The organism is Brevundimonas sp. SL130, from assembly GCF_026625805.1.
Taxonomy (GTDB): domain Bacteria; phylum Pseudomonadota; class Alphaproteobacteria; order Caulobacterales; family Caulobacteraceae; genus Brevundimonas.
The window spans coordinates 2,302,565-2,413,608 of record NZ_CP113064.1; the positions used below are offsets into that span (position 1 = coordinate 2,302,565).

Annotated in this window: 109 protein-coding genes, 3 tRNA genes and 2 pseudogenes (2 of these 114 running past the window's edge); 50 read left to right on the top strand and 64 right to left on the bottom strand. The window is 66.5% G+C overall.

Annotated features, from left to right (window positions below):
* From alr to purF, 4 genes are all read left to right on the top strand, one after another.
* Positions 1-464 carry the end of an alanine racemase gene (alr, locus tag OU998_RS11235; protein ID WP_267513586.1) on the top strand. It extends 589 nt beyond the left edge of the window, so only the last 464 of its 1,053 coding nucleotides appear in the window; the start codon falls outside the window, past its left edge; its stop codon occupies positions 462-464.
* A 73-nt stretch (positions 465-537) separates the two neighbouring features.
* Entirely contained in the window at positions 538-1,917 is a 1,380-nt protein-coding gene (gene radA, locus OU998_RS11240; protein WP_267513588.1) for a DNA repair protein RadA, read from the top strand.
* A gap of 29 nt (positions 1,918-1,946) precedes the next feature.
* Positions 1,947-2,543: a CvpA family protein gene (locus OU998_RS11245; protein ID WP_267513589.1), complete on the top strand. Its 597-nt coding sequence runs from the start codon at positions 1,947-1,949 to the stop codon at positions 2,541-2,543.
* 26 nt (positions 2,544-2,569) lie between these two features.
* Positions 2,570-4,075 carry an amidophosphoribosyltransferase gene (gene purF, locus OU998_RS11250; protein ID WP_267513590.1) on the top strand — a complete coding sequence of 502 codons (1,506 nt, stop codon included), beginning with the start codon at positions 2,570-2,572 and terminating at the stop codon, positions 4,073-4,075.
* Between the two features lie 9 nt (positions 4,076-4,084).
* On the opposite strand, the gene OU998_RS11255 is transcribed toward purF, so the two are convergent.
* Both OU998_RS11255 and OU998_RS11260 read right to left on the bottom strand, forming a co-directional pair.
* Positions 4,085-4,369, bottom strand: coding sequence for a type II toxin-antitoxin system RelE/ParE family toxin (locus tag OU998_RS11255; protein WP_267513591.1), 285 nt, complete (start codon positions 4,367-4,369; stop codon positions 4,085-4,087).
* Positions 4,369-4,620 (bottom strand): CopG family ribbon-helix-helix protein, encoded by a 252-nt coding sequence (locus OU998_RS11260; protein ID WP_267513592.1) that lies wholly within the window; start codon positions 4,618-4,620, stop codon positions 4,369-4,371. The genes OU998_RS11255 and OU998_RS11260 overlap by 1 nt, the downstream gene beginning before the upstream one ends.
* Before the next feature lie 74 nt (positions 4,621-4,694).
* Between OU998_RS11260 and OU998_RS11265 the strand changes: the two genes are divergently transcribed.
* A complete protein-coding gene (locus OU998_RS11265) occupies positions 4,695-5,450 on the top strand; it encodes an SDR family NAD(P)-dependent oxidoreductase (protein ID WP_267513594.1) in 756 nt (251 codons plus the stop codon).
* Between the two features lie 7 nt (positions 5,451-5,457).
* Here OU998_RS11265 and OU998_RS11270 read toward each other — a convergent pair whose 3' ends face one another.
* Positions 5,458-6,342 carry an oxidoreductase gene (locus OU998_RS11270; protein WP_267513596.1) on the bottom strand — a complete coding sequence of 295 codons (885 nt, stop codon included), beginning with the start codon at positions 6,340-6,342 and terminating at the stop codon, positions 5,458-5,460.
* 144 nt (positions 6,343-6,486) lie between these two features.
* Between OU998_RS11270 and OU998_RS11275 the strand changes: the two genes are divergently transcribed.
* From OU998_RS11275 to OU998_RS11285, 3 genes are read left to right on the top strand one after another with little or no spacing between them, the layout of a single operon-like run.
* Positions 6,487-7,392, top strand: a complete 906-nt coding sequence (locus OU998_RS11275; RefSeq protein ID WP_267513598.1) for an AraC family transcriptional regulator — start codon at positions 6,487-6,489, stop codon at positions 7,390-7,392.
* 47 nt (positions 7,393-7,439) lie between these two features.
* On the top strand, positions 7,440-8,105 hold the full coding sequence (locus OU998_RS11280) for a DUF2306 domain-containing protein (RefSeq protein ID WP_267513599.1): 666 nt from the start codon (positions 7,440-7,442) through the stop codon (positions 8,103-8,105).
* On the top strand, positions 8,102-8,917 hold the full coding sequence (locus OU998_RS11285; RefSeq protein WP_267513600.1) for a LytR/AlgR family response regulator transcription factor: 816 nt from the start codon (positions 8,102-8,104) through the stop codon (positions 8,915-8,917). Before OU998_RS11280 ends, OU998_RS11285 begins: the two co-directional genes overlap by 4 nt.
* Here the strand turns inward: OU998_RS11285 and OU998_RS11290 are convergent.
* The 9 genes from OU998_RS11290 to OU998_RS11330 form a co-directional block, all read right to left on the bottom strand.
* Entirely contained in the window at positions 8,914-9,540 is a 627-nt protein-coding gene (locus OU998_RS11290; protein WP_267513601.1) for a methyltransferase family protein, read from the bottom strand. The two genes, OU998_RS11285 and OU998_RS11290, sit on opposite strands and share 4 nt — an antisense overlap.
* 104 nt (positions 9,541-9,644) lie before the next feature.
* Positions 9,645-10,106: an NUDIX hydrolase gene (locus tag OU998_RS11295; RefSeq protein ID WP_267513602.1), complete on the bottom strand. Its 462-nt coding sequence runs from the start codon at positions 10,104-10,106 to the stop codon at positions 9,645-9,647.
* A gap of 4 nt (positions 10,107-10,110) precedes the next feature.
* Positions 10,111-11,730, bottom strand: coding sequence for a ribosome biogenesis GTPase Der (gene der, locus OU998_RS11300; RefSeq protein ID WP_267513604.1), 1,620 nt, complete (start codon positions 11,728-11,730; stop codon positions 10,111-10,113).
* A gap of 32 nt (positions 11,731-11,762) precedes the next feature.
* A complete protein-coding gene (locus OU998_RS11305; RefSeq protein ID WP_267513605.1) occupies positions 11,763-13,142 on the bottom strand; it encodes a PQQ-binding-like beta-propeller repeat protein in 1,380 nt (459 codons plus the stop codon).
* Positions 13,143-13,165: 23 nt separating this feature from the next.
* Positions 13,166-13,912, bottom strand: coding sequence for a tetratricopeptide repeat protein (locus OU998_RS11310; RefSeq protein ID WP_267513606.1), 747 nt, complete (start codon positions 13,910-13,912; stop codon positions 13,166-13,168).
* Between the two features lie 79 nt (positions 13,913-13,991).
* Positions 13,992-14,828, bottom strand: coding sequence for a 3-methyl-2-oxobutanoate hydroxymethyltransferase (gene panB / locus OU998_RS11315; protein WP_267513607.1), 837 nt, complete (start codon positions 14,826-14,828; stop codon positions 13,992-13,994).
* A gap of 59 nt (positions 14,829-14,887) precedes the next feature.
* Positions 14,888-15,289, bottom strand: a complete 402-nt coding sequence (locus tag OU998_RS11320) for a hypothetical protein (RefSeq protein ID WP_267513608.1) — start codon at positions 15,287-15,289, stop codon at positions 14,888-14,890.
* Complete coding sequence (locus tag OU998_RS11325; RefSeq protein WP_267513610.1) at positions 15,279-15,836, bottom strand: RNA polymerase sigma factor; 558 nt, start codon at positions 15,834-15,836, stop codon at positions 15,279-15,281. The genes OU998_RS11320 and OU998_RS11325 overlap by 11 nt, the downstream gene beginning before the upstream one ends.
* A gap of 22 nt (positions 15,837-15,858) precedes the next feature.
* Positions 15,859-16,254: a DUF6249 domain-containing protein gene (locus OU998_RS11330; RefSeq protein ID WP_267513611.1), complete on the bottom strand. Its 396-nt coding sequence runs from the start codon at positions 16,252-16,254 to the stop codon at positions 15,859-15,861.
* A gap of 186 nt (positions 16,255-16,440) precedes the next feature.
* Here OU998_RS11330 and OU998_RS11335 point away from each other — a divergent pair, with 186 nt between their 5' ends.
* Positions 16,441-16,680 (top strand): DUF2188 domain-containing protein, encoded by a 240-nt coding sequence (locus OU998_RS11335; protein ID WP_267513613.1) that lies wholly within the window; start codon positions 16,441-16,443, stop codon positions 16,678-16,680.
* Positions 16,681-16,686: 6 nt separating this feature from the next.
* Here OU998_RS11335 and OU998_RS11340 read toward each other — a convergent pair whose 3' ends face one another.
* On the bottom strand, positions 16,687-17,037 hold the full coding sequence (locus tag OU998_RS11340) for an ArsC family reductase (RefSeq protein WP_267513615.1): 351 nt from the start codon (positions 17,035-17,037) through the stop codon (positions 16,687-16,689).
* A 120-nt stretch (positions 17,038-17,157) separates the two neighbouring features.
* Between OU998_RS11340 and OU998_RS11345 the strand changes: the two genes are divergently transcribed.
* Entirely contained in the window at positions 17,158-18,957 is a 1,800-nt protein-coding gene (locus tag OU998_RS11345) for an ATP-binding protein (protein WP_267513617.1), read from the top strand.
* Here the strand turns inward: OU998_RS11345 and OU998_RS11350 are convergent, their stop codons facing one another.
* Positions 18,958-21,573: a TonB-dependent receptor domain-containing protein gene (locus OU998_RS11350; RefSeq protein WP_267513618.1), complete on the bottom strand. Its 2,616-nt coding sequence runs from the start codon at positions 21,571-21,573 to the stop codon at positions 18,958-18,960.
* A 151-nt stretch (positions 21,574-21,724) separates the two neighbouring features.
* On the opposite strand from OU998_RS11350, the gene OU998_RS11355 reads away from it, so the two are divergent.
* Both OU998_RS11355 and OU998_RS11360 read left to right on the top strand, forming a co-directional pair.
* Positions 21,725-22,369 carry a glutathione S-transferase family protein gene (locus OU998_RS11355; RefSeq protein WP_267513619.1) on the top strand — a complete coding sequence of 215 codons (645 nt, stop codon included), beginning with the start codon at positions 21,725-21,727 and terminating at the stop codon, positions 22,367-22,369.
* 88 nt (positions 22,370-22,457) lie between these two features.
* A complete protein-coding gene (locus OU998_RS11360) occupies positions 22,458-23,561 on the top strand; it encodes an ABC transporter ATP-binding protein (protein ID WP_267513621.1) in 1,104 nt (367 codons plus the stop codon).
* Here OU998_RS11360 and OU998_RS11365 read toward each other — a convergent pair.
* Complete coding sequence (locus OU998_RS11365; protein WP_267513623.1) at positions 23,558-23,914, bottom strand: phage holin family protein; 357 nt, start codon at positions 23,912-23,914, stop codon at positions 23,558-23,560. The two genes, OU998_RS11360 and OU998_RS11365, sit on opposite strands and share 4 nt — an antisense overlap.
* A 123-nt stretch (positions 23,915-24,037) precedes the next feature.
* Here OU998_RS11365 and OU998_RS11370 point away from each other — a divergent pair, with 123 nt between their 5' ends.
* From OU998_RS11370 to OU998_RS11380, 3 genes are all read left to right on the top strand, one after another.
* Positions 24,038-24,475, top strand: coding sequence for an HIT family protein (locus OU998_RS11370; RefSeq protein WP_267513625.1), 438 nt, complete (start codon positions 24,038-24,040; stop codon positions 24,473-24,475).
* Between the two features lie 68 nt (positions 24,476-24,543).
* A tRNA-Thr gene (locus tag OU998_RS11375) sits at positions 24,544-24,619 on the top strand.
* Positions 24,620-25,233: 614 nt separating this feature from the next.
* Complete coding sequence (locus tag OU998_RS11380) at positions 25,234-27,768, top strand: TonB-dependent receptor domain-containing protein (protein WP_267513627.1); 2,535 nt, start codon at positions 25,234-25,236, stop codon at positions 27,766-27,768.
* 232 nt (positions 27,769-28,000) lie between these two features.
* Here the strand turns inward: OU998_RS11380 and rsgA are convergent, their stop codons facing one another.
* From rsgA to OU998_RS11395, 3 genes and pseudogenes are all read right to left on the bottom strand, one after another.
* The gene (gene rsgA, locus OU998_RS11385) at positions 28,001-29,074 is read right to left on the bottom strand and encodes a ribosome small subunit-dependent GTPase A (RefSeq protein ID WP_267513628.1); all 1,074 of its coding nucleotides are present in this window, start codon (positions 29,072-29,074) and stop codon (positions 28,001-28,003) included.
* Positions 29,075-29,290: 216 nt separating this feature from the next.
* The gene (locus OU998_RS11390; RefSeq protein ID WP_267516785.1) at positions 29,291-29,608 is read right to left on the bottom strand and encodes an Lrp/AsnC family transcriptional regulator; all 318 of its coding nucleotides are present in this window, start codon (positions 29,606-29,608) and stop codon (positions 29,291-29,293) included.
* 9 nt (positions 29,609-29,617) lie between these two features.
* Positions 29,618-29,761, bottom strand: a pseudogene (locus tag OU998_RS11395) (AsnC family transcriptional regulator); the annotation flags it as partial.
* A gap of 94 nt (positions 29,762-29,855) precedes the next feature.
* Between OU998_RS11395 and OU998_RS11400 the strand changes: the two are divergent.
* Together OU998_RS11400 and OU998_RS11405 are read left to right on the top strand one after the other, a co-directional pair.
* The gene (locus OU998_RS11400; protein ID WP_267513630.1) at positions 29,856-31,022 is read left to right on the top strand and encodes an aromatic amino acid transaminase; all 1,167 of its coding nucleotides are present in this window, start codon (positions 29,856-29,858) and stop codon (positions 31,020-31,022) included.
* Positions 31,019-31,957, top strand: a complete 939-nt coding sequence (locus OU998_RS11405) for a DMT family transporter (RefSeq protein ID WP_267513632.1) — start codon at positions 31,019-31,021, stop codon at positions 31,955-31,957. Before OU998_RS11400 ends, OU998_RS11405 begins: the two co-directional genes overlap by 4 nt.
* Before the next feature lie 209 nt (positions 31,958-32,166).
* On the opposite strand, the gene OU998_RS11410 is transcribed toward OU998_RS11405, so the two are convergent.
* Positions 32,167-32,240: transfer RNA gene (locus OU998_RS11410), tRNA-Gln, on the bottom strand.
* Between the two features lie 211 nt (positions 32,241-32,451).
* On the opposite strand from OU998_RS11410, the gene OU998_RS11415 reads away from it, so the two are divergent.
* Positions 32,452-32,528 (top strand) — tRNA-Pro (locus tag OU998_RS11415).
* Between the two features lie 62 nt (positions 32,529-32,590).
* Here OU998_RS11415 and ilvC read toward each other — a convergent pair.
* Positions 32,591-33,634 carry a ketol-acid reductoisomerase gene (ilvC, locus tag OU998_RS11420; RefSeq protein ID WP_267513633.1) on the bottom strand — a complete coding sequence of 348 codons (1,044 nt, stop codon included), beginning with the start codon at positions 33,632-33,634 and terminating at the stop codon, positions 32,591-32,593.
* A gap of 950 nt (positions 33,635-34,584) precedes the next feature.
* On the opposite strand from ilvC, the gene OU998_RS11425 reads away from it, so the two are divergent.
* A complete protein-coding gene (locus tag OU998_RS11425; protein WP_267513635.1) occupies positions 34,585-34,878 on the top strand; it encodes a hypothetical protein in 294 nt (97 codons plus the stop codon).
* Here OU998_RS11425 and OU998_RS11430 read toward each other — a convergent pair.
* Complete coding sequence (locus OU998_RS11430; RefSeq protein WP_267513637.1) at positions 34,862-35,665, bottom strand: class I SAM-dependent methyltransferase; 804 nt, start codon at positions 35,663-35,665, stop codon at positions 34,862-34,864. The two genes, OU998_RS11425 and OU998_RS11430, sit on opposite strands and share 17 nt — an antisense overlap.
* 150 nt (positions 35,666-35,815) lie before the next feature.
* Here OU998_RS11430 and hemB point away from each other — a divergent pair, with 150 nt between their 5' ends.
* The 3 genes from hemB to OU998_RS11445 are packed head-to-tail and all read left to right on the top strand — an operon-like array spanning position 35,816 to position 38,741.
* Positions 35,816-36,814 carry a porphobilinogen synthase gene (hemB, locus tag OU998_RS11435; protein ID WP_267513638.1) on the top strand — a complete coding sequence of 333 codons (999 nt, stop codon included), beginning with the start codon at positions 35,816-35,818 and terminating at the stop codon, positions 36,812-36,814.
* Positions 36,814-37,383, top strand: coding sequence for a GNAT family N-acetyltransferase (locus OU998_RS11440; RefSeq protein ID WP_267513639.1), 570 nt, complete (start codon positions 36,814-36,816; stop codon positions 37,381-37,383). Before hemB ends, OU998_RS11440 begins: the two co-directional genes overlap by 1 nt.
* Before the next feature lie 29 nt (positions 37,384-37,412).
* Positions 37,413-38,741: a hypothetical protein gene (locus tag OU998_RS11445; RefSeq protein ID WP_267513640.1), complete on the top strand. Its 1,329-nt coding sequence runs from the start codon at positions 37,413-37,415 to the stop codon at positions 38,739-38,741.
* Between the two features lie 4 nt (positions 38,742-38,745).
* Here OU998_RS11445 and OU998_RS11450 read toward each other — a convergent pair whose 3' ends face one another.
* The 4 genes from OU998_RS11450 to tpiA all read right to left on the bottom strand — a co-directional run bounded on the left by OU998_RS11450 (position 38,746) and on the right by tpiA (position 42,045).
* Entirely contained in the window at positions 38,746-38,904 is a 159-nt protein-coding gene (locus OU998_RS11450) for a hypothetical protein (RefSeq protein ID WP_267513642.1), read from the bottom strand.
* 101 nt (positions 38,905-39,005) lie between these two features.
* Entirely contained in the window at positions 39,006-40,658 is a 1,653-nt protein-coding gene (locus tag OU998_RS11455) for a CTP synthase (protein ID WP_267513643.1), read from the bottom strand.
* Between the two features lie 124 nt (positions 40,659-40,782).
* Positions 40,783-41,208 (bottom strand): preprotein translocase subunit SecG, encoded by a 426-nt coding sequence (gene secG / locus OU998_RS11460; RefSeq protein WP_420709733.1) that lies wholly within the window; start codon positions 41,206-41,208, stop codon positions 40,783-40,785.
* Between the two features lie 87 nt (positions 41,209-41,295).
* Positions 41,296-42,045: a triose-phosphate isomerase gene (gene tpiA / locus OU998_RS11465; protein ID WP_267513646.1), complete on the bottom strand. Its 750-nt coding sequence runs from the start codon at positions 42,043-42,045 to the stop codon at positions 41,296-41,298.
* Positions 42,046-42,183: 138 nt separating this feature from the next.
* Here tpiA and OU998_RS11470 point away from each other — a divergent pair, with 138 nt between their 5' ends.
* Positions 42,184-44,091: a peptidylprolyl isomerase gene (locus tag OU998_RS11470; protein WP_267513647.1), complete on the top strand. Its 1,908-nt coding sequence runs from the start codon at positions 42,184-42,186 to the stop codon at positions 44,089-44,091.
* Positions 44,088-45,605: an anthranilate synthase component I gene (gene trpE, locus OU998_RS11475; protein WP_267513648.1), complete on the top strand. Its 1,518-nt coding sequence runs from the start codon at positions 44,088-44,090 to the stop codon at positions 45,603-45,605. Before OU998_RS11470 ends, trpE begins: the two co-directional genes overlap by 4 nt.
* Here the strand turns inward: trpE and OU998_RS11480 are convergent.
* The gene (locus OU998_RS11480) at positions 45,602-45,808 is read right to left on the bottom strand and encodes a peptidoglycan-binding protein (RefSeq protein WP_267513649.1); all 207 of its coding nucleotides are present in this window, start codon (positions 45,806-45,808) and stop codon (positions 45,602-45,604) included. The genes trpE and OU998_RS11480 overlap by 4 nt on opposite strands.
* Before the next feature lie 87 nt (positions 45,809-45,895).
* Between OU998_RS11480 and OU998_RS11485 the strand changes: the two genes are divergently transcribed.
* The 4 genes from OU998_RS11485 (at position 45,896) to lexA (ending at position 49,156) form a co-directional block, all read left to right on the top strand.
* Complete coding sequence (locus tag OU998_RS11485) at positions 45,896-46,486, top strand: anthranilate synthase component II (protein ID WP_267513650.1); 591 nt, start codon at positions 45,896-45,898, stop codon at positions 46,484-46,486.
* Positions 46,487-46,502: 16 nt separating this feature from the next.
* Positions 46,503-47,540 (top strand): anthranilate phosphoribosyltransferase, encoded by a 1,038-nt coding sequence (gene trpD, locus OU998_RS11490; protein ID WP_267513652.1) that lies wholly within the window; start codon positions 46,503-46,505, stop codon positions 47,538-47,540.
* Positions 47,537-48,331, top strand: coding sequence for an indole-3-glycerol phosphate synthase TrpC (trpC, locus tag OU998_RS11495; RefSeq protein ID WP_267513653.1), 795 nt, complete (start codon positions 47,537-47,539; stop codon positions 48,329-48,331). The genes trpD and trpC overlap by 4 nt, the downstream gene beginning before the upstream one ends.
* 123 nt (positions 48,332-48,454) lie before the next feature.
* Positions 48,455-49,156 (top strand): transcriptional repressor LexA, encoded by a 702-nt coding sequence (lexA, locus tag OU998_RS11500; protein ID WP_267513655.1) that lies wholly within the window; start codon positions 48,455-48,457, stop codon positions 49,154-49,156.
* Here the strand turns inward: lexA and OU998_RS11505 are convergent.
* A complete protein-coding gene (locus OU998_RS11505) occupies positions 49,137-51,323 on the bottom strand; it encodes a ComEC/Rec2 family competence protein (protein ID WP_420709836.1) in 2,187 nt (728 codons plus the stop codon). The two genes, lexA and OU998_RS11505, sit on opposite strands and share 20 nt — an antisense overlap.
* Here OU998_RS11505 and gltX point away from each other — a divergent pair.
* Together gltX and gltA are read left to right on the top strand one after the other, a co-directional pair.
* Positions 51,322-52,737 (top strand): glutamate--tRNA ligase, encoded by a 1,416-nt coding sequence (gltX, locus tag OU998_RS11510; protein ID WP_267513658.1) that lies wholly within the window; start codon positions 51,322-51,324, stop codon positions 52,735-52,737. The two genes, OU998_RS11505 and gltX, sit on opposite strands and share 2 nt — an antisense overlap.
* Positions 52,738-52,804: 67 nt before the next feature.
* Complete coding sequence (gene gltA, locus OU998_RS11515) at positions 52,805-54,097, top strand: citrate synthase (RefSeq protein ID WP_267513659.1); 1,293 nt, start codon at positions 52,805-52,807, stop codon at positions 54,095-54,097.
* A gap of 79 nt (positions 54,098-54,176) precedes the next feature.
* On the opposite strand, the gene lpxB is transcribed toward gltA, so the two are convergent.
* The 16 genes from lpxB to OU998_RS11595 all read right to left on the bottom strand — a co-directional run bounded on the left by lpxB (position 54,177) and on the right by OU998_RS11595 (position 69,852).
* Positions 54,177-55,346, bottom strand: coding sequence for a lipid-A-disaccharide synthase (gene lpxB, locus OU998_RS11520; protein WP_267513661.1), 1,170 nt, complete (start codon positions 55,344-55,346; stop codon positions 54,177-54,179).
* Positions 55,343-56,182, bottom strand: coding sequence for a UDP-2,3-diacylglucosamine diphosphatase (gene lpxI, locus OU998_RS11525; protein ID WP_267513662.1), 840 nt, complete (start codon positions 56,180-56,182; stop codon positions 55,343-55,345). Before lpxI ends, lpxB begins: the two co-directional genes overlap by 4 nt.
* The gene (gene lpxA, locus OU998_RS11530) at positions 56,179-56,967 is read right to left on the bottom strand and encodes an acyl-ACP--UDP-N-acetylglucosamine O-acyltransferase (RefSeq protein WP_267513663.1); all 789 of its coding nucleotides are present in this window, start codon (positions 56,965-56,967) and stop codon (positions 56,179-56,181) included. The genes lpxI and lpxA overlap by 4 nt, the downstream gene beginning before the upstream one ends.
* Positions 56,967-57,443: a 3-hydroxyacyl-ACP dehydratase FabZ gene (fabZ, locus tag OU998_RS11535; RefSeq protein WP_135195914.1), complete on the bottom strand. Its 477-nt coding sequence runs from the start codon at positions 57,441-57,443 to the stop codon at positions 56,967-56,969. Before fabZ ends, lpxA begins: the two co-directional genes overlap by 1 nt.
* 2 nt (positions 57,444-57,445) lie before the next feature.
* Positions 57,446-58,459 carry a UDP-3-O-(3-hydroxymyristoyl)glucosamine N-acyltransferase gene (lpxD, locus tag OU998_RS11540; protein ID WP_267513665.1) on the bottom strand — a complete coding sequence of 338 codons (1,014 nt, stop codon included), beginning with the start codon at positions 58,457-58,459 and terminating at the stop codon, positions 57,446-57,448.
* 7 nt (positions 58,460-58,466) lie between these two features.
* Positions 58,467-59,072 carry an OmpH family outer membrane protein gene (locus OU998_RS11545; protein ID WP_267513666.1) on the bottom strand — a complete coding sequence of 202 codons (606 nt, stop codon included), beginning with the start codon at positions 59,070-59,072 and terminating at the stop codon, positions 58,467-58,469.
* Positions 59,073-59,108: 36 nt separating this feature from the next.
* Complete coding sequence (gene bamA, locus OU998_RS11550) at positions 59,109-61,520, bottom strand: outer membrane protein assembly factor BamA (RefSeq protein ID WP_267513667.1); 2,412 nt, start codon at positions 61,518-61,520, stop codon at positions 59,109-59,111.
* 29 nt (positions 61,521-61,549) lie between these two features.
* Positions 61,550-62,767: a M50 family metallopeptidase gene (locus OU998_RS11555; protein ID WP_267513668.1), complete on the bottom strand. Its 1,218-nt coding sequence runs from the start codon at positions 62,765-62,767 to the stop codon at positions 61,550-61,552.
* Between the two features lie 24 nt (positions 62,768-62,791).
* Entirely contained in the window at positions 62,792-63,988 is a 1,197-nt protein-coding gene (dxr, locus tag OU998_RS11560; RefSeq protein ID WP_267513669.1) for a 1-deoxy-D-xylulose-5-phosphate reductoisomerase, read from the bottom strand.
* Positions 63,985-64,806 carry a phosphatidate cytidylyltransferase gene (locus OU998_RS11565; RefSeq protein ID WP_267513671.1) on the bottom strand — a complete coding sequence of 274 codons (822 nt, stop codon included), beginning with the start codon at positions 64,804-64,806 and terminating at the stop codon, positions 63,985-63,987. Before OU998_RS11565 ends, dxr begins: the two co-directional genes overlap by 4 nt.
* On the bottom strand, positions 64,806-65,564 hold the full coding sequence (gene uppS / locus OU998_RS11570; RefSeq protein WP_267513673.1) for a polyprenyl diphosphate synthase: 759 nt from the start codon (positions 65,562-65,564) through the stop codon (positions 64,806-64,808). The genes OU998_RS11565 and uppS overlap by 1 nt, the downstream gene beginning before the upstream one ends.
* 37 nt (positions 65,565-65,601) lie before the next feature.
* Positions 65,602-66,159 carry a ribosome recycling factor gene (gene frr, locus OU998_RS11575; protein ID WP_267513675.1) on the bottom strand — a complete coding sequence of 186 codons (558 nt, stop codon included), beginning with the start codon at positions 66,157-66,159 and terminating at the stop codon, positions 65,602-65,604.
* 40 nt (positions 66,160-66,199) lie between these two features.
* Complete coding sequence (gene pyrH / locus OU998_RS11580) at positions 66,200-66,934, bottom strand: UMP kinase (RefSeq protein ID WP_267513678.1); 735 nt, start codon at positions 66,932-66,934, stop codon at positions 66,200-66,202.
* A 125-nt stretch (positions 66,935-67,059) separates the two neighbouring features.
* Positions 67,060-68,001 carry a translation elongation factor Ts gene (gene tsf / locus OU998_RS11585; RefSeq protein ID WP_267513680.1) on the bottom strand — a complete coding sequence of 314 codons (942 nt, stop codon included), beginning with the start codon at positions 67,999-68,001 and terminating at the stop codon, positions 67,060-67,062.
* A gap of 149 nt (positions 68,002-68,150) precedes the next feature.
* The gene (rpsB, locus tag OU998_RS11590) at positions 68,151-69,035 is read right to left on the bottom strand and encodes a 30S ribosomal protein S2 (protein ID WP_267513682.1); all 885 of its coding nucleotides are present in this window, start codon (positions 69,033-69,035) and stop codon (positions 68,151-68,153) included.
* A gap of 223 nt (positions 69,036-69,258) precedes the next feature.
* Complete coding sequence (locus OU998_RS11595) at positions 69,259-69,852, bottom strand: DUF4142 domain-containing protein (protein WP_267513684.1); 594 nt, start codon at positions 69,850-69,852, stop codon at positions 69,259-69,261.
* A 414-nt stretch (positions 69,853-70,266) separates the two neighbouring features.
* On the opposite strand from OU998_RS11595, the gene OU998_RS11600 reads away from it, so the two are divergent.
* Both OU998_RS11600 and OU998_RS11605 read left to right on the top strand, forming a co-directional pair.
* A complete protein-coding gene (locus OU998_RS11600; RefSeq protein ID WP_267513685.1) occupies positions 70,267-70,692 on the top strand; it encodes a hypothetical protein in 426 nt (141 codons plus the stop codon).
* A gap of 233 nt (positions 70,693-70,925) precedes the next feature.
* Positions 70,926-71,483: a M23 family metallopeptidase gene (locus tag OU998_RS11605; protein WP_267513687.1), complete on the top strand. Its 558-nt coding sequence runs from the start codon at positions 70,926-70,928 to the stop codon at positions 71,481-71,483.
* Positions 71,484-71,489: 6 nt separating this feature from the next.
* Here OU998_RS11605 and OU998_RS11610 read toward each other — a convergent pair whose 3' ends face one another.
* Entirely contained in the window at positions 71,490-71,981 is a 492-nt protein-coding gene (locus tag OU998_RS11610) for a DUF3224 domain-containing protein (RefSeq protein WP_267513688.1), read from the bottom strand.
* Entirely contained in the window at positions 71,981-75,439 is a 3,459-nt protein-coding gene (dnaE, locus tag OU998_RS11615; protein WP_267513689.1) for a DNA polymerase III subunit alpha, read from the bottom strand. Before dnaE ends, OU998_RS11610 begins: the two co-directional genes overlap by 1 nt.
* 361 nt (positions 75,440-75,800) lie before the next feature.
* Between dnaE and msrA the strand changes: the two genes are divergently transcribed.
* The 3 genes from msrA (at position 75,801) to OU998_RS11630 (ending at position 77,340) form a co-directional block, all read left to right on the top strand.
* On the top strand, positions 75,801-76,418 hold the full coding sequence (gene msrA / locus OU998_RS11620; RefSeq protein WP_267513691.1) for a peptide-methionine (S)-S-oxide reductase MsrA: 618 nt from the start codon (positions 75,801-75,803) through the stop codon (positions 76,416-76,418).
* A gap of 167 nt (positions 76,419-76,585) precedes the next feature.
* Complete coding sequence (locus OU998_RS11625) at positions 76,586-76,873, top strand: hypothetical protein (protein WP_267513693.1); 288 nt, start codon at positions 76,586-76,588, stop codon at positions 76,871-76,873.
* On the top strand, positions 76,873-77,340 hold the full coding sequence (locus OU998_RS11630) for a PIN domain-containing protein (protein ID WP_267513694.1): 468 nt from the start codon (positions 76,873-76,875) through the stop codon (positions 77,338-77,340). Before OU998_RS11625 ends, OU998_RS11630 begins: the two co-directional genes overlap by 1 nt.
* 7 nt (positions 77,341-77,347) lie before the next feature.
* Here OU998_RS11630 and OU998_RS11635 read toward each other — a convergent pair whose 3' ends face one another.
* From OU998_RS11635 to proS, 3 genes are read right to left on the bottom strand one after another with little or no spacing between them, the layout of a single operon-like run.
* Positions 77,348-78,049 carry an ABC transporter ATP-binding protein gene (locus tag OU998_RS11635; protein WP_267513695.1) on the bottom strand — a complete coding sequence of 234 codons (702 nt, stop codon included), beginning with the start codon at positions 78,047-78,049 and terminating at the stop codon, positions 77,348-77,350.
* Positions 78,042-79,328, bottom strand: coding sequence for a lipoprotein-releasing ABC transporter permease subunit (locus tag OU998_RS11640; RefSeq protein WP_267513696.1), 1,287 nt, complete (start codon positions 79,326-79,328; stop codon positions 78,042-78,044). The genes OU998_RS11635 and OU998_RS11640 overlap by 8 nt, the downstream gene beginning before the upstream one ends.
* A complete protein-coding gene (proS, locus tag OU998_RS11645; protein WP_267513697.1) occupies positions 79,325-80,641 on the bottom strand; it encodes a proline--tRNA ligase in 1,317 nt (438 codons plus the stop codon). Before proS ends, OU998_RS11640 begins: the two co-directional genes overlap by 4 nt.
* A gap of 245 nt (positions 80,642-80,886) precedes the next feature.
* Between proS and OU998_RS11650 the strand changes: the two genes are divergently transcribed.
* Positions 80,887-82,926 carry a M13 family metallopeptidase gene (locus tag OU998_RS11650; protein ID WP_267513698.1) on the top strand — a complete coding sequence of 680 codons (2,040 nt, stop codon included), beginning with the start codon at positions 80,887-80,889 and terminating at the stop codon, positions 82,924-82,926.
* Between the two features lie 76 nt (positions 82,927-83,002).
* Here OU998_RS11650 and OU998_RS11655 read toward each other — a convergent pair whose 3' ends face one another.
* From OU998_RS11655 to OU998_RS11670, 4 genes are all read right to left on the bottom strand, one after another.
* Positions 83,003-83,203 (bottom strand): hypothetical protein, encoded by a 201-nt coding sequence (locus OU998_RS11655; RefSeq protein WP_267513699.1) that lies wholly within the window; start codon positions 83,201-83,203, stop codon positions 83,003-83,005.
* 171 nt (positions 83,204-83,374) lie between these two features.
* The gene (gene ndk, locus OU998_RS11660) at positions 83,375-83,794 is read right to left on the bottom strand and encodes a nucleoside-diphosphate kinase (protein ID WP_267513700.1); all 420 of its coding nucleotides are present in this window, start codon (positions 83,792-83,794) and stop codon (positions 83,375-83,377) included.
* A 76-nt stretch (positions 83,795-83,870) separates the two neighbouring features.
* Entirely contained in the window at positions 83,871-84,290 is a 420-nt protein-coding gene (locus OU998_RS11665) for a type II toxin-antitoxin system VapC family toxin (RefSeq protein ID WP_267513701.1), read from the bottom strand.
* Positions 84,287-84,622 (bottom strand): type II toxin-antitoxin system Phd/YefM family antitoxin, encoded by a 336-nt coding sequence (locus OU998_RS11670; protein ID WP_267513702.1) that lies wholly within the window; start codon positions 84,620-84,622, stop codon positions 84,287-84,289. The genes OU998_RS11665 and OU998_RS11670 overlap by 4 nt, the downstream gene beginning before the upstream one ends.
* Positions 84,623-84,669: 47 nt before the next feature.
* On the opposite strand from OU998_RS11670, the gene OU998_RS11675 reads away from it, so the two are divergent.
* On the top strand, positions 84,670-86,559 hold the full coding sequence (locus tag OU998_RS11675) for an ABC-F family ATP-binding cassette domain-containing protein (RefSeq protein ID WP_267513704.1): 1,890 nt from the start codon (positions 84,670-84,672) through the stop codon (positions 86,557-86,559).
* Positions 86,560-86,726: 167 nt separating this feature from the next.
* Here the strand turns inward: OU998_RS11675 and OU998_RS11680 are convergent, their stop codons facing one another.
* On the bottom strand, positions 86,727-87,428 hold the full coding sequence (locus OU998_RS11680; protein WP_267513705.1) for an AIM24 family protein: 702 nt from the start codon (positions 87,426-87,428) through the stop codon (positions 86,727-86,729).
* 128 nt (positions 87,429-87,556) lie between these two features.
* Between OU998_RS11680 and OU998_RS17105 the strand changes: the two are divergent.
* From OU998_RS17105 to OU998_RS11690, 3 genes and pseudogenes are all read left to right on the top strand, one after another.
* Positions 87,557-87,994: pseudogene (locus tag OU998_RS17105) on the top strand (DUF4198 domain-containing protein); the annotation flags it as partial.
* A gap of 1 nt (position 87,995) precedes the next feature.
* Complete coding sequence (locus tag OU998_RS11685) at positions 87,996-88,358, top strand: DUF4198 domain-containing protein (RefSeq protein WP_267513706.1); 363 nt, start codon at positions 87,996-87,998, stop codon at positions 88,356-88,358.
* A gap of 109 nt (positions 88,359-88,467) precedes the next feature.
* The gene (locus tag OU998_RS11690; protein ID WP_267513708.1) at positions 88,468-91,533 is read left to right on the top strand and encodes a DUF3857 domain-containing protein; all 3,066 of its coding nucleotides are present in this window, start codon (positions 88,468-88,470) and stop codon (positions 91,531-91,533) included.
* On the opposite strand, the gene OU998_RS11695 is transcribed toward OU998_RS11690, so the two are convergent.
* From OU998_RS11695 to OU998_RS11715, 5 genes are all read right to left on the bottom strand, one after another.
* Positions 91,530-94,157: an HWE histidine kinase domain-containing protein gene (locus OU998_RS11695; protein ID WP_267513710.1), complete on the bottom strand. Its 2,628-nt coding sequence runs from the start codon at positions 94,155-94,157 to the stop codon at positions 91,530-91,532. The genes OU998_RS11690 and OU998_RS11695 overlap by 4 nt on opposite strands.
* A gap of 408 nt (positions 94,158-94,565) precedes the next feature.
* Positions 94,566-97,055, bottom strand: coding sequence for a glycoside hydrolase family 3 protein (locus OU998_RS11700; protein WP_267513712.1), 2,490 nt, complete (start codon positions 97,053-97,055; stop codon positions 94,566-94,568).
* A gap of 249 nt (positions 97,056-97,304) precedes the next feature.
* Positions 97,305-97,514, bottom strand: coding sequence for a DUF3126 family protein (locus OU998_RS11705; protein ID WP_267513713.1), 210 nt, complete (start codon positions 97,512-97,514; stop codon positions 97,305-97,307).
* A 64-nt stretch (positions 97,515-97,578) separates the two neighbouring features.
* Positions 97,579-98,400, bottom strand: a complete 822-nt coding sequence (gene cysE, locus OU998_RS11710; protein ID WP_267513715.1) for a serine O-acetyltransferase — start codon at positions 98,398-98,400, stop codon at positions 97,579-97,581.
* Between the two features lie 20 nt (positions 98,401-98,420).
* Complete coding sequence (locus OU998_RS11715) at positions 98,421-99,047, bottom strand: NUDIX domain-containing protein (protein WP_267513717.1); 627 nt, start codon at positions 99,045-99,047, stop codon at positions 98,421-98,423.
* A 45-nt stretch (positions 99,048-99,092) separates the two neighbouring features.
* On the opposite strand from OU998_RS11715, the gene OU998_RS11720 reads away from it, so the two are divergent.
* Positions 99,093-99,701, top strand: a complete 609-nt coding sequence (locus OU998_RS11720; RefSeq protein ID WP_267513719.1) for a nitroreductase family protein — start codon at positions 99,093-99,095, stop codon at positions 99,699-99,701.
* On the opposite strand, the gene OU998_RS11725 is transcribed toward OU998_RS11720, so the two are convergent.
* Entirely contained in the window at positions 99,685-100,548 is an 864-nt protein-coding gene (locus tag OU998_RS11725) for a DUF817 domain-containing protein (protein ID WP_267513722.1), read from the bottom strand. The two genes, OU998_RS11720 and OU998_RS11725, sit on opposite strands and share 17 nt — an antisense overlap.
* 34 nt (positions 100,549-100,582) lie before the next feature.
* On the opposite strand from OU998_RS11725, the gene OU998_RS11730 reads away from it, so the two are divergent.
* Complete coding sequence (locus OU998_RS11730) at positions 100,583-101,110, top strand: type II toxin-antitoxin system PemK/MazF family toxin (RefSeq protein ID WP_267513724.1); 528 nt, start codon at positions 100,583-100,585, stop codon at positions 101,108-101,110.
* Positions 101,111-101,237: 127 nt separating this feature from the next.
* Here OU998_RS11730 and queF read toward each other — a convergent pair whose 3' ends face one another.
* Positions 101,238-101,699 carry a preQ(1) synthase gene (gene queF, locus OU998_RS11735; protein ID WP_267513726.1) on the bottom strand — a complete coding sequence of 154 codons (462 nt, stop codon included), beginning with the start codon at positions 101,697-101,699 and terminating at the stop codon, positions 101,238-101,240.
* 521 nt (positions 101,700-102,220) lie between these two features.
* On the opposite strand from queF, the gene OU998_RS11740 reads away from it, so the two are divergent.
* From OU998_RS11740 to OU998_RS11760, 5 genes are all read left to right on the top strand, one after another.
* Positions 102,221-103,153, top strand: a complete 933-nt coding sequence (locus OU998_RS11740; protein WP_267513728.1) for an NAD(P)H-dependent flavin oxidoreductase — start codon at positions 102,221-102,223, stop codon at positions 103,151-103,153.
* 35 nt (positions 103,154-103,188) lie between these two features.
* On the top strand, positions 103,189-103,908 hold the full coding sequence (locus OU998_RS11745; protein WP_267513730.1) for a TorF family putative porin: 720 nt from the start codon (positions 103,189-103,191) through the stop codon (positions 103,906-103,908).
* Between the two features lie 175 nt (positions 103,909-104,083).
* Positions 104,084-104,296 (top strand): cold-shock protein, encoded by a 213-nt coding sequence (locus tag OU998_RS11750; protein WP_267513731.1) that lies wholly within the window; start codon positions 104,084-104,086, stop codon positions 104,294-104,296.
* Positions 104,297-104,332: 36 nt separating this feature from the next.
* Entirely contained in the window at positions 104,333-104,506 is a 174-nt protein-coding gene (locus tag OU998_RS11755; RefSeq protein WP_267513732.1) for a hypothetical protein, read from the top strand.
* Positions 104,507-104,531: 25 nt separating this feature from the next.
* Positions 104,532-104,789: a hypothetical protein gene (locus OU998_RS11760; RefSeq protein WP_267513733.1), complete on the top strand. Its 258-nt coding sequence runs from the start codon at positions 104,532-104,534 to the stop codon at positions 104,787-104,789.
* Between the two features lie 2 nt (positions 104,790-104,791).
* Here the strand turns inward: OU998_RS11760 and OU998_RS11765 are convergent, their stop codons facing one another.
* Genes OU998_RS11765 through OU998_RS11780 form a run of 4 tightly spaced genes read right to left on the bottom strand, consistent with a single transcriptional unit; the run spans position 104,792 to position 108,026 of the window.
* Positions 104,792-105,952 carry a cystathionine gamma-synthase gene (locus tag OU998_RS11765; RefSeq protein WP_420709735.1) on the bottom strand — a complete coding sequence of 387 codons (1,161 nt, stop codon included), beginning with the start codon at positions 105,950-105,952 and terminating at the stop codon, positions 104,792-104,794.
* Positions 105,952-106,389: a DUF2442 domain-containing protein gene (locus OU998_RS11770; protein WP_267513735.1), complete on the bottom strand. Its 438-nt coding sequence runs from the start codon at positions 106,387-106,389 to the stop codon at positions 105,952-105,954. The genes OU998_RS11765 and OU998_RS11770 overlap by 1 nt, the downstream gene beginning before the upstream one ends.
* A complete protein-coding gene (locus OU998_RS11775; RefSeq protein ID WP_267513736.1) occupies positions 106,386-106,613 on the bottom strand; it encodes a DUF4160 domain-containing protein in 228 nt (75 codons plus the stop codon). The genes OU998_RS11770 and OU998_RS11775 overlap by 4 nt, the downstream gene beginning before the upstream one ends.
* A 12-nt stretch (positions 106,614-106,625) precedes the next feature.
* Complete coding sequence (locus OU998_RS11780; RefSeq protein WP_267513737.1) at positions 106,626-108,026, bottom strand: cystathionine beta-synthase; 1,401 nt, start codon at positions 108,024-108,026, stop codon at positions 106,626-106,628.
* A gap of 163 nt (positions 108,027-108,189) precedes the next feature.
* On the opposite strand from OU998_RS11780, the gene OU998_RS11785 reads away from it, so the two are divergent.
* The 3 genes in view from OU998_RS11785 to rnr are tightly spaced (at most 9 nt apart) and all read left to right on the top strand, a layout consistent with a single transcriptional unit that may run on beyond the window.
* The gene (locus OU998_RS11785) at positions 108,190-108,450 is read left to right on the top strand and encodes a type II toxin-antitoxin system Phd/YefM family antitoxin (RefSeq protein ID WP_267513738.1); all 261 of its coding nucleotides are present in this window, start codon (positions 108,190-108,192) and stop codon (positions 108,448-108,450) included.
* A complete protein-coding gene (locus tag OU998_RS11790) occupies positions 108,447-108,887 on the top strand; it encodes a type II toxin-antitoxin system VapC family toxin (RefSeq protein ID WP_267513739.1) in 441 nt (146 codons plus the stop codon). Before OU998_RS11785 ends, OU998_RS11790 begins: the two co-directional genes overlap by 4 nt.
* A gap of 9 nt (positions 108,888-108,896) precedes the next feature.
* Positions 108,897-111,044: the 5' portion of a ribonuclease R gene (rnr, locus tag OU998_RS11795; RefSeq protein ID WP_267513740.1), read on the top strand. It continues 168 nt past the right edge of the window; the window shows 2,148 of its 2,316 coding nt (coding positions 1-2,148); its start codon is at positions 108,897-108,899; the stop codon falls past the right edge of the window.

The following is a 111,044-nucleotide window of genomic DNA, read 5'->3' on the forward strand; positions in this document are numbered from 1 at the left end:
ACGCGGTGCGGCCCGGCGTCTGCCTGTATGGCGGCGGGCCGCAGGGGCGGCCGGACGACCGGATCGCCCCGGTCGCTACGCTGACGGCGGAGGTTCTGCTGGTGCGGGATGTGCGATCGGGCGAGAGCATCGGCTATTCGCGGGGTTTCGTAGCCGAGCGGGCGGTGCGGGCGGCTGTGGTCGCGGCGGGTTATGCCGACGGGGTTCTGCGCGCCTATGGGCCGCACGGCGCGGTCTGGGTCGCGGGCGAGACCCGGCCGCTGTTGGGCCGGATCTCCATGGACGTTTGCACGGTCGATGTGACCGATCTGGACGTCGCAGTCGGCGACCGGGTCGAACTGTTCGGCGCCCACCGCCCGCTGGACACGGTCGCCGCGGCGGCCGGCACCATCAGCTATGAACTGCTGACGGCCGTCACCGCCCGCGTTCCCCGCGCCTATATAGGGCGCCACGACCGATCCTGACGTAGAAGGCGGCCATGAGCAGGCAGGACACGGGCACATCCCCCGGCGCCCCGCCCGTCTGCTAAGGAAGCCCATGGCTCGCGATTCCGCCCTCTACGTCTGTCAGTCCTGCGGCTCGGTCCACGGCAAGTGGTCGGGCCAGTGTTCATCATGCGGACAGTGGAACACCTTGACGGAAGAGCGCCAGTCGGCGCCCCCCGGCGCGATCAAGCCGTCGGCGGCCGCCTCGGCGCGCGGACGCGGCCTTCAGTTCGAGACGCTTCAGTCCGACACGCCCGAGCCGCCGCGCATCACCACAGGCGTGGCCGAGTTCGACCGCGTCTGCGGCGGGGGCGTGGTGCCGGGATCGGCCATCCTGCTGAGCGGCGATCCAGGGGTGGGCAAGTCCACCCTGCTGCTGGAAGTGGCGGCCAAGGCAGCCCTGCGCGGCGCACGCATCGCCTATATCTCCGGCGAGGAGGCCGTCGAACAGATCCGCGCGCGGGCCAAGCGGATGGGCCTGGAACAGGCGCCGGTCAATCTGGCGGCGGCGACGGCCCTGCGCGACATCCTGGGCACGCTGAAGCGCGAACAGTTCGACATCGTCATCGTCGATTCGATCCAGACCCTCTGGTCCGATGTCCATGAGAGCGGACCCGGCTCGATCACCCAGGTCCGGGCCTGCGCCGGCGAGATGGTGCGACTGGCCAAGACCCAAGGCGTCGCGGTCGTCCTCGTCGGACATGTCACCAAGGACGGCCAGGTCGCCGGGCCGCGCGTGGTCGAACACCTGGTTGACGCCGTCATGACCTTCGAGGGCGAGCGCGGCTATCCGTTCCGCATCCTGCGCGCCGGCAAGAACCGGTTCGGCGCCACCGACGAGATCGGGGTGTTCGAAATGGGCGACAGCGGCCTGCGCGAAGTCGCCAATCCGTCGGCCCTGTTCCTGGGCGACAGCAAGGACCGGGCGCCCGGCGCGGCGGTCTTCGCCGGGATCGAGGGATCGCGGCCGGTGCTGGTCGAGATCCAGGCCCTGGTGGCCCCGTCCGCCTATGGTACGCCGCGTCGGGCGGTGGTCGGCTGGGATTCCGGTCGCCTGGCCATGCTGCTGGCGGTGCTGGAGGCCCGGTGCGGCCTGGGGTTCGGGGACAAGGACGTCTATCTGAACGTCGCCGGCGGCCTGCGGATCAATGAGCCGGCGGCGGATCTGGCGGCGGCGGCGGCCCTGATCAGCTCGGCGCTGGACATGCCCCTGCCCCAGGGCTGCGTCGTGTTCGGCGAGATCGGCCTGTCAGGCGAGGTCCGCAGCGTCGGCCGGGCCGAAGCGCGCGTTCGGGAGGCCCAGAAACTGGGCTTTGAACATGTGCTCTGCCCGCCCCTGGCCCAGAACGGCGGCAAGACCAAGGGGGTCAAGGTGACGTCGGCGACACGATTGACGGATGTGGTCGAACGAATCTCGCAAAACCGCTATTAGATCGTACGCAACAGCCGCTGGACCTCTGAGTGACCGGTTACGACGTCTTCGCCATCGTGGTGATCCTGTTCTCCGCCGCCGCCGGCTGGGTGCGCGGCGGCGTGCGCGAGATCATCACCCTGCTCAGCGCCCTGCTGGCGGCCTTGGTCGCCCTGGTCACCCTGCCGTGGACGGCGATGCTGGGGCGGGCCCTGGTCAATCCGGACTGGGCGGGGACCATCCTTGCGGCCATCGTCGCCTTCCTGATCGTCTATTTCGGCATCCGCGTCTTCGGCTCCTATCTGTCGAAACAGGCCCAGTCGCATCCGCAGTTGGGCGGGATCGACCGATTCATCGGCGTCTTCGTCGGAACCGGCCGGGCCCTGGTGCTGCTGGGCGCCGTCCATCTGGTCATCGTCGCGGCCATGCCGGGCGAGCGGACGCCGCGCTGGCTCAGCGAAGCCGCCCTCTACAAGGTCAGCGCCGTGGGCGCTCGGGCCATTCAGATCATCCTGCCCGGGATCGGGCGGGGCGCCGATGCGATCACGCCTGTGGTGGATTCATCCGTGCGCAAAGGGTTTTCGAACGACGAAGCCTTGCCTCGGACGCAATCCGAGACTAACTCGCCGCGCGAAGCCGCCCCGTAAGTTTCCCCGGTCATCGGAGCCCCACGATGCGCCACCATATCGCCGATCCCGTCGTTCACCGCGAGCACTGGCGCGAGCCGGAGGATGACCAGCTCCGCCTCGAGTGCGGCGTCTGCGGCGTCTGGGGCGCCGACGAGGACGAAGGCTCGGCCGTCGTCGCCCTCGGTCTGCACGCCCTGCAACATCGCGGCCAGGAAGCCTGTGGCATCGCCAGCGTCAAGGACGAGCGGTTCCACACCGAACGCCACCAGGGTCTGGTCGGCGAGGCCTTCGGCGGCGCCGACCTGATGACCCGCATGCCCGGCCGCGCGGCCGTGGGCCACACCCGCTATTCCACCGCCGGCGGATCCTTCCTGCGCAACATCCAGCCGATGTTCGCCGACCTGGACCAGGGCGGCATCGCCATCGCCCACAACGGCAATCTGACCAACTTCAAATTCCTGCACAGCCAGCTGGTCAGCGAAGGCGCCATCTTCCAGTCCACGTCGGACTCAGAAGTCATCCTTCACCTGATCGCCCGCAGCCGTAAGGCCAAGATCGTTGATCGCTTCATCGACGCCCTGGCGCGGATCGAGGGCGGCTACGCCCTGGTCGCCCAGACCCGTCACAAGATGATCGGCGCCCGCGATCCCCTGGGCATCCGCCCTCTGGTGCTGGGCCAGGTCGGCGAGGCCTGGGTTCTGGCGTCCGAGACCTGCGCCCTGGACATGATGGGCGCCACCTTCGTGCGCGACGTCGAACACGGCGAGGTCGTGGTCATCGACGAGAACGGCGTGGAGTCGATCAAGCCCTTCCCCGCCCGCGCCGCCCGCCCCTGCCTGTTCGAATACGTCTATTTCTCGCGCCCCGACTCGGTGGTGAACGGCCGCTCGGTCTATGAGGTCCGCAAGGAGATGGGTCGCGGCCTGGCCCGCGAACTGGGCGTCGAGGCCGACATCGTCGTGCCGGTGCCGGACTCGGGCGTGCCCGCGGCCTTGGGCTATGCTCAGGAGAGCGGCATCCCCTACGAGATGGGCATCATCCGCAGCCACTATCTGGGCCGCACCTTCATCCAACCCAGCCAGGGCGCCCGTCAGAAGGGCGTGCGGATGAAGCACAGCCCCAACAAGTCGGCTTTGGCCGGCAAGCGGGTCGTGCTGATCGACGATTCCATCGTGCGCGGCACCACCTCGGTCAAACTGGTCCGCGCCGTCCGCGCCGCCGGCGCGACGGAGGTCCACCTGCGCTCGGCCAGCCCGCAGATCCTCTTCCCCGACTTCTACGGCATCGACATGCCGGAACGGGCCCAACTGCTGGCCGCCAACAAGACGCTGGAAGAGATGCGCGAACTGCTCGAGGTCGATTCCCTCGGCTTCCTGTCCATCGACGGCCTGTACCGCGCCATGGGCGAGACCGGCCGCAACAACGCCGCGCCCCAGTTCACCGACCACTATTTCACCGGCGACTATCCCACCCGCCTGCTGGACCGCGAGATCGAGGAAGGCGGCCGGGAATTCGGCGCCAAGCAGTTGTCCTTGCTCGTCAGCGCCTGACCGACCTCACTACCGATCTTGCGCCGAATGGAACAGGCGCAGGATCTGGACCTGCCCTCCGTCGGCGCCGTCTGCAAGGGCATAAACAATAAGGTACGGCGTCTCGGTGACGCGCTTCTCATAAGTCCCGGGCTGCTTGCCCGGACGACCGATGGGACGCTTGGATAGGGTTTCAGTCGTCTCGAGAATGCGCCGTTCGATCCTCTGAGCTGCGATCAGATTTCTCTGGGCCAGATAGTCGATGGCATGGGTCAGTTCCAGCAGGGCGCGCCGCGACCAGACGACCGCGCGCATCAGGATTCGTGTTTGGCGATGGTCTCGCGAATCCGACGCATGGCCTCGTCGTGCGGAACGACATCACCGGTGCGAAAATCCTCCAGCCCTTCTTCGACGGCTGTCATCATTTCCAGTTCACGCTCCACATAGGTTGCGATGGCGCGTTCGGCGAGAAATGACTGGGTACGCTGGGTCTTCTGGGCAAGCAGACCCAGCATTTCCTTGAGTGTCCCGCTCATGCGGACAGTAACGGTCGTGCTTGTGGCCATTGCGATGCTCCTGTGCACATCTGAACACCAGATAACACATTGACCGGTCGCATCGCCACTCCTACCACCCCATAATGACCGACCTCCTGCCCCTGAAGGATCGTATCGCCCTCGTCGTCGGGGCCTCGCGCGGCATTGGCTATGAAAGCGCCCTGGCGCTGGCCAAGGCCGGGGCGCATGTCGTCGCCACGGCGCGGACGCAAGGCGGGCTTGAGGAACTGGACGACGCCATCTTCGCCGCAACCGGCAAACACGCGACCCTGGTCCCGTTCGATCTGGTCGATGGCGGCGGGATCGACCGACTGGGCGGGGCCATCTTCGAACGCTTCAAGAAGTTGGACATCTGGGTCCAGGCGGCGGCGACCATGGGACCGTCAGGCCTGACGCCCGTGGCCCACGCCGAACCCCGCGAGTTCGCCAAGGTCGAGAAGGTCAATTTCACCGCCGTCTATCGACTGATCCGCTCGCTGGAGCCCCTGCTGAAGGCCTCCGAGGCCGGACGGGTCATCCATTTCACCTCAAGCGTCGCGACTGCGCCCCGCGCCTTCTGGGGCATGTACGCCGCGACCAAGGCCGGCGCCGAGGCCCTGATGAAGGCCTGGGCGGACGAGGTGGAGAGCACCCCGATCCGCGTCAGCATCGTCGATCCCGGCCGGATGCGCACGGCCATGCGCGCCCAGGCCTTCCCCGGCGAAGACCCGCAGACCCTGCCCCACCCGTCCGAGATCGGCCAACTGGTCGTCGACCTGGCGCGCGGCGACGCCACGCCCCCGCCGACGATCCGCTTCCGCGACTGGAAGGCCGGACCGACGGCGGAAGCCCTGGTCTAGGCCGAGGTCAGCCCCAGGCGCCGGCGCCCGGCTCCTCACGGAAAGCGAAGTCGCCGTCGGTGGAGGCGGACAGGTCGCGCCAGGCCTCCAACTCCGTCGTCAGCCCGGCGATCTTGCCCTCGATCATGCCCACGGCGTCCGTCCCGGCCGCCCATCGCAAGGGCGGATTTTCGGCATTGGCCAAGGCCACCAGAGCCTGACCCAGCCTTGCCGGATCCCCCGCCTGGTTATGGCTGCGCGCCTCATAGAATCCGCGAAGCGCGGCCGAGGCCTGAGCATAGTCGGCGATGGGATGGGCGGCGTAGACGACCGATGAGGCGTCCAGGAAGTCGGTGCGGAAGAAGCCCGGCTCGACAATGGTCACATGGACGCCAAAGGGACTGACTTCCTGGGCGATGGACTCGCTGAAGCCCTCGATGGCGAACTTGGAGGCGCAATAGATCGCGCCGGACGCCCCGCCGACCATGCCCCCCACGGACGAGACGTTGAACACATGCCCCGAACCCTGGGCCCGCATGACCGGCAGGACGGCGCGGGTCATGTCGAACAGGCCGAAGACATTGGTGTCGAACTGGATGCGCGCGTCGTGGCTGGTCGTCTCCTCGAAGATGCCCAGGTGGCCATAGCCGGCGTTATTGACCAGCACGTCGATACGGCCAAAGCGGGCCATGGCGGCCTCGACAGCGGCGGCGACGGCGGCCGTGTCGGTGACGTCCAGCGCCACGGACAGGACGATGTCGCTATCCGGCCCGAAAGTCTTGACCAAGGCGTCCCGGTTTCGACCGGCGGCGACGACGCGATCGCCGGCGTCCAAGGCCGCCCGAGCGATGCCAGCGCCCAAACCACGGGCCGCGCCGGTGACGAACCAGGTCTTTTGAGTGGTCGTTGTCATTGGAAGTCTCCTCTGTCTGACAAGGTGGAGAAGACGCCGTTTCGGCCGCCCCGCGTTAGGGCGATCCGAGCGTTCTCTTGTACAATCCTGTCAAACTCTGCTCGTCGGCTTGCGCGAACGTGACGACGAGCGTTGGATGCGTTCATGAGCCTCTTGCCCGAAATGACCGACATCGTCGCGCGCCACGCGCCGCCGGACCTGTCGCGCTCCGCCGTGCCTGGCCTGCGCCTGTATGGCAGCGACGCGCAGACGCGAATGATCGCCGTCGCCTATGATCCCATGCTGTGCCTGGTGGTGTGCGGGGCCAAACAGACGATCCTGGGCGAGATGGTCTATTCCTATCGGGCCGGGGACTGCCTGGTGGTGTCGGCCGAACTGCCGGTGTGCGGCAGCATCGTAGAGGCGCCCTATCGCGCCCTCAGCTTCGACCTGAACCCCGCGACCATCGCCGGCCTGATGCTGGAGATCGACGCCCCTGCCGCCTCGGATCAGCCGCCGCCATCCGGCATCCATGTGACGCGGTTGGAGGGCGAACTGCTGGAGCCCATGGCCCGCCTGTTGCGCCTTCTGGACCGGCCCGCAGAGATCGCCGTAATGACGCCGATGATCGAGCGCGAGCTGGTCTGGCGGCTGCTGCACAGCCGGTACGCCGCCACCGTGCGTCAGATCGGCTCGACCGAAAGCCGCCTGTCGGGCGTCAGCCGCGCCATCAATTGGATCCGCGCCCACTACGCCGAACCAATGCGGCTGGAGGCCCTGTCGGACCTGGCGGGCATGAGCCTGTCGACCTTCCACCGGCATTTCCGCACGGTGACGACCATGAGCCCGCTGCAGTTCCACAAACAGGTGCGGCTGCGAGAGGCGCGCGCCCGACTGTTGAGCGGCGGCGACGGCGCAGCCGAAACCGGCTTCGCCGTCGGCTATGACAGCCCGTCCCAGTTCAGCCGCGAATACGCCCGCCAGTTCGGCCTGCCGCCAGGTCGCGACGCGGCGCGGATGCGCGAAAGCCTGACGGTCGGCAGACCGTTCGTCCCCAACGGCTGCATCTGATCCCTGGCGCCTTGCCGCAGGTCGAGAGCAGCGGTCATGGGCCGGACATGACCCTGTTCCAGCCCTTCCTCGTCCTGCACATCTCGACCGGCATGGCCGCCGTCCTGGTTGGCTTCGGCCCCCTGCTGACCGCAAAGGGTTCGCGCGCGCATCGGCTGTGGGGCCGCGCCTTTGTGGTGCTGATGACGATCCTGCTGGCCTGCGCCTGGGTGATGACGGCTTTGCACTTCAACACCTATTTCCTCGCCCTCTCGGCCACGGCCTCGCTGACGCTGTTTTCAGGCGTAAGGGTGTTGGGGCGCAAACGGCCCGACATCCACCCCCAGGACCGGGCCAGGCCGATGGACTGGGCGGCGACGCTCGGTGCCCTGGGCGTCGGCGTCTGGGTGCTGGCCTTGATCGCCCTGGGCCGCTCGGACGGCCCGCCCGTGGTCTCTGAAGCCTTGGCCTATGCGGCGCTGTCGGTCGCGGCGTGGGACCTGTGGCGGTTTTTGCGTCCACGAGACTGGCCATTCTCGCCGGACTTGTGGAGATACGAGCATCTGGTGAAGATGCTGAGCGCCTATGCTGCGGTCCTGAGCGCCTTTTCCGGCAATTTCCTGACCGTCCTGCCCCAGCCCTGGAGCCAGCTCTGGCCGTCCGTCCTGTTCCCGTTGATCGCCACACTCTGGACGGCGACCCTGATCCTGCGGCGGCGCGCCCAGCCGGCATGAGGAGGCCGACGGTCGCCGTCGTGATGGCGGGATTCACCGCCTATTCCTACGCGGCGACGGTGGCGTCGGTGGCCTGGTATCTTCGGCGGGACCGGCCGGAACTGGCGATCTCGACATCATTGCTGTGGGCCGGCCTGTCCTATGCGCCCTGGCTGGGCGTCGCCGCCCTGGTCTGGGGTGCGATCCGGCTGTGGGGATTGGGGTGGAAGACAGCAGGCGTCCTGAGCGCAGCGACAATTCTCGTCGTGCCCCTGGTCTCGGCCTTCGACACACGGCTTGACCTCGCCTTTCTGAACAGGGTCGTCATGCCGGGCGGCTGGATGGAGAGGACCATCGACCGGCTGCCGATCGCCCTGCTGCTCTACACGGCGATCATCGCCGCCGGTATGGCCGCCGCCCATTGGCGCAAGGCGCGTGAAGCCCAAGACCGGATCGACCGCATCACCCAAGCCCTGGCCGTGGCCAAAGACCTGCGGGACGACGCTCGCCTGCTCGTCTCGACCGGACGAAACCGCACTTCGGTCGATCTGCGGGCCGTGGAGTGGTTCGCCTCGGCAGGCAATTATGTGGTCGTGAACTGGGACGGGCGCGAGGGCCTGGTGCGTGACACCCTTCAGGCGCTGGAGACACGTCTGGATACGCGCCTGTTTGCCCGCATCCACCGTTCCACCCTGGTCAATCTGGCGCGGGTCGAGGGGGTGCAGCCCCTGTCGGACGGATCCTGGCGGCTGACGATGCACAGCGGCGCAGAACTGGTGGTCAGCCGCACCTATCGCGACGCCGTTCTGGTACGGCTGGGTCGCCCCCTTTAGGGCAGGCGCGCCAGAACCCGCAGCCAGCCCTCGGCCTGGGCCAGGTCGATGGCTTCGAACAGCGGGATCGCCAACAGGAAGACCAGACCGTCGCGGATGGTCGTCAGGAAGAAGGACGGCCGCACCGACAGTTCCGCCTCGTCGCGCCACAGCGAAAACCGCGGTATGAACCGCAGCGTGCGGGCCTTGTACGCCATATAGTCGGCGCCGAAAGCCGCGCCCAGCCAGGCCTCCTCACGGCGCACCGTCAGATAAAACACCGCCAGAGACGCGAGAGTGAACAGCATGGCCAGGGTGAGGCTGCCACTCTGGGCGCCGATGCCAAAGGCGCCGAAGAAGCTGAAAATATAGAGCGGATTGCGACTGATCGAATAGGGACCGCGCGACACGATCTCGGCCTTCTTGCGTCCGCCGATATAGAGCGAGCACCAGGCGCGGCCGACGATGGCGAATATGATGGCGGCCAGGCCGACGGCCTCGACGCCTTCATGAACGGGACTATTCGGACCAGAGGCCGACTGAGACACCATGGTCAAGCCGACCAGGACCACCAAGGCGACGAGAACAGCGCCCTTGCGGATCTTCTGAACCGCCTGAAGGTCGAACGCTTGGATCATAGCCATAAATCGCTCCGGATTGTCCCCAAATCCAAGCGCCGGTTTCACCGGGCGAGCAAGCGGTATGTTTGCGAGCGAAAATCGGTCTCGAATGGCCGGAGACGCAAGGGTCAGAGGCTCGAAAGCAAATCCGCCAACTCTGCGGGCCAGATCGTCTCCGTCGAGGCCCGGATATCGGCGAGGCTCCACCAGCGATGCGCCACCAGGATGTTCCGTTCCTCCTCGGTCCAGCCGGTGGAGGACAGGTCGAACGCCTCGGTGCGAAGCAGGAAAAACCGCTGATCCACATCGGCCATACGGCCGTCGGGCAGGCGAAAACTGACCCTGACCCGGCCGACCTGGGGGCCGGGATCGTCGATGATCAGGCCGGTTTCCTCAACCAGTTCGCGGCGCGCGGCGTCCTCATAGGTTTCGCCCGGTTCGCAGCCGCCGCCGGGCGTGGCCCAGAAGGCCGTGCCGGTCAGAGGCCCGTCGGAAAAGACGAAATGGAACAGCAGCACCCGCCCCTGCCCGTCCAGAATCAGCCAGCGCGAGGTCGGCCGCTCGGGAAGGACAGGCGCGACTGCGCTCATGGCGTCACTTCTTGGCGCCGCCCTTTTGCCCGGTGCGGATACGGCCGGAGCGCGAAACCTGGCGGGCGCCGCCGCGGGCGCCCTTCTGGACCGCCACCGACGATCCGGCCTTCTTGGACGCGCTGGACTTCAGCCCGCCCAGGACCTTTGGCTGGGCCTTGCGGGTCTTCTTCTGCTCCAGCGCCTTGCCGGGCAGTTTGGACAGGGCCTCTTCCTTCTCGGCCTTCTTGATCCGGCGCGGCGCGGTCTTGGCGTCGCCCTTATAGCGTTCCGGTCCCGACTTGGCGCCGCCCTCGGCATACGGGTTCACGCCGCTGGACTTGACGTTCAGACGGATCGGCGTGCCCGGCAGGTCAAAGCTCTCGCGGATCGAGTTGACCAGATAACGCTTGTAATGCTCCGGCATCGACTCGGCGCGGTTGGCCATCAGCACGAAGGTCGGCGGACGGGCCTTGGTCTGGGCGATGTATTTCGGCTTGATCCGCTTGCCGTCCACGGCGGGGGGCGGGTGCCGCTGGGTGGCCATGGACAGCCAGGTGTTCAGGTCCTTGGTCTTCACCTTGACCGACCAGGTGTCATAGGCCTGAAGCACGGCGGGCATCAGCCGTTCGACGCCCCGGCCCGAGTGCGACGACAGGGCCACGAAGGGCGAGCCCTTCAGCTGGGGCAGCTTGTCCTCGGCCATGCCCTTCAGCTTGGCCATACGGGCCTGGGGCTCGTCTTCCAGGTCCCATTTGGACGCGACATAGACCAGGGCGCGGCCCTCGCGCTCGACCAGGTCGGCCAGCTGCAGGTCCTGGGTGTCGAAGGCGTCGTCCTTGTCCATCATCAGGATGACGACTTCGGCGAAGGTGATGGCGCGGATGGTGTCGGCGACCGACAGCTTCTCCAGCTTCTCCTGGACCCGCGCCTTACGCCGCATGCCGGCCGTATCGACCAGACGGATGTTCTTGCCTTCGAACTGCCAGTCGACCGAGATGGAGTCGCGGGTGATGCCCGCTTCCGGCCCGGTCAGCAGGCGGTCGTCGCCGATCAGACGGTTGATCAGGGTCGACTTGCCGGCGTTCGGACGGCCGATGACGGCGATGCGGATCGGCTTGTCCGGCTCATCAACCTCTTCGATGAAGATGTCTTCGGACGCTGCGCGGATGGCCTTGTACAGGTCGGCCATGCCCTCGCCGTGCTCGGCCGAGATGGCGACCGGCTCGCCGAAGCCCAGAGCATGCGCTTCACCGACGCCGCCGCCGCTCTCGCGGCTTTCGGACTTGTTGGCCAGCAGGATGATCGGCTTGTGCACCTTGCGCAGGCGCTCGGCGAAGATCCTGTCCAGCGAGGTGACGCCCTCACGGGCGTCCATCATGAACATGACCAGTTCGGCGTCGTCCAGCGCGGCCTCGGTCTGCTCGCGCATCCGGGCTTCCAGGCTGTCGTCGGTGACATCCTCGTAGCCGGCCGTATCGATCAGCGTCAGATCCATGTCGCCGATATTGCCGTCGGCGTAGCGCCGGTCCCGGGTCACGCCGGGGCGATCATCGACAAGCGCAAGACGCTTGCCGACGAGGCGGTTGAACAGTGTCGATTTGCCCACATTGGGGCGGCCGACAATCGCGACCTTCAGAGCCATTTCGGCTTTCTAGCTTAATTCGGGCTGAAGAGTCAGCGGATACAGATCAGCTGGCCGTTGTCGGTCAGCACGTACAGGGCGCCGTTATAGGCGGCGGGCGCGATATAGGCGGGCGCGCCCAGTTTCAGCGTGGTCTGCGCCACCCCGGTCTTGGGATCGAACGCGACGGCCTCGCCGTAAGAGTTGACCATCACCAGGCGGTTGGAGGCCAACAGAGGCCCCGACCATTGCGGATAGATGGTGCGACGCCCGAAGCGCAGGAAGCCGCCGACCTTGCGCTGGCGTCCTTCGTTCAGCTCGCGGGTCCAGTAGATCTGGCCCGTGTCGCGGTTGGCCGTGATCAACTCGCCCGACTTCGACACGACGAAGACAACGTCGCCGACCGGCAGCGGCGCGTTCACGCCGGTGACCGGCAACTGCCACTTGGGCTGGCCCGAGCGCAGGTCCAACGCCGACAGCACGCCCGAATGGCTGACGCCATAGACCATGCCCCGGCTGACGACCGGGCGGCCGGCGACATCGCGCACTTCGGACAGGGCGCTGGTGCGGCTGGTGCGCGACAGGGTCTGTTCCCAAAGCGTCTGACCGTTCAGAGCGCTCAGCGCGACCAACTGGCCCGAGGCGAAGGGCGCGATGACCGTATTGCCCGTCACGGCCGGGCTGGAGGCGCGCATGACACGCGCCGGTTCGGCGATGCCGCGATAGGTCCAGTCCTGTGCGCCCGTATTGACGTCAAAGGCGAACAGCTGGCTGTCCACATCGACGACGAAGACGTGGGCGCCGACGACCGTCGGGGCGCCGTGGATCGGGGAATCGACCTGCTGGGTCCAGACGACGGCCCCGGTGCCGGCGTCGAGCGCGGTCATCGAGCGATAGCCGGACGAGACGAACAGCTTGCCGCCGGCGTAGGCGACGCCGCCGCCGAAGCCGCCGTTGCGGTCACGGTCGGCGTCCTTGACATTGGCCTTCCACAGGACGGCTCCGGTGTCGGCGGACACAGCCGAGACGGTCGATTCACCGTCCAGCACGAAGATCTTGCCGTCGGCGGCCACGATCGGCGCCATGACATTGCCGACCCGCGCCGAGCCTTCACCGATGCTGCGCTTCCAGGCGATCTGGAAGTTCGGCGCGGCGATGACATGCTCGACCAGGTTCTCGGAGGAACCGCCCGGCTGGGTCCAAGCCGTCGCGGCCTGGGGGCCCGGCAGGAAGAAGTCGCGGCCGGACAGGGCGGCCGACGGGGCCAGCTGCTGTTCGAACTCCAGCACCGAGATACGGTCGCCGGCCGATGCGGTCGCTTTCGGGTCGTCCTTCTTGCCCAGACCAAAGGGCAGGTTGCGACTGACCGCGCCGCACGAGGCCATGGTGGTGGCGACGCCGCAAATCAGCGCGACTTTCAGAACTCGGTTCATCTTGGGCGTCCTGTAAGGGGTCGTCACTGTTGGGCCGGGGCCGCGAGAGTGGGCGCATTGGCGGCGCCGGCGGCTGGCTGAGCCGCGGTCTTCGCCGCATTCGCAATGTCCTTGAGCGCACCCGCCGTGCCGGCGTCGATCGTGGCGACGGCGATATTGGCGCGCTGACGAACATCGTCAGGCACGTCCTGTCCCAGTTGCAGCAGGACGAAGGCCTCGCGGGCCTCTTTCGTCTTGCCGTGCTGGAGACGCGCCAGGGCCAGGGCTTCCTGGGCGAAGGCGTGCAGGGGGCGATCATCCTCGGCCAGCGGCGTCAGCCGCTTTTCGATATCGGCCAGGGGCGCGGTGTCCATGACCAGGAAAGCGGCCTTGAGCGCGGGCGGATCGGACAGAATCGGGTCGCTGGACGCCTTTGCGGCCTCATCGAACAGGCGAACGGCGTCGGGGATCTTGTCGGCGGTCACCGCCAGGCCGGCCTGCTGCTGCAAGGCCAGGACCTTGTAGGCGCCATTGCCTTCCTTGACCGCTTCCTCGAAGGCGAGGCGGGCGTCGGCGGGGTTGTCGGCCCGCAGGGCCTCCATGCCGCGATCATAGGCCTCGGCGGCCTTGCCGGCCTTGCTCGAGTTCAGGCTGTCCCAGCCCCACCAGCCCAGGGCGGCGACCAGAGCGACCACCAGAACGACGCCCACAACGGGCAGCCATGTGCGGGCCAGGCGCTTGTACCGGTCGGAGCGAAGCTCCTCCTCGACCTGCTCGAAGACATCAACCACTGAAACGTCGCCCCAAAATCGCTAAAAGCAAACCGGCGCGGACCCTAGAAGGTCGGCTCCCCGCCCGCAACGCCGTCCGTTACTGCGAAGCCGGCTTTTTAGAGAAGTAGGTCTCGACTTCGGCAGGAAAACGGCGGGTTTTCACATCATTGGCGAAAGCGGCCGCCGCGCGGTCGATCTCGGTGCGCAGATCGGCGTATTTCCGCACGAACTTCGGCGTCCAGTCGAACATGCCCAGCATGTCGTTCACCACCAGAACCTGGCCGTCACAGGCCGCCGAGGCGCCGATGCCGATCGTGGGAACGTCAATGCTCTCGGTGATTTCCCGCGCCAATGATTCGGCCACCCCCTCGATGACGATGCAGAAGGCGCCGGCCTCAGCGGTCGCCTTTGCTTCCGCCATGACACGGTCCCGCTCGAAATCGGTGCGTCCCTTGGCCTTGAAGCCGCCCTCGGCCAGAATCGCCTGGGGCCGCAGTCCCACATGGCCCATGACCGGAATGCCGCGCTTGACCAGAAAGGCGACGATCTCGGCCAGTTCGACGCTGGTCTCCAGCTTGACCGCCTGGGCCCCCGTCTCCTTCATCACCCGCACGCAGTTGTCATAGGCGGCCGCCTTGCCGCCCTCGTACGAACCGAAGGGCATATCGACCACCACCAAGGCCCGCCGCGAGCCCCGCACCACCGCTTGGCCGTGCAGGATCATCATCTCCAGCGTCACCCCGACCGTATTCGGCAGGCCATGGACCGCCATGCCCAGACTGTCCCCGACCAGCAGCACGTCGCAATGCGGATCCAGCAAGCCCGCCATGGGGGCGTCATAGGCGGTCAGACAGACAATGGGCTCGCCGCCTTTACGGCCTGCGATATCGGGCACGGAGACGCGCTTGATCGTCTCCTGGGTGTGAACGGACATCGAGAGGCCTCCTGACGTGAAGACCGGTCAGATAGGCCCCGCAACCTCGCAAGTCACCCTCACACGTCCTGGGACAGTTTCACCAGGCCCGCCGCCAGCAGGGCGACCAGCGCCCCCGCCACGATCCAGAAGGCCATCATGCCCGACCCGTCCATCAGATCGAACGACCCAACGCCGAGCCCCTCCAACCCGGACTGAGCCGCGCCCTGGGCCGTCGCCGCCGCCGTCCGCACCCCTTGCGTCAGGGTCGTCTCGCCACCAGCGGAGATGTTGAAATTGACCCCTTCCCTCACCGCCAGAACACCGCCGACCAGGCCGGCGCTGGTCAGAGCCAGGGTGCGCCAACGCGACCGCTTCTCCATACTGGCCTGAACCGTGGCCAGGAACAGGGCCTCATCGGCCATTCGAGGCGTCTGCGCGAACAGCCGCTCGATCATCGGATCGAATTCATCAGCCGACATGGGTCGACCTCCCGCCTGATGCCTGCGCCGGCTGAAGCCGGGCGCGGAGTTTATCCAGACCACGTTTGACATGGGACTTCACCGTGCCGAGCGGCAAATCCATGGCCGCCGCGATTTCGGGATGGGACATTCCTGCGCCGTGGCACAGGGACACGCACACACGCTCGGTCTCGCTGAGAGTCTTCAGGGCCTCGTCCAGGTCCATGACCCCCGCCCGATCAACGACGACGTCGGCCTCATCAGCCTCGACCTCGGCGACATAGCGGGCCTCGCGGGCGACGCGCTTCAGATAGAGGCGCGCGGCGATCTTCTTGATCCAGCCCGCAAACGTCCCCTGCCCCCTAAACTCCGAGCAGCGTTGGAACCCCTGCAAGAAGGCGTCCTGGGCCACATCGTCGGCCAGGGACGGCGCCGCGCCCATGCGGCGCAGAAGCCCCCGGACCGCCGAACCATGCCGGCGGACCAGTTCGCCATACTCCCGCCGGCCGCCGGCCGCCGCCTGGGCGGCCAGCTCCACGTCGTGGAGATCGCGCAAGGACTTGCTCATGACCTCTCCCCCGCGACCGACCTCAGGCCTTATTGGGGTTAAATAGGCCCAGGATGATGAAGGCGACGCCGATGGCCACGGGGATACAGGCGAGGCCCAACAGTGCGCCTTCCCCATTGCCGCCCCAGTCACGGCTGGCATTGTCAACCGCCAGCGCAAAGCCGGCGATGCCGACGCCTGCGGCCAGGCTGAGCACACCCTTGCGAATATCCTTGGTGCGAGACGGCAAGCCCTTCTCCACGTCCTTGGTCATGGCGTCGATCAGCTCGGGCGGCAGGGTCTGGCCCTTGTCCACCGCATGGCGGACGGTCAGCTGCATCTCGCGGCGCTCCCGATTTTTCAGGAAAGACGGCCCGACGATCACGGCCACGATGGACGAGAAGATGATGAAGACGACGAAGATAGGTGTCAGGTCCATGATGAACTCTCTTTTGATCCGGTACGACAGCCTGATGCGGCGGCCTTCTGATCACAAGAGGCTGCGGGACGCCCCCATGGATGCGCAGGCCGACGTGAAATCTTCGTAAGGTCGAAAGACGAGCGACATGACGCGCGGGCCGGTTCGGCCTAGGGTCATGGCCCTACCCCCAAAAGGAGCGCTTCCATGGCCCATGTCACCTATCGCATCGTCGAGCACGACGGCGGCTGGGCCTACCAGTCTGGAGGCACATATTCCGAAACCTTCGCCAGCCATGACGACGCCAAGGCCGCGGCGATCCGCGCCGCGCGCGAGCAAAAGGCGCCGGGCGAGAACGCGGCCATAGAATATGAAACCGCCGACGGCCGCTGGGTCACGGAAAGCGCCGACGGCCACGACCGGCCCATCACCGACGTGGAAGGCTGACGCGGTCTAGTCTCCGAGAGCGGCGGCGTAGGCCTCTGGCTTGAACCCCACGAGGCGGCGGTCGCCCAAATCCAGCACCGGCCGTTTGATCATCGACGGCTGGGCCAGCATCAGGGCGATGGCCTTGTCACGGTCCAGGTCAGTCTTGTCCGCGTCGGCCAGCTTCTTGAACGTCGTGCCGGCGCGGTTCAGCACCGTCTCCCAGCCATGCTCATCAATCCAACGCCCCAGAGCGCCCGCGTCGGCGCCCGCCTTCTTGTAGTCATGAAAGACGTAGTCGACGCCCTGCTGCTCCAGCCAGACACGCGCCTTTTTGACGGTGTCGCAATTGGGAATGCCATACAGAACGACAGCCATCGGAGATCCATGCTGAGGAGGAGATTTCAGCCGCCTAGATAATCATCCTGATCGGTCCTGAAAGACATTTTTCATCGGAAGAGCCGTAAGACGCGTCAGACGCTGACATACGGTTCCCAAATGACGATCTCCGTCCCGACGGCTCGCCTTCGGGCCTTGATCCAGACGCGGGCGGCGCGCTCCGCCCTGGCCATGTTGGCGACGATGACGGCGATGGTCGCGGTCTTGTTGCTGGTGGTCTGGGCCAATCTCTCCACGCTCAACTCAGCCGATGAGTCCGTCAGGCACACGGCGATGGTGGAACGTGCAGCGGCCAATCTTTTGACGGCGGCTCTTGATCAGGAAACGGGCGTCAGAGGCTATGTAGAGAGCGGCGGCGACGGAAATTTCCTACCGCCCTACATCAAAGGCCAGCAGAAATTTTCTGACGAGCTTCAGACCTTGTCCCGGCTGACGTTGGGCAATCCCTCCCAGAAGGCTCAGCTCGACGGCGTGCGGACGGCGATGGAAACCTGGCGAACGGTCTACGCCGAACCTCGACTGTCGAGCTTGAGCGACAAGGGCGCCGACCCCGTCCTGGCGATCGAGGGACAAGTCGCGATGGACGAGCTTCGCCGCCGGCTGGAAGCCCTTCGTGCACAAGAGGCCGCCATGACGCTTGAACGCGAGGGCGCGCGCAATCTTGCCTATGCGACCGCCCGGGTCACAATCGTCGCTGTCGGTATGGCCGCACTCGGCTTCGGCGCCGGCATGGGCCTTTGGGCCGTTCGCACCACCGACCGACGCGAACGCGAGGTTCTGGCCTTCGCCAAGTCCAAGACGCGAATGCTGGCCATTGTCAGCCACGAGATTCGCACCCCGCTGAACGGCATGCTGGGCATGTTGCAGGTCATGGCCGGCGAGCCGATGGATCCCGCGCAGAAGCAGAGGCTGGAGGTTGCTCTGGAGTCTGGTGAAACCCTGACGTCCCTTCTCAACGACCTCCTGGACGCCTCGAAGATCGAAGCCGGCAGACTGGAACTCGTAGAGGCGGACTTCGACCTGGCGCGGTTGCTGGATCGCATGAAGGCCGCTTTCGGCGAAGTCGCCCACAAGAAGGGGGTCGCTTTGAGGATCGAAGTGACGCCGGACGCCGCCGGCGACTGGATCGGCGACAAGGTTCGGATAGGGCAGATCCTGGCCAATCTGATTTCCAACGCCGTCAAGTTCACCGCACGTGGCGAGGTCCTCGTCGCCGTCTCAGCCTCGGGAGCGGGCGGGCTTCGCGTTGATGTGCGCGACAGCGGCATCGGGATGGACGAGACTGCGGTCGGGCGACTGTTCGCCCCCTATGTCCAGGCCAGCGCCGAAACCTCTCACACCCACGGCGGCACGGGGCTTGGCCTTTCCATTTCCCGGTCGCTGGCCCGTATGATGGGGGGCGACATCACCGTGGAGAGCACGGCCGGACAGGGCTCCTGTTTCACGGTCCAGCTGCCGCTTGAGCGCGGTCGAGCCTCCACCTCCGAAGCGGATAGCGCGCCCAGCCTCGCCGGACTCCGGGTGCTGGCCGCCGACGATAATGCGGTTAACCGCAAGGTTCTGGCCACCATCCTGCCGAACCTCGGCATGGAGGTCACGGTTGTGGAGGACGGCGACCAGGCCGTCGCCGCATGGCGTGACGACTCCTACGATATGGTCCTGCTGGACCTTCGCATGCCGGTCTGCGACGGCTTCGAGGCCACGCGCAGGATCCGCGCGGAAGAGGCTGACGGACGCCGCACCCCGCTGATCCTACTCTCCGGCGATGTTTCGGCGTCGGTTCGCGACCAAGGACGCGAAGCGGGCCTCGACGGCTTCGTGGCCAAACCGCTGGACGTCCATGCCCTGATCGAGGCGATGAGCGCCGCCCTGCCCCCGGCCCGCCCCCTCGCGGCCTGATCAGAAGCGTTTTGTAAGGCCCAGGCTGAACACGCGCCCGCGTGGATCCGCCACCACCGGGTCATAGCCAAAGGCATACTGCGCCAGCGGCGGCGCCTTGTCGGCCAGATTGACGACGCCCAGCGCCAGTTCAAGATCGGCGCCGAAGGCGCGGCTGTACAGAAGGTCAATCGTCGTCTGGCTGGCGATGGTCGTGTCCGTGACGCCGCTGCGGTCATTGTCATAGCCGGCGGTATAATGGACCAGCCCGGTCACCGAATGGACGCCGCCGCTCCACCCCAGGACGAACTCCCCGCGATTGCGCGGCAGCGACCGGCCGATGTTGTTCAGATTGGTCGAACCGACGCCGGACACTTCCGCCGCGCCGTCATTCAGGCGGATGTCGTAGCGATCCACATAGGTCCAGGTCGCCGACGCCGTCGCCTGACCGCCCCAAAGCCCATGACCATAGCGGGCCGAGACATCCACGCCCTGGGTCTCCACCGACGACGCATTGATGAAATACAGCTGGACAAAGGTCAGGGCGCCGCTGGCCGAACGCGTCAGTCGCGACTGGGCGTCCGTGCCCGTCAGGCCGGCCGCAGTATCAGCCGCCGCCTGGTTGATGATCGCCTGAGCCGATTCCTTGACGACCTGATCGGTGTAGTCGAACCGCCAGGCGTCCACGCCCAGTTCGAGGCCCTGAACGGGCCGCCATTGCACCCCGAAGGTCAGGCTCTCGGACTTCTCGGGCTTCAGGTCCGCGTCGCCCGAGGTCAGGGTGTTGACGAAGACATAGGCGCCGCGATCAAACACCGACGGCTGTGACGCCTGGGCCCCGGACTGCGCATAGACCGACGGCGCGCGGAAGCCCTGCCCCCACGACGCCCGCAGCGCGACGGTTTCGAGCACATCCCAACGCACAGCGGCCTTCGGACTGAACCGCCCCTCGCCGTCATAGGACTCGTATCGTCCGGCCAGTTGCGCCTCGATCCGATCGCCCAGATGGAGGCGTCCTTCGGCATAGGCGGCCAGGGTCTGCTGATCGCCGGCGAAATCGGGCGAATAGCCCGCCGTCAGCAGATCACCGGCGTTCACCAGATCGCTCCAGTCATGGCGGAAGGCGCTGCGCCGGTACTGGACGCCGAGCGCGACATCGACCGAGCCGCCGGACCAGTCGAACGCCTGACCGCTGGTGGACGCGTCTGCGGTCGTCAGGCTGGCGGAACCGCGCAGGCCCGCGGAGCCGATCAGACTGTCGATCAGTTCGTCGCTGTTCGCCGTGCCTGTGCCCAGATAGGCGCTGCCGAACGGATTATAATACTGGCAGGCGCCGACCCCGGGCGTGCCGGTGGCGGCGTCGCAGCCCGCGCCGCCCAGGCCGTTCAGCGCATTCTGCAATGCGCTTCCGATCACATCGGGCTTGTCATAGGCGACATGCTGACGGCTGGCGGTGGCGGCGAGGCTCCAGCTCCAGCCATTGGCGAAACCACCCTCCAGCCCCGCGGCCAGACGCCAGGTCTCATAGTCGAACTCCGCCTTCGACGCCCCGGCCTCTGCGCCCAACAGCCGCCCCCGGAACAACACGTTCTCGCCGAACGGATTGTCTGGATGGGACGCCGGCACAGTGATCGACTGCGCCAGGATCGGCAGGGACGGCGTCTGTCGCGCGACGGTCCCGGTCGATGACCAGGCCGCCTGCAACGACAGGGTCATGTCGCCGATGGGGCGGCGATAGTCGGCGAACACCTGCGTCCGCGTCTCTTCCGGCGTCAGGTCGAAAAAGTCAGAATAGTCGAGACGGCAGAACGCATCGCTCGCACTGTTGCGATAGGCGGCGTCGAAGGCGGGGTTGTCGCAGTCGGGGTCCGGCGCATAGGCGTTGGCGCTCGGCCGATAATAGGATCCCGGCTGCCCATAGCTGGTCACGGCGGTCCAGGACGCGCGGTCGTAGCCTTCGGCCTGGGTGAAGTCGCGTTCGTCCGTGCTCAGGGCCGATCTGTGAAAGTACGAGGCCGCCAGGGTCAGGTCGCCGCCCAGCAGCCCGAACCCGCCGATGGCCTGGACCACGCTCTCTTCCGACCCGTCGGCGACCGCATATTTGGCGCTGATCTCGGGTCGGGCCACATCATGCCGCGTGATGAAATTGACCACGCCGGCCACGGCGTCGGAGCCATAGACGGCGGATGCGCCGTCCTTGACCACCTCGACCCGCTGCAAGGCGATCATGGGAACGAGCGAGTTGATGTCGACGAAGGCCGAACCGTCGGTGGCCACCACGGCGCTGGACGTCCAGCGCTGACCGTCGACCAGCACCAGGGTCGAGCCCAGGCCGAGATTGCGCAGGTTGAACTGGGCCGTGCCCGAACTCTGGGGTTGGTTCAGTTGGTCCACCTGCGCCTCGGAGCCCGAGTTTGCGGTGACCAGCCGGACCAGTTGCGAGGCGTCGGCGATCCCGGCGGCGGCGATGGCCTCACGCCCGACGGTCTCGACCGGCGCGATCCGGTCCCCGCCCGCGATCCGCGAACCGGTGACGACGATATCGTCGATCTGAGCCTGAGTCTGTGCCTGTGCCTGCGCCACGGCGGCCAGCCAGGCGAGCGACGCCGTCGCCATCAGGATTGAACGCTTCGCCATCTCGATACTCCCCGCGATTGGTGGCGGGCTTTTATCAGCGTTGCGGTTTTGCGAAAGCCAATTTTTACAACTTCGCAAATTCAACCGACAGATTGACATGCGGGTGTCGCTGCGAGACGGTTACATAAAATAACCAACCCAGGGGCCGCCCATGAAACTCTTCGCCCACCCCTTCTCCTCCTACTGCCAGAAGGCGCTGACCGCGCTTTATGAGACTGAGACGCCATTCGAGTATCTTCACCTGGAGTCACCGGGCGTGATGGCCGAAATGACAGCGCTTTGGCCGATGAAGCGGTTCCCGATCCTGACCGACGGCGAAACCACCATCGTCGAGGCGACCAGCATCGTCGAATATGTCGATGCGCGGCACGGCGAAGGCCGGTTGATCCCCCGCGATCCCCTCGCCGCCGTCGAGGTGCGGATGATGGACCGGGTGTTCGATAACTACATCAACACGCCCCAGCAGAAGTTCATCTTCGACACCCTGCGCCCCGAAGCCGACCGCGATCCCTATGGCGTCGAGGAGGCGCGAAAAATACTCGACACCGCCTATGCCTGGCTGGACCAACGGCTGGCCGGCAGGGAATGGGCGACCGATCACGGCTTCACCCTGGCCGACTGCGCGGCGGCGCCCGCCCTGTTCTACGCCGACTGGACCCACCCCATTCCCGAACGCTTCGAAGCGCTGAGGGCCTATCGCGCGCGACTGTTGGCCCGGCCTTCCTTCGCGCGTTGCGTCGATGAGGCGCGGCAGTATCGCCACTATTTCCCGCTAGGCGCGCCCGACCGGGACTGATCGCGCCTGAGACGTCTCGCGCCATTGATCCTGCGATGTAACCGGTTACGGTGCGGCAAAATAGAAACGGCTCAGGGAAGCGGGAAGCATGGCGGACGTCCGTCTGGTCGGCGTGAAGAAGGCGTTCGGCGCCGTTGAGGTGCTGAAGGGCGTCGATCTGGAGATCGCCGACGGCGAGTTCGTGGTCTTTGTCGGCCCCTCGGGCTGCGGCAAGTCCACCCTGCTGCGCACCATCGCCGGCCTGGAAGAGGCGACGACGGGCCAGGTCTCCATCGGCGGCCGCGTGGTCAACGACCTGTCGCCGTCTGACCGAGGCATCGCCATGGTGTTCCAGTCCTACGCCCTCTATCCGCACATGACGGCCTATGAAAACATGGCCTTCGGCCTGAAACTGGCCAAGACAGATAAGGCCGAGATTGATCGCCGCGTCCGCGCCGCCGCCGAAGCCCTCAGCATCACCGACTATCTGGACCGCAAGCCCAAGGCCATGTCCGGCGGCCAGCGTCAGCGGGTCGCCATCGGCCGGGCCATCGTGCGCGAACCGGAGGTGTTTCTGTTCGACGAACCTCTCTCCAATCTGGACGCCGCCCTTCGGGTCCGGATGCGCTACGAGTTCGCGCGGCTGCACGCCGAGTTGAAGACCACCATGATCTACGTCACCCACGACCAGGTCGAGGCCATGACCCTGGCCGACCGGATCGTGGTGCTGAACGGCGGTCAGATCGAACAGGTCGGGGCGCCCATGGACCTGTATCAGCGTCCCGCCAATCTGTTCGTCGCCAGTTTCATCGGCAGCCCGCGGATGAACCTGTTGGCCGCCGAAGTGGTGAAGGGCTCGTCTACAGGCGCGACGATACGCACGACGGCCGGCGAGACCCTGCACGTGGCGGCCGACGCGGCCTCCGCCAGGCCGGGCGACGCCGTCACCCTGGGCGTCCGGCCCGAACACCTGACCCTGCCGACCAGCGAAACCGCCCCTGAAGGCGACACCCTGACCGCCGAGGTTCTATTCGTCGAAACCCTGGGCGCCGCGACCATGGTCCATCTCAAACATCCGGCGTCCGAAGACACCCTGACGGTCCAGCTGTCGGGCGAAGTCCCGGCCAGGCCGGGCGCCGCCATGCGCCTGTGCGTCCCGCCGGACCGAGCCCATCTGTTCGATGCAAACGGTCGCGCCTTTACAAGGGCTTAGCCGCGCTTCTCGTCTCCACCGATGAAGGCGCCGGCGATCCAGCTGACGACGCCGGTGACAATGGCCGCCCCGACTCCCGCCCACAGACCCTGGACAGCGAAGCCGTCCAGAAAGACGGCCGTCAGACCGATCATCGCCGCATTCACCACCAGCAGGAACAGGCCCAGAGTCACAACCGTGATCGGGAAGGTCAGCACGACCATGATCGGGCGCACCACGGCGTTGATCAGCCCCAGGATGACGGCGGCCGCGATCAGTGAACCGGTGCTGGTGAAGCCGACGCCCGGCACGACCTGGGCGGCGAGCCAAAGACCAACCATGGTGACGACGGCCTGGATGATGAAACGGATCATGGTGTCCTCAAGCGAATATGAAGCGTCACCTTAACGCCTGATGTCGAGTAAGGCTCCCCCTCGCCGTCCGGCGCTGCTAACCAGTCCGCAGATCAAGATCGCGACATACAGACGGAGACGGCCATGAGCCTTCACGGCGCCTACGACCCCGACAACATCTTCGCCAAGATTCTGCGCGGCGAGATTCCTTCGGTGAAGGTGTGGGAAGACGACCACGTCCTGGCCTTCATGGACGTCTTCCCCCAGTCAGAGGGCCATGTCCTGGTGATCGCCAAACAGTCGCAGGCTCGGACCCTGCTGGAGATTGAACCCGAGGTTCTGGCCCGTCTGACCGCCGCCCTGCAACGCACGGCCAAGGCCGTCGCGAAGGCCCTGAAACCTGACGGGATCTCGGTCATGCAGTTCAACGGCGAAGCGGGCGGTCAGACCGTCTTCCACCTGCATTTCCACATCATCCCCCGCTGGGCCGATCGGCCGATGAAGGGGCATGGGCACGCGCCGATGGCCGAGGCCGCCGTCCTGAAGCCCCTCGCTCAGCAGATCGCAGCGGAACTGGACTGAATTCACGCCTGCGCCATCTTGCACCCGCTACGATCCGTCCGCATAAGGCCTGCTGTCTCGAGGACGGCGCCGGTTTAGCTCAGTTGGTAGAGCGCCAGTTTTGTAAACTGGATGTCGCGGGTTCGATTCCTGCAACCGGCACCATTCCCCAGGCCGCCGTCTCGCGACGCGGCCCTACTCCCGGCATACAGGCCTGGCCCGACCCGCGCCCCCTCCCCCGCGCCCCCTCCAACGGGCGTAGCCGACCGTCTGGCCCATCTCTTCGCCTCCCCCCGCCCAGCACCCGCCCACCCGCGCCGGTCGGCCGTATTCGTCTAGATGTTGACGTTGGTCATCGTGCCAGAGGCCGTGGTGCGGGCCATGATCGAGCCCTGTCGGCCCACCAATTTCTAGCCGGATCGCCGCTCGACGATGCGGCCACGAGTCTCGCTGGGCGCTCCAGCGCCTGCTGGAAATGACTCGCCGTCACGTCACCGGCGAAGTCGCCCGAATGGGCATGATCGCACGGCCCAAGAAGGCCTGAACAGCCCCCTCCACAAGCCATGTCGAACGCGAGCAGGCGCGTCCTTCAAACAGCAATTCCCCAGCAACAACTACGTACTTTTACCGCATTCCAGTAAGGTTATTGCTTAAAAGAATGCGGCGAAGAAACATACGCACGACACTTCGACACAACGAGTCGTCGATTCGCAGATGAACAAAACCAACAATGATACAACTCGTTGTAAAAACAACGATACAGACATCGGGGCTGGCCAATGCACACTAAGAAACGCTTACTGCTGCTATCCGTAACACTCCTTACATTTTCTTCTCCTGCAATGGCGCAGATCACACCTGCCGCCGGTCAGGCTCTCGCAGCCGGTGCAGATGCGGCGGAGCGTTCTCGTCCGGCGACCATGTCGTCCGACGCTAGCCAGCCCAATCAAGAAGCGACCGCGCCCGCCAACAAGGAATCCTTCTCCACCGGGGTGGCGAAGGCGCGCGACCAACTCGACAGTGCGACGTCGACCAGCATGTTGGACAGCGAAACCATCAGCAATTTCGGGCTGCGCGACGTTCCAAACATGCTCCGCTTGATCCCCGGCGTTCGCACCGAAGCGAGTTCGGGCGAAGGATATGCGAATGTGACGATTCGCGGCCTGCCGCTGTCGGCGAACGGCGCAAAATATGTCCAGTTTCAAGAAGATGGCCTGCCCGTCTTTGAATTCGGCGATATCGGCTGGGCGAGCAGCGACGAGTTCTTGAGGTCTGATCTCAATCTCGCCGGCGTGCAGGCGATCCGCGGCGGCTCGGCCTCTACATTCGCGTCCAACTCGCCGGGCGGCGTGATCAACCTGATTTCGAAGACCGGCGTCGCAGAGGGCGGCGCGATCGCCACGACGATCGGTCTCGACTTCGAACGCTATCGCCTGGACTTCGACTACGGCGGCAGGCTGTCAGACACTTTGCGGATGCACATCGGCGGCTTTTATCGCCAAGGCGACGGTCCGCGCGCGATAGGCCTCGACGGTGAACGCGGCGGCCAGGTCAAGCTGAACATCACCAAGGAATTCACCGGCGGCTACATCCGCTTTTACGGAAAATATCTGGACGACCGCACCCCGGCCTACAGTGTCGCGCCGATCGCCATCACCGGCAGCAACGCCAATCCGAAATATCGCGCCGTCGCCGGCTTCGATCCGACGCACGACACGTTGATGTCAAAATATGTGACCGGCTTGCTGACGCTTGACGGCAACAATCAGCTGGCGAGCTATGATCTGACCGACGGCCAGCACCCGGTGGTCAAGTCGGTCGGCTTCGAGACGCAGTTTGATCTCGCCGGATGGACCATCACCAACCGCACCCGCTATTCCGACATTTCCGGCGGTTTTCGTAGCGCCGAGCAGGTCGTGATCAACACGGCGACGGCGGTCGCCACGCAATATGGCGGCGCGGGCGCGACGTTGAGCTACGCCAATGGCCCCAATGCCGGTCAGGTTATCGCCAATCCCGCGACGCTCAATGGCAATGGACTGCTGGTGCCGATCAATTTTGGCAATCTGGATTTCCACAGCCTCAATAATTTCACCAATGACGTGCGCGCCAGCCGGACCTTTGCCATGGGCAAGACCGAACTCACGCTGACCGGAGGCTTCTACAAATCGCGCCAGGACATCGACGTCGACTACCTCTTCGGGTCCGTCCTGTCCGAAGTCAAAAGCGACGGTGAGGCGGCCTTGATCAACCTGACGAGAGCCAACGGGACGGCGGTTACGCAGAACGGCTACTACTCGTACGGGCCGGGGTTCGGCTCGGTCCGCCTTGGCCATTTGAGCATGAAGTCCACCTATGATGTCGCCGCGCCCTATGCCTCCGCCAACATAAAGCTCGGAAAGCTCTCGGTGGGCGGCAGCCTTCGCTACGACTTCTTCGACGCCGAGGGGAGCTATCGCCGCGCGACCGGCTATTCGTCGCTCGACGTGAACGGCGACGGGATAGTGTCGTCTGCGGAAACGCGGGTTTCGCAGTTCGATCTGACGACATCGTCCCCCCTCGATTATTCGACCGAGTATCTCTCCTATTCGATGAGCGCGAACTATCGCTTTTCGCAAAGCCTGTCCGGCTTCTTGCGCTACAGCCGGGGCGGTCGGGCGAATGCTGAACGCCTCATCCGCAACAGCTTCGTCGACCTGACGAGCGGCGAATTGATCGACAGCAGCGCCGCCGTCGATACCGTCAAACAGCTCGAAGGCGGCGTAAAATACCGCAACAATGGGGTGACGCTGCAAATCACGGGCTTCTCCGCCGAGGCCGACGACACCAACGGGTTCCGCGGTACGCCGTTCACCCGCACCTATGAGACCAAGGGCTTCGAATTTGAGGGCGAGTTCCAGCGCGGGCCGTTCCGGCTCAACACCGGCGCAACCTATACCGACGCCGAGATTTCCGCTGACAATCTGACTCCGTCGAACGTCGGGCGTAAGCCCGGCCGCCAACCGGACTGGATTTTCCAGGCGACGCCGCAGATCACCACGAAGAACTTCAGCGTGGGCGCCGCCTTCATCGGAACGACCGGCAGCTTCACCGATCCGTCCAACCAACTGCGTCAGCCGGGCTACATTACGACAGACGCTTTCGCGCGGTATAATCTTACCGACTATATCACCGTGTCGGTCAATGCGAACAATCTGTTCGACGTGCTCGCGATCACTGAGGTGAACGATACGACGATCCCCGCCTCCGGCGTCGGATTGGCGCGCGTGCTGAACCCTCGCGCAATCTCCGCGACCTTGAGCTACGCGTTCTAAAGCGCTCCGCCCGCCTGCGACGCCTCAGCGTCGCAGGCGGGCGTCCGGCTCACCTCGGGCGACGGGTCAAACCATCGCAATGGATTATCGAAACTGGCCCTGCGGCCAATCAAACGGCCCCGCTGCGAGGCGCAAGCCCTTGGTGCTGGCCGTTGGCGGGCTGGCCGTTACGTCTGAAACAGGCTCAAATCCGGTGAGAGCGGCGGCTGGTGACGCGCCCCCCCCCGGTCGATCAGCCGGCGCCCCCCCGGTCGTTCCTCTTCGTGGCGCGGTACGCCTTCTGAAGCGCGCCGAGCCGGCGGCGTTCGACCGCCTTCGCCGCCCGCTCCTGTTCGTGCTGGGCCGCAGCCGCTTCGAGCGTCAATTTCTGGTAGTGCGCCCACCGGGCGGGATCGAGCGCTCCGCTCTGCACGGCGGCTTTTACGGCGCAGCCCGGCTCGTTGGCGTGACCGCAGTTGCTGAACCGGCAGGCCTGGAGAAGAGTTTCGACATCTTCGAATACGGCGCTCACGCCCTCTTCGGCGTCGATCAGCCCAACCTCGCGAATACCCGGCGTGTCCAGCATCAATCGACCGCCGGGAAGCAGGATGAGCTCGCGGTGGCTGGTGGTGTGCCGGCCCTGATCGTCGGTCTCGCGGATCGCCTGGGTGGCCATCCGGTCTTCGTTCAGGAAGGCGTTCACCAGGGTGGACTTGCCGACGCCGGACGAGCCGATCAGCACGCAGGTCTCTCCCCTCCCCACCTGGGCGAGCAAGGCGTCGAGACCCACGCCTTGGCGGGCCGACACCATCAGGACGGGACAACCCGGTTCCGATGCGACGATGCGCGCGACCTGGCCTTGCGGATCGTCGCACAGGTCCGATTTCGTCAGCACCAGGACAGGTCGGGCCCCGCTCTCCCAGGCCGCCGCCAGATAGCGCTGGATCCGGCGCAGGTTGAGATCACCGTTCAAGGATGTGACGATAAACGCCACATCGACGTTTGCGGCCAGAATCTGCAGTTTCCGCGTGCTGTCGGCCGCCCTGCGGACGAACGCCGTGCGGCGCGGCAAGACGGCGTGAATCGTGGCCGCCCGCTCCTGTGCGCTCAGCGAAAGGGCGACCCAGTCCCCGACCGCAGGATGCCCGTTTTCGCCCGCCTCATGACGCAGCCGGCCCGAAACCTTCGCGCGTATGTCTCCGTCGTCTGTCGCAACGACGTAGCCGTCCCGCTGGTGGAGGATGATGCGTCCCGGCGCGCGGCCTTCACGCTCATAGGGCGCGAAGGCCTCCGCCAGAGACTCAGACCATCCATAGTGTTCGATCAAATCAAGGGATCCCTGCTGGCTGCGACGACATCGTCCTGCCGTCGCCTTGAAACCCTTTAGCAGGCGTCTCAGCACTCGAGGGCGCCCACACCCTATCACTTCCTCGGCCCAGCCTACGACGTCCGAATTATCGCACTGCGAGCGTCCGACATCCGTCCCGGGGCAACGCATGACCACTGCAACGAGGGAGGATCACAGCACCGTCTGACATCCCCTTCACACCGGTAGGGCCGTTTCTGATTTCACGCACGACAGCGCAAAGTGCGAACTGGCGGTGGCGACAGCCTCATGGCGTAACAGGACGCGCATCAGGAACCGCTCGTAGTCGGCGATGTCGGCGGCGACGACACGCAGAAGATAGTCCCAGTCGCCGGACATGGAATAGCAATCCAGGATGTTCGGCTGCTGTCGCACGAACCGCTCGAAGGCGGCGCCCAGTGATTCCTCATGCGACTTCAGCCGGACATGGCAAATCACGTCGACGGGACAGCCGACCTGGTTGCGATCAACCAGTCGCACGGAGCGCCCCAGCACGCCCGCCGCCTCCAGGGACCGTACGCGCCGCCAGCATGAGGCTGCTGAACTGTGAACCCGCTCGGCCAACTCCGTCTGGGAGACAGTCGCATCCGACTGCAGCACCCGGAGAATGCGCCGACCGAGATCATCGAGTTGAAATTTTTGTTTCACTATTTGCCAATATCAGAAAGCGGAACACAGGGAAATCGCCATTTAATGGCTATTTGAACGCCTGAAATCGCGCCGAACCGATACAAACCTCTTCATGTTTGATATCGCAACGCTTCCGCCCCGGCCCGCCGACCCCCTTCTCGCGCTGATCGGCTCTTTCCGCTCTGATCCCCGCGTCAAAAAGATCGACCTCGGCGTGGGCGTCTATCGCAATTGCGAGGGACGAACGCCGGTCATGGCGGCGGTCAAGGCGGCCGAGCGACTGCTGGTCGACCGCCAGTCCAGCAAGGCCTATCTCGGCCCGGAAGGCGATCTGGGCTTCGTCACGGCGATCGCCGACCTGATCTTCACCAGCGCGGATGGACTCGCCCATCGCCGAGGCGTTCAGACCCCCGGCGGAGCGGGGGCGCTGCGGCTTGCAGCGGAGCTCCTGGCGGAAAGCGGGGTTGGCCGCATCCATGCGGCGGCCCCGACCTGGCCGAACCACGCGGCGGTGTTCCAGGCCGCCGGTCTGACGCTGGAGACGACCTCCGTCTTCGACCTGAAGGCGCAGACCCTGAACGGAGAAGCCTGGATCGCAGCGCTGGAAACGGCGCCCGAGGGCGACGCCGTCCTTTTGCACGGCTGCTGTCACAACCCGACCGGCCTGGATCTGTCGCCGGCCCTGTGGGCGGCGACCACCGAGGTGATTGCACGACGCAATCTGCTGCCGGTGATCGACCTGGCTTATCTGGGGCTGGGAAAGGACCTGGACGCCGACGGCGCCGGCATGCGTCTTCTGCTGCGTCAGATTCCCTATGCCTTGATCGCCGTCTCCTGCGACAAGAATTTCGGCCTTTACCGCGAACGAACCGGCGCCCTGTTCGTCCAGGCGCCCACCGCGACCCGCTCCGCATCCTTGATGACCAATCTTTGCGCCCTGGCGCGCGCCAACTGGTCCATGCCGCCAGACCACGGCGCCGCCATCGTCCGCACCATTCTCGAGGACCCTGCGCTCAAGAAAAATTGGAAGACTGAACTCCAGGCGATGCAGACGCGAATCGCCGGTGTTCGCAGCGCCCTCGCCGCAACCAGCCCTCAGCTGTCAGGGCTGCGCGAAGGACGCGGCATGTTCGCCAATCTGGCCGTCTCGTCCGAACAGGTGCAACGCCTGAAGACCGAGCACGCCGTCTATATGGCCGGGTCCGGGCGCATCAATCTGGCCGGACTGTCAGACAGCAGCCTGCCGATCTTCGCCGATGCTCTGCGGGCTGTGTCGTGACCGCCGAAGCCGCCCTGGCGCGGGGGCCAGAGTCGCGTATTCTGACTCGGCTCTGGCGCGCCCCCTATCTGCTGCTGTCCTGCGCCGCCTTTTTATGGGCCAGCAACTTCGTCGTGGGGCGGTTGATGTCGTCGGGCCTGCCGCCGGTCAGCCTGGGCTTCTGGCGCTGGGCCCTGGCGGCTCCTCTGGTTCTGCCCCTGGCCTGGCCGCACCTGAAACGCGACTGGCCCGCGCTGCGCAAGGGCTGGCCCCTACTGCTGGTTCTGGCGACGACGGGGCTCGCCGGCAGCAATCTGCTGGCCTATGTCGGCCTGACCACGGTCCCGGCCACCACAGCCCTGCTGGTGCAGTCGGCCCTGCCGGTCGCCATACTTCTGTTCGGGCTGATCGTCTTCCGCGAGCGCCCGACCGGACGTCAGATCGGCGCGACCGTCCTGTCCATTTTCGGGGTCGGCGCGATTGTCGGCCTGGCCGGTGTCGGCGCCGCTACGCCGTGGCTAGGCCTGGCCTGCGTCGTCGGGGCGATGATCTCCCAGTCGCTGTACGCCACCCTGTTGCGTCTGCGTCCCAGGGTCCACGCCACGAGCTTTCTGTTTGTCACCGTCGCTCTGGCGGCCCTGGTGACGGCGCCGCTGCAACTGGTCTGGGGCGCGCCTCTGCCGCTGGAGCATCCACAGGCCCTGGCGGGCGTCGTCTTTGTGGCCGTGGGGCCGTCGATCGCGGCCTTCTTCCTGTTCAATCGCGGCGTCGAACTGATCGGCGCGGCGCGCGCCTCGATCTTCTTCTACCTGATGCCGGTGTTCGGCAGTCTGCTGGCGGTTCCCTTCCTGGGCGAACGTCTGGGTCTTGGACCGATGGTCGGCTTCGCCCTGATCGGCGCGGGCTTCCTGCTGGTCCTGACCGGACGTCAGCCGCAGAGAACCCAAAAGACCTAACGCGGCAAGGTCGAGGTGAAGGCCCTCACAGCGTGAAGGCCCTCACCGCCTCATTGAACCGCGTCAGAGCGTCGTCGCCGTCCTAGACGCCATGCGGCCAAGGACGCCGCTCCGCCAACGACCGAACCGTTCCGATCGCACCCGTCGCTGACCAAATAAACCCGCCTCCCTCAGGAGGGGTCAAAAGCGCTTAAATCCAGGGAGGGCGGTGGCTGGGGAACTAGGACTCGAACCTAGAATGACGGTACCAAAAACCGGAGTGTTACCATTACACCATTCCCCAGCAGGTCCGGCGACCGCTGCGCTCTCGCGCGGCGGAGGCGGTCAGATAGGCCAAACCGTTTTCGGATGCAACACCCTCTTTCAGGACTATTTTCGTCGCGCGCCAAGCCCCCTGCAAAGAAGGTCGAAATGGGTGCTTGCGGGGTCGGAAACCCATGGCTATAAGCCGCGTCCTCACTTCGGGGCGACGCCGCCAGGCCAGCCCCCACGGTCGGAGTGTGGCTCAGCCTGGTAGAGCACTGCGTTCGGGACGCAGGGGTCGGAGGTTCGAATCCTCTCACTCCGACCATCTTCTCTTTTTGCAAAATCCAATAATCATCACCCTCGGGCCCGCCCCGAGGATGACGAAGCCTATGTGCGTGTGTCGTCGTTCGCCGCCGTCTCGCGCGCCAGACGCGCCACCTCGTTCAGATGCGCCCCCACCGCCTCGATCGGCCGCCGCCCCAGGGCCCCGCGCCGCGCCAGCAGGTCGGGCGAGCCGGCGTCGTAATCCGCCATCAGGGCCCGCACGAAGCCCCCGCCCTGCACCTCGGCCAGCACCTGGTCCATGACGGCGCGCGAGGCGGCGTTGATGATGCGCGGCCCGGTCAGATAGGCCCCGTATTCGGCCGTATTGGAGATCTTGGCGAAGGCGCCGGCTATGCCGCGCTCATACATCAGGTCCGTGACCAGCTTGGCCTCATAGAAACACTCGAACCAGGCCACCTCCGGCGGATAGCCGGCCTCGACCAGTTTCATGAAGGCCGAATCGATCAGCTCGGCGATCCCGCCGCACAGCACCACCTGTTCCCCGAACAGATCGCTCTCGCACTCGTCCCTCATCGTCGTCTCGAGGATGCCCTTGCGCCCGCACCCCAGGGCGGCCGCATAGGACAGGCCCAGGGCGTGGGCGCCGCCCGTGGCGTCCTGATGCACCCCGAACAGGCAGAAGACCCCCTCCCCGGCCTCGTACAGGTCACGGATGCGCGGTCCGATCCCCTTGGGCGAGGCCAGGATGACGTCCAGGTCGGCGCGGGGCTCCACCAGGCCGAACCGCACCGACAGGCCGTGGGCGAAGACCAGGGCGGCCCCCGGCCGCACATTCGGCGCCAGCTCGTCGCGCCACAGGTCGCGGTGGGCCTCGTCCGAGGTCATGACCGCGATCACATCCGCCCCCGCCGCCGCCTCGCCCGCCGTCATCACCGCGAATCCGTCGGCCTGGGCGCGTTCCCGCGTCTTCGACCCGACTTTCAGACCCACGACGATGTCGGTCACGCCCGAATCGCGCAGATTCAGCGCATGGGTCCGCCCCTGGCTGCCGTAGCCGATCATGGCCACGCGCTTGCTTCGGATGATAGAAAGGTCGCAGTCGCGGTCATGAAAGACGGGAAGCGGATTGGATAGGATCTGGCTCATGACCGCCTTCATAGCCCCATCCGACGTCGTCGCCTTCTGGAAAGCGGCCGGTCCCGAAAACGGGTTCGACAAGCACGAGGCCTTCGACGCGGCGTTTCACGCGGAGAGGTGACGCCGCCTCACTCACCTCCCCGTCGGCGAAGGCCGGCGGGGAGGACAGGCGGGAGCGTCAGCGAACGCCAGGAGGGGGCGACTCGGCGCCAGACGCTGGCAAGGGGCATGCCCACCGCCGGAGCAGCAGCCCCTCCCCCGCTTGCGGGGGAGGTGGCCCGGCGTCCGCGCAGCGGACCAGGGTCGGAGGGGGAAGTCTTGCTCGAACTAGAAGACTTCCCCCATCGTCAGGCGTGTCGCTTCGCGCCACGACCTGACACTTCCCCCGCAAGCGGGGGAAGGTCTGTGATGGTCGATCACATGGCCCAGCGCGCACAATGACGCTGGTCCGTTCCTAAAGATTTCAATGCTCTAAAAGAATCTCGCCCCGACTTCCGCGCCATAGAAGCCGGCGCCCATATGCTCTCTTCATCCCCGCCGATGGGGAGGGCGTCGGATCCAGCGCCCTGACGGCGGCGGGGCTGTGGTCGAGCGATGAAGCCGGTGGGGAGGAGACCGCCGGGGTCCTTAGGGGCGGCGATGGATGCCGCCTCCTGCTCGCCGCACGCTTAGGAAAGCGGACCGCTGTCGATTTTCAATCGGCATGTCCGCCCCGGCGAAGCCGTCGCAAGGCGGCCCGCCGATCCGGCAAGGCTCGAAGGCTAGGGCCGCCAGCCGGAGCGCGTGTGGAAAACGACCGCGTGGGACGACGACTGCGCCGAAACGGTACTTAAAACTCCAAACCCCGGGTGCAGACCCGGCGTCCCACGCCCTCCCCAAACTTCGCTGGTCGCCCGCGAAGACAGAGCCAATTCACCACACCCCAAACCCCAAACCCCACGCCCCGGAAGGAACCCCCAATGCGCCCTCGCCGTCCGTCCAGCGCCCGCCATGACGACGCCTTCGTCTATACGCTGCAGCGATACCGGCTCGAGCTGATCGCCGCCGGAGAAGCCGAACCCCTGACCGAGCGCGAAGGCCTGTTCCTGCGGCAGGTCAAGGCCAATCGCCGTCCGGCCTATGCCGACTATATCGTCCCCGGCCCGCTTCTCCGGGCCGAGACCGGCGCCCTCAGACGGGCGCGGGAGGCGCGGGAGGCGTGCGCCCGCTCGACCGACGCTCCCGAACCTGAAGACCTCAGCCCGGCTTTCTGAAGCGATAGACGAATTGATCGGTCTTGCCGCGAATGGCCGCGTCGAAGACGTTCAGGCTGTGGTCGTCGGCCGGATTGGCCACGGCCGCGCTCTCGCCCTCGAAGACGAAGCCCGCCGCCTCGACCTCGCGCTTCAGATAGTCGCCCTCGATCCGGTGCAGGGTCTGGACCGCCGAGATCCCGGTCCCCGCCGCCGCCTGGTGGTCGATCAGGATATAGCGGCCGCCAGGCTTCAGGGCCGCGAACACCGCCGCGTTCATCTTGGCCACATCGGTGTTGAAACCGGGGATGTGGAAGTCGTGATATTCCTGGCTCATGAAGACCATGTCCAGCGGCTGGTCATAGGTCATGGCGTCCAGCAGGCCGTTGACCCGCGTCACATTGGGATAGGCGCCGACCAGGGCGTCGGCCATCGGGTTCTCGCGCGCCATGGTCCGCTCGGGCACGAAGGCGTAGACTCGGCCGTTCGGCCCGACCACATCCGAGAACAGCCGGGTGAAATAGCCGGCGCCGGGGCGCACATCGGCCACCTTGTCGCCCGGCGCCAGCTGGGCGAAGGCCAGGATCTCGGCCGGATGACGCAGGGGATCGCGCGCGACCTCTTCCGCCGGCCGCTTCGGATCGGCGACCGCATCCGTATAGAGCGAGACATAGGCCGGGGCGCCCAGATCGGCCGACGCCTCCTGGACGACGATCCGTTCGCCGCCGTCGGACGCGATGGTCAGGCATCCCGACAGTCCCGCCGCCAGGGCCAGAACCGCCGCACTCGCCGCCCATCGTCTGATCATCGCCGTCTCCCCGATTTTGATGGGATAGGCTCGTATTTCGTCGATCCGCGCAAGCCGGTATCAGTTTGGAAACGATCCGAAGCCTCACGCGATTTGCGCCCCGGCCCCAGCGGCGCTAGTCCGGCGACAGATTTCGAAAGTCACCCGTCCATGCTTCCCTATCAGCCCGCCCCCTTCCCGCTCGCCCGTCCGCGGCGTCTGCGCGCCAGTCCCTGGGTGCGCCGCCTGGTCGCCGAGACCGTCCTGACCCCGGCCGATCTGATCTGGCCCCTGATCGTCCACGACGGCGCCGAGGACCGCGTCCCCGTCGCCTCCATGCCCGGCGTCTTCCGCCTGTCGCCCAAGGCGGCGGCGGCGGCGGCGGTCGAGGCGCGCGACCTGGGCATTCCGATGATCGCCCTGTTCCCCAATGTGGACGGCGCCATCAAGGACGCGGTCGGCACGGGCGCCACCGATCCCGACGGCCTGATCCCCGACTGTATCAAGGCCATCAAGGACGCCGCGCCCGAGATCGGGGTCATGACCGACGTGGCGTTGGACTGCTACACCGACCACGGCCACGACGGGGTTCTGGAGGGCGACCGGATCGTCAATGACGCCAGCCTGGACCGCCTCGCCGAACAGGCCTTCATCCACGCCCACGCCGGCGCCGACGTGGTCGCCCCCTCCGACATGATGGACGGCCGCATCCAGGCGGTGCGCGAGGCGCTCGAGGCCAACGGCTTCCATGACACCCTGATCCTGTCCTATGCGGCCAAGTTCGCCTCGGCCTTCTACGGCCCCTACCGCGACGCCGTCGGCTCCTCGACCGCGCTGAAGGGCGACAAGAAGACCTATCAGATGGACTACGCCAACTCGGACGAGGCCCTGAAAGAGGTCGCCATGGACCTGTCGGAAGGCGCCGACGCGGTCATGGTCAAGCCGGGCATGCCCTATCTCGACATCGTTCGCCGCGTGTCCGAAACCTTCCGCGTCCCGACCTTCGCCTATCAGGTGTCGGGCGAATACGCGATGATCCAGGCCTCCATCGCCAACGGCTGGCTGGACCAGGACCGGGCCATCCTCGAGACCCTGCACGGGTTCAAGCGCGCCGGCTGCGCGGGCGTCCTGACCTATTTCGCCCCCCAGGCCGCGCGGCTGCTGGGCTGATGGGCGGCGCCGTCCATATCCGCGCGGCGACCCAGGCCGACATGGCGGCCATCACCGCCATCTATGCCGAAAGCGTCGCCAACGGACGCGGCACCTTCGAGCTGGAGGCACCGGACGCGATCGAGATGACGGCCCGGTTCGCGGCGGTCCAGGCCCTGGGCCTGCCCCGGCTGGTCGCCGTGATCGACGGCGTCGTCGTCGGCTACGCCTACGCCGGCCCATTCCGCACCCGCCAGGCCTATCGCTACATGGTCGAGGACTCGATCTATGTCGCACCCGAGGCCCGCGGTCGCGGCGTCGCCGGCGCCCTGCTGGACCAGTTGATCAATCATTGCGAGGCTCTCGGTCTGCGCCAGATGGTCGCCGTGATCGGCGATTCCGACAACGCCGGCTCCATCGCCCTGCACCGCGCCCGTGGCTTCGCCGACGCCGGCGTCTTCAAGGCGGCGGGCTGGAAACACGACGACTGGCGCGACGTCGTCTTCATGCAACGCGAACTGGGCGCGGGCGGCCAGACCCCGCCGGACGCGCCGGGCCTGCCGCTGGTGGACAAGAAGCCGGCGCGGTGAATGACACGGGCGATACATTGCGGCGCCGGATGGCGACGCCTATCCTCGGCGGCGTGAAGATCGTCTCGTCCCTTCTGCGGCTGATCGGCGCCCTGGCGGTGCTGAGCCTGGGCGCCGTCCCCGCAAGCGCGCAGGACCACGCCCACCACGCCGGTCACGATCTGGCCGATACGCCCGCCGACTCCCACGCCATGACCAGCCCCTACGGCCCCTGGCCCATGAGCCGGGACGCCTCGGGCACCAGCTGGCAGCCCGACTCCGGCGAACACGCCGGCATCCACACCGTCCGGGGCGACTGGATGGTGATGACCCACGCCCTGCTGAACCTGACCTACGACACCCAGTCCGGGCCGCGTGGCGGCGACAAGACCTTCGTCTCAGGCATGCTGATGACCACGGCCCGCCGCGACTTCGACGACGGCTCGACCCTGAACCTGCGCGCCATGCTCAGCCCCGACCCCGTAATGGGCAAGTCCGGCTATCCGCTGCTGCTGGCCGCCGGCGAGACGGCGAACGGCGTCGATCCCCTGGTCGATCGCCAGCACCCGCACGACTTCTTCATGGAGCTGTCGGCCAGCTATTCGAAGCGCCTGTCCGACAAGGACAGCCTCTACGCCTACATCGGCCTGCCCGGCGAGCCCGCCTTCGGCCCGCCCGCCTTCATGCACCGGATGAGCGCGATGGACAGTCCCGAGGCGCCCATCACCCACCACTGGCTGGACTCGACCCACATCGTCTTCGGCGTCACGACCCTGGGCTGGGCCCACGACCGGTTCAAGATCGAGACCTCGGCCTTCAAGGGGCGCGAGCCGGACGAGGAACGCTGGGGCATAGATGCGCCGAAACTGGACAGCTGGTCGGTGCGGGGCTCGTGGAACCCGACGGCCGACTGGTCCTTCCAGGCCTCCTACGCCGACGTCTCGGCCCCGGAACAGCTGGAGCCCGACGAGGACGAGACCAAATGGTCAGCCAGCGCGATCCATACCCGTCGCCTGGGCGAGACCGGCTGGTGGTCCTCGACCCTGGCCTGGGGCCGCAAGACCAACAGTCACGACGAGTCCAAGGACGGCTGGCTGCTGGAATCCGCCGTCCATCCGAACGAGCGCTGGACCGTCTTCGCCCGCGCCGAACGGATCGAGACCGACGAACTGGTCCCCGGCGACCACGGCGGCCACGGCGAGCTCTATACGGTCGGAAAAGCCTCTCTGGGCGCCGTCCGCGACTGGCGGGTCGCCCCCCGCGTCCGCTTCGGCCTCGGCGCCCTCTATGCGATGAACCGCGTGCCGGACGCGCTTGAGCCGATCTACGGCGGCGATCCGGACGGCGGGATGATCTTCATGCGCCTAAAGATCGACTGACGGTTCAGGCCCGCCCGGTCTCCGCCGGGTGGGCCGACGGCGCCTCCAGGCTGCGGGCCAGCTCATAGCCGACCACGGCCACGCCGACGACGAGACCCACTCCGCCGGCGATCAGCACCAGGCGGACATGCCGGTGCAGGTGATAAAGCAAGGCGCCGAGCATCGACGGTCCATCCTGTCGGATCGTCCCATTTCGATCCGTTCCAGGCATTTTACAGCAAAACCGATACCGAACTGAATCGCAGGTCCGTGAACGCGATTTTATCAGACCAGACGGCTCTGCACCACGGCCGCCTCGATGAAGCTGGCGAACAGCGGGTGCGGCGCGAACGGCCGGCTCTTCAGCTCGGGATGGTACTGGACGCCGATGAACCACGGATGGTCCGGCCGCTCCACCGTCTCGGGCAGGACGCCGTCGGGCGACAGTCCGGCGAACACCAGCCCGGCCTTCGCCTCGATCGCCTCGCGATAGTTGATATTGACCTCATAGCGGTGGCGATGCCGTTCGCTGATGGCGGTGGAGCCATAGATCTCCGCGATCTTGGACCCGGCGGTCAGCGTCGAGTCATAGGCGCCCAGCCGCATGGTGCCGCCCAGGTCGCCGCCCTGTTGGCGCAGGACGCGCTGATTGCCCTGGGTCCACTCGGTCATCAGGCCCACGACCGGTTCGGCCGTCGGACCGAACTCGGTGGACGAGGCCTTGGGATAGCCGGCCAGGTTCCGCGCCGCCTCGATCACCGCCATCTGCATGCCGAAGCAGATGCCGAAATAGGGGATGTTGCGCTCGCGAGCGAACCGCGCCGCCTCGATCTTGCCTTCCGAGCCGCGCTCGCCGAAACCGCCCGGCACCAGAACGGCGTGGGCGCCCTGCAGCCGCTCCTCGCAGGCCTCCGGATCGCCCTCGAAGGTGTCGGCCTCGACCCAGTCGATATTGACCTTGACGTTATTGGCCACCCCGCCGTGATGCAGGGCCTCGATCAGGGACTTATAGGCGTCCTTCAGCACCGTATATTTGCCGACCACCGCAATGGTGACCTCGCCGTCCGGGTGCAGCCGGCGGCGCGCGATCTCCTGCCAGCGCGACAGATCGGGCTCGGGCGCGTCCTCGATGCCGAAGTGGGCCAGGACTTCCCGGTCCAGCCCCTCGCGGTGATAGTCCAGCGGCACGGCATAGATGTCGGCCGAGTCCATCGCCTCGATGACGCTGGTTTCGCGAACGTTGCAGAACTGGCCGATCTTGCGCTTTTCCTCGGCCGGGATCGGCTGTTCGCAGCGGCACAGCAGGATGTCCGGCTGGATGCCGATCGAGCGCAGCTCTTTGACCGAATGCTGGGTCGGCTTGGTCTTCATCTCGCCCGCCGTCTTGATGAAGGGCAGCAGGGTCAGGTGGACGAAGCACGACCGGCCGCGCGGCAGGTCCTGCCCCAGCTGGCGGATGGCCTCAAAGAAGGGCAGGCCCTCGATGTCGCCGACCGTGCCGCCGATCTCGACCAGGACGAAGTCAACGGCCTCGCCCTCATCGGTCAGGGCCGGCGTCAGGCAGAAGGATTTGATCTGGTCGGTGACGTGCGGAATGACCTGGACGGTGGCGCCCAAATAGTCGCCGCGACGCTCCTTCTCCAGGATGGTCGAATAGATCCGGCCCGTGGTGATATTGTCGGACTTGGCCGCCGACACCCCGGTGAACCGCTCATAGTGGCCCAGATCCAGGTCGGTCTCGGCGCCGTCGTCGGTCACGAAGACCTCGCCGTGCTGGTACGGGCTCATCGTGCCCGGATCGACATTGAGATAGGGATCCAGCTTGCGCAGACGGACCTTGTAGCCACGCGCTTGCAGAAGAGCGCCGAGAGCGGCGGAGGCGAGGCCTTTTCCTAGCGAGGAAACCACGCCGCCGGTGATGAACACATAGCGAGCCATGGGCGGACACCTTACTCCATGATTCGCGTCCGACGCATCGGCCGCCGCGAATCGAACTGTTGATCAAAAGAAGAAAGCGCGCCCTGCGGCGCGCTTTCAGGAAATCGGGTCGGTCGCCGGCCCGTTACTGGGCGGGCTGCTGGGCCGGAGCGGTCGCCGGCGCCGTCGTCGCCGACGGCAGGCTGGCTTCCAGATCGTCCAGCGACGGAGCCGTCGGCTGGGCCGGCGCGGCCGGTTGCGGCTGAGCGGGCTGTTGCTGTTGGGTCTGCGGCGTGGTGGCCAGCGAACCCACGGCGTCGGCGTCGATCATCGAGACCGAGGCGCGATCCATATTGCCAACGACCGTCAGCACGATCGTCAGGCCGAACAGAAGGAAGGCCAGCACCCAGGTGATCTTGGTCAGCAGATTGCCGGCGCCGCGCGCCGTCATGAAGCCGGAAGGGCCGCCGCCCATGCCCAGCGCGCCGCCCTCGGAGCGCTGCAGCAGCACGACGCCCGTCAAAGAGACGGCGATCAGGATGATGGCGACGAGCAGGATGGTCTGGAGCATGGCGTCATTCATGTAGGCGCGGAGCTGCGCCGATCAAGCGGCGGCCTCTATCACCGAAGCCGCCGGGGGGCAAACCTCAAGCCGCCTTCAGGCGGCGCGAATGATTTTCAGGAAATCCTCGGCCTTCAGCGACGCCCCGCCGACCAGGGCGCCGCCGACCTCGGCCACGCTCAGGATTTCGGCGGCATTGTCCGGTTTCACCGATCCGCCGTACAGGATCGGCGCCCGTCGCGCCGCCTGCCCCAGACGCCGGATCATGGCCGACCGCACAGCGGCATGGACCTCTGCGATCTGCTCCAGGCTGGGCGTCAGGCCGGTGCCGATGGCCCAGACCGGCTCATAGGCGACGGCGAAGGGCCTTTCCGACAGACCATCCGCCAAAGATCCCTCCACCTGAGCACTGACGACCGCCACAGCCCGCCCCGCTTCACGCTGCTCCAGCGTCTCTCCGACACAGATGATGGGCTCCAGACCAACGGCAATCGCGGCCTCGACCTTGGCCGCCACCTCGGCATCCGTTTCACCGAAATCGGCGCGGCGCTCCGAGTGGCCCAGAATCACCAGCGTGGCCCCGGCATCGACCAGCATCTCGGCCGAGACCGATCCTGTGCAGGGGCCCGACGGCGCTTGATGACAATCCTGTCCGCCCAGTTCAACTCGCCCACCCGCCAGGACATGCCGCATGCGATCCGTCAGGGTGGCCGGCGGACACAGGGCGATGCGGCAATCGGCCCGCACGTCGTGCACATCGTCGAGCAAGGCCTGCGCCTCGGCCAGATCGCTTGCGACCCCGTGCATCTTCCAATTGCCGACGATCAGCTTCACGGATTGTTTCATCGCGCCTGTCTAGGGGGCGAAAAGGGCCAAGCCAAGAGGGACGCCGCAATCTGACCCTAACGCCGTCCTTGCGGGGGCGCGCCCGCCCCGACTATACGCCGGAGCGACGCCACTGTCGGCAAATCTCCGGGTCTTCGAATGATCACCGCCTTCCGCGCCTTCTCGCGCTCCAAGTGGGCCGCCGCCCTGCTCGTGCTGATCGTGCTCAGCTTCGTGATCGTAGGCGCCCGCATGGATGTCTTCGCCAACCTGGGCCCGAAGCACGTGATCGACGCCGGCGAGCGTTCGATGAACGAAGCCGAGTTCAGCACCGCCTTCGGGCGGGTGCGTGAGAACATCCAGCAGCAGGCCGGTCGTCCCGTGACCAACGAGGACCTGATCGCCGAGAACATCCACACCCGCTTCCTGGACAGTCAGACCGAACAGCTGGGCTTCCTGAGCTGGGCCTGGAAGGCGGGCATCCGCCCCGGCAAGGAACTGATCGTCAAACAGATCCGCCAGATCCCGGCCTTCTTCAACTCGGTCACCGGCCAGTTCGACCAGCAGGCCTATGAGACCGCTCTGGCTCAGCAGAACCTGACCCCGGCCATGCTGGAGCAGGATCTGCGCGACCAGTATGCGACCGAGCATTTCGGCTCCGCCATCTTCGCCGGCGCCCGCGCCCCGCGCATCTATGGCGCCCTGCTCGCCGGCGCCGCCTTCGAAACCCGCGACGGTCGCTGGTTCGAGGTCACGCCCGCCATGGCCGGCCAGGTTCCCGCCCCGACCGACGCCCAGCTGAACGCCTTCATCCAGGAAAACGCCGCCCGTCTGCGCGCCCCCGAGTTCCGGATGGTCTCGGTCGTGCTGTTCACGCCCGACCCCGGTGCCGCCCCCTCGATCTCCGACGACCGGATTCGCGAACGGTTCGAGTTCAAGAAGGACAGCCTGAGCCAGCCCGAGACCCGCACCTTCGTCACCCTGACGGCGCCGAACCGCGACGTGGCTCAGAAGATCGCCGCCGCCCTGCGCGCCGGTCAGTCGCCGGAGAATGTCGGCCGCGCCAACAGCATCCAGCCCGCCAACTTCAACGCCACGCCTCGCGCCGCCATCGGCGACGCCGCAACCGCCGCCGCCGTCTTCGGCCTGCAAGCCGGTCAGGTTTCTGATCCTGTTCAGGCCGGCGTCGGCTTCGCTGTTGCGAAGCTGACCGCAATCCAGCCGGGCCGGCCCGCCACGCTGGAAAGCGCCCGCGAGCAGATCGTTCAGGAACTGCGCGCCGAGGACGTGAAGGGCCAGACCTACGCCAAGGTCGAAAAATACGAAGCCGCCCGCACCGCCGGAAAAAACCTCGCCGACGCCGCGCGTGAGGCCGGCGGCCGGATCGTCGACCTGCCCCCCTTCACCCAGGACGGCAAACTGCCGAACGGCCAGGCTCTGAACGCCCCGCCGCAGATCTTCGAAACGGCCTGGAGCCTGACCAAGGGCGGCGAAAGCGACGTGATCGACGCCGGCCAGGGCCAGTATTTCGCGGTCCGCGTGAACGACATCCGCCCGTCGGCCCTGCCGACCCTGGCCGAGGTCCGCGCCCCCCTGGCCGCCCAATGGACCCAGCGTGAGATTTCGCGCCGTCTGGCCGCCAAGGCCGAGGAACTGGCCGGCCGCGTTCGTCAGGGCCAGGACATCGCCGCCGTGGCTCGCTCGGTCAACGCGCCTCTGACGGTCCGCACCGGCGTGGTGCGCGACCAGGCGACGCAACAGTCCCTCGGCCAGGGCGTGCTCCAAGGCCTGTTCGGCCAGGGCAAGGGCCAGGTCTTCTCGCAACCCGGCGAGGGCGGCTATCTGGTCGGCCGCGTGGACAATGTTCACGCCGCAAACCCGGCGGTCGCCGGTCCCCTGGCGGAACAGGCCCGCCCGCGGATCACGCAGGAAATGGTTCAAGCCATGGTGCAGACGGAAATGACCGCCGGCGCCACACGCTCCAAGGCCAAGAACGACGTCGCCCTGGCGCGTCAGGCCCTGGGCCTGGCCGCCGAGCCGACCGCCCCCACCGCTCCGGCCCAATGACCGAGGCGGCTTCCGGCGAACCCGACTTCGACGCCTTCGCCGCCGGCCTTTCGGCCGGCCGGCCGCAGGTGCTGGTGCGGCGCGTCATCGACGATCTGGAGACGCCGGTCTCCGCCTATCTGAAGCTCGGTCACAGCCGGCCCTACGCCTGTCTGCTGGAATCGGTCGAGGGCGGCGCGGTCAAGGGCCGCTATTCGATCCTGACCCTCGACCCCGACGTGGTCTGGCGGTGCCGGTCGAACGCGGCGGAACTGGCGCGCGGTCCCGCCATCGCCGAGGGCCGCTTCACGCCCGAGGCCCTGCCGGCCCTCGGCTCGCTGCGCGCCCTGATCGCCGCCTCCAAGTTCGACCTGCCCCAGGGCCTCCCGCCGATGGCCGCGGGCCTGTTCGGCGTCTTCGGCTACGACATGGTGCGCCTGCTCGAGCCGCTGGGCGAACCCAATCCCGATCCGCTGGATCTGCCGGACGCCGTCCTGACCCGCCCGTCCCTGGTGGCGATATTCGATTCCGTCGGCCAGGAGATCATCCTGGTCTCCGCCGCCTATCCCGACACGGGCGCCGCCGCACGCGCGGCCTTCGACGCCGCCGTCGCCCGACTGGATGCGTTCGAGACCGCCCTGCGCGAACCTCTGCCCGTCCGCGCTGCGCCACAGCCCACGCCCGCCCCGACCTTCGTCTCGCCCGTGGACGAGGCCGGCTTCGGCGAGATGGTGGCCAAGGCCAAGGACTATATCGCCGCCGGCGACATCTTCCAGGTCGTGCTCAGCCACCGCTTCTCGGCCCCCTGGACCGAAGATCCCTTCGCCTTCTACCGCTCCCTGCGTCGCCAGAACCCGTCGCCCTATCTCTTCTATCTCAACTTCGAGGGCTTCCAGCTGGCCGGGTCCAGCCCGGAGATCCTGGTTCGGCTCAAGGACGGACAGGTCACCATCCGCCCGCTGGCCGGCACCCGCATGCGCGGCGCCACGCCCGAGGCGGACAAGGCCTTGGAGGTCGAGCTTCTCGCCGATCCCAAGGAGCGGGCCGAACATCTGATGCTGCTGGACCTGGGCCGCAACGACGTCGGCCGCGTCGCGGCGCCGGGCACGGTCGAGGTGACCGAGAGCTTCGTCGTCGAACGCTACAGCCAGGTCATGCACATCGTCTCCAATGTGCGCGGCAAGGCCGATCCGAAACTGGACGCCGTCGACACCCTGCTCGCGGCCCTGCCCGCCGGCACCCTGTCAGGCGCACCCAAGGTCCGTGCGATGGAAGTGATCGACGAGCTGGAAAGCGAAAAGCGCGGCGTCGGCTATGGCGGCGGGGTCGGCTATATCTCTGCGGGCGGCGAGGCGGACATCTGCATCACCCTGCGCACCGCCCTGTTCGCCAACGACCGAATCTTCGTCCAGGCCGGCGCGGGCGTGGTCGCCGACAGCAATCCCGCCGCAGAATACGCCGAGACCCAACACAAGGCCCGTGCGCCCATGCGGGCCGCCGACGACGCCTGGCGCTTCCGCACCGGCAATCGCTAGGGCGTATAGGTCGAGACGGGCTCGTCAAAGCGGACGCCAGGCCCCAGCACCACCACGCCGGCCATGACCACGGCCGCCGTGGCGGCCAGGGCGGCGGCGCCCAGGGCCGCATAGGGGCTGATCGGCTTGGGTTCGACCACGACCAGCTTCGCCTTGGCGGCGGCGATCTTGTCGGCGATGTCTTTTTCGGCGCTCAGTTTCACACCCCCATCTGCCTCCACCAATGTTAAGATGCGCTTTAACGCCGCGCACGCTTGGCGCGGCGGCTTGTCACGCCTAGAAGCCAGATCATGATCCTCGTCGTCGATAACTACGACAGCTTTACCTATAACCTCGTCCACTACCTCGCGGAGTTGGGCGCGCCGACCCATGTGGTGCGCAACGACGACCTGACGGCGGACGAGGCCTGGGCGCTGAACCCCGCCGCCGTCCTGCTGTCCCCCGGCCCCTGCGCGCCGGACCAAGCCGGCATCTGCCTGCCCCTGATCGAAAGCGCCCCGGCCTCCATGCCGATCCTCGGCGTCTGCCTGGGGCACCAGGCCATCGGCCAGGCCTTCGGCGGCGACGTGATCCGCGCCAAGACCCTGATGCACGGCAAGACCTCGCCGATCCTGCACGACGGCCACAGCGTCTTCGCCGGCCTGCCCTCGCCCTTCACCGCCACCCGCTATCATTCCCTGGCCGTGAAGCGCGAAACCCTGCCCGACTGTCTGGAGGTGACCGCCTGGACCGCCGACGGCGAGATCATGGGGCTCCAGCACCGCAGCCGCCCGATCCATGGCGTCCAGTTCCACCCGGAATCCATCGCCACCGAACACGGCCACGACATGCTGGCCAACTTCCTCGAGATCGCCGGCGTGAAGCGCCTCGCGGCCGCCTGATCGTGGCCGCCTGATCATGGCTGACGGATTCAAGCCGATCCTCGCCCGCTTGGTCGAGGGCCACACTCTGACGTCCGAGCAGGCGCACGACTTCTTCGCCGCCTGCCTGCGCGGCGAGCCGACCCCGTCCCAGGTCGCCGCCGCCGTCACCGCCCTGCGCATCCGGGGCGAGACGGTGGACGAGATCGCCGCCTTCGCTCAGGCCATGCGCGACGCCGCCCTGACGCTGGATCATCCGTACGAGGTGATCGACACCTGCGGCACCGGCGGCGACGGCCAGCACACCTACAACATCTCCACCGCCGCCGCCCTGGTTCTGGCCGGCGCGGGGCTCAAGGTCGCCAAGCACGGCAACCGGGCCATATCCTCGAAATCCGGCTCCTCCGACGTCCTGTCGATCCTGGGCGTCAACCTGGCGGCCACCCCGGATCAGCAGCGCAAGGCCCTGGACGAGGCCGGCATCTGTTTCCTGTTCGCCCCCGCCTATCACGGCGCCATGCGCCACGTCGGGCCGGTGCGGGCCGAGATCGGTTTCCGCACCGTCTTCAACCTGCTGGGCCCGCTGTCCAACCCGGCCCAGGCGAAACGCCAGGTCATGGGCGTCTATGACCCCCGCCTGCTGGAGCCCCTGGTCGAAGTTCTGGGCCGGCTCGGCGCGACCCGCGCCTGGACCGTCCATGGCCAAGGCCTGGACGAACTGGCCACCTCCGGCCCGACGGAAGTCGCCGAATGGAAGGACGGCGCCGTGCGCCGCTTCCAAGTCACGCCCGAGGACGCCGGTCTTCCTCGCGCCTCCATCGACGCCATTCGCGGCGGCGACGGCGAGGAGAACGCCGCGGCCCTGCGCGCCCTGCTGGCGGGTCAGACCGGCGCCTACCGCGACATCGTCCTGCTGAACGCCGCCGCCGCTCTGGTGGTGTCGGATCGCGCTGCGGATCTGGCTGAAGGCGCCGCCCTCGCCGCCGCCGCCATCGACGACGGCCGGGCCGCCGAGGCGCTGGAGCGTCTGGCCCGCATCACCTCCACGCCGCTGGATACCGAAGACAAAGCATGACCGACGTCCTGGACCGCATCGCCGCCTACAAGCGCGAGGATGTCGCCGCCCGCAAGGCCGCGACCTCCCAGGACGCCATCGAGGCCCTGGCCAAGGCCGCCTCGGCCCCACGCGGCTTCCGCGCCGCTCTGGACCGGACCGTCGAACGGACCGGCCGCCCCGCCCTGATCGCCGAGATCAAGAAGGCCAGCCCGTCCAAGGGCCTGATCCGTGCCGACTTCGACCCGACCGCCCTGGCCATGGCCTACGAGGCCGGCGGCGCCTCCTGCCTGTCGGTCCTGACCGACGGCCCCAGTTTCCAGGGCGACGACGCCTATCTGGGCCAGGCCCGCGCCGCCACGGCCCTGCCCTGCCTGCGCAAGGATTTCCTGGTCGACCCGTGGCAGGTGGCCGAAAGCCGGGCCCTGGGCGCCGACTGTATCCTAATCATCCTGGCCATGATCGACGACGCCCTGGCCGCCGAACTGCTGGCCGAGGCTCAGCGCCTGGGCATGGACGCCCTGATCGAAACCCACGACGAGGCCGAAATGGCCCGCGCCTGCGCCCTGGACGGCGACCTGGTCGGGATCAACAACCGGTCGCTCCGCACCTTCGAGGTCGATCTGGGGGTGACGGAGCGCCTGTCGATGCTCAGCCCCGTCCGCGCCCTGCTGGTCGCCGAGAGCGGCATCTTCACGCCCGAGGACGTCGCACGCGTCTCCGCCGCCCACGCCCAGGCTATTCTGGTCGGCGAAAGCCTGATGCGTCAGGACGACGTCGAAGCCGCCACGCGCAAACTTCTGGCCGCCTGATTCAACCCAACGCGCGCCGCGAACCGACGCCGTTAAGTTGACATTAGGAAGGAACACTTACAGAACATCGTCAATGTTCACGGCCCGTTCCGATTCGAGGGAAGGGCCTATGAGGGCCTGGCGATGCTCACGCGCAAGCAGCACGAACTGTTGATGTTCATCCACGAACGGATTCAGGAGACGGGCGTCTCCCCCTCGTTCGACGAGATGAAGGAGGCGCTGGATCTGGCGTCCAAGTCGGGCATCCACCGGCTGATCACGGCGCTGGAGGAACGCGGTTTCATCCGCCGCCTCGCCCACCGCGCCCGCGCCCTGGAGGTGACAAAACTGCCTGAACAGGCCACCGCCGGCGCCCCGCGCGGCCGGGCCGGCTTCAAGCCCGACGTCATCGAGGGCGGTGGCGGCGCGCCCCGCCCCGCGGCGTCCTCCGCCGCCAACGACACGCGCGAACTGCCCCTGCTGGGCAAGATCGCCGCCGGCACCCCCATCGCCGCCATCCAGCACGAGCAGGAGCGCCTGTCCGTGCCCGAATCCATGCTGGGCAAGGGCGATCACTACATCCTCGAGATCGAGGGCGATTCCATGATCGAGGCCGGCATCCTGAATGGCGACCTTGTGGTCATCCGGCGCGGCGACACGGCCAACAACGGCGAGATCGTCGTGGCCCTGGTCGAGGGCGAAGAAGCCACCTTGAAACGCCTGCGCCGCAAGGGCGGCTCCATCGCCCTGGAGCCCGCCAACCGCGCCTACGAGACCCGCATCTTCGGTCCTGACCAGGTCGAGGTCCAGGGCAAGCTGGTCGGCCTCATGCGCCGCTATCACTGACGTCGGGATCCGACTGACGCGCCCAGGGCCGCCGGCCCCGCACGTCGGCCGTCCAGACCGCTCGCCATCGGTTCGCTCCGGCGGGGCCGTCGCGCCACAGCTCGACCGCCCCGCCGCGCGCGAAATCGGCCCCGTCCAGAACCAGTCGTCTGTCACATGACGTCGGCAGGGCCTGAACCACAGCCCTAACGCTGACGACGGCCGCCGCACGGCACAGGGCGCTCATCTGCGCCATGTCCGGCGGCCGCCTGCCCCACCACAGGACGACAGGCCCCGTCTCGGCGGTCTCGGGGCGGCATGAGGATCGATCGCAGATCCAGCCCGCCTGCGGCCGATCCGCCAGGCTCAGCCCGCGTCGCCGGGACCACAGGTCCGCCGCGAACTCTCGCACGCCCGGCCGGATCACGACCGCCTCGCCCCGACGGTGAAAGGCCGCATTGGTCCCCCCGTCGCCGATCCAGACATCCGGCGTCGGCGCGCGCGGCCAGACCAGCACCGCCGCCGCCAGGGGCAGCCCCAGCCACCGCAGCCGCCCCTGCCACAAACAGACGAACAGCACGCCCAGAAAGGCGATGGGCAGCACATAGTCCGGCGCACTCGCCACCGTCCGCACCGCGCCCGGCAGGCCCGCCGTCCAGGTCCCGATCGCCAGCATCAGATCGACGCCCCATCCCGCCACCGCCAGAAACGGTCCACCCAGTCCCAGCGGCTCCAGCGCCGCCCCCAGCGCCAGCGCCGGCATCAAAACAAAGTCCGCCACCGGCGCCGTGCCCAGATTGGCCAGTAGCCCGTACATGGCCGTCCGGTTGAAATGCTGCATAGCGAACGGCCCCGTCGCCAATCCCGCCACCACACTGGCCGCCACCGCCGCCGTCAGCCAGCCGCCGAACCTCTGCGCCGCCACAATGGGCCAGGGCGCCGAAATCTCCCGCACCCGTTTGGGCCAGGCCTCGACCAGGGCGACCAGCGCCGCCGTCGCCGCAAAGGACATCTGGAAGCCCGGCGTCACGATGGCCTCCGGCTGGATCACCAGCACGGCGAAGGCCGCCACCGCCAGCCCGTGCATCGTCACCGCCTGCCGATCCAACAGAATGGCCAGAAAAGCGATAGAGGCGGTAATCGCCGCCCGCTCGGCCGGAGGCGGTGATCCCGACACGATCAGATAGGCCCCAACCGCCGCCAAACCCGCAATGGCCGCCACCTTCTTGCCCGGAACCCGCAACGCCAGCCACGGCCAGGCCGCCACCCCCAACCGGGCCGTGAAGAAGACGAAGCCGCCGACAATCGCCATGTGCAGACCCGAGACGGAGAGGATGTGGGCCAGCCCCGAGTCCCGCATCACGTCCATGTCGCTCTGGCTGATCCAGGTGTCGTGGCTTGTCGTCATGGCCGCTGCGATCCCGCCCGTCCGCTCGCCCAACCGCGCCACGATCCGTTCGGCCAGGGCGTAACGCGCGCTGTTCACGGCCATTTCCAGACGCAACCGCCACGGCGGCGGCGGCAGATCCAGCCTTCGCGTCTCATCCAGGGCGAAGGCGACGCCGCCCATCCCCTGATAGAAGGCGCCGCGGCCAAAGTCATAGGCGCCGGGGCTGGCCGGCGCCGGCGGCGGATTGAGAAGGACAAACAGGCGCACGGCCTCGCCGGGCCGAGGCGGCTCGCCCCGCACCGTGGCCCTCAGTCGCACCGGGGTCTGATCCGCCGCCAAGCCCCGAATCCAGACCGGCGCCACGACAACCCGCGCGCCTCTCTGGCCGGGGCCGTCTACATCCACCACCCAGGCCTCGATCACCGTGGCTTCGCTCAGCGCCTGGGCGATGGGAGCCGCGACCAGTTCGGTGCGAATTTTGGCCGCCGCCAGTCCACCCGTCAGACAGGCCAGCATCATCAACGGCCAGGTCAGACGTCTTGCCCAACCGCGCCGCCGGGCTGCGAGCCAGCCGGCGGCCGCCGCGACCGCCCCCAACGCCAGCGGCCACAAAGCCGGCTCGGACCGCAGCGCGAAATAGATCGCTCCGCCCCCGCCAAAGGCCACGGGCGCCCACAACCGCCATCTCAGCGTCTGCGCCGCCGCCTCTTCCGCCAGCCAAACCCGCAATCGCGCGCCGGGGGTAGGCTTTGTCGTATCGGAGCGTATAAGGGCCTCGCTTACGGACCCTTCCCCCATGACCTTGCCTTCTTCGACTGTCGTCACTCGCTTCGCCCCCTCGCCGACAGGCTACCTGCATATCGGCGGGGCGAGAACCGCCTTGTTCAACTGGTTATACGCCAAGAGACACGCTGGGCGTTTCCTGATCCGGGTCGAGGACACCGACCGCGAGCGCTCCACCGACGACGCCGTCAAGGCCATTTTCGAAGGCCTGAGCTGGCTTGAGCTGTTCGCCGACGACGAGCCCGTATTCCAGTTCAGCCGCGCCGACCGCCACCGCGAGGTCGTGAACCAGCTGCTCGAGACCGGCCACGCCTATCGCGATTTCACGACCGCCGAAGAGACCGGCCGCCTGCGCGACGCCGCCAAGGCCGAGCGTCGGGCTTTCGAATCTCCCTGGCGCGACCGCAGCCCGACCGTAGACGACCTGGCCCTGCCGCACGTGGTCCGTTTCCGCCGCCCCCAGTCCGTCACGGTCACCGTCGCGGATGAGGTCCAGGGTTCGGTCAGTTGGTCGACCGACGACCTCGACGATCTGGTCCTGCTGCGCTCCGACGGCGCCCCGACCTATAATCTCGCCGTGGTGGTCGATGACCACGACATGGGCGTGACCCACGTCATCCGCGGCGACGACCACCTCAACAACGCCGCCCGCCAGAGCCTGATCTACGACGCTCTGGGCTGGGCCCGACCGACCTTCGCACATATCCCGCTGATCCACGGTCCCGACGGCGCCAAACTGTCGAAACGCCATGGGGCCCAGGCGGTCCACGAATATGCCGAGATGGGCTATCTGCCCGAGGCCATGCGGAACTACCTGGCCCGACTGGGCTGGGCGCACGGCGACGACGAACTGTTCAGCGACGCCCAGGCTGTCGAATGGTTCGACCTGGCCGGCATCGGCAAGGCGCCGGCGCGCTTGGACTTCGACAAGCTGGCCCACGTCAATTCGCACTGGCTGCGGCTCGCCGACGATGAACGCCTGGCCAAGCTGACGCTGGACGTCCACCTCGCCCGTGGCCGGCCGCTGGCGGAATCCGACGAGGCCCGGCTCCAACGCGCCATGCCCTTCGTCAAGGACCGCGCAAAGACTGTCTTGGAGCTGGCCGACCAGACCGAGTTCGTCCTCAAGGCCCGCCCCCTGGCCATCGACGAGAAGGGCCGCGCCCTGCTGTCCGGCGAGACCCTGGACCGCCTGGCGCGCCTGCGCGACCGCCTGGCCCTGTTCCAATCCTGGGACGTCTTCGCCCTCGAAGCCGAGCTCAAAAGCTTCGCCGAATCCGAACAGGTCGGGTTCGGCAAGATCGGTCCGCCGATACGGACGGCCCTTACCGCAGGGTCAACTTCACCCGATATCGCACGAACTTTGTCCGCTCTCGGGCGCGACGAAAGTCTCGGGCGCTTGGATGACGCGCTGCAACATACTAAGTGATCAACCACAAACCTAAGAGCGCCCGGCGCCTCCCCGCGATCGGACGTCCAAATGCAAAGGGGCATTGATGACTGACCAAGCCAAAACCGCCACGCTTTCCTTCGAAGGCAAGAGCGTCGATCTGCCTGTTCTGTCGGGATCCACCGGTCCGGACGTTATCGACATCCGCAAGCTCTACGGCGGCACGGGCGCCTTCACCTTCGATCCTGGCTTCACCTCCACCGCTGCGTGCGAGTCGGCCCTGACCTATATCGACGGCGACGCCGGTGTGCTGCTGCACCGCGGCTATCCGATCGACCAGCTGGCGTCGAAATCGAACTTCGTCGAGGTCTGCCACCTGCTGCTGCACGGCGAACTGCCGACTGCGGCGCAGTACGAAAAGTTCGAAGACAGCATCACCATGCACACGATGCTGCACGCCCAATTCGACCGCTTCTTCGAAGGCTTCCGTCGCGACGCCCACCCGATGGCGATCATGGTCGGCACCGTCGGCGCCCTGTCGGCCTTCTATCACGACAGCCTGGACATCCATGATCCGGTGCAGCGCGACATCTCGGCCATCCGCCTGATCGCCAAGATGCCGACCATCGCGGCCCGCGCCTACAAGTATCACATCGGCCAGCCGTTCGTGTCGCCGCGCAACGACCTGTCCTACGCCGAGAATTTCCTGCGCATGTGCTTCGCCGTGCCGGCCGAGGACTATCACGTCGATCCGGCCCTGGTGCGCGCCATGGACCGCATCTTCACCCTGCACGCCGACCACGAACAGAACGCCTCGACCTCGACCGTCCGTCTGGCCGGTTCGTCGGGCGCCAATCCGTTCGCCTGTATCGCCGCCGGCATCGCCTGCCTGTGGGGCCCGTCGCACGGGGGCGCCAACGAAGAGGCGCTGACCATGCTCAAGCAGATCGGCACGCCGGAAAACATCCCGGAGTTCATCCAGGGCGTGAAGGACCGCAAGTACAAGCTGATGGGCTTCGGCCACCGCGTGTACAAAAACTACGACCCGCGCGCCAAGGTCATGCAACAGTCGGCCTATGAAGTCCTGGCCGCCACGGGCCGTGAGAACGATCCGCTGTTCCTGGTCGCCAAGGAGCTGGAGAGGGTCGCGCTGAGCGACGAATACTTCACCTCGCGCAAGCTGTTCCCGAACGTCGACTTCTATTCGGGCATCACCCTGTCGGCGATGGGCTTCCCCACCACCATGTTCACCGTCCTGTTCGCCCTGGCCCGCACCGTGGGCTGGATCTCGCAGTGGCAGGAAATGATGGCGGATCCGTCGCAGAAGATCGGCCGTCCGCGTCAGCTCTACACGGGCCCGACCGAGCGCGACTATGTGCCGATCGAACAGCGCGGCTGATCGAGCGCCACTGGCCTGAAATGCAGAACGCCGGGGCGCAGGCCCCGGCGTTTTTCTTTATCTGAAACAGAACCGACGCCTATCTGGCGGCCTTGGCCTCGATGACCTTGAGCACGGCCTCGGCGGCGAGCGCCGAAGGGTCCGGCCCGCCTCGCCCCATCAGGTCCAGCGCCGCCGTCTGACGCCTCGCCTGCTCGGCCGCAGCCTCGGGATCATTCAGCAACCGCCCGACGGCGCCGGCCAGATTTTCGACAGACGCCTCGCCCTGGATGAACTCCGGGGCGATCCGCTGATCGGCCGCGATGTTGAACAGGGTGATGTGTTTCGCCGTCACCACCCGCTTCATCAGTTCATAGCTGAGCCCGCCGATCTTGTAGGCGATCACCATCGGCGCCCCGGCCAGGGCCAGTTCGGTCGAGACCGTGCCGCTGGTGGCCAGGGCCGCCGTCGCCGCGCGCATGGCGTCATATTTCTCGGCCTCATCGACCAGATGGACGCGGAAGGGCCAGGCGGACACCCGGCCGACCACATCCTTGGAGACGGTGCCCGCAGCCACCACAGCGACGTCCATCAGCGGGTTCAGGGCCTTCAGACGCGCCACCGTCGCCTCATAGACGGGCGTCATCCGCGCGATCTCGGCAGGGCGACTGCCCGGCAGGATCAGCAGCAGTTTCGCATCGGCGGCTATGCCCCGGCGGGCGCGGAAGGCCGCGCCGTCGGCGTGATCCATGTCCACATGAAGCGCCGAAGACCCGACCACGGTCGTGGGCAGGCCCGCCCGCTCGAACCAGGGCGCGTCGAAGCTGTAGAGGGCCAGCAGGTGATCGACGGTCCGCGCCAGGGTCTTGGCCCGAACGGGACGCGACGCCCAGACCTGAGGCCCGACATATTTGATCAGAGGCACGTCCGGCCGCGCGGCGCGGATCGCCTCGGCCACCCGAATGGTGAAGCCCCAGCTGTCGATCAGCACCACGGCGTCCGGCTGTTCGCGCTCCGCCAGAGCCGCCGTTTCCCGAACCCGGCGCCGGACCATGCCATAGGCGCGCAGGCCCTCGATCCAGCCCAGGATCGACAGCTCGGCGATATCAAACGGACTGACGACGCCCTCCGCCGCCATGCGGGGCCCGCCGATGCCGACAAAGCTCACCGTGTCGCCAAGCCGCTTCCGCAGCGCCTGGGCCAAGCCGGCGCCGAGCGCATCGCCCGAGGCCTCCGCCGCGACCAGCATGATCTTCAACGGACGGTTCATCGGTCTTCACCCCAGACGAACAGACCCAGACGGTCCGCCGCCGCCACTATAGCCGGCCGGTCGATCAGGATCAGCCGCCCGGTCACGCCGCCTATGCCCGCCAGGCCCGCCGCCGCCGCCAGCTCGACCGTGCGCGGCCCGATCACCGGCATATCGACGCGCAGGTCCTGGATCGGCTTGGGCGCCTTGCCCAGCGCGCCCTTGCGGGCAGCCTCCGAACCGCGAAGATCGGCCGGCAGGCCCGCCACCCGGTTCAGCATGGCGTCAGTGCCCTCCTGGGCCTCGACCGCCAGCACCAGGCCGTCACAGACGACCGCGCCTTGGCCGATGTCCAATTCGCCCGACTTCTCGGCGACATACAGCGCCTTTCTCAGATCGGCCAACTGCTCGGGCGTCGGGGTCACAGCGCCGAGCGCGCCCTGCGCCAGGGTCTCGCCGCCCAGGATGTCATCGGCGCCTTCCACCGCGAACCCCTCGGCCTCGAAGATCGACAGAATCTTGCGCAGCAAGGCGTCGTCGCCCTGGGTCGCCGCAGCGACGATCCCCGGCAACAGGGTCGCGCCCTTGAAGTCGGGCTTCAAACTCTTGAAATCGGGTCGATTGACGATGCCCGCCAGACAGACGGTCGTACAGGCTTCAGCCTTCAGCGCCTTCAGTATGCCCCCGATCTGGGCCATGCCGAACTCGGCGCCCGGCCAGCGGGTCAGATGGGGGTCGGCGAACCCGGCCAGACGGATGATGAAGAGCGGCCGGCCCTCGGCGTCGCACCGCGCCGCCACCGCCGCCGGCAGGTCGCCGCCGCCGGCGATCAGGCCCAGCTTGCCGGGCGCGCTCATTCCGCGTTCGGCAGACACAGCGGACGCCGCCCGCCGTCGCGGATGAAGGCGATGATCTCCATGATCTCGGGCAGGTCGGCATAGGTATCGGCCACGCCGTCGATCCGGCCGGCGAACTCACCCTGCCCCTCGAACAGGTCGCGATAGGCCGCCAGCAGACGCCGCACCTGATCCTTGCCGTAGCCCTTGCGCTTCAGCCCGATCAGGTTCAGCCCGCGCAGTCGCGCGTGATTGCCCCATGCCGAGCCATAGGGGATGACGTCGCGGGTCACGGCGGCCAGACCGCCGATGATCGCCCCCTGCCCCACGCGCCCGTTCTGGTGCACGGCGCACAGGCCGCCCAGGAAGACCTTGTCGCCAATATGAGCATGACCGCCCAGGGTCGCGTTATTGGCCATGACCAGATTGCTGCCGACCACGCAGTCGTGACCGATGTGTGCGCCCGTCATGAACAGGTTGTTGGACCCGACCACGGTCACGCCCGTCCCCTGCGGCGTGCCCCGGTTGAAGGTGCAGTGCTCGCGGATCTGGTTGTTCTCGCCGATCTCCAGCCGCACCGGCTCGCCCTTGTAGCCGTTGTGCTGCGGGTCGCCGCCGATGACGGCGAACGGATGGATCACCGTCCCGGCCCCCACCGTCGTATCCTGCTGAACCACCACATGGCTGACCAGACGCACGTTCTCGGCCAGGACCACATTCGGCCCGACGGTGCACCAGGGCCCGACCTCGACCCCTTCGGCCAGGGTCGCCGTGGCGTCGATCAGGGCGGTGGGGTGGATGGTCATCAGGCGGCGGGCTCTGTCGCTGGAGTGGGTACGGTCACGACCATGGCCATGAATTCGGCTTCGGCGGCCAGCTTTCCGTCAATGAAGGTCTCGCCGCGGAACTTGTAGGCGTCGCCGCGCGCCTTGATCACCTTGACCTCCATGCGCAGTTGATCGCCCGGCCGCGCGGGTTTGCGGAAGCGCACGCCGTCGATGGACATGAACATGATGACCTTGTCGGCCACGGCAACGTCCAGCGTCTTGGACATCAGCAGGGCGCCCGTCTGGGCCATGGCCTCGACGATCAGCACGCCCGGCATGACCGGATCAATGGGGAAATGGCCCGGGAAGAAGGGCTCGTTATGGGTGACGTTCTTAATGCCCACGATGGAGGTCCGGGGCACGAAGGCCTCGGCCTTGTCCACCAGCAGGAAGGGATAACGGTGCGGCAGCCGCCGCATCACCTCGGCGTAATCGATCTTGCCGTCTTCGCTCATCCCTATGATTCCTTCGGGGCCTTCTTTGAAGAGGCCTGTTTGGCGAGCCAGATGGTTTCGCGCAAGAACTGTCGGATCGGACGGGCCGGATAGCCGGACCAGGTTTCGCCCGCAGGGATGTCCGCCAGCACCCCGGCGCCGGCCGCAACCCGCGCGCCCTCGCCGATGGTGATGTGGTCGCCGACCCCCGCCTTGCCGCCGAAGATGACGTTGTCGCCGCTGGTCACGGAGCCCGAAATGCCGGTGTTGCCGGCCATCAGATTGTTGCGGCCGATGACGCAGTTGTGGCCCACCATGACCAGATTATCGATCTTGGTGTTCTCGCCGATGACCGTATCGTCATAGGCGCCGCGATCGATGCAGGAGTTGGCGCCGACCGTCACCCCGTCTTGCAGAATGACGCGACCCAGTTGGGGAATATCCATGGCGCCGGCGGCGGTGCCGGTGGCGCCGAAACCCGCCTCGCCGATCCGCGCTCCGGCGTACAGCTTCACCCGATCCCCGATCAGGGTGAAGCCGACGGTGACGTTCGAACCGATCACGCAATCCCGGCCGATCTGCACGCCCGGACCGATGACGGTGTTGGCGCAGATGCGAGAGCCACGCCCGATGCGCACGCCCTCGCCCAGGACGACGCCCGGCTCCACGACCACACTGTCGTCTTCGGCCGCCGCGGAAGCCGTGATGGCGCGGTCGAGGGCGACCGGGCGGTGCAGCAGGGCCGAGGCCATGGCCCAGGAGGCCTGGGGCGTGCGGGAAACGATGACAGCGGCCTCGGGGGGCGTGGAAGCGACAGCCTCGGCCGGCACGATCACGCAGCCCGCCTTGGTCGCCGCCAGGGCCGCCGCGAACTTGCGGTCGCCCAGAAACGCGATCGCGCCCCCGTCCGCAGAGGACAGGGGCGCGACGGAACCTATGATCCGATCCCCGCCCCTCTCGACCTCGCCTCCGATTTGCGCCGCCAGATCGGCGACGGACAGGGGGGCGAGGGTTTCGAAGAAGCGGGTATCGGGCATGTGGACCTTAGTTGGCGGCGGCCGGCTGTTGCGACTGCTGGGCCGGCACAGCCATGCGGTTGAACGACAGGGTCGGCAGGGCGGCGTTCAGGCGCTGGATCGCGGTGTCGGTCAGGTCCATGGCCGGGTTCATCATGAAGACGCTCTCGCGGTCCAGCAGCAGGCCGCAGCCCTTCTCCTGGTACAATGCGGTCAGGATGGGAGAAACGGCCTCGGTGATGGCCTGACGTTGCATGGCCAGGGTGTAGCGCAGTTCGTTCTCACGCGTGCTTTCCAGCTGTTGGGCTTCCTGGGCGCGTTGTTGCAGGGCCTGACGGCGCGACTGCAGGTCAGCGGCAGGCAGGCTGGCGCCCGAGGTCTGCAGTTGCTGGGCTTCCGACTGGATGGCCGTGGCATAGGGCTGGAGCTCGCCCTGAACTTCCTGGGCCAGTTGCTGCATGCGCGCCTCAACGGCCTGACCAGCGGCCGATTGGGCCAGCAGGCGGGCGTTGTAATAGACGCAGACGCCCGGAACGACCGGACCCGGGTTGGCGGGCGCGGCGGCCGATTGGGCCGAGGCGACAGTGGCGACCAGCGAAGCGGCGGCCGTGGCGGCGATGATCAAAGCTTTCATGGGACTTCCTCGTGCGGGCGCTTTTGCGTCGCGGGCTTAGAACTGAGTAGAGGTCGAGAAGCGGAAGGATTCCGTCTTGTCGTAGTCTTCCTTGGCCAGGACCTTGGAGATGTCGAACCGGATGGGGCCCATCGGCGACTTCCAGTGGATGCTGACGCCGGCCGAAGCCCGCAGGGACAACTCGTCGGCGATTGTGTCATCGACCGTGCCGCTGGTCGTCAACTTATAACGGTCGTCCAGCACACCCAGCGTACCGACATCGGCGAATAGCGAAGTCTTGATGCCGTATTGTTCCGGCAGATAATTCGGCAGGGTGAGTTCGAAGGTGCTGATGGCGTAGAAATTGCCGCCCAGGGCATCGGTCGTATCCAGGTCGCGCGGCCCCATGCCGGCGGTTTCGAAGCCGCGGAAGCTGTTGCCGCCCTTGAAGAAGCGGTCGTTGATCCGGATCGGATCGCCGTTCCAGCCGCTAATATAGCCGGTCGAGCCCTGAACGCTGACGACCCACCGCGGGGTGATGCCGTAATACCAGGCCGCGTCAGCCTCGGTCTTCACATAGTTCACGTCTCCGCCCAAGCCGGCGAAGTCCTGACGCAACGAACTGGACCAACCGCGCGTCGGCCGCACAGGGTCATTGGTGAAGTTCATCTGCAGCGTATAGCCGACCGACGAGTTCAGATAGCTGCCGACCTGATCGCACAGCGCCGAAGACCCGCTGCCGGTCGTGCTGCAATAGCCGTCAGGAACGATGATCTCGTCCGACTTCAGGAAGTAGCGGGTGCTGAGCAGCATATTGCCGTTCAGCGGATAGGACAGGCGCAACCCGCCCCCGGTCGACCGGTAGTCGTACGACGAATATTCGCTGAGGTCGTACCGCGAGTGGAACAGGTCCCAACCGGCGCGCAAATCGCGGCCCAGGAATTTCGGCTCGGTGAAGCGGAAATCGACCTGCTGACGCAGCGACCCCCATTCTGTCCGGGCGACGACGTTCTGGCCGCGGCCGCGGAAGTTCTTTTCCGAAATGCCCAGGTTGACCGTGAAGGAGTCGACCGAGCTGAAACCGGCGCCGACCGAAAGTTCACCGGTGGGCTGTTCTTCGACATTGACGTTGATGACCGACCGGTCCGGGGCGCTGCCGCGGGTTTCTTCGATCTTGACGTCCTTGAAGAAGCCGAGCGCGCGCAGATTATTGCGCGACCGCTCCATCAGGGCGCGGTTGAAGGCGTCACCTTCGGTCAGCATCAGTTCGCGCCGGATGACCGGGTCGATGGTGCGCGTATTGCCGACCACATTGATGCGGTCGATGTAGACGCGCTGGCCTTCCGAGACGTTGAAGGTCACGTCCACCGTGTCCGTGTCGGGATTGGCCTTGTAGGTCGGATTGATCTCGACGAAGGCGTAGCCGGCCGATCCGGCGGCGAAGGTCAGGGCGTCGACCGCCTGCTCGATCTTGTCGCTCTCGTAGAGCTGGCCTTCGCGGATCGGCACCAGCGCCTTCAGGAACTGGGCGTTCAGGCGGTCATTCTCAGTGATGACGTCGACCTTGCCGAAATTGTACTTGTCGCCTTCGTTCAGGGTCAGGGTGACCTGGAAGGCCTGATCGTCAGGCTGCAACTCGGCGACCGAAGAGATGATGCGGAAGTCGTAGTAGCCGCGGTTCGTATAGAATTTCCGCAGTTGCTCCTGATCATAGTCCAGGCGGTTCGGATCATAGTTGTCGTTGCTGGAGAAGAATTTCCACCACAACGACCGTTCCGTGACCATCACATCGCGGACGTCACCGTCCGAGAAGGCGTGGTTGCCCAGCACATTAATGGCGCTGATGCCGGTCTGGGGCCCTTCGTTGATCTCGAAAATGACATCGACGCGGTTTTGTTCGAGCTGAACCAGTTTGGGCGTCACGGTCGCCGAAATGCGACCTTGCAGTCGATAAAGCTCAACGATGGCGCCGACGTCTTCCTGCACCTTGGCGCGGGTGTAGATGCCGCGGGGCTGAAGGGTGACTTCTTTCGTCAGCTTGTCCTGCGACAGCGCGCTGTTTCCCTCGAACACCACCTGGTTGATGATCGGGTTCTCAACGATCTGAACGATCAGGTCGCCGTTCTGAACACCCAGCTGAACATCCGCGAACAGACCGGTGCGCGACAAGGTCCGAACTGCGACGTCCAGAATCGAGGCGTCGACCGTGTCGCCGGGACGGATCGGCAGATAGGACAAGACCGTCGTCTGATCGATCCGCTGCGCACCCTGCACCAGGATGCGGTTGACCGTCAGAGTCTGCGGCGCGGCGATCTCGACGCGCGGCGGTTGACCGTCAGCGGGGGCGGCCTCAGAAGCCGGCGCCGACTGAGCGAAAGCGGGGGCGCCGAGCCCAGCGGCGACGGCCAGCGCAAGAAGGCTGGAACGGGCGCCCAATCGGACGGCGGCGCGAGATTTCATGTCATTCATTCTGAAAACCATCGGGGGCTGGCGTCGGCTCACGAGACGAGCCCGCCGAGGAATTGGAAGATATTGAGCTTCTGTAGGTCGTTCCACGTCGCGAACAACATAAATCCCGCCAGAAGCGCAAGACCTGCGCGATAGCCCATCTCCTGATACCGCGCCGCCACGGGCCGCCGGGCCACGGCTTCATAGCCGTAGAAAAGCAGATGGCCGCCGTCCAGCACAGGAATGGGCAAGAGGTTTAGAAAGCCGATTCCGATCGAAAGTATGGCGGCGAAGGTTGTAAGCGTCAGCAGAAGATTGATCGCAATGGCCCCGGGATCCGGATTGGCCTCGACCGCAGCCGTCGTCAGGGATCCGGTCGCCTTGGCTATGCCGAGCGGGCCGCTGAATTGATCGCCGGACTCACGTCCCGTCACCAGCCGTCCGAGATAGGTCAGGGTCGATCCGATGACATCGCCGGTCTGACGTACGCCCTCAGCCACAGCCTCGACAGGGCCATAGCGGACATGGCGCAAGTCACCGGGCGCAGGCGCGAGGCCCAGGCCGATACGGCCGACCTTGACCCGCCCAGCGATGGGGTCGTTTTCCTCGCGACGTTCGGGCGTCGCCGTCAGCTCCACAGCCTGTCCCTGGCGTTCAACGGTGAAACGAACCGGATCGCCGCTCGAAAGCATGACTGTGCGCGTCACCTCGCCGCCGTCCTTGATCGCCTTGCCGTTCACGCCCGTGATCAGGTCCCCGACCTGGAAGCCCGCAGCAGCGGCAGGCGAACCGGCCTGCACCTGCGCCACACGCGCAGGCCGCAACTGCGTGCCCACGCTCATGAAGACGATTGCGAAGATGGTGATGGCCAGGAGGAAATTGGCCGCGGGGCCAGCCGCGACGATCAACGCGCGCTGCCAGAGCGGCTTGAAATGGAAATAGTCGCGCTCTGCACCCGGACCGCGCTCGGCGATCACCCGCTGACGCAACTCCGCCAGACCCGCCTGATCCGGCACGCTTGAAGCATCAAGGTCACCCGAGAACTTCACATATCCGCCCAGGGGCATCCAACCGAACCGCCATTCGATCCCGTGCCGGTCGGTACGGCTGAAGATCGCCTTGCCGAAGCCGATAGCGAAACGGTCCACCTTCACGCCGAAGGCGCGGGCGACCAGGAAGTGACCCAGCTCATGGATGGTGACGATGAAGGTCAGCACCAGCAGGAACGGCACGATGTAGATCAGGATCTGACCCAGGGCGCCCAGCATTGTAAAATCGTCTCCCCAGGCCGATCAGGCCGCATTCGCCAGTCCGGCGATTATGGACCCGGCCATAAGACGGGCCTCGGCATCGACCGCAAGGGCCGCGCCACAGGCGTCTCCAGAGCCGAAAACCATCCCCGCTTTCGTCGCACGCTCAAGGGTTTCGGCGACGACTGCGGCAATATTGAGAAAGCCCAGCTTGCGGTCAAGAAATGCGAAGGCCGCGACCTCGTTGGCGGCGTTGAACACAGCGGGCGCAGCGCCGCCGGCCGCAAGCGCCTGGCGCGCCAGATCAAGGGCCGGAAACCGCGCCAGATCAGGCGCCTCAAACGTGAGACGCCCAAGCGCAGCAAGGTCAAGCCGAGGCGCCGGCCAGGCGATACGGTCCGGCCAGGCCAGGGCGCAGGCGATCGGCGTGCGCATATCCGGCGGCCCCATCTGGGCCAGGGTGGAACCATCCACATATTCCACAAGGCTGTGGATAATCGACTCCGGATGGACCACTACGTCGATCCGCTCCTGCGGCATGGCGAACAGATAGGCGGCCTCGATCATCTCCAGGCCCTTGTTGGCCATGGTGGCGCTATCGACCGAAATCTTGGCGCCCATGCTCCAGTTCGGGTGGGCCACCGCCTGTTCGGGCGTGACGCCCGCCATCTGCGCACGGTGCGTCTGTCGGAACGGGCCGCCGGACGCCGTCAGCACCAGCTTCGCCACCTGTTCAGGCGCCTCTGCGGGAAAGACCTGGAAGATCGCCGAATGTTCGGAATCAACCGGGATCAGCCGCCCCCCTGCCCGCTTGACCCGCTCGATCAGCGCCGGCCCACAGCAAACGAGGCTTTCCTTGTTGGCCAGAGCCAGGATCGCGCCTGTGCTCGCCGCCGCCCAGGCCGACTTCAGACCCGCCGCCCCGACAATCGAAGCCATGATCCAGTCCGCCGGCCGCGTCGCCGCCTCGACGATCGCGGCCTCGCCCGCGGCCACGGCCACGTCAGTTCCCGCCAAGGCGTCGCGCAAATCGCCCAGCTTCGCCGGATCGGCCGTCACCGCCAGTTTCGGCTTCCAGCGTCGCGCCTGCTCCGCCAGTTTCTTGATATTGGCGCCGCCCGTCAGGGCCTCGACCTCGAAATCGCCAGTGCCGGTCGTCTCGGCCTGATCCATCAGATCAAGGGTCGAAGAGCCGACTGAGCCGGTGGAACCCAGCACCGTGACGCGACGCCGGATCAAAATACGCCGCTTTCCAGAAGGACGACCAGCAGCCGTCCGGCGGCCACGACCACCACGGCGAACATCATCCCGTCCACGCGATCCAGCAGCCCCCCGTGACCCGGGATCGTATTGCCCGCGTCCTTGACCCCGAACCTCCGCTTGAGGGCTGATTCCCAGAGATCTCCCGCCATGGTCGCCAGCGCCGCAGCCAGGCCCAAGATTGCGCCCCAAAGGATGGTCAACCGCCCCATATCGAACCAGGCCGTCAACGCGGCGCCGGCGACCGCACCGGCCAGGATGCCGCCGACAAAGCCGGACCAGGTCTTGTTGGGGGAATAGCGCGGCCACAGCTTGGGTCCGCCGATCGTCGATCCGGCCAGATAGGCCAGGATGTCGGCCGACCAGGTCACAGCGAAGACGAGCGCCGTCCAGTGCAACCCGACCGGACTTTCGCCGTCACGCAGCCAGATCAAGAGGACCGACGGCCAGCCCAAATACAGGACGCCATAGGCCGCATCGATCGCCTGTTGTTCCTGTTTGCGGGCGTAAAGACCGGCCGCAGCCGCGCCGAACACGAGGACGACGAACGCCGCGGACATGACGCCGAAATAGGCGCTGATAATCGAAGCCATCACAGCGAGAGCAACCGCGACACCGACCGGACGCCGCGCTTTCGGCGCGCTCATGGCGCCCCATTCGAAGGCCAGAACCACACTGGCCGCCAGCACCAGAGCCAGAAACCACACCCCGCCGAACCAGGTGGCGGCGACCGCCGCCGGCGCCAGCACGGCGGCCGAAGCCGCCCTCAGCGCGATATCACGTCCCTTGACCGCCATCAGGCCGGCACACAGGCAGGCGCAGGCTCTCGTCCGCCATAGCGGCGCTCACGTTGGGCGAAGGCCGCGACCGCCTCGCCCAAGGCCTTAGGGCCGTAGTCGGGCCACAGGACGTCCTGGAACACCAGTTCGGCATAGGCGGCTTCCCAAAGCAGGAAGTTCGAAAGCCTCTGCTCGCCGGACGTGCGGATGATCAGGTCCAACGGCGGCGACCCGGCCGTCGCCAGCCCGGCCGCGAAATTCTCTTCGTTCAGCGGCTCGGTCGTCTCGCCCGCCAGGATCCGCTCCGCATGCCGCCGCGCGGCATCGACCAGATCCGCCCGACCGCCGTAGTTGAAGGCGACCTGAAGGATGAACTTGTCATTGTGCGCCGTCTGGGCCTCGGCCTTGTCGATTATCGCGGCGATGTCGGCCGGCAGCCCCTCGCGACGCCCCAGGATGCGCAGACGCACGCCCGCCTTTTCCAGACGGGCCAGATCGCTGGACACATAGGTCCGCACCAGCCCCATCAGATCGGAGACCTCCTCTGCGGGACGGCTCCAATTCTCGGTCGAGAAGCCGAACACGGTCAAACAGCGGATGCCGAAATCAGGCGCGGCCTGGATGGTTCGTTTCAGAGCTTGAACACCCTCGCGGTGGCCCAGCGCACGCGGCAGGCCACGCGCCTTCGCCCAGCGTCCATTGCCGTCCATGATGATGGCGACATGGCCAGGTCCATGCGGACGCAAGCCAGAAGGCGCGGCGCTGTCTGCCGTCATCTTTTGTTCGATCCCTTCCGCCCCAAGCCGATCCGCCTCAGACCTGCATGATCTCTTGTTCCTTGGTCTTCAAGGCCTCGTCGATACGCTTGATGGCGGCGTCGGTTTCCTTCTGGATGTCCGCCTCCAGCTTCTTCTGCTCGTCCTGACTGATCTCTCCGGCCTTTTCGGCCTTCTTCAGATCGTCATTGGCGTCGCGGCGCACGTTGCGCACGGCGATTTTCTGCTGCTCGGAGTATTTGCCGGCCAGCTTGACCAAGTCCTTGCGGCGCTCCTCGGTCAGCGGCGGCACGGGGATGCGCAGGGTCTGGCCGTCGACGATGGGGTTCAGGCCCAGGTTGGCGTTGCGAATGGCCTTTTCGACCGCGACCACCATCCCCTTGTCCCAGACGTTCACGGAGATCATCCGCGGTTCGGGCACGCTGATAGCGGCCACCGCCGACAGCGGCGACGCCGATCCATAGGCCTCGACCCGCACGGGTTCCAGCAAGCCGGCGTTGGCGCGTCCGGTGCGCAGGCCGCTGAACTCTTCCTTCAGCGCCACGACCGCCTTTTCCATGCGGTCGCGATAGGTTTTCACTTCGGGCTTGGCCATGGTCTTGGTCTCTCTCGTCTCTAACTGGTCGTCCGAACGATCAGGCAGGGTCCTGAATGATCGTGCAGGTGCCTTCTCCGGTCAGGGCCCGGCGCAGGGAATCGTCTTCGCGGATCGAGAAGACGACGATCGGAATGCCCGTGTCACGCATCATGGCGATGGCGGAGGCGTCCATGACCCGCAGATCCTTGGCCAGGACGTCCTGATAGGTCAGGGTCTCATAACGGGTCGCGGTCGGGTCCTTCTTGGGGTCGGCCGTATAGACGCCGTCCACGCTGGTGCCCTTCAGCAGGGCGTCGCAACCCATTTCGGCGGCGCGCAAGGCAGCGCCAGAGTCCGTGGTGAAGAAGGGCGCGCCCACGCCGGCGGCGAAGATCACGACGCGGCCCTTCTCGAGGTGGCGCAACGCCCGACGGCGGATGTAGGGCTCAGCGATGGCCGCCATCGGAATGGCGCTCTGGACCCGCGTCGAGACGCCGATTTTTTCCAGCGCCGACTGCATGGCAAGAGCGTTCATGATGGTCGCCAGCATGCCCATATAGTCGGCCTGGGCGCGCTCCATGCCCGCAGCCGCCTTGGACAGGCCGCGGAAGATATTGCCGCCGCCGATCACGAGGCAGATCTCGACGCCCTCAGCGGCGACCTGCGACACAGCCTTGGCGACCGTATCCACGGTCTTCATGTCGACGCCGAAGGACTGATCGCCCATCAGCACCTCGCCGGAAACTTTCAGCAGGACGCGTTTATAGCGGAAGTTGGAGGGGGCGTCGGGCATGCGGGTAGGTCCGTTGTCTGCGGCGCCGTTGAATCAGGCGACTTCTTATAGACGAAGGGCGCGCCGACCATCAAAGCCGAACGCGCCCTTCTGATAGAAATCCCTCACGAATGAGGGAGTGAGGTTTAGTTGCCGCCCATCATCGAGGCGACTTCGGCCGCGAAATCGGGGCCTTCGACCTTCTCGACGCCTTCACCCAGGGCCAGGCGGACGAAGCCGGCCAGGTGCAGGTTAGAGGAGCCCAGTTCCTTGGCCGAGTTGGCGACCAGCTGTTCGATGGTCACGTCCGGGTCCATGACGAAGGGCTGCTTGGACAGCACGACGTCCTTCTGGAACTTGTTGATCTGGCCTTCCACGATCTTGGCGATCATGGCTTCCGGACGACCTTCTTCCTTGGCCTTTTCGGTCAGAACGGTGCGTTCCTTCTCGATGGCGGCGGGATCCAGGTCGTCGGTGTTCAGCGACAGCGGCGCCGTGGCGGCGACGTGCATGGCGATCTTGCGGCCCAGTTCGCGCAGGGCGGTCTTGTCGCCCTCGCCTTCCAGGGCGACCAGCACGCCGATACGGCCCACGCCGGGCGAAACCGCGTTGTGGACATAGGTCGAGACGACGCCTTCCGACACCGACAGGCGGGCGGCGCGGCGCAGTTGCATGTTCTCGCCGATGGTGGCGATCATATTGGTCACTTCGTCCTGAACCGTCTTGCCGGCTTCCAGTTCGGCGCCGTGCAGGGCCTCGACCGAATGATGCTCCAGGCCCAGCTGGGCGAACGACTTGGCGGCGTTCTGGAACAGCTCGTTACGGGCGACGAAGTCGGTCTCGGCGTTGAACTCGATGGCGGCGGCGACTTCGCCCTTGCCGTCTTCCTTCGACGCAACGGCGACCAGGCCTTCAGCGGCGACGCGGTCGGCCTTCTTGGCGGCCTTGGACAGGCCCTTGGCGCGCAGCCAGTCGATTGCTGCTTCGATGTTGCCGTCGTTTTCGACCAGCGCCTTCTTGCAGTCCATCATGCCGACGCCCGAACGCTCGCGAAGTTCCTTCACGAGGGCGGCAGTGATCTCGGCCATGTTCTTCTCCTTGGGGGATTTCGTATGTGGGAACGGCCGGGCTGACTTAGCCCGGCCGTGTGTCAGTTCAAACCACGGCCTTCAGAATGACGCTCAAGTCGCGAGCCGCTGCGCGGCAAGCATAGCGTCAAAGGAATGGCCGTCAGGCGTTAGCCTGCAGCCTGTTCGGTCTCGACCGCGTCCAGGGCTTCGGTGTTGGCCGAGGTGTCGTCCGAGGCCAGCAGTTCGGCGGCGACTTCTTCCGTACCAGCCGGCGCGGCGTCGGCTTCGACCGGGGTCGAGGCTTCACGCAGCATGGGCTCTTCCGGATTGATCGCAGCGCCCAGGTCCACGCCCGAGGCGGAGGCGCCGGCGGCCAGGCCGTCCAGGACGGCGTCGGCGATCAGGTCGCAGTAGGTCTGGATGGCGCGGGCGGCGTCGTCGTTGCCCGGGACCGGATAGGTGATGCCGTCCGGATCCGAGTTGGTGTCCAGGATGGCGATGATCGGGATGTTCAGCTTGCGGGCTTCCTGGATCGCGATCGCTTCCTTGTTGGTGTCGATCACGAACATGATGTCCGGGATCGAACCCATGTCCTTGATGCCGCCCAGCGACAGTTCCAGCTTGTCCTTCTCGCGCTGCAGGTTCAGCAGCTCCTTCTTGACGCGGCCTTCGCCGCCGTTCTCGAGGATGCCTTCCAGTTCGCGCAGGCGAGCGATCGAGCCCGAGACGGTGCGCCAGTTGGTCAGCGTGCCGCCGAGCCAACGGTTGTTCATATAGTACTGGGCGCAGCGCTTGGCGGCTTCGGCGACCGGATCGGCGGCCTGGCGCTTGGTGCCGACGAACAGAACGCGACCGCCCTTGGCGGCGACGTCACGCACAGCCACCAGAGCCTGGTGGAACAGCGGCATCGTCTGCGACAGGTCGATGATGTGGATGTTCGAGCGCGAGCCGAAGATGTAACGGTCCATCTTCGGGTTCCAGCGGTGCGTCTGGTGGCCGAAGTGGGCGCCCGCTTCCAGCAGGGTGCGCATCGAGAATTCAGGCAGAGCCATGATCGTTAGTTCCTTTTTCCGATCAAACGTGGCGCGGGGATTAAAGGTCTGATGACCCTCGGAATGGAGCGTATCGGGATGTCTCCCCGAAACGCGCCTCGCCCGCGTTGCGAAGTGCGGGGGCCATGTAGGCGGGATGGCCCGCAATAGCAAGCTCTGCATCCACAAAGGCGAAAGGCGGCCCCTTTCGGGACCGCCCTCTGCATCGATCTGAAGGATCAGATTACATGCCGTTGACCAGGACCTGGGCCCGGTCTCGGTGTTTCGTGATCGTCGGGATCATCTCTTGCGCCAAGGTCGCCAAGACCGGGGCGTCGGAATTGTCCGAGAAGCCGTTCAACAGCGTCAGGGTTTCGTTGTGCGCGGCCATCTGCTGATCCAGATAGACCCTGTCGAAGTCGTCAGGCGCCGCAGCGTTCAGATTGTCGATCATGCCCTTTCGGCGTTGGTCCAGCGCGGTCGGCAAGACGACGTCAGGCGCCGCGGTGGACGCTGTTGACAGTAGTTTTTCGCCGGCGGCCGTATGATCCTCAAGGATCGTCGAGGCCAGAGCCTTGACGTCAGCGTTGCTGGCCTTCGTCTGGGCGATCCGGGCCGCCTCGATCTCATACATATTGCCCACTGCCAGGCTCGTAACGAAGCCGTCGACGGTATTGGCGCCCAGAGTCGCGGCGGAGGTCTGGCCGACCACGCCGGCGGTCGCGTCCTGCGTGGTGTTCACCGCCTCGCTTGCGTTCTGAGCCGCCGTGTCGTCGCCCTGGTTACAGGCCGCAAGAAGCGCCAGCGACGCGGCGCCGGCGATAAGAATATTCTTCATTGGTTGTCTCCCTTGAGACCCAAACAATCCCTCCGCCACAACGGGGTTCCACAATTTCATAAGCTTAGCCTTGTTCCGGCTTGAGGCTTCCGGCTCTCGCTCAACTCGCACAACAATGATATTCTGACATGGGGAATGGGGGATGCAGCTATGGCTTGGCGGGCCAGCCTCGGGGCGATTTTTGCGGCGGCGGCCCTCGGGGCCGGCGTCGCGTGGACACAGGCGCAGCCTCCGCAGGCGAACCGACCGCCACCCTCTGGCCCGACGCCGGCGGAGGTTCCCCTGTCCCGTAGTCGCGCGGACCAGGCCGCCGTCGGCGCCGCGCGACAGGATCCGCTTGCAGGGCGTCTTCGAAGCCTTCTGGGTCAGGACAGGGCAACGGCCCCTCTCCTATCGCAGATCGAGGCCTCCCCTGTGCCGGTGCTTGGTCCCGCCGCCCCCAGCCTGCTCAGCACCGCCCGCTTCTACCCGGGCGACCGTCAGTACACGCTGGTGGTCCGCAAGGCGGGTTTGATCATAGAGATTTTCGGCTCGATCCGCGCGCTTCAGTCACCGACGGGTGCGGCGGCCCCTGCCCCGGTCCCCGTCGCGCCGCAGCCTCGAGCCCTCGCGAGGGCGCCGGCGGCAGCGGCTGCGGCACGCAGCGTGGCGGCGGAGCGAGGCCTCACGCAGATCCATATCGAACAGACGGAGTATGGCGTCGATCTCGCCTTTGTTCGGTTCGGCGCCGCCTATAATCTGACCTTCGTCTGTGACTCTATGGGACCGCCGAACTGTACGGAGGCGGCAGCCCTGGCCTTCGCCGCGTCTTTGCAACTGCTGGGCGGAGGCGGACAATGAAACGCCTGGCCCTCCCCGCTCTTCTTCTGCTGGCCGCCTGTTCACCGTCGGGCTGCGGCCAGACCACGCCGCCGGTCGACCCACCGGCTGCGCCCACGCCTCCCGTCTCCCCGCCCGAGCCGCCCCCAGCTCCGCCGACGCCGGAGCCCGTCACTTGGCCGCACGAACCCGCCGGAAGCCTCTATCCAGGGTCGGGTTCCGGGGCGACGGACGTGACTGTTTGGGCGCCGGGGATGCGGTTTCCCATGGAGGCGGCGCCGGCCTTCGCCAACTCCCAGGTCTATGGATACGGCGGCTATCACGCGCCGGGAGAAGGCGGACAGTGCGATAGTCGCAACTACGCCTATCCCTGGCGGGACAACTTCTGCGAAAGCCGGTCCTGGACCAACGGCATGTGTCCCAGCGGCAAGGGGCACCAGGGGCAGGACATTCGGCCCGCGACCTGCGTCAAGAAGGTCCACGCCGTGGTCGCGGCCGAGTCCGGTACGGTGACCTCCATCGGCAGCTATACCGTCTTCATCCAGGGGGCCAGCGGCCGGATCTATCGCTATCTGCACATGGACATGCCGGGCGTGCGAGCCCTGATCCATGAGGGGCAGGCCGTGACCCGGGGGCAGAAGATCGGCACGGTCTCGGCCGACTTCGGCGGCAACGCGACCACCATCCATCTGCACTTCGAGATCAAGGCGCCGGTGACCTCGGGCGGGTCGACGGCGGTGATCTTCGTGCCGGTCTATACCAGTCTGGTGGACAGTTATGGACGGCTGTTGAACACCCCCGGCGAGGCCTGATCCCCCTCAAGGGGCGTCAGGCAGGCTGTATTCCAGGTCGTAGCGGTGTTCGCCCTCGACGATGGTCAGATGGAAGACGCCGCTGATCCCGGCCAGTTCACCCTCGCCCGAACCGGGGACGATGGTGATCAGGAGGTCCTGCGCGCCGGCGTCCATCACCCCACGATGGACCATGGCGAAGGCTCCACGGCGGCCATCCAGCACGCCCGTCACCCGCTCCATGGCGACATAGGCGCCCGATCGACCGGCCATGAGGCCGAGCATTTCGCCGGCCCCGCCGCCTTCAAACGCGCCGTGGAAGGTCTTGGCCAGCAGCATGCGGCCCGGGGCGCCGGCGGGCGCATCCGGGTCGGGCGCGACGGGCGTGATCTGGACGTCGAAGGTTCCAACGGCGTGGGACATGACGGGGCTCCTGACGGCGGGCGCTGCCGCGGTCGCGATGGGGGCGGGATCGGAGACGGCGGCCAACAGGGCGACGGTCAAAATGAGGGCGATCATCAGGCCTCCTCCAACATCAGAACGCCCGGCGCCGACTTCAGCGCGCCGCGCAAGGCGCCGTCGAGCCGGTAACGGCCGGGCAGTTTGACCTCGACCTCCTGAAGGCCTTCCAACGAGGCGATCAGCGACACCTCGCCGCCCTTGCCGATGGCGCCCGAACGCGCCCGCTCCAGCCGGGCCTTCAGGGCGTCGGCGTCGGCGGTGCGGGCCGAGACGTGGATACGCAGGCCGATGTTGGCGTCGTCCAGCAGATTGTCCATCCGGCTGGCGTCGTCGCCGAAGAAGCGCACCTCGCCTTCCGAGGCCTTGGCGCGGACCCGCACCATGACCGAGGCGCCCGGCTCCAGCACCTCGCGGCATTTGCGCAGCTGTTCGGGCGGGAACAGGCATTCGAACTCACCCGTCGGGTCCGAGAAGGTGACGAAGGCGAATTTCTCGCCGGTGCGGGCGCTGGCGCGTTCCTGCTTGCGGCGGACGACACCGGCCATCTGGAAGGCCTCGTGGCCCGACTCCGCCAAGGGAATGGCCTCGGCGACGAAGGTGACGCGCTTGCGTTTCAGGGCCGAGGTCATCTCGTCCAGCGGGTGGCCCGACAGATAGAAGCCGACCGCCGAGAGTTCGTGGTCCAGACGTTCCGGCCCGACCCAGGGGTCGACGCTCTTCAGGCGGGGCCGGCCCACATGGGCCTGATCGCCGCCGAACAGGGAGACCTGGGACGAGGCGCGCTCGGCCGCCACGCTCTGGCAATAGGCCATCAGGACGTCGGCCTGTTCGACCAGTTGGCGGCGGTTGGGGTGGATGCTGTCGAAGGCCCCGGCCTTGGCCAGGCCTTCCAGCGCACGCTTGTTGACGCTGCGGGGATCGACCCGCTCGAGGAAGTCGAAGATGTCGGCGAACCGACCGCCGGTCTGGCGCACCTCGATCACGTGACGCATCGCCTCGAGACCCACGTTGCGGATCGCGCCCAGAGCATAGAGGACCGAACCCCGACTGTCGTCCCAGGCCACGTCGAAGTCAGCCGAGGACCGGTTCAGATCGGGCGGCAGCACCGGCACGTCGAAGCGTTTGGCGTCCTGATAGAAGACCGCCAGCTTGTCGGTGTTCGACAGGTCCAGGCTCATGGACGCCGCGAAGAATTCGACCGGATGATTGGCCTTCAGCCAGCCGGTCTGGAACGAGATCAGGGCATAGGCGGCGGCGTGCGACTTGTTGAAACCATAGCCGGCGAACTTGGCCACCAGGTCGAAGATCGAGCCGGACTGGGTCTCAGGGACGGTCTTCTCAAGCGCGCCCTTGACGAAGCGCGCCCGCTGGAAGTCCATCTCCTCCTTCTTCTTCTTGCCCATGGCGCGACGCAGCAGGTCGGCCTCGCCCAGGCTGTAGCCCGCCAGGATCTGGGCGATCTTCATCACCTGTTCCTGGTAGATGATGACCCCATAGGTCTCGGTCAGCACCTCTTTCAGACTGGGGTGGAGATAATCGACCTCGGCCCGACCGAATTTGCGGTCGATATAGGTGTCGATCATCTCCATCGGCCCCGGCCGATACAGGGAGATCAGGGCGGTGATTTCCTCGATGGAGCCGCAACGCATCTTGCGCAGGGTGTCGCGCATGCCCTGGGATTCCAGCTGGAACACCCCGACCGTCTGGCCCGAAGCCATCAGCTCATAGGTGCGGGCGTCATCCAGCGGCAGACCGTTCCAGTCCGGGGCCGCGCCGCGCCGTTCCAGATAGCCCCGCGCCCGATCCAGCACGGTCAGGGTCTTCAGGCCCAGGAAGTCGAACTTCACCAGACCCGCCGGTTCGACCCATTTCATGTTGAACTGGGAGGCCGGAATGGTGGAGCGCGGATCCTGGTACAGGGGCACCAGTTCGACCAGGGGCCGGTCGCCGATGACGATGCCGGCCGCGTGGGTCGAGGCGTTGCGGTACAGCCCCTCAAGCTCCAGCGCGGTTTCCAGCAGGGTGCGAACCGCAGGCTCGGCGTCCCTCGCCTCCTTCAGGCGCGGCTCGAGGTCGATGGCCTGGGCCAGGGTGACGGGCGCGGCCGGGTTGTTCGGCACCATCTTGCAGAGCCGGTCCACCTGGCCCAGCGGCATCTGCAGCACCCGACCGACGTCGCGCAGCACGGCCCGCGCCTGAAGCGTGCCGAAGGTGATGATCTGGGCGACCCGGTCCTTGCCGTAGTGGGCCTGAACATAGTCGATCACCTCTTCGCGCCGCTCCTGGCAGAAGTCGATGTCGAAGTCGGGCATGGAGACCCGTTCGGGGTTCAGGAACCGCTCGAACAGCAGGCCGAACCGCAAGGGGTCCAGATCGGTGATGGTCAGGGACCAGGCGACCAGCGACCCGGCCCCGGAGCCCCGTCCCGGCCCCACCGGGATGCCGTGTTCCTTGGCCCATTTGATGAAGTCCGACACGATCAGGAAATAGCCGGGGAAGCCCATCTGCTGGATGATGCCGACCTCCCACTCCAGCCGGCTCCAGTATTCCTCGACCGGCACGGCCGGCGTGATCTGGCTGAGGCGGACCTTCAGCCCCTCGCGCGCCTGGTGCGCCAGTTCGTCGGCCTCGGACCGCCCTGCGCCGGTGTCGAAGCGCGGCAGGATGGGGGCGTGGGTCTTGACCAGGAAGGCGCAGCGCCGGGCGATGTCGATGGTGTTGTCGCAGGCCTCGGGCAGGTCGGCGAACAGGGTCCGCATCGCCTCGGCCGACTTGAACCAGTGTTCCCCGGTGATGCGGCGACGGTCTTCCTGGCCGGTGAAGGCGCCGTCGGCGATGCACAGCAGGGCGTCGTGGGACTTCGCCTGGGCCGCCTTGGCGTAATAGACGTCATTGGCGGCGACCAGGGGGACGTCGTTGGCATAGGCCCATTCGACCAGACCCGGCTCGGCCCGGCGTTCGTCGTCCAGGCCGTGGCGCTGAAGCTCGACATAGAAGCGGTCGCCGAAGACGGACTTCATTGTCGCCAGGGCGGCCGCCGCCTCCGTGGTCTTGCCCTGTACGAACAGGGGATCGACCGGGCCGTCGGGCCCGCCCGACAGCAGGATCAGGCCTTCGGACCGCGCCTCGATCAGGCTCCAGGCCACGCCGGGCTCGGCCATTTCGCCGGCGTCCAGATAGGCCGAGGACGACAGGGCGCACAGGTTTCGCCAGCCCGCCTCGTTCTGGGCCAGGAGAACCACGGTCGGGGTCTTGGCCCAGCGGACGGATTGCTGGCCGCCGATGCCCAATACCGGAAGCGCGCAGGCGATGATCGGCTGGACGCCCGCGTCCTTGGTGTACTGGCTGAACTCAAGCGCGCCGAACAGATTGGTCCGGTCGGCGATGGCCACGGCCGGCATGCCGGCGTCGGCCGCCAGCTTGCCCAGCTTGCCGGCCTTGATCGCCCCCTCCAGCAGCGAATAGGCCGAGCGGACCCGCAGATGGACGAAACCCTGACCTTCTGCCGCGCTCACCCGTCCACTCCTTCAGCTAGACCGCAGATAAGACCCCGACTCGGTCACCGCACCAATGGCGGGTCGCATCGTGTCGTAAAAACAGGGTGACAAACCGCCAAACCGCCAAACATGCAGTCAGACCGAGGTGACCATCAGGGCCGCCTGCCAGGCCATCCAGACGAAGCCGCCGCACGATGCAAGCGACAGCATATCTCTCATCAAACGCGGCATGGTCTTATCCCCAGGTCGATCAATGTTCCTGACTTGTTCTATGTTCCCTCATTGTTCTCGTCAACCCCCGCTCTTAGCCCCAGGCGGGCGGGGTTGAAACCAATCGCCCCGGCGCGTCGTATGGGCTTTGCAGAAAGGGAGATGTCCCATGGCCAAGACCCGCACCTTCGCCGCCGCCCTGGCCCTGTCGCTGATCGTCGGCCTGTCGCCGCTGGGCGCCGCCGACGCGCAGAACCAAGCCGCCACCCAGACCGCCGTCTTCGCCGGCGGCTGTTTCTGGTCCGAGGAAAAGGCGTTCGACGGCCTGCCCGGCGTCCGTTCGGCCGTGTCGGGCTTCGTCGGCGGCCAGACGGCCAACCCGACCTATGAGCAGGTGGTGCGCGGCGGGACCGGCCATATGGAGGCGGTCCAGGTCACCTTCGATCCGCGTGTCGTCAGCTATCGCGCCCTGGTCGATCGCTACTGGCGCACCATCGATCCGACCGATCCGGACGGACAGTTCTGCGATCAGGGGCCGTCGTATCGCACAGCCGTCTTCGCCACGGCGGATCAGCGAACGGCGGCGGTCGCATCGCGCGATGCGGCGATGCGGGTGCTGGGCAAGAGCTTCACCACCCCGGTCGTCGGGGTCCAGCGGTTCTGGCCCGCAGGGGCGGAGCACCAGGACTACGCCCGCCGCCACCACGCCCATTACGAAGCCTACCGCCAGGGCTGCCGCCGGCCCCAGCAGTTGCGCGCCATCTGGGGCGACGCGGCGGTGGGGTGATTGGAGAGTGCAAGCTACGGCATCTTCGAGCGGACGCGACGTGACGTGCCGAGCCGAAGTCGATAATTGAGTGTCCCGGCCCGCTCGATGCGCCCTTCTCGTTCTGACTAGTTCCTATTGCCAACCGAGGCTTAGCTTCCCATGCTACGCTCCGAGGAGATCATCCAATGGAAGTCAAAGAGGCCATTCGTCTCGCTAAAGGCTACGTTGCCGACGTATTCAGTGACGAAGATCCAACCAATGTCGGCCTAGAAGAAGTCGAGTTCGACGATGCGGATCAGATCTGGAACGTGACCATTGGCTTTTCACGTCCTTGGAACAGCACCAAGTCGCTGATTGCGAACCTGTCGGGAGAAGCCCCTCCAAAGAAGAGAGCTTATAAGGTCGTCCGCATACGGGACAATGACGGCAAGATGATCGCCATCAGGCGTCGCGATATTGTCGCAGCCGATTAGTGCCGCGCGCCACTGTCGCCCTTGATACGAATTTAGCCGTTCTTCTAGCGGTTGGTACGGCCAATCCCGACTACATCGAGAAACACAGGCGCCTACGCGTCTACGACAAGACAGATTTTCTTTTGCTGGACGAACTGCTGGGCGCAGCAGATGGGATCATCTGGTGTCCGCATGTGCTCGCTGAGACGTCCAATCTGGCGCGATATGTGAACGACCCCATCCGGGTCGAAGTCGCCCAAGCTTTATCCATTCTGATTTCCAAATACCCTGAAGCCAACATCGTCAGTGCAGAGGCGTCAAAACATAACGCCTATATGCGCTTGGGTTTAACCGACAGCGTAATGCTCATACTCGCGTCCACAGGCGCGACATTGCTCACCGACGATCTCGACCTTCATGTCGCTGCGCTAAGTGCGGGTCACGACAGCATCAACTTCAATGAATTCAGGGACCAGGACCTTCATTAAGCCTGGCTCAATAAGCCTGGCTCTCCGCCGCCCGCTCTTCCAGATGGCCGTCCTTCAGGGCGAAGACGCGGTCCATGTGGCCGGCCAGCTCCATATTGTGGGTGGCGATCAGGGCGGCGACGCCCGTGGTCTTGGCCAGGTCGCGCAGGGATTCGAACACGGACTGGCTGGTGGTCGGGTCCAGGTTGCCGGTCGGTTCGTCGGCCAGCAGCAGGCGGGGCTTGTTGGCCAGGGCGCGGGCGATGGCGACGCGCTGTTTCTCGCCGCCTGACAGCTGTGCCGGCTGGTGGGTCAGGCGTTCGCCCAGGCCCAGGGTCGTCAGCGTCTCCTCGGCCTGGGCGCGGGCCTTGGCGAGGCTCATGCCGGCGATCCGCATCGGCAGGGCGACATTGTCGCGGGCGTCGAACTCGGCCAGCAGATGGTGGAACTGATAGACGAAGCCGATGCGCGACAGGCGCAGGCGGGTGCGGGCGCCCTCGTCCAGATCGCCGACCATCTCGCCGTCGATGGCGACCGTGCCCTCGGTCGGCTTTTCCAACAGGCCGGCGGCGTGAAGCAGGCTGGACTTGCCCGAGCCCGAGGGGCCGATCAGGCCGACCATCTCGCCGGGCATGACGTCCAAGTCCACGCCCTTCAGCACGGTCAGACCGCCGTTGGCGGTGTCATAGGTGCGGGTAAGGCCGCGCACCGACAGGATGGGACTACTCATAGCGGAGCGCCTCCACGGGATCGATGCGTGAGGCCGTCCAGGACGGCGGCAGGCTGGCCAGGCAGCTCATGCTGAAGGACAGCAGGGCGACCCAGGTCACGTCCATCGGATCGACGAGGGCCGGGATGGCGTCCAGCTGATAGACGTCGGCGTTGAACAGCTGGACCCCCAGCACGGCCTCGATGGCGTGCTGGATGGCGCCGATGTTCCAGCAGAACAGCAGTCCCAGGGCCAGGCCCGCCAGGGTGCCCGCGACGCCGATCATGGCGCCGGACATGAAGAAGATGCGCAGGATCGACGACGGGCTGGCGCCCACGGTGCGCAGGATGGCGATGTCGCGCGTCTTGTTCTTCACCAGCATGACGATGCCGGAGATGATGTTCATGGCGGCGATGGCGACGACCAGGCCCAGGATGATGCTCATCGCCACCCGCTCGACCCGCAGGGCGCCGTAGAAGGCGGCCAGCCGCTCGCGCCAGTCGCTGATCACCGAGCCCGGCCCGGCGGCGTCGCGGATGGCGGGGGTCAGTTCGCCGACGCGGTCGGGGTCGTCGACCTTGATCTCGATGGCGTCCCAGACCCCCTCCTTGCCGAAGAACAGCTGCTGCTGTTCCAGCGGCATGAACAGGAAGGCGCGGTCGAAGTCGGCCGTGCCCGAGCGGAACAGGCCGCCGACGAAATAGGTCTTTTCCAGCCCGCCCAGATTGCCGAAGGCGCTGTCGGCGCCGGTCGGCGAATAGAGGGTGACGGGGTCGCCGACCCGCAGGCCCAGGGAGTTGGCCAGGGCGGCCCCCATCAGGATGCGGTCGCCGCCGTAAGCGCCCTGACCGAAGTCGGCGCGTTCCTGGGGCGTCAGGCTGTCGAAGACGTATTTGGTGGTGGCCAGATCCTGAGGCCGCACGCCGCGCACCATGGCGCCCGTGGTGAAGTTGCCGACCCGGACCAGGCTCTGGCTCTCGTTCAGCGGGGTGACGCTGACCACGCCCGGCACGTCGGCGATCCGCTTCAGGGCGGCGTCGCGGTTTGGGTCCGTCAACACGGGGCCTTGGGCGTACATATGGCCGTTGAACGACAGCATCCGGCCCAGCAGTTCCGAGCGGAAGCCGGCCATGATGCTCATCACGCTGATCAGAACGGCGACGGCCAGCATGATGCCGATGAAGCTGATCACCGCGATGGTGGCCACCCCGCCCTCCTTGCGCTTGGCGCGGAGGTAGCGGAGGGCCAGGCCGATCTCCCACGCGGAGAAGGCGCCGGAAGGACGGGACGGCAGGTTCAAGCAGTCAACCTTTCGATGGCGTCTGCCAGGGGCACGGACACCTTCTCGCCGGTGGCGCGGCGCTTCAGCTCGACCACGCCGTCGGCCAGGCCCTTGGGACCGATGGTCAGCTGCCAGGGCACGCCGATCAGATCGGCGGTGGCGAACTTGCCGCCCGGCCGTTCGTCGGTGTCGTCGTACAGCACGTCCTTGCCGAGTTTCTCGAGCTGGGCGACCGCATCCTCGCAAGCGGCCGAGACGGCGGCGTCATTGGCGCGCAGATTGATCACGACCACGTCGAACGGGGCCACGGCGTCGGGCCAGATGATGCCGCCTTCGTCATGGCTGGCCTCGATGATGGCGCCCAGCAGGCGCGACACGCCGACGCCGTAGCTGCCCATGTGGACATTGGCGTCCTGGCCGTCGGGACCGGCGACCTTGGCCTTCATCGGGGCCGAATATTTCTCGCCGAAATAGAAGATGTGGCCGACCTCGATGCCGCGCGCCGACAGGCGGTCGCCCTCGGCGGTCTCAGCCTCGAACCGGGCTTCGTCGTGCATTTCCTCGGTCGCGGCGTACAGCGCCGTTCGTTGATCAACGATTGACTGAAGATCATCCCAGTCCACATCCGCGCCGGGCGCCGGCATTTCGACCAGGGCCTTGTCGCAGAAGACCGCGCTCTCGCCCGTCTCGGCCAGGACGATGAATTCGTGGCTCAGGTCGCCGCCGATCGGGCCGGTGTCGGCGCGCATCGGCACGGCTTTCAGACCCATGCGGGCGAAGGTGTTCAGATAGGCCACGAACATGCGGTTGTAGGCCTTGCGGGCCGAGGCCTCGTCCACGTCGAAGGAGTAGGCGTCCTTCATCAGGAACTCGCGGCCGCGCATGACGCCGAACCGGGGGCGGCGCTCGTCGCGGAACTTCCACTGGATATGAAACAGGTTCAGCGGCAGCGACTTGTAGGACTTCACATAGGCGCGGAAGATGTCGGTGATCATCTCCTCATTGGTCGGGCCGTACAGCAGTTCGCGCTCGTGCCGGTCGGTGATGCGCAGCATCTCGGGGCCATAGGCGTCGTAACGCCCGGACTCTCGCCACAGGTCGGCCAGTTGCAGGGTCGGCATCAGCAGTTCGACTGCGCCCGCCCGCTGCTGCTCTTCACGGACGATCTGCTCGATCTTGCGCAGCACCCGCAGGCCCAGCGGCAGCCAGGCGTAGATGCCGGCGGCCTCCTGCTTGATCATGCCGGCGCGCAGCATCAGCTGGTGCGAGGCAATCTGGGCGTCCGAAGGGGCTTCCTTCAGCGTGGGCAGGAAAAAGCGCGACAGGCGCATGATGGGGAATCCTAGGCGTAGAGACAGACCAAGGCTTTAGCCGCTGGACCGGGGCGAAAGCTAGGCCGGGTTGGGGATATTCGCGCCTCGCCTCCCACGACCGTCTTACCGTCGCACGCCCTCATCCCGCCTGACGCCCTCTCTCTTTGCGCATATCCTCCGTCCTCAGATTACGAAAACTTCATGCGACAGGGCGCCGCACCGGCGCAAAGGTGCCGCCGACCAAAATCGGGACCTTTTTCTTCATGCAACGTATTCGCCTGATGGCCGCCTGCTCGGCCTGTATCATCGTCGCCCTGACCGGCGGCGCCTCGGCCCAGGACCATTCGCACGGCGCGCATGCTTTTGGGGAATGGGGCTTCGATCTCGCCGGTCGCAATACGGCGGTGAAGCCGGGCGACGACTTCAACGAATACGCCAACGGAACCTATCTGAGCACCACCGAGATCCCCGCCGACAAGGCGCGGTTCGGTCCGTTCGACGTCCTCTATGAGAACGCCCAGTCCCAGTTGAAGGCGATCATCGAGACCAGCGCCGCCAACCCCGTCAACGCCAACGCCCAGAAGGTCGGCGCCCTGTACGCCAGCTTCATGAACGAGGCCCGCGTCGAACAGCTGGGCGCCGCGCCCATGGCCGCCGACCTCGCCGCCGTGAAGGCCGTGACCGACCACGCCGCCATGGCCCGCCTGATGGGCGCCAGCCATTCGGGCTTCGGCGGTTCGCTGTTCGGCGTCGCCGTGTTCGAGGACTTGCAGAACCCGAACATCAACTCGGCCTATCTGGCCCAGGGCGGCCTGGGCCTGCCTGACCGCGACTATTATCTGAAGCCGGACTTCGCCGCCCAGCGCGAGGCCTATCTGGCCTATCTGACCCAGACCCTGACCGCCATCGGCTGGACCGACCCGGCCCAGAGCGCCGCCGACATCCTGGCCTTCGAGACCAAGGTCGCCGAGAAGCACTGGACCACGGTCGAGCGTCGCCAGATCGACAAGCTCTACAACCCCAGCAAGGTCGCCGACCTGGCGACCCTGGCCCCCGGCTTCGACTGGACCGCCTTCCTCGACGGCGGCCAGCTCGCGAATCTGGAAACCCTGGTGCTGATGGAGAACACGGCCATTCCGGGCATCGCCCAGGTCTTCGCCGACACCCCGATCGAGACCCTGAAGGCGTGGGAAGCCACCCAGATCGTCGATCAGGCCAGCCCCTATCTGTCCAAGGCCTTCGTCGACGCCCGCTTCGAGTTCCGCGGCAAGACCCTGCGCGGCCAACCCGAGAACCGTCCGCGCTGGAACCGGGGCGTGGCCCTGGTCGACGGCCAGCTGGGCGAGGTCCTGGCCCAGGAATATGTCCGCCTGCACTTCCCCGCCTCGTCCAAGGCCCAGATGGAGACCCTGGTCGACAACATCCGCGCGGCCATGACCGAACGGCTGAAGACCCTGGACTGGATGAGCGAGGCGACGCGTGAGCAGGCGCTGTACAAGATGTCCAAGTTCGGGGTGAAGATCGGCTATCCCGACAAATGGCGGTCCTATGACGGGCTCGAGCTGACCGCAGACGACCTGTACGGCAATGTCGAACGCTCATCCGCTTTCGAATGGGCCTGGCAGCGCGGCAAGATCGGCAAGCCGGTCGATCCGCTGGAATGGGGCATGACGCCCCAGACGGTGAACGCCTATTACAACCCGCCGCGCAACGAGATCGTCTTCCCGGCCGCCATCCTCCAGGCGCCCTTCTTCGATCCGAACGCAGACCCGGCCGTCAACTACGGCGGGATCGGCGCGGTCATCGGCCATGAGATCACCCACGGCTTCGACGACCAGGGCCGCAAGTCCGACGGCGACGGCGTGCTGCGCGACTGGTGGACGCCGGAAGACGCCGCCCGGTTCGAGGCGCGCGCCAAGGTGCTGGGCGACATCTATAATTCGCTGGAGCCCCTGCCCGGCGTCCGCGTCAACGGCGACCTGACCATGGGCGAGAACATCGCCGACCTGGGCGGCCTGCTGCTGGCGCTGGACGCCTACCACAAGTCGCTGAACGGCCGGCCGGCCCCGGTGATCGACGGCCTGTCGGGCGACCAGCGGGTCTTCCTGGGCTGGGCCCAGGTCTGGCGCGAGAAGTCGCGCGAGGCGGCGTTGAAGGAGCAGCTGACCACCGATCCGCACTCTCCCGGTTCGGTCCGCGCCGCCACCTCGCCACGCAACATCGACGCCTGGTACGCGGCTTTCGGCGTCTCGCCCGATCAAAAGGCCTACATCGCCCCCGAGGCCCGTGCCCGCATCTGGTAAGCGGTCGCAAAGCTCGAACGAAAAAGGCCCGAAGCATCGCTCCGGGCCTTTCTTTTTCAGCGGTAAGGCAGACGGCTTACTTCGGCGTGGTCGCCGCACCGACGACGGCGCCGACCGCTGCGCCCGCGACAGTCGAGCCGGTGTTGCCGCCCACGACCTGGCCGGCGACTGCGCCGCCCAAGGCGCCGGTGGCGGCGCGCTGTTCCATGGTCTGGCCACAGGCGGCCAGCAGGGCCAGGGCGCCGATGACGGGGGTCAGTTTCAGGATGGTCTTCATGGGTCTGCTCCGGGAGGGGGACGATACGAGACTGACCCAACGAAAAGGCCCGCGTCCGGTTCCGGACGCGGGCCTCTGTCTCTTTGGCGCTACGCTCGGGGCGCGGCCCCTCGCGACTTGAGCGCTGACTTTGCGCTACGCTCGGGGCGCGGCCCCTCGCGACTTGAGCGCTTAGCCGACGATCTGATCGTCCGTGAAGAACTGAGCGATCTCGAGCTTGGCGTTGTCCAGGCTGTCCGAACCGTGGACCGAGTTTTCACCGATCGACAGGGCGAATTGCTTGCGGATGGTGCCTTCGGCGGCCTGTTCCGGGTTGGTGGCGCCCATCACTTCACGATAGGCGGCGACGGCGTTCTCGCCTTCCAGCACCTGGACGACCACCGGCTCGGCGGTCATCTGCTCGACCAGCTCGCCGTAGAAGGGGCGTTCGGCGTGGACTTCGTAGAACTTCTTGGCCTGGTCGGTCGACAGCTTGACGCGACGCTGGGCCACGATGCGCAGGCCGGCGCCTTCGATCACGGCGTTGATCGCGCCGGTCAGGTTGCGGCGGGTCGCGTCGGGCTTGATGATCGAGAAGGTGCGTTCGGTCATGGGAATTGACTTCTTGTTAGGGAGAATAAGGGTCGCGGGCTTATAGCGACGCCCCGCCCCCGCGCCAAGCCGTCTTTCAGCAGGCGATGGCCCGCACGTGACCGGCGGCGGCGTAGTCCAGAATGGCGCGGTCGCGGGTGATCAACGTCAAGTCATAGGCCCGCGCCGTGGCGATCAACATCCGATCGGCAGGATCTCGATGAAGAGGCGGCGGAAGATGCGCCACATCCAAGAGGATGTCCGGCGCCAGGTCTTTGATGCGTGCATGAGCCGTATTGACGGCTTCCCAGAACCAGGTGCGGACATCGCGTCGTAAAATCTGGACCAACTCTGGCTTGCTGGCCAGATAGCCCATTTCCCAAGCCGACGCGGCTGAGACAAACAGTTCGCCCTGCACAGCCGCCGCACTGATCATTTCGACAGCCGCCGGCCGAAGTGCGACCCCCTCGACGATCCAGATCAGGGCGTGGGTGTCCAGCAATACCCCGTCACTCACGCCTCGTGACTTTCAAGGCCGAGATCAATCTCATCCAACCCCATGTCGGCTTCAACCGTTGTGCCGAAAACCTGTTCGTAGATCGGCTTGTCCAGGTCGATGCTAGGATCGATAACAATCGATCCCTTCATCGCGCCGAACATGCTCATGGGGTTCCAGGGCGCCTCGCCGTCCCTGGTCGGGGAGGCCAACACCGCCACCTCCTTGCCGCGCTTGGTCACCCGAACCCTGCGGATCTCGCCCGAGTTCACGCGATCAAGCAGGTCCAGGCACTTGGCCTTGAACTCCGTCGCCGTTATGACGACCTCGCCGCTTACAAGATCATACGTCATGACTGGTCATATAGAGATGACCAGTCAGAAAGTCCATTGCGCCTCCCATGCTCCAGATCACCGACCTGACCTTCAACGCCTGGGGCCGCAAATTCCTCGTGGACGCCTCCGTCAGCCTGCCGCCGGGCGCCAAGGTCGGTCTGGTCGGCCGCAACGGCATCGGCAAGTCCACCCTGTTCAAACTGATCCTGGGCGAGCTTCACGCCGCCGGCGATGAAATCAGTCTGCCCAAGACCGCCCGCATCGGCTCGGTCGATCAGGAGCACCCGGCCACCCCCGTCAGCGTCATCGACACCATCCTTGAGGCCGACGTCGAACGCCACACCCTGCTGGGCCGGCTGGAGACCGCCGAGCCGGAAGAGATGGGCGAGATCTGGTCGCGCCTGATCGAGATCGACGCCGACGCCGCCCCGGCGCGCGCCGCCGAAATCCTGGTCGGCCTGGGTTTCGACCAGGAGAACCAGGCCCGGCCCATGTCCGAGTTCTCGGGCGGCTGGCGGATGCGCGTCGCCCTGGCCGCCGCCCTGTTCGCCGAGCCGGACATGCTGCTGCTGGACGAACCGACCAACTATCTCGATCTGGAAGGCGCCCTTTGGCTGGAGGCGCGGCTGAAGAAATACCCGCACACGGCCCTGATCATCTCCCACGACCGCGAGATGCTGAACGAGGTCTGCACCCATATCATGCACCTCGCGAACCACACCCTGACCCTCTACACCGGCAACTACGACGCCTTCGAAAAGGCCCGCGCCGAGAAGGCCCGGCTGCAACTGTCGGCCAAGGCCAAGCAGGACGCCGAACGCGCCCACCTCCAGGCCTTCGTCGACCGGTTCAAGGCCAAGGCCTCCAAGGCCGCACAAGCACAGTCGCGGATGAAGCGGCTGGAGAAGATGCAGCCGGTGGCCACCACCATCGAGGAGCGGGTCGCCCCCTTCACCCTGCCCTCGCCGCCGCGTCCGCTTGCGCCGCCGCTGATCCGGCTGGAACGCGCCAATGTCGGCTATGACGTGGGCAAGCCGATCCTGCGGAACCTGAACCTGCGGATGGATCTGGACGACCGTATCGGTCTGCTGGGCGTCAACGGCGCGGGCAAGTCCACCTTCGCCAAGATGATCGCCGGCGCCCTGGACGTGTCCGAGGGCGAACTGCACCGCGACCGCAAGATGCGCGTGGGCTGGTTCCACCAGCACCAGATCGAGGCGATGGACCCCACCGACACCCCGCTGGAAATCATCCGCCGCGCCATGCCGGACGCCCCCGAAAGCGCCCGCCGCTCCAAACTGGCCCAGTTCGGCCTGGGCTATGAGAAGCAGGAGACCACGGTCGACAGCCTGTCGGGCGGCGAACGCGCCCGCCTGCTGCTGAACATGGTGGCGATGGACGCGCCCCACGTCCTGATCCTCGACGAACCGACCAACCACCTCGACATCGACAGCCGCCGCGCCCTGCTCGACGCCCTGAACGACTATTCCGGCGCCGTCATCCTGATCACCCACGACCGCTCGCTGATGGAGATGGTGGCCGACCGGCTGTGGCTGGCCGCCGACGGCACGGTGAAGCCGTTCGACGGCGACATGGACGACTACGCCAAGTTCGTTCTGGACCGCGCCAAACAGGCCATCGCCAAACCTAGCCAGATCAAGAAGGAAGAGGCCGCCGCCGCTCCCGCCGCCCAGAACAACAAGGGCAAGAAGAACGACCGCAAATCAGGGCCTTCGCCCTCGACCCTGCGTCACGCGGTCAAGAAGGCGGAAGAGACCATGGCCCGCCTGACCGCCGAAATCGCCCGCATCGACGACGACATGGCCACCGCCTCGGTCAACAATCCCAAGGCCCTGGAAGGCCTGACCCGCGCCCGCGCCAAGACCGAGTCCGATCTCGCAACGGCCGAAGCCGCCTGGGTCGCAGCGGAAGAGGCGCTCGCCGAGGTGGCGTAGAGCCAAGTCGTCGCCACCTCCCCTTCATCTCCGTCATCCTAGGGCTTGTCCCTAGGATCCATAAGCCCGGTATCAAACGGCGGCGCACGCTACAGATACACCGGGAGTCTGGATCCTCGCCACAAGGGCGAGGATGACGGCTGGAGAAGTGGCCGCCAGCCTCCCCGTCAGCCGCCGCTGCTGGCCTGCATGTAAGTCTCCTCATAGGGCTGGACCACGACCCAGCCCTCGCCTTCGAACTTCATCTGGATGCTCTCGCCCGAGCCCCGGCCCATCAGGGTCTTGAACGAGATGTCGGTGGCGATCTCCGGCGACAGACTTCCCGACCAGGCCACGGTGGCGTTGGGGTCGGTGAACACCGGCCCGGTGGCCGCGCTGACCTTGAGGATCAGCGGATCATAGTGGGAGGTGATGGCCACGATGCCGCTGCCGCTCAGTTTCACATTGAACAGGCCGCCGGACATCATGCCCGCGACCCGCTTCATCATGGTAATCTGGTTGCTGACGCCGGTCTCCAGCGCCAGCACATCATTGCCGTTGGCGAAGATGGTCTCGTTATCGAGCCGCAGCAGGGTGATCTTCTTGCCTGTATCGGCCAGATAGACCCGCCCCTGGCCCTCCATCTTCATCAGCACCATGCCCTCGCCGCTGACCGCCTTCTTCAGCAGATTGCCGAGCCCCTGCTCCATCAGGCCCTGACGCGTGAACTTCACCTGCCCGGTCCGCGCCACCATGGCCCCGGACTTGGCCCAGACCGCCCCGTTCAGCCGCACCTCCAGCAGATGGGGGTTCTCCAGTTCGAAGGCTTCGGGGCTGACGTCCTTCTCCCTATAGGCGGCGACGAATTCGGAGACGGTCTTCACGGACATGGGAACCTCTAAAGCGGGAATGTCTGAGCCGGCAGCCTGCCCGCCCAAACACGGGAAGTCCAAGTGGAAATGAATTGCAAACGACTCTCAATCTTATTATTCCCCGCTCGAAAGCGGAGGACGCCCCCATGACTCGACACACCCTTCACGCCGGCCTGCTGGCCTCCATCCTGACGGTCTGGAGCGCCGGCGCGGCCCAGGCCCACTCCCCCTATCTGCGGCCGAATCTGTTCGACGCCGGCCGCCGCGACCACGTCACGGTCGAGGCCAGTTTCACCGAGGATGTCTTCAACGCCGAAGTGGTCATGCGCTCCGACAGCTTCCACGTGGTCGGCCCCAACGGCGACACGCCGATCAGCGCCGTCACCTATCTGCGCGACCTGGCGGTGTTCGAGGCGCCGACGCCGGTGGACGGCCTGTACCGCCTGTCGTCCGGCCCCCGCGCCGGCCGCGCGGCCAAGATGTACAACACCCCCTCCGGCTGGAAGATGGTCGGCGAGGAAGACACGCCGCCCCCGCCCGGCGCCGAACTGGTCGATGTCCAGAGCATCACGGTCGCCGAGGTCTATGTGGTGCGCGGCGCGCCTGACGAGGCGGCGCTCAAGCCCACAGGTCAGGGCCTGGAGCTTCAGCCCCCTGATCCAGCCGAACGAGATCGTCGCCGGAGAGGACGCGACCTTCCGCCTGCTGTTCGACGGCCAGCCCCTGGCCAACACCCCCGTCACCGTCTTCCGCGAAGCCGGCCTATACGACGGCAAGAAGATCGAGACCGATACGGCCACAGACGCCTCGGGCGTCCTGACCCTGCGCGTCTCGGCCCCCGGCGCCTATATGACCCAGGTCCGCCACCGCACCGCCGCCCCGGCCGGCAGCCCCACCCCCTACCGCAGCTACACCCACACCCTGACCTTCATCGCCGACGCAGGGTGAGGCGCGCTTCGCCGGATCGGGGATGGCCGAAGACTCCTGAATAAAACCTGCGGTCTATGGCGCATGGCGGTCGTCATGCTAGGCATTGGATGACCAGGGGGATTTGGGCATGAGACGGTTGTTGATGGCGGCTGCGGCCGCTTGGGTGATTTCGGCTGCGGCGCCGACGTGGGCGCAAGAGGTCGAGCAGGCGCCGGCGCCCGCCTGGGTCGTCGCCTTATCGACTTCCGCCCCGCCGGCGGCGGCGAGCGAGGCCCCGGTTCGTCTGCTGTCGGTCGATGACCAGATCCGGTTCGACGACCAGGGAACCCACGCCTACTACGGCCGCCGCACCCAGGTGCAGACCGAACAGGGCCTGCCCTATGTCAGCACCGTCAGCGCGGTCTGGAACCCGGCCTACGAGACGCTTCAGGTCCACGCCGTCCGCATCATTCGCGGCGACCAGGTGATCGACGTGCTTGAAAGTCAGGACTTCCAGGTCCTGAGGCGCGAGAACAACCTCGAGTCCTCGATGCTGGACGGTCGGCTGACGGCCACCCTGCAACCGCGTGATCTGCGCGTCGGCGATATTCTGGAGACCGCCTTCACGGTTCACGACACGGGCGGCGTCCTGGCCCCGCATCGCGAACACATAGCCAACGCCAATTCGGGCCTGGTCATCGACCAGTATCGCCTGCGCGCCACCTGGCCCTCCGACCAGACCTTCAAGGTCGCCTCCATGGCGCCCTGGGCCGAGGCCCGGCCCAAGCGGGTGGGCGCGAACTGGGTGTTCGAGGTCGACACCAAGGGGCTGGCGCCCGTCAGGCTGCCGGACGACCTGCCGGGGCGGTTCATGACGACCCGCCTGATCCAGCTCACCGACTTTACCGACTGGAGCGCGGCCTCGGTCCTGATGGCGCCTCTGTACGAAAAGGCGTCGACGCTTGAGCCGGACTCGCCGTTGAAGGCCCGGATTGAGGAAATCCGCGCCGCCTATTCCACCCCCGCCGCCCAGGCCGCCGCCGCCCTGCGCCTGGTCCAGGACGAGGTGCGTTATCTGGCTCTGTCGATGGGCGAAGGCGGCTATGTGCCGACCGCCGCCGACGAGGTCTGGCGCAGCCGTTACGGCGACTGCAAAGGTAAGACCGTGCTTCTGCTGGCCCTGCTGCACGGCCTGGGGATCGAGGCCGAGGCCGCCATGGTCAGCACGGCCAACGGCGACGGCCTGCCCGAGCGGCTGCCCGCCATGGCCTGGTTCAACCACGTGCTGGTGCGGGCGGTCATCGACGGCCAGACCTACTGGATGGACGGAACCTCGGTCGGCGACCGGACGCTGGAAGACCTGACGCCGCCTCCCTACCGCTGGGCCCTGCCGGTCCGGGCGCAGGGCGCTGACTTCACCCCCATCGTCCAGCCGCCGTTGCAGAAGCCCAACTATGAAACGGCGACAACCCTGGACGCCTCCGCCGGGCTCGACGCCGAAGCGGCCTTCACCATGGACACCATCTACTATGGCGCCACCGCCTTGCAGATGCGCCGCCAGATGAGCGCCGTCACGCGCGAACAGCTCCAGACCAGCATGGCCGACTCCATGAAGGGCAAGGACGAGACGGTGAAGATGGAGACCGTCGACACCCGCTATGACGACGTCGCCAACGCCTTCCACATCACCATGGGCGGCAAGGTCCGCATGAGCTGGGTCGACGGCGTCGGCGGCGGTCGCGTCATGGCCCTGCCCGAAGCCTCCATCTCCATCCCCTATCAGGACGAACGCACCGGCCTGTACGCCGAGTACAAGGACCTGCCCTACGCCCTGTCGCACCCCTTCATGAACCGGACCAACATCCGCATCCTCCTGCCCAACGGCGGCGAGGGCTTCCGGCTGGAGGGCGGCGACCAGACCCTCGAAGACGGCGGCTATCGCATGTCGCGTCAGGCCAGCCTGGAGGCCGGCGTCGCGAATGTGGTGGTGACCACCACCAGCCTGACGCCCGAACTCTCGGCCGAGGACATGACCCTGGCCCGCACCCGGTCGAAGGCGCTGGTGACCACCATGCTCCGTCTGCGGGCGCCCGCAGGCTATCAGGCCACGGCGGCGGATCAGGCCCGACTGGATCCGGGCGACGACAAGGTCGCCGACCTGATCGAACGGGCCGAGCGTCTGGCGAACAGCGGCGACATCGAAGGCGCCCTGGCCCTGTACGACGCCGCGGTCGAGGCCGAACCCGACAATGCCGAGGCGCGCCGCAAGCGGGCTTCGGTCCGTATGGACCAGCGAGACTACGCCGGCGCCAAGGCCGACTATGACCATGCCGTCGATCTGGACCCCGCCGACGTAGAGGCCGCCGTCGGCCAAGGGCTGGTCGCCAGCTCTGAAGGCCGTTACCCCGATGCGGTCGTCAGCTTCTCGGTCGCCCTGCGTCTGGACCCCAGCCAGACCGACGCCCTATGGGGACGCGGCCAAGCCTATTACCAGATCGGCCGGTTCGACCGGTCCCTGGCCGATTTCCGGGCGCTGAAGACCACAGCGCCGGACGACGAGACCGGCCTGTGGGGCGAGCTGCGCGCCCTGCGGCGCCTCGGCCGCGCTGACGAGGCCCGGACCCTGATCGCCGCCAAGCTGGAGGACACGCCCGAGAACTATACGGCGCTGAATCAACTCATCACCCTAGGCAAAGCCGACGGCCGCCTGAAGGAGGCCCTGCCCGCGCTCGACGCCGGGCTGGCGGCGGCGCCCGACGACTTCGGCCTTCTGTCCCTGCGCGGCGAGGCCAAGGCCGCCCTGGGCGACGCCGCCGGCGCCCGGACGGACTTCGACGCCATGCGCCGACTGGCCGGGGGCGACCCGTCTTTGATGAACAGCGTCTGCTGGAGCCAGGCCATCAGCGGCTTCGACCTGGACCAGGCACTGGTCGACTGCGAGATCGCCGCGGACGCCGGCGTCGCCGCCTATGTGGACAGCCGCGCCATGGCCCTGCTGCACCTGGGCCGCTTCGACGAGGCCAAGACCGACTACGACCAAGTCCTCACCACCCTGGCCAACCTCCCCGCCTCCCTCTACGGCCGCGGCCTGGCCCGCCTGGCGCTCGGCGACGCGGGCGGGCAGGACGACCTGGACCGGGCCAAGGCGCTGGACATCGACGTGGGCGAGAAGTTCGAGGTCTTCGAGGCGCGAAGGCCAACGACCATGCCCTAAGCCCTTTCGCCAGACGGGTTGAGCGACATCATCCGACGCAAACGGCTCTCGACATCCGCCACGCGGTAGGGCTTGGCGAAAATCTGCGCGTCCGCCAGATGGTCCGGCAGGATGTTCGCCTGATCGTAACCCGTGCTGAACGCGAACGGGATTCCGCGGTCCTTGAGAATGCCGGCGACTTCCCACGACATCTCGCCATCCAGGTTCACGTCCAGCAGAGCGACGTCGAACGTCTCGGTCCGAGCAAGCCTGATCGCCTCGCCAAGGCGCGTGGCCGGACCGACAACCGTCCACGACAGATCCGCGCACATGGCCTCCAGGGTCAGGATCACCAGATAGGAGTCCTCAACGATCAAAAGCCTCGGCTTGTCTGGAATCTCGTAGGTGAGAACGGGAACTTTCGGCGGTGCGACCCGCACCAAAGGTCTGTCTCCGAGAACCGCGAGGGCCGACCTGGGCAGGATGACCTCACAGACGACGCCCGTCGGCGCATAGTCGATCGTCGCCCGGCCGCCGGTTTCGAGGGCGAGGGCGCGCTCGACCAGGCTGGAGCCGAACCCGCGCCGCGTGGGTGGGGCCACATGCGGTCCGCCGCTCTCGCGCCATATCAGGATCAGGGACCCGTCATCGTGAACCCGCCATGAAACGAGGACCCGCCCTTCGGCGCGTGAAAGGGACCCGAACTTGGCCGCGTTCGTCGCCAGCTCGTGCAGGGCGAGCGACAGCGACAGCGCCGACTTTGATGTCAGGATCACCTCATCACCCTCGAGAAGGACGACGCCGGAACCTTGAATATAGGGCCCAAGCTCCACGGTCAGCAGCCCCTCGACCGATACGCCTTCCCACCGACTTTGGGTCAGCAGGCTGTGGGCCTTGGCCATGGAATGGATGCGGCTGTCCAGGCCTTCCACAAAGCCGGTCAGCGAGGCGGCGCTGCGGCTGGATTGCGTGACCAGGGCCTGGATATTGGCCAAGGTGTTCTTCACCCGGTGATCCAGTTCGGCCATGAGAAGCTTGTCCCGCTCATGCGCCTTGGCCCGTTCTAGCGACGCTTCCTCAATCCTGCGGAGCACGACCTGAAGCAGCGACACCCGCAGATCGAAAGCGGAATCGACCTCGGCGACCGTCCAGGGCAGGGCGCGGTTCCGCACCGTGTGCTTCCAGACCTCGAACGATTTCCGCGGCGACAGCCGATCCCCGTTTGGACCGGACGCTATGGGCTTGTCAGGATCGCCGGCCCACAGCGCCGTTTCGACCAGTTCGGGTCTGAACCACAGGATAAAGTCGGAGGGATCGCGCGACACGGATATGACCAGCAGCCCCGAGGCGACGTTGGCGAACGCCTTGGCCGGCGGGTAGATCTCACTCAACCGATCGGTTGCGAACACGCCCTCGGTTTCTGTCATGTAGGACGTCAGCCACTCCACCAGGGCCGCAATCTGCGCATCGTCTGGAGTGGCGCCCAGAGAAGTGGTCGCGGCCTTCACCCGGACGGCGACCCCGCCGCCTCGCCGCCCGTCCAGCGCGACATCGCCGCCATGGATGAAATCGAGCAGATTGGGCGTCTGCTGCGTCAGGCCGTAGGCATAGTCCTCGACGCCTGCGAGGTTCAGCATCAGCTCTTGCAGGACCTTCCGGCTGGCCAGCCGGGCCTCGAACTGTTCGCTCTTTTCGCGGGCTTCGAGCTGCAGCGAGAACATCGAGCCGAACAGTTCGCAGACCGCCCGCAGATGCCGGGGCAGCCGTCGGGGACTGTCATTGTGGCAGGCGATCAGGCCCCAGAGCTTGCCCGCCACGATGATGGAAATCGACATCGACGCATTGATGCCCATGTTGCGCAGGTATTCACGGTGCATCGGCGAGACATCGCGCAGGATCGCATGGCTCATGTCCAGCGGCTTATCCGTGCGCGGATTCAGCTCCGGCGTCAGCGGCGCCGGGTCATAGTCGACCTGGGTGATCAGCCGCAGCCAGCTCCTGAGGTACAGCGCCCTCGCCTGTTGGGGAATGTCGGCCGCCGGATAATGTAGGTCCAGGAAAGGCTCCAGTTCCGGGGGGCGGCTTTCGGCGGCCACCCAGCCGGACCCGTCCGGCATGAAGCGATAGACCATCACCCGGTCGTATTGCGCCACGCGACGCACGCTCGCCGTCGCCATCTGGCAGAGCGAGAAGAGCGACGGCGCTGCGCTGAACCCCTCGACCATCAACTGCACGGCCGCCAAAGGTTCGGTGACGTACGGATCGTCGGTCCCGGCGGCTTCGAACTCCAGCACCAGGTCCCCCTCCACCCGGTGCGCGCTGGCGTCGAGAGGAACACCCCCCTCTATGCGGAGAACCGGGTCGAGCATGTGGCGTGGCTTGACCAGGTCCGGCTCCTGGCAAAGCGCGCGAAGCCGATTGATCTGGGCAACGGAGAACAGGTCGTCGAGCGGTCGGGAGAGAAGCGCGCTGATGGGCCGACCGAGCAGGCCTTCGGTGTCTCCCGCCGCCTGGAGCACGCGAAGACTGGCGCTGTCGAGCACCAGCATGGCCCCATGCGGCAGGATCGCCCCAGGGATGTGTATCGGTTCACGGTCGCAGTTGGTGAGATCAACCTGCTCGCGGGCAAGGACGGCGTCAGTCATTGTTGTCGTTCCATCCGCCGAGCCAGGCCTCAAACAGGGCAAAGGTCGCAATCGCTGTGGCGATGATCGTCGCCTGCCGTTCTGCCGAATGGGGTGTGGCCGAGAGCCGGACGACGCACACAGGGCCACCCGCGTCAGAAGACGCAGTTTGGCCCGTGGCTTTGAAGCCTACGAAAAGCACGTTTTCCCCGCCTCAGCGAAGGTCACCGGGATACGGTGAAAGAACTGCGCTGACCCCACAACGGCGAGCCTGCAAGAGGGTTCCCATGAAGGCAAAAAATTCGCCCCGCTGCGGTCCCTTCACCGACGACCGCTCCTGGCGCTGAGGCCGTGTAAAGGCTCGTGAGGCTCAATTCCCGACGCAATCTGCGGAAACTCGGCGCTTCCGCTTGGGCCTTCACCGCCCCCTCACGCCGGGCAGCGCGTCTCCGTCTGGCTGGAGTCCAGCTTGATCTCCGACACCGACACCGTCAGCGTCCCGCTGGTCGCCATGTGGAACGGGATCTCGACCTTCGACAGATCCCCGCCGTCGGCGCGGAAACAGGTCAGGGGGATGCGGGCCTCGCGCCATTGGCCGACGGGGGCCGCGCGCAACAGGCCGGTCAGGTCCACCGCTCCACCGCCCAGTTTGAAGCCCACCGGTTCAGACGGCGCGGCGTCCACGCGGTAGCGGAAGCCCAGGGCCACCGCGCCGTTAGCTTGCCGCGTCAGATCGACGGGCGTGCCCCAGATCTCAACGCTGGCCGGCCCGGCGCCCGCAAAGGCGAACTGCTGGGCGCTTTCCTGGGCCTGGTCGTCGACCGGGCGCGAGGCCACGCCGGCGCGCGGGCTGGAGGCCGTCTTGGCCGTGCCGGGGCGGGTCTGGCCCCCGGCGTCGTTCAGCAGCAGGCTCCACGGCGAGACGAACCGGCCATCGACGAAATACCGGTCCAGATTGGTCGCCTGGGCCGAGACCTTGCTCTCTTCCGACAGCATCCCCACCGTCGCCGGGGCGGCGTAGCTGAGGCCATAGCCATAGGCGAACTGCGGATCATAGCCGGGCTGGCCCCGGTTCAGCGGCGCCCCCGTCGCATCCTTGGGCCAGCTGAAGGACAGCTTGCCGGTGAAGTCGTTGCGCGGCTTGCCGTCGGCCCCGCCCACCAGCACGTCGGCGACCCCGCCGCCCTCGGTCCCCGGCAGCCAGGCGGCCACGAAGGCGTCTGACGCATTGATCTCCGGATTGGTCCACATCGGCCGCCCCGACAGGAAGACCGACACGGTCGGAATCCCCGCCGCCTTCAACCGCTTCAGCGTCTCCAGCGGGGCCGTCGGGACGAAGTCCAGATTGTCCACGTCGCCCTGGAACTCGGCATAGGGGGTCTCGCCGAAGACGACGATGGCCACGTCGGGCTTCTGGGTGAACGACCCGTCGGCGCTCAGGGTCGCGGTTCCGCCCCCGGCCTTGACCGCCTCTTCGACGCCGCTCCAGATCGACTGGCCCTGGGGGAAGTCGGCGTTGGAATTGCCCGTCCCCTGCCAACTCAAGCTCCAGCCGCCCGAGGCCTGGCCGATGTCGTCGGCCGCCGTCCCCGCCACCAGAACCCGCGCATTGGCCCGCACCGGCAGGACGCCGTTGTTCTTCACCAGCACCAGGGACTTGCGCACCGCCTCGCGCGCCAGGGCCCGGTGCTCCGGCGAGGCCAATTCCTCGAACCGGCCCTCCATCGGCCGCGTGGGCTCGAACAGGCCGGTCTTGACCTTGGCGACCAGGATGCGGCGCACCGCCTCGTCCACCCGCGCCGCCGAGATCTCACCCGACTTGGCCTGGGCCAGGGTCGAGGCGTACAGCGGCTTCCAGCTGTCGGGCGCCATCAGCATGTCGATGCCCGCGTTCACCGCCAGGGCGCAGCTCTCATTGGTGCAGCCCGGCAGTTGCCCATGGGCGTTCCAGTCGGACACCACGAAGCCCTTGAACCCCAGCGGTCCGCGCAACACATCGGTCAGCAGGGTCGGGTTGCCCGAGTGCTTGTAGCCGTTCCAGCCCGAGAAACTGGCCATGATCGACAGCACGCCGGCGTCGATGGCCTGGACATAGCCGCCCAGGTGCACGTCGATCAGCTCCTGCTCGGTTCCCCGGAAATCGCCCTGGTCCTCGCCCTCGAAGGTGCCGCCGTCGGCCAGGAAGTGTTTCGCAGATCCGGCGATATGGCCGGGCGCCAACGGCCGGCCCGGCTGCAACTCGCCCTGAAGCCCCAGGGTCATCGGCCCGGCGTAGGACCGCTGGACCTCCGGGTCCTCGGCATATCCCTCGTAGGACCGGCCCCAACGGTCGTCGCGCGGCACGGCCAGGGTCGGGCCGAAGGTCCACTCCGCCCCCGTCACCGCAACTTCCAGCGCCGTCGCCGCCCCGATCCGCCGGATCAGGTCCGGATCACGCGCCGCGCCCAGGCCGATATTGTGCGGGAAGATGGTCGCGCCGGGGACGTTGTTGTGCCCGTGCACCGCGTCGATGCCGTAGATCAGCGGGATGGTCGTGCCCCCGCGCGCTTCGTTGGCGGCGCGGAAGGCGCGGGCCAGGTCCAGCCATTTCTGCGCCGTCGCCCTGTCGTCGCCCCACGGACCAGAGCTGCCGCCCGCCAGGATCGAGCCCAGCGGATAGGTCTTCAGATCGTCCGGCGTGATCGAGGCGATGTCGGCCTGGATCAGCTGCCCGACCTTCTCCTCCAGCGTCATCTTCGCCATCAGTTCGGTGACGAAGGCCTCGGTGCGCGCATCGCTGATCGCCGCCGGGGTCGCCGCATGGGGCCACAGGGCCGGATGGGCCCGCGAGGCCTCCGGAACCGCCGCCGTCTGGGCCAGGGCGGGCGCGCCGCCGCCTACGGCCAGGGCCAGAACCATCAGGGACACAGTCGTGCGCATCGGATTTTCCTCGCAGGATGAACCAGGAGGCGTGCGTCTGACGGATCGGAAGACAGGCGGACAGGCGCGGCGGAACGACGACGTTCCGACCCTTCACCCTGTGCGTCTGCTCCCGAGCGATCGATCCGCCGCCCTTCGGCGCAGATTAAGGAACGGGACGCGGCGAACCGTCAAGCCATTTTTGAGAACGTTCTCAAGATCACCCCGCGCACGATGTCGCAGGGTGATCTTGAGCCAAGCGCAAACACCCTATTCCGGCAGGTCTTCGGCCAGGATCGCCATCTCGAACATGAACGAGCCTTCCTCGTCCTCGTCCTCGAAGACGATGCCGATGAACTCGTCGCCGACATAGACCTCGGCCGAGTCGTTCTGCTTGGGACGGGGCTTCACGATGATGCCGCCGGTGTTGAAGGTGCGCTTGAGGTGGGCCTCGATGCGCTTCAGGTCGGTGTCTTTCACGGGGGGCCTCATGGTCTTGGGTTGGCGGCGGACCCTAGAGAAGTCGGGCCTTGAGGGAAACCCGTCAGATCACGAAGTCGTACACCGCGTCCGCCAGCGTGTGGTCCATCGTCCGCGCGGGTTCCGCCCCGGTGGGGCAGTTGACCAGGCGCGCCGGCACCCCGGCCACGGTGCAGCCCGACGGCACGGCCTTCAGCACCACCGAGCCCGAGGCCACCTTGGCGTAGTCGCCGACGTGGATATTGCCCAGCACCTTGGCCCCGGCGCCCAGCAGGACGCCCTTGCCGATCTTGGGGTGGCGGTCGCCGCGCTCGGCGCCCGTGCCGCCCAGGGTCACCCCGTGCAGCATCGAGACGTCGTCGCCGACCACCGCCGTCTCGCCGATGACGATGCCGGTGCCGTGGTCCAGGAACAGCCCCTGGCCCAGCCGCGCCGCCGGATGGATGTCCAGCTGGAACAGTTCGGAGATCCGGCTCTGGAAGTGGAAGGCCAGGGTCTCGCGCCCCTGCCGCCACAGCCAGTGCGCCACCCGCCAGGCCTGAAGCGCCTGGAAGCCTTTGAAATACAGGAAGGGCTGCAACAGGTTGCGGATCGCCGGATCGCGTTCCGCCACGGCCTGAAGATCGGCCTCGGCCGCCGCGACCATGGCGGGGTCGGCGGCGAAGGCGGACAGACAGACCTCGCGCACCGACATGGCGCTCATTTCCCCGTCGGCCAGTTTGCGCGCGATCTGGAAGCTGAGGGCGCCGGCCAAATCGTCGTGCGACAGGATCACCGCATTCATCTGCGACCCCAGTTGGGGCTCTTCCCGCGACGCAGCCTCGGCCGAGGCGCGCAGCTGGCGCCACACGCTGTCGGTTTCCGCAACGACTTCAAGCTTGGCCATGACCGGCTCCTTCGACGACATCATACCCGCCCCAGCATGGCCTGCGCCAGCGCCCGAGGCAGTTCCCCGTTCAAGGCCATATGATAGGCCTTGTAGGCCGTCGCCACCGTCAGGCTGTCCCGCACCGTCCCGCGCCCGATCTCGTCTAGGAGATCGAGGAAGGGAACCCGCACCACGGCGATGATCTCCGTCGGGTCCGGCGCGACCGGCACAGGGGTCAGTCCCCAGGCGATCCAGGTCTTGCCGATTTCGTCGGTGGTGGAGTTGGACATCTCGACCGTCAGGGCCGGCGCCCAGTGCGCGGCCTCCAGCCCCGCCTCCTCGGCCAGTTCGCGCCGCACGCCGTCGAACGGATCCTCGCCCAGCGGGGCCCCGCCCTCAGGCATTTCCCAGGAATAATTGGCCAGGGCGAACCTCTGCTGGCCCACCAGCACCACCGTCCCGTCGTCATACACCGGCAGGACGCCGGCCCCGACATTCTTGAACCGCACCACGGCGTAGTCGGTCGCATGCCCCGTCGGCGCCGTCGCCGGATGTCGGGTCACAGCCATCCAGGGATTATCGAAAACGATCTCGACCCCGTCGCTGCGCCAGGCCGGCGGCTTGACCAGACCAGCGGCCCATTTCGGTTCGTCGGAATTGCTCATGCTTCACCTATGGCGAAGACGAGGACGAAAGCCTAGCTTCGGAGCATGACTGACCTGCCCCATTTCCAGCTGAACCAGGCCGTCCCCTCGCCCGTCCCGTCGCCGGCGGTTCTGGCCGCCCTGGCCACGCGCCGCTCGGCCCCGGCCCAGGCCCTGGCCGCCCCCGGACCGTCGGACAGCCAGCTCGACGCCATTCTGCAACTCGGCGCCCGCACCCCGGACCACGGCAAGCTCTTCCCCTGGCGGTTCGTCGTCCTGGGCCCGCGCAGCCGCGCCGAAATCGCCGAAAAACTGGCCGTCCTGGCCGAGGCCCGCGACAAGCCGGCCAAGGATCAGGCGGTCCTGGCCAAGCTGACGGCCGCCCCGGTCACCGTCCTGGTCGTCTCGACCCCAGTCCCCGACGCCAAGCCGATCTGGGAGCAACAGCTGTCGGCCGGCGCCGTCTGCATGAACCTGGAACACGCGGCCGGCGGCTTCGGCTTCTCCTCCAGCTGGATCACCGACTGGTACAGCTACGACCCTCAGGCCACGGCCCTGTTCGGCCTGACCGAGGGCGAGACCGTCGCCGGCTTCATCCACATCGGCACCCTGACCGAGCCCGCCCTGGAACGCCCCCGTCCCGACATGGCCGCCAAGGTCACGCGCCTGCCGTGACCTCTTCCTCCGGCCGGTGCACCAGCGACACCAGCACCACGGAAATGATCATCAGCAGGAACCAGGCGCCCAGCTTGGCCAGGGACACCATCTCCCACCCTGCCTCCTGCCCCGGATAGGACCAGGCCCGCGCGAACGTGCCCAGGTTCTCGGCGAACCAGATGAACAGGGCCACCAGCCCGTATCCCAGCAGCAGCGGCATCGACCGCCGACGTCGGTCCGCCGTGAAATAGAACCAGCTCCGTCCGAACAGCAGGGCCGTCGCCGCGAACAGCACGATCCGCACGTCCGGCAGCCAGTGATGGGCGAAGAAGTTGACGTAGATGGCCGCCGCCAGCACCCCGGTCATCCACAGCGGCGGATAGGCCCGCACCCGGATATGAAAGATCCGCTGCACCCGCGCGATATAGCTGCCCACCGCCGCATACATGAAGCCCGAGAACAGCGGCACGGCGCCGATCCGCAGCAGACTGTCCTCCGGATAAACCCACGACCCGTGCGCCGTCTTGAACAGCTCCATGATCGTCCCCGCCACATGGAACAGGAAGATCACCCGCGCCTCCTCCCAGCTCTCCAGCCGGAACGCCAGCATCGCCGCCTGGATCAGCACCGCCCCGACCGCCAGAAAATCATAGCGCGAGATCGGCGCCGTATCCGGCCACCACAGGAAGGTGCCGACGATCAGCCCCAGCATCAGCCCCCCGAACAGACACGCCCACCCCTGTTTCAGTCCAAACCAGAGGAATTCGTAGGCGTAGCGACGCGGACGAGACCGGTCGGCCCAGGTCTCGGTCCGCGTGAGGAGACGGCGCCCCCAGGCTTCGAGGGGGAGGCGACGATCAGCCATTGAGAGTTGCGTCAGTTTTATTCAAGGTTGCGCAATGACCGCCCCCAGAAAGACCGGCACCATATCCGCCAGTGACACCGTCAGGGAGGCGATGGCGAAACGTGCGCCGCCGCCCGCCAAGGTCAAACAGCCACCCATGACCTCCCTCAAAAGCGGAACACGGGTGGGGGAAGTTTACTGGTGCGATTTTTCCCATACCAACCTCATTCCTGAATTCGACTCCGAGCATCTCGTCATGGTGATCAAATCCGCCAGGCTCACCGACGTGTCTCTCGTCATTCCCCTGACAAAACGCGATCAGTCGTCCAACCCGCACGGTTACAAGCTCAAACACAATCCCAACGAGCAGACAGCGGATGAATCATGGGCCGTGTGCGATCACATCTATGCGGTCTCGTCGGGTCGACTCAGACCGCTCAGAACGACCGCCGGCCAGATACGCAAGCCATTCACCCTAGACCCGAGCGACATAGAAGCGATCAGCCGTCATGTCCGCCGTGTTCTGACGCCCTTTCTTCAAAAGGGGATCGCCGCCTCAGGCCCCGCATCGGGGGTGACTTGATCATGGCGGGATCTCAGCCTATATACACGTCACGGTTTCGGCCGCGGGGACCCTGCTGTCCCACGCCTCTCCGGAGGCATAATTCTGAAAAGCCGGTTCTTCTCGAACCGGCTTTTTTGTTTTCGTCTCACCCCCGCCCGCGATACGTCGGCACGCCCTGATCCGGCAGCCACAGCCCCTCCGGCGCCACGCCCGTCTGCCAGAAGACGTCGATCGGTATCCCCCCGCGCGGATACCAATACCCCCCGATCCTCAGCCATTTCGGCGCCAGCAGGTCCGCCAGCCGCCGGCCGATGGCGACGGTGCAGTCCTCGTGGAAGGCGCCGTGGTTGCGGAAGCTGGTCAGGTACAGTTTCAGGCTCTTGGACTCGACCAGCCACTCGCCCGGCGCATAGTCGATGACGATATGGGCGAAGTCCGGCTGACCCGTCACCGGGCACAGGCTGGTGAACTCGGGCGCCGTGAACCGGGCCAGATACAGCGTATCCGCATGCGGGTTCGGCACCCGCTCCAGCACGGCCGTCTCGGGGCTGGTCGGGGCGGCGGTCTGGGCGCCGAGCTGGCTGAGGTTGTCGGTATAGTGGGTCATGGGGCGCATTTAGGCGTTTGCGGCGCGTAAGAAAATCCTCACCGATCTCCCTCTCCCGTGGGGAGAGGGCTTGAGCGCCCGGGAGCGTAGCGATCGGTCTTGCGCGAAAGGGTGAGGGGTACGGTGGTGCGGGCTGGCCCACCGCCTGTCCCTCATCCGGCCCTTCGGGCCACCTTCTCCCCATGGGAGAAGGGACGACGTTGGCCAGCCATCCCAATTTGTGAATATTTATGGCGCGATTTCAATCACTTGCTTTTCTAAAGCTGCCCTCAACCTACCACCCCATCCAACCCGCTTATAATGGCCATCCCTGCCCCCTGGGCGCCTGGAGACCGCCGCATCCGACCACGACCGCCCAATTGCACTCTTTTGCATACTGCACCCATTTCCCCCGGAGTGCAGTTTCCAGAATGGACGAAAATAGACTCCATTTTTTTCGGGTGGAAACCGTACATTTCGCCCGATTGCCTTCCCCCGCGATACCCCGCTAAGCGTAGCGAAACAAAACCCAGGAGACGCTCGTGGCCATTCCCGCTTCGCTTCAAAAAGGCCTGATCCTGCCGATCATCTCGGCGCCCATGTTCCTGGTCTCCGGACCGGATCTGGTGGTCGAGGCCTGCAACGCCGGGATCATCGGCACCTTCCCGTCGCTGAACCAGCGCACCACCGAGGGCTATCGCGACTGGATTCACGAGATCAAGGGCCGGCTGAAGCCCGAGGCGGCCGTCTTCGGCGTCAACCACATCGTCCACCCGACCAATCCCCGGCTGATGGCCGACATGATGGTCTCGGTCGAGGAGAAGGTGCCGCTGATCATCACCTCGCTGGGGGCGGTGCGCGACGTGGTCGATGCGGTCCACGGCTATGGCGGTCAGGTCTTCCACGACATCGCCAACATCCGCCACGCCCGCAAAGCGGCCGAAGCCGGGGTCGACGGCCTGATCCTGGTCGCCAACGGCGCCGGCGGCCACGCCGGGATCATCAACCCCTTCGCCCTGGTCAATGAGGTGCGCAGCTTCTTCAAGGGGACCATCATCCTGTCCGGCGCCCTCTCGACCGGCCAGGACGTGGCGGCGGCCCTGATGCTGGGCGCCGACTTCGCCTATATGGGCACCCGCTTCATCAATACGACCGAGGCCATGGCGGTCGACGCCTATAAGCAGATGGTGATCGACAGCGGATCCACCGACATCGTCCATACCCCGGCGGTGTCCGGCATCCCGGCCAACTTCATGAGCAAGTCCCTGATCGAAAACGGGATTGATCCGAAGCACCTGCCCGAGCACAAGCTGGACATGGGCGACGAGGCCAAGGCCTGGAAGACGGTCTGGTCCGCAGGCCAGGGCGCGGGCGCCATCCACGACATCCTGCCCACCGCCGAACTGGTCGCCCGCCTGCGACAAGAGTTCGCTCAGGCTACGGATGAATTCGCCATCAAGGCCGGAGCACGCTAAAGGCGCCAAACCGCATCTCGCGCGTTGGAGCCGCCATGATCCGCACCGCCGCCCTCGCCGTCCCCATCCTCGCCGTCCTGGCCTCCGCCGTCCTCATCACCCCTGCGGGAGCCCAATCCGCCTCAGGCTCTTCCGCATCGTGGGACGCCTGGTCGTTCGAGGTGGGCGCCGGGACGGACAACCGCTCCAAGGCGGCGTCCAAGTCCGGCAATGACGGCTACGTCTTCGGCTCGGCGACCTGGGAAAGCGCGGACGGCCTGTTCTACGTCGCCCCTGGCTTCGAGACGATCCAGGCGGGCGGCTCCACTGTCGAGGCCGAGTTCGTGGTCGGCTACCAGCCCGAGGCTTTCGGCTACCGCTTCGACCTCAACGCCGCCTACAAGCACCGCCTCGACGCCGAGGCCGGCTATGACGAGGACGGCTGGGAGCTGACCGGCAACATCAGCCGTTCCATCGGCCCCGCCAGCGCGCGGCTTCAAGTCCAGTATTCGCCGGACGCCGCCGGCTCGACCGACGCCTTCACCTGGGTCGAAGGCCGGGTCGGTTGGGACTTCACCGAACGCCTGAACGGCACGGCCGCCGTCGGCCGTCGCGAACAGGCCGGCGCCCCCGACTACACCGGCTGGAACGCCGGCGTGACCTATGCGCTGACCGACGCGCTGGCCCTCGACCTGCGCTACTACGACACCAACGCCGACACCTTCGGCGAGCAGTACGAGGACGCCCTGGTGGCCAAGGTCGCCTACGCCTTCTGACCCCCCGCCCTTGCGCCGGGACGGCGGGAGGCCCATATGGGAAGGGTCGATCTCTCTGCGTAACGCCGCTGCTCCCTTTGCATCACGCACCGAGGTCCAAAAGCCGATCCCATTCAGACCCGACAGGCCGACCAGGGATCCCTCCCTGCGGTCAACGCCAGACGGAGGTCTCCAAATGGCTACCGGCACTGTTAAATGGTACAACCCCACCAAAGGCTACGGCTTCATCGCTCCCGATGATGGCGGCAAGGACGTCTTCGTCCACGCCTCGGCCGTCGAAACCTCGAGCCTCGGCTCGCTGAACGAAGGCCAGAAGATCGGTTACGAGATCGAGCGCGACCAACGCTCCGGCAAGGAATCCGCCGGTCGCCTCACGGCGGCGGAGTAGGACACGCTTCGTAACACCATCGCCTTCGACGGCGAGGTGACGAAGCTACTGCCGCTGGGCGGCCGCAAGGTTCGCCTGGACAACGGCCACGTCGTTACGGTTCTGCCCACGCTCGGTTCGCCTAACGGCGTCTCCGGGCTAGGCGACCAGGTCGTGGTCGAGATCGCCTTCAATCAGCTGAAGGGCTGGCGCCTCGCGCGCCGGCCCTGAAGCCCGTTCAATCAGGACGCGCCCCATGACGACCCTCGCCGACAAAATCCCCGCGATGACCGACGCCGACCTCAACAGCCTGCGCGCCAACGCTACGCGCCTGGCCGAAACCGGCGCCTCGACCCAGGTGATGGCCGCCGCTGACATCCTGCCGATCATTGACGCCGAGGTCGCCCGCCGCGCCGCCCTGCCCAAGGCCGCCAAGTCGCCAGTGAAGCGCGCCGCGCCCAAGAAGAAGCTGCCCCCCGTCACCGGTCACCAGACCGCCCTGCCCTCCAGCTGAGATCAGCCCAGGGCCTGATCCAGATCCGCGATCAGGTCCTCGACGTCCTCAACCCCGACCGATAGCCGGATCAGGTTGTCGGTCACGCCGCCCGCCTCGCGGACCTCCTTGGGCACGCTGGCGTGGGTCATGATCGCCGGGTGGTTCACCAGGCTCTCGACCCCGCCCAGCGACTCCGCCAGGGTAAAGACCTCGACCCGTTCCAGCACGCGTTTGGTCCGCTCCAGGTCGCCCTCCAGCACCACCGTCACCATGCCGCCATAGCCGCCGCGCATCTGCCGCGCCGCCAGTTCGTGCTGCGGATGGGCGATCAGGCCGGGATAGATGACCTTGGCCACGCCGGCCCGTGTCTCCAGCCAGCGCGCCACCGTCAGGGCGTTCTCGCAGTGGGCCTTCATCCGCAGCGCCAGGGTCTTCAACCCCCGGCTGGCCAGGAAGGCGTCGAACGGCCCCATGATCCCGCCGACCGAGTTCTGCAAGAACTTGATCCGCGTCGCCAGCTCGGGATCGGCCGTCACCAGCACCCCGCCGATGATGTCCGAATGGCCGTTCAGATATTTGGTCGCCGAGTGCATCACCACATCCGCCCCCAGGCTCAGCGGCTGCTGGCAGAAGGGGGTGGCGAAGGTGTTGTCGACGATCAGCAGCAGGCCGTGCGCCTTGGCCACCTTCGACAAGGCGGCGATGTCGGCCAGCTTCATCAGCGGATTGGTGGGCGTCTCGACCCACAGCATCTTCGTCTTGGGCGTGATGGCCGCCTCGACCGCGGCGATGTCGCTCAGGTCCACATAGGCGAAGTCCAGCCCCATGGTGCGCCGACGCACCCGCTCGAACAGCCGCCAAGAGCCGCCGTACAGGTCGTCGCCCGTGACCACGTGATCGCCGGCGTCCAGCAGTTCCAGCGCCGTCGAGGTCGCCGCCATGCCCGAGCCGAAGCCGAACCCGTGCGTGCCGCCCTCCAGGTCCGCGATACAGGCCTCAAACGCCTCGCGCGTCGGGTTCTTGCCCCGCGCGTATTCGTACCCCTTGTTCACGCCCGGGCTTTCCTGGGCATAGGTCGAGGTGGCGTAGATCGGCGTCATCACCGCCCCCGTCGTCGGGTCGGGATGCTGACCGGCATGGATGGCGCGGGTCGAGAAACCCTGGCTGTTCTTGGTCGTCATCAAGCGGCTTTCAAAGCGTCCCAGCCTCGGCAGGCCAGTTGAATGGATCGTGGCACCGTGGCGCCGGTCGAGTATTTCACGACGCTTGGCCGCGATATGCCCAGGGCTTGCGCCGCCGCCGCCGCAGAGAAACCGTTGCGAAGACGCCACTCCAGGAAGGCCCGGGTGTCTTCCCTTCCCCAGGCGGACAGACAGTCCAGCCATAGCGAGTCGGCGCCGATCTCGATGTCGCCCGGCCATACCAGGCTTTGGCCCCAGTCCCCCAACCGCACGGCCTCAAACACGGACCTCTCGCGCAGGGCGGCGTAGGCGTCGTCGCCCAGCATCTGGCCAAGATCGATGGTGGCGCGCTGACCATTGCTCCAGCTCAGGTCGAGCAGGGCTGGGCCGGAGGCTGTGGCCGAGATCAGCGAGTGTTGCTCTTCCGCGCCCATCATGGATTCAGCTCGTTCCATTTGCTCAACAGCTGGTCCTGCCGATCACCTGCCCAGGCGATGGCGGCAGCCAGCGATTTGGGATCATAGACGCCTATGATCACTTCCAAGGTGGAGATTGCAACCGAGCAACGCCAGCCTCGACCCTCCACGTGAAAGTGCGGCACGCCGTGATCACGCCCATAGACCGCGATTTTCCAGGCCGGAGCGCGGTGCAGCGTCACCATGGCGTCTAGCTCTCACCGGTTCAGGCTGAGGTGGTTGATCAGGTCGGTGCGGGTGATCAGGCCCACGAACCGCTCGCCGTCCAGCACGATGGCCACCCGGTCTCGGTCGAACACAGGGATCAGGGCGTCCAGCGGCTCCTTGACCTGAAGCGTGTCCAGATCGCGCGTCATGGCCGAGGCCACCGGCTTGGCGAACCGTTCCTTGCGGGTGATCTCGTCGGTGTTCATCACCTGGATCAGGTCGCTCTCGTCCAGGATGCCGACCAGGCGGCCGTCCTCGATGATCGGCAGCTGGGACACGTCGGCGCCCTTCATCCGCTTGAAGGCGGTGTCCAGGGTGTCACCCGGACCGGCGACAACCACGTCGCCCTTCTCGTATTTGCGGTTGATCAGGTCCGACAGGTCGCCGTGCAACTCGCGCTCGCCCAGGCCCTGATCCGCCAGCCAGGCGTCGTTATAGACCTTGGACAGGTACTTGGCCCCGGTGTCGCAGACGAAGGTGACGCAGGTCTTGGCTTCAGTCTGCTCGCGGCACCAGCGCAGGGCCGAGGCGATCAGGGTGCCCGAGGACGACCCCGCCAGGATGCCTTCCTTCAGCAGCAGTTCGCGCGCCGTGGCGATCGCCTCCGCGTCCGGGATCGAATAGGCCTTGTCGATCAGGCTCATGTCCGCCGTATCGGGCACGAAGTTCTGGCCGATGCCCTCGACCGTATAGCTGCCGTCCGGGCCGGGCACGCCGTCGTTGACGATACCGGCCAGAGTCGATCCGACCGGATCGGCCAGGACAATCTGGGCCTTGGAGCCGACGCTTTTGAGATAGCGCGCCACGCCGGTGATCGTCCCGCCCGAGCCGATGCCGGCGACGAAGGCGTCGATGTCGCCCCCCGTCTGCTCCCAGATCTCCGGCCCCGTCGTCTTCACATGGGCGTCGGCGTTCGAATGGTTGGCGAACTGGTTGACGTAATAGGCGCCGGGAATGGCCTGAGACAGACGCTCGGCCATATCGGTGTAATATTCCGGGTGTCCGTGCGGCACGTCCGAACGGGTCAGGCGAACATCGGCGCCCATGGCCCTGAGATGCTGGATCTTTTCCTTAGACATCTTGTCCGGAATGACCAGCAGCACCTTATAGCCCCGCGCCCGGCCGACCAGGGTCAGGGCCAGGCCCGTATTGCCCGCCGTCGCCTCGACAATGGTGCCGCCTTCCTTCAGCCAGCCTTCCTTCTCAGCCGCATCCAGCATCTCGACGGCGATCCGGTCCTTAATCGACCCGCCGGGGTTCTGGGACTCCAGTTTCAACAGCAGCCGGCACTTGCCGGTGTCGATCTTGGTCACCTCCACCATCGGCGTCTTGCCGATCAGATCCAGCGGCGACTTGACGGTCGCGCTTAGGGCGGGGGCGTTCAGGGACATCGAAGACTCCGGTTCAGGACCAGCAGAAGCTGAAGCCCCGCACGCACTCGGTCAAATCACGCAAGATTTGACCGGCCACTCCGGTTCCCTGCGCGCCATTGGGGCATGACTGGCGGTCTAGACCGAGAATGGCTATATTTATGGCCATAGTCGGAGAGCGATCATGGCCGCATACAGCGTCGCCGAGGCCAAGAACACTCTGCCTCGGTTGCTCGACAAAGCCATTGAGGGGGAGAAGGTCATCATCACCCGCCACGGGAAACCGGTGGCTGAAATCCGCTCTCTTCCCACCGAACGGACGCCGATGTCCCACGCACAAAGACTGGCGCTGATCGACGACTTCGCAAAGCGCCGCCAAGCCCTGCCTCCGCTCGATATCTCCGCCGCCGATCTGATCCGTCAGATGCGCGACGAAGGCGTATGAGCTTCTATTTCGACGCGAGCGTCCTGCTCGCCCTGCTGCTCAACGAACCTGCGGCCGAGTCCATCGACCGCTTTATGCGTGGCCATGTCCAGACAATCAGCGTCAGCACCCTGTGCACTGCGGAATGTTCGGCCGCAATTTCAGGGCTGGTGCGGATGCGACGCCGTTCGGAGGCCGAGGTGACGATCCTGCTCCAGCGTTTGGACGACTGGATCGACGCCTTTGGCGCCCGCGCGGCGATACTGGATGCCGACATAGAAGACGCCTGCCTCCTCGTGCGTCGTTTTGACCTGAAGCTCCGGACGCCTGACGCAATCCACATTGCCGTCGCAAGACGGCTGAATGCACAACTCATCACACTCGATCACCCCATGGCGCAGGCGGCGACCCTGCTGAACCTGAACTGCATAAATCCCGCCGACACCTCGGCGAAATGAAAGACTGAATTGACCAAACCTACCCAGAGGCCGCCCGCCGGTCTCCCCGACAAAGACACCCTCCTCGCCTTCCTGCGCGAGGCCGGATCGGCCGAGAAGACCGATATCGCGCGCCACTTCGGCCTAAAGGGCGGCGACCGCCGGGCCTTGCGCGAAATGATCCGCGAACTCGAAGAAGAAGGAAAACTGGGCAAGCGCGGCCGCAAGGGCTTCGCCGAAGCCGGCGCCCTGCCCCCCGTCGGCGTGGCCGATGTGATCGAGCGCGACGGCGACGGCGAACTGTATGTCCGCCTGGTCGAGGCCAGCGCCGACGCGCCCCGCGCTCTACTAATGCCAGACAAGGGCAAGCCCGGGCCCGCCCCTGGTCTGGGCGACCGTCTGCTGGTCAAGTTCCAGCGCGGCGGCGACGGCTGGGAAGCCCGACTGATCAAGAAGCTGGACGTCGGCACGAACCGCGTCCTGGGCGTGATCCGCAAGTCGGCGCGCGAGACCCGCGTCGAGCCGGTCGACCGCCGCTCCAAGGACGTGCTGCTGGTGCCCCAGGCCCAGTCGGGCGATCTGCGCGACGGCGACCTGGTCCTGGCCGCCATCGAAAAGGGCGAGCAGCGCTATGGGCCCAAGCGCGGCAAGATCCTGGAACATATCGGCAAGGAGGACGATCCCCGCGCCGCCTCCCTGATCGCCATCCACGCCCACGGCGTGCCGACCGGTTTCTCCGAAGCCGTCGAGCGCGAGGCCGAGGATCAGGCCCTGCCGACGCTGAAGGGGCGCGAGGACCTCCGCGAAGTCCCCTTCATCACCATCGACCCCGCCGATGCGCGCGACCACGACGACGCCGTCTATGCGGCGCGCGACGAGGATCCGAAGAACCCGAACGGCTGGATCGTCTGGGTCGCCATCGCCGACGTCGCCGCCTATGTCCGGCCCGGAACCCATCTGGACCGCGAGGCCCGCGACAAGGGCAACTCCACCTATTTCCCCGACCGCGTCGAACCGATGCTGCCCGAGGTGCTGTCGAACGGCCTGTGCAGCCTGAAGGAAGGCGAGAACCGCGCCTGCCTGGCCGTGCGTATGGTGTTCGACAAGGACGGCCGAAAGACCGGCCACAAGTTCGTGCGCGGCCTGATGCGGTCTCACGCCAAGCTCAGTTACGAACAGGCCCAGTCCGCCATCGACGGCCAGGTTGACGACGCCACCGGCCCGATCATGGAGGCGATCCTCTATCCGCTGTGGAACGCCTATCACGCCATGCTCAAGGGCCGTCTGAAGCGCAGTCCTTTGCAGATCGAATCCGCTGAACGCCGCATCCGCATGGCTCCCGATGGCGGCATCGCCTCGATCGAGAAGCGCGCCTCGCTGGAGGCGCACCGGCTAATCGAGGAGATGATGATCCAGGCCAATGTCTGCGCCGCCGAGACCCTGGAGCAGAAGAAGACGCCGCTGATCTATCGGATCCACGACACGCCCAGCCAGGAGAAGATCTTCAACCTGGCAGACTTCCTCTCCACCATCGGCAAGCCATGGAACAAGGGCGAGCCGGGCACGACCAAGCGGTTCAACAAGCTGCTGGACGAAACCCGCGACACCGAACATGCCGATGTGGTCAACGAGGTGGTGCTGCGCAGCCAGATGCAGGCGATCTACAGCCCCGAGAATATCGGCCACTTCGGCCTGAACCTGGATCGCTACGCCCACTTCACCTCGCCGATCCGGCGCTATTCCGACCTGATCGTCCACCGCGGCCTGATCCGAGCGCTGAACCTCGGCAAGGACGGGCTGACGGACCGCGAGATCGCCGAACTGCCCGCCATCGCCGAGGGCGTGACCATGACCGAGCGCCGGTCGATGGCCGCCGAGCGCGACGCCATGGACCGCTATATCGCCGCCTTCCTGGAGGACCGCGTCGGCGCGACCTTCACCGGCCGGATCACCGGCGTGACCCGCTTCGGCCTGTTCATCCGGCTGGACGAGACCGGCGCCGACGGCCTGGTTCCCGTCTCGACCCTGGGCAGCGAATATTTCTCCCATGACGACCGCGCCCACGCCCTGGTCGGCGAACGCACCGGCAAGCGGTTCACCCTGGGCCGCAAGGTCGAGGTCAAGCTGATGGAGGCCACCCCCGTCACCGGCGGCCTGGTGTTCGAAATGCTCAGCGAA

What these genes read in the sequence shown, in the direction of transcription:
- radA (WP_267513588.1), top strand. Translation starts at nt 538, where the DNA reads ATGGCTCGCGATTCCGCCCTCTACGTCTGTCAGTCCTGCGGCTCGGTC.
- purF (WP_267513590.1), top strand. Translation starts at nt 2,570, where the DNA reads ATGCGCCACCATATCGCCGATCCCGTCGTTCACCGCGAGCACTGGCGC.
- OU998_RS11255 (WP_267513591.1), bottom strand. Translation starts at nt 4,369, where the DNA reads ATGCGCGCGGTCGTCTGGTCGCGGCGCGCCCTGCTGGAACTGACCCAT.
- OU998_RS11260 (WP_267513592.1), bottom strand. Translation starts at nt 4,620, where the DNA reads ATGGCCACAAGCACGACCGTTACTGTCCGCATGAGCGGGACACTCAAG.
- OU998_RS11265 (WP_267513594.1), top strand. Translation starts at nt 4,695, where the DNA reads ATGACCGACCTCCTGCCCCTGAAGGATCGTATCGCCCTCGTCGTCGGG.
- OU998_RS11270 (WP_267513596.1), bottom strand. Translation starts at nt 6,342, where the DNA reads ATGACAACGACCACTCAAAAGACCTGGTTCGTCACCGGCGCGGCCCGT.
- OU998_RS11275 (WP_267513598.1), top strand. Translation starts at nt 6,487, where the DNA reads ATGAGCCTCTTGCCCGAAATGACCGACATCGTCGCGCGCCACGCGCCG.
- OU998_RS11280 (WP_267513599.1), top strand. Translation starts at nt 7,440, where the DNA reads ATGACCCTGTTCCAGCCCTTCCTCGTCCTGCACATCTCGACCGGCATG.
- OU998_RS11285 (WP_267513600.1), top strand. Translation starts at nt 8,102, where the DNA reads ATGAGGAGGCCGACGGTCGCCGTCGTGATGGCGGGATTCACCGCCTAT.
- OU998_RS11290 (WP_267513601.1), bottom strand. Translation starts at nt 9,540, where the DNA reads ATGGCTATGATCCAAGCGTTCGACCTTCAGGCGGTTCAGAAGATCCGC.
- OU998_RS11295 (WP_267513602.1), bottom strand. Translation starts at nt 10,106, where the DNA reads ATGAGCGCAGTCGCGCCTGTCCTTCCCGAGCGGCCGACCTCGCGCTGG.
- der (WP_267513604.1), bottom strand. Translation starts at nt 11,730, where the DNA reads ATGGCTCTGAAGGTCGCGATTGTCGGCCGCCCCAATGTGGGCAAATCG.
- OU998_RS11305 (WP_267513605.1), bottom strand. Translation starts at nt 13,142, where the DNA reads ATGAACCGAGTTCTGAAAGTCGCGCTGATTTGCGGCGTCGCCACCACC.
- panB (WP_267513607.1), bottom strand. Translation starts at nt 14,828, where the DNA reads ATGTCCGTTCACACCCAGGAGACGATCAAGCGCGTCTCCGTGCCCGAT.
- OU998_RS11320 (WP_267513608.1), bottom strand. Translation starts at nt 15,289, where the DNA reads ATGTCGGCTGATGAATTCGATCCGATGATCGAGCGGCTGTTCGCGCAG.
- OU998_RS11325 (WP_267513610.1), bottom strand. Translation starts at nt 15,836, where the DNA reads ATGAGCAAGTCCTTGCGCGATCTCCACGACGTGGAGCTGGCCGCCCAG.
- OU998_RS11330 (WP_267513611.1), bottom strand. Translation starts at nt 16,254, where the DNA reads ATGGACCTGACACCTATCTTCGTCGTCTTCATCATCTTCTCGTCCATC.
- OU998_RS11335 (WP_267513613.1), top strand. Translation starts at nt 16,441, where the DNA reads ATGGCCCATGTCACCTATCGCATCGTCGAGCACGACGGCGGCTGGGCC.
- OU998_RS11340 (WP_267513615.1), bottom strand. Translation starts at nt 17,037, where the DNA reads ATGGCTGTCGTTCTGTATGGCATTCCCAATTGCGACACCGTCAAAAAG.
- OU998_RS11345 (WP_267513617.1), top strand. Translation starts at nt 17,158, where the DNA reads ATGACGATCTCCGTCCCGACGGCTCGCCTTCGGGCCTTGATCCAGACG.
- OU998_RS11350 (WP_267513618.1), bottom strand. Translation starts at nt 21,573, where the DNA reads ATGGCGAAGCGTTCAATCCTGATGGCGACGGCGTCGCTCGCCTGGCTG.
- OU998_RS11355 (WP_267513619.1), top strand. Translation starts at nt 21,725, where the DNA reads ATGAAACTCTTCGCCCACCCCTTCTCCTCCTACTGCCAGAAGGCGCTG.
- OU998_RS11360 (WP_267513621.1), top strand. Translation starts at nt 22,458, where the DNA reads ATGGCGGACGTCCGTCTGGTCGGCGTGAAGAAGGCGTTCGGCGCCGTT.
- OU998_RS11365 (WP_267513623.1), bottom strand. Translation starts at nt 23,914, where the DNA reads ATGATCCGTTTCATCATCCAGGCCGTCGTCACCATGGTTGGTCTTTGG.
- OU998_RS11370 (WP_267513625.1), top strand. Translation starts at nt 24,038, where the DNA reads ATGAGCCTTCACGGCGCCTACGACCCCGACAACATCTTCGCCAAGATT.
- OU998_RS11380 (WP_267513627.1), top strand. Translation starts at nt 25,234, where the DNA reads ATGCACACTAAGAAACGCTTACTGCTGCTATCCGTAACACTCCTTACA.
- OU998_RS11400 (WP_267513630.1), top strand. Translation starts at nt 29,856, where the DNA reads ATGTTTGATATCGCAACGCTTCCGCCCCGGCCCGCCGACCCCCTTCTC.
- ilvC (WP_267513633.1), bottom strand. Translation starts at nt 33,634, where the DNA reads ATGAGCCAGATCCTATCCAATCCGCTTCCCGTCTTTCATGACCGCGAC.
- OU998_RS11425 (WP_267513635.1), top strand. Translation starts at nt 34,585, where the DNA reads ATGCGCCCTCGCCGTCCGTCCAGCGCCCGCCATGACGACGCCTTCGTC.
- OU998_RS11430 (WP_267513637.1), bottom strand. Translation starts at nt 35,665, where the DNA reads ATGATCAGACGATGGGCGGCGAGTGCGGCGGTTCTGGCCCTGGCGGCG.
- hemB (WP_267513638.1), top strand. Translation starts at nt 35,816, where the DNA reads ATGCTTCCCTATCAGCCCGCCCCCTTCCCGCTCGCCCGTCCGCGGCGT.
- OU998_RS11440 (WP_267513639.1), top strand. Translation starts at nt 36,814, where the DNA reads ATGGGCGGCGCCGTCCATATCCGCGCGGCGACCCAGGCCGACATGGCG.
- OU998_RS11445 (WP_267513640.1), top strand. Translation starts at nt 37,413, where the DNA reads ATGGCGACGCCTATCCTCGGCGGCGTGAAGATCGTCTCGTCCCTTCTG.
- OU998_RS11450 (WP_267513642.1), bottom strand. Translation starts at nt 38,904, where the DNA reads ATGCTCGGCGCCTTGCTTTATCACCTGCACCGGCATGTCCGCCTGGTG.
- OU998_RS11455 (WP_267513643.1), bottom strand. Translation starts at nt 40,658, where the DNA reads ATGGCTCGCTATGTGTTCATCACCGGCGGCGTGGTTTCCTCGCTAGGA.
- secG (WP_420709733.1), bottom strand. Translation starts at nt 41,208, where the DNA reads ATGCTCCAGACCATCCTGCTCGTCGCCATCATCCTGATCGCCGTCTCT.
- tpiA (WP_267513646.1), bottom strand. Translation starts at nt 42,045, where the DNA reads ATGAAACAATCCGTGAAGCTGATCGTCGGCAATTGGAAGATGCACGGG.
- OU998_RS11470 (WP_267513647.1), top strand. Translation starts at nt 42,184, where the DNA reads ATGATCACCGCCTTCCGCGCCTTCTCGCGCTCCAAGTGGGCCGCCGCC.
- trpE (WP_267513648.1), top strand. Translation starts at nt 44,088, where the DNA reads ATGACCGAGGCGGCTTCCGGCGAACCCGACTTCGACGCCTTCGCCGCC.
- OU998_RS11485 (WP_267513650.1), top strand. Translation starts at nt 45,896, where the DNA reads ATGATCCTCGTCGTCGATAACTACGACAGCTTTACCTATAACCTCGTC.
- trpD (WP_267513652.1), top strand. Translation starts at nt 46,503, where the DNA reads ATGGCTGACGGATTCAAGCCGATCCTCGCCCGCTTGGTCGAGGGCCAC.
- trpC (WP_267513653.1), top strand. Translation starts at nt 47,537, where the DNA reads ATGACCGACGTCCTGGACCGCATCGCCGCCTACAAGCGCGAGGATGTC.
- lexA (WP_267513655.1), top strand. Translation starts at nt 48,455, where the DNA reads ATGCTCACGCGCAAGCAGCACGAACTGTTGATGTTCATCCACGAACGG.
- gltX (WP_267513658.1), top strand. Translation starts at nt 51,322, where the DNA reads ATGACCTTGCCTTCTTCGACTGTCGTCACTCGCTTCGCCCCCTCGCCG.
- OU998_RS11505 (WP_420709836.1), bottom strand. Translation starts at nt 51,323, where the DNA reads ATGGGGGAAGGGTCCGTAAGCGAGGCCCTTATACGCTCCGATACGACA.
- gltA (WP_267513659.1), top strand. Translation starts at nt 52,805, where the DNA reads ATGACTGACCAAGCCAAAACCGCCACGCTTTCCTTCGAAGGCAAGAGC.
- lpxB (WP_267513661.1), bottom strand. Translation starts at nt 55,346, where the DNA reads ATGAACCGTCCGTTGAAGATCATGCTGGTCGCGGCGGAGGCCTCGGGC.
- lpxI (WP_267513662.1), bottom strand. Translation starts at nt 56,182, where the DNA reads ATGAGCGCGCCCGGCAAGCTGGGCCTGATCGCCGGCGGCGGCGACCTG.
- lpxA (WP_267513663.1), bottom strand. Translation starts at nt 56,967, where the DNA reads ATGACCATCCACCCCACCGCCCTGATCGACGCCACGGCGACCCTGGCC.
- fabZ (WP_135195914.1), bottom strand. Translation starts at nt 57,443, where the DNA reads ATGAGCGAAGACGGCAAGATCGATTACGCCGAGGTGATGCGGCGGCTG.
- lpxD (WP_267513665.1), bottom strand. Translation starts at nt 58,459, where the DNA reads ATGCCCGATACCCGCTTCTTCGAAACCCTCGCCCCCCTGTCCGTCGCC.
- OU998_RS11545 (WP_267513666.1), bottom strand. Translation starts at nt 59,072, where the DNA reads ATGAAAGCTTTGATCATCGCCGCCACGGCCGCCGCTTCGCTGGTCGCC.
- bamA (WP_267513667.1), bottom strand. Translation starts at nt 61,520, where the DNA reads ATGAATGACATGAAATCTCGCGCCGCCGTCCGATTGGGCGCCCGTTCC.
- OU998_RS11555 (WP_267513668.1), bottom strand. Translation starts at nt 62,767, where the DNA reads ATGCTGGGCGCCCTGGGTCAGATCCTGATCTACATCGTGCCGTTCCTG.
- OU998_RS11565 (WP_267513671.1), bottom strand. Translation starts at nt 64,806, where the DNA reads ATGGCGGTCAAGGGACGTGATATCGCGCTGAGGGCGGCTTCGGCCGCC.
- uppS (WP_267513673.1), bottom strand. Translation starts at nt 65,564, where the DNA reads ATGACGGCAGACAGCGCCGCGCCTTCTGGCTTGCGTCCGCATGGACCT.
- frr (WP_267513675.1), bottom strand. Translation starts at nt 66,159, where the DNA reads ATGGCCAAGCCCGAAGTGAAAACCTATCGCGACCGCATGGAAAAGGCG.
- pyrH (WP_267513678.1), bottom strand. Translation starts at nt 66,934, where the DNA reads ATGCCCGACGCCCCCTCCAACTTCCGCTATAAACGCGTCCTGCTGAAA.
- tsf (WP_267513680.1), bottom strand. Translation starts at nt 68,001, where the DNA reads ATGGCCGAGATCACTGCCGCCCTCGTGAAGGAACTTCGCGAGCGTTCG.
- rpsB (WP_267513682.1), bottom strand. Translation starts at nt 69,035, where the DNA reads ATGGCTCTGCCTGAATTCTCGATGCGCACCCTGCTGGAAGCGGGCGCC.
- OU998_RS11595 (WP_267513684.1), bottom strand. Translation starts at nt 69,852, where the DNA reads ATGAAGAATATTCTTATCGCCGGCGCCGCGTCGCTGGCGCTTCTTGCG.
- OU998_RS11605 (WP_267513687.1), top strand. Translation starts at nt 70,926, where the DNA reads ATGCGGTTTCCCATGGAGGCGGCGCCGGCCTTCGCCAACTCCCAGGTC.
- OU998_RS11610 (WP_267513688.1), bottom strand. Translation starts at nt 71,981, where the DNA reads ATGATCGCCCTCATTTTGACCGTCGCCCTGTTGGCCGCCGTCTCCGAT.
- msrA (WP_267513691.1), top strand. Translation starts at nt 75,801, where the DNA reads ATGGCCAAGACCCGCACCTTCGCCGCCGCCCTGGCCCTGTCGCTGATC.
- OU998_RS11625 (WP_267513693.1), top strand. Translation starts at nt 76,586, where the DNA reads ATGGAAGTCAAAGAGGCCATTCGTCTCGCTAAAGGCTACGTTGCCGAC.
- OU998_RS11635 (WP_267513695.1), bottom strand. Translation starts at nt 78,049, where the DNA reads ATGAGTAGTCCCATCCTGTCGGTGCGCGGCCTTACCCGCACCTATGAC.
- proS (WP_267513697.1), bottom strand. Translation starts at nt 80,641, where the DNA reads ATGCGCCTGTCGCGCTTTTTCCTGCCCACGCTGAAGGAAGCCCCTTCG.
- OU998_RS11650 (WP_267513698.1), top strand. Translation starts at nt 80,887, where the DNA reads ATGCAACGTATTCGCCTGATGGCCGCCTGCTCGGCCTGTATCATCGTC.
- OU998_RS11655 (WP_267513699.1), bottom strand. Translation starts at nt 83,203, where the DNA reads ATGAAGACCATCCTGAAACTGACCCCCGTCATCGGCGCCCTGGCCCTG.
- ndk (WP_267513700.1), bottom strand. Translation starts at nt 83,794, where the DNA reads ATGACCGAACGCACCTTCTCGATCATCAAGCCCGACGCGACCCGCCGC.
- OU998_RS11670 (WP_267513702.1), bottom strand. Translation starts at nt 84,622, where the DNA reads ATGACGTATGATCTTGTAAGCGGCGAGGTCGTCATAACGGCGACGGAG.
- OU998_RS11675 (WP_267513704.1), top strand. Translation starts at nt 84,670, where the DNA reads ATGCTCCAGATCACCGACCTGACCTTCAACGCCTGGGGCCGCAAATTC.
- OU998_RS11680 (WP_267513705.1), bottom strand. Translation starts at nt 87,428, where the DNA reads ATGTCCGTGAAGACCGTCTCCGAATTCGTCGCCGCCTATAGGGAGAAG.
- OU998_RS11685 (WP_267513706.1), top strand. Translation starts at nt 87,996, where the DNA reads ATGTGGTGCGCGGCGCGCCTGACGAGGCGGCGCTCAAGCCCACAGGTC.
- OU998_RS11690 (WP_267513708.1), top strand. Translation starts at nt 88,468, where the DNA reads ATGAGACGGTTGTTGATGGCGGCTGCGGCCGCTTGGGTGATTTCGGCT.
- OU998_RS11695 (WP_267513710.1), bottom strand. Translation starts at nt 94,157, where the DNA reads ATGACTGACGCCGTCCTTGCCCGCGAGCAGGTTGATCTCACCAACTGC.
- OU998_RS11700 (WP_267513712.1), bottom strand. Translation starts at nt 97,055, where the DNA reads ATGCGCACGACTGTGTCCCTGATGGTTCTGGCCCTGGCCGTAGGCGGC.
- cysE (WP_267513715.1), bottom strand. Translation starts at nt 98,400, where the DNA reads ATGGCCAAGCTTGAAGTCGTTGCGGAAACCGACAGCGTGTGGCGCCAG.
- OU998_RS11715 (WP_267513717.1), bottom strand. Translation starts at nt 99,047, where the DNA reads ATGAGCAATTCCGACGAACCGAAATGGGCCGCTGGTCTGGTCAAGCCG.
- OU998_RS11720 (WP_267513719.1), top strand. Translation starts at nt 99,093, where the DNA reads ATGACTGACCTGCCCCATTTCCAGCTGAACCAGGCCGTCCCCTCGCCC.
- OU998_RS11725 (WP_267513722.1), bottom strand. Translation starts at nt 100,548, where the DNA reads ATGGCTGATCGTCGCCTCCCCCTCGAAGCCTGGGGGCGCCGTCTCCTC.
- OU998_RS11730 (WP_267513724.1), top strand. Translation starts at nt 100,583, where the DNA reads ATGACCGCCCCCAGAAAGACCGGCACCATATCCGCCAGTGACACCGTC.
- queF (WP_267513726.1), bottom strand. Translation starts at nt 101,699, where the DNA reads ATGACCCACTATACCGACAACCTCAGCCAGCTCGGCGCCCAGACCGCC.
- OU998_RS11745 (WP_267513730.1), top strand. Translation starts at nt 103,189, where the DNA reads ATGATCCGCACCGCCGCCCTCGCCGTCCCCATCCTCGCCGTCCTGGCC.
- OU998_RS11750 (WP_267513731.1), top strand. Translation starts at nt 104,084, where the DNA reads ATGGCTACCGGCACTGTTAAATGGTACAACCCCACCAAAGGCTACGGC.
- OU998_RS11760 (WP_267513733.1), top strand. Translation starts at nt 104,532, where the DNA reads ATGACGACCCTCGCCGACAAAATCCCCGCGATGACCGACGCCGACCTC.
- OU998_RS11765 (WP_420709735.1), bottom strand. Translation starts at nt 105,952, where the DNA reads ATGACGACCAAGAACAGCCAGGGTTTCTCGACCCGCGCCATCCATGCC.
- OU998_RS11770 (WP_267513735.1), bottom strand. Translation starts at nt 106,389, where the DNA reads ATGATGGGCGCGGAAGAGCAACACTCGCTGATCTCGGCCACAGCCTCC.
- OU998_RS11775 (WP_267513736.1), bottom strand. Translation starts at nt 106,613, where the DNA reads ATGGTGACGCTGCACCGCGCTCCGGCCTGGAAAATCGCGGTCTATGGG.
- OU998_RS11780 (WP_267513737.1), bottom strand. Translation starts at nt 108,026, where the DNA reads ATGTCCCTGAACGCCCCCGCCCTAAGCGCGACCGTCAAGTCGCCGCTG.
- OU998_RS11785 (WP_267513738.1), top strand. Translation starts at nt 108,190, where the DNA reads ATGGCCGCATACAGCGTCGCCGAGGCCAAGAACACTCTGCCTCGGTTG.
- OU998_RS11790 (WP_267513739.1), top strand. Translation starts at nt 108,447, where the DNA reads ATGAGCTTCTATTTCGACGCGAGCGTCCTGCTCGCCCTGCTGCTCAAC.